Raw genomic sequence first — 110,385 nt, 5'->3', positions numbered from 1 at the left:
CCGAGGCCATCAGGTCCCGGGTCAGCCAGACGACGAGAATTGCCAGTATGCCGGATATCGTGGCTTGGGCGAAAACCATCCTGTTGCGGATGTTTTCGGCCACGGTGGTTCCGTAGACCTGATTGGTTCCGATCGTGTTGACGCCCTGACACAGGCCCATGACGATCGCAGTGATCAGAAACAGCAGGACGATCAGCACCTGCGTCAGGCTGGTTGCGAAGATGGCGACAAGCGCCAGAGCCAGCGCCGTCAGAATGTCCGTTGCATAGACCGCCACTTTGGCGCGGACGATGTTGTTGACGAACGGAGAGACGAAGATTTCTGAGATAAGGCGCGAGCCGGTGACAAAGGGCAGCAGCAGCCCGGCGATGACGGTCGGTGCGCCAAGCGCCAGATAGAGGAACGGCAAAACAATGGTCGGATTGGCCAGTTGCCCCCCGATCGTCGAAAGCGCACCCGACAGAAAGATCAGCCGGTGGTTTCGCCTCTGGTGGGTCTCGGGCGGGGTCTGTGAGTCAGATCGTTCCATAGCGCGTTATTGCATCCTGGCCCGTCGGGTGCGGTGTCACTTTTGGGAAAGATAGGTGAAACTGCTGGCGGATGGCAAAGGCAATTGAGGTCCGGGCCGGCTTGAGTGCTGACAGAACCCGCTGCGCGATTGTCACTTTGGGAAAAATCATGTCACCGGGAAGGATACGGCCTTGCGTCGGGGCGGCAAGTTCGCAAGATTTGGCCACCCAAGAGCGACAAAGACAAACCGAAGGTGCGGGGCATGGCGGCAGGTATCAGAAAAACCGGACCGATCCGGGCCCTTGGGGCCATGTCGGGCACATCTCTGGATGGGGTCGATGCGGCAGTGGTCGTGACCGACGGTGAGCGCATTCAGGAGTTTGGCGAAACCGGGTATCGCGGATATTCGGGTGACGAGAGGGACACGCTGCGCGCAGCACTGGGGCATTGGAACGGCGATGCGGTTGCCGTCGCGGGTGATCTGATCACACAAGCCCATGCCGAGGCTTTGTCCGGGTTCGAAGAGGCCGAGCTGGTCGGCTTTCATGGGCAGACACTGGCACATGAGCCACGCGGTCGAGGGACCTTGCAGGTGGGCGACGGGGCCCGGCTTGCCCGGGAGTTGCGTGTGCCGGTCGTTTGGGATTTCAGATCGGATGACGTGTCGATGGGGGGTGAGGGTGCGCCTTTGGCCCCGTTTTTTCACTTTGCCTGTGCCAAGTGGATCGGCGCGGAAGAGCCTTTGTGTTTTCTGAATCTGGGCGGAGTGGGCAACCTGACCTATGTCGATCCGTCTTTTGCGCGCCCTGAAGACCCAGGTGCGCTGCTGGCGTTTGACACCGGGCCAGCCAATGCGCCGGTGGATGATCTGATGCAGGCGCGCTTGGGTAAGCCCATGGATCGGGATGGAGCGGTCGCCAGGGGAGGTACGGTAGAAAGCGGGGCGCTGGAGCTGTTTCTGGCCGAGCCGTTTTTCAACCGGATGCCGCCCAAATCGCTGGATCGCAACGATTTTGCTGAGATGATCGGTTTGGTGCAGGAATTGAGTGATTCCGATGCTGTTGCCACGCTGACCGGAATGTGCGCCGCCGGGGTTGCGCAGGGGATGGAGCATTGCCCTAAGCCGCCTTCGCGGGTGCTGGTGACCGGAGGGGGACGGCACAATCCGGTGCTGATGGAGATGCTGCGGGTCTCGCTGGATTGTCCGGTGGAGCCTGTTGAAAGTGTCGGTCTGGATGGCGACATGCTGGAGGCGCAGGCCTTTGCATATCTCGCGGTGCGGGTCGCACGGGGATTGCCGACCTCATGCCCCGGCACGACAGGAGTGCGGGCGCTGGTGGGGGGCGGGATCATCAGTGTACCGGCGTCGGATGGCGCGGTGGCCGGGTAGGGGGCTTTGCCCCCTCGGCCTTGCGGCCTCACCCCCAGAGTATTTTGGGCCAGATGAAGAGCGGACCTCAGCGCGTGAGGGAGCGGGCGTAGTCCGCGGTGAATTCCGCGTAGCCGTTTGAGGTGGATTTAAGGTGCTTCTGGGTCCAGTCGTGAAAGGCGGGCAACTGGTGGAAGGGGACGTTCGGAAAGGCGTGGTGTTCTGCGTGGTAGGGCATGTTCCATGCCAGAAAGCGAACGATCCGGTTGGTGAACGTTGTGCGGGAATTTTCCAGCATGTTCGCAACAGGCGGGCAGAGGCCGTGTTCGGCAAGCAGGTAGAGCCTGAGAAACGGTTGGCCGACGACCAAGGGCAGCAGCCAGACCCAGAACATCACTGGTGAGAAGAACAGGCTTATGACAGCGAGAGCATAGAGGGTGAGCAGCACGCGTGCCTCGGTCTTCATGGCACCGTGTTGGCGTTCGGGCAGGTAAGGGGCATCGATGCGGCCCATCGCGTTGTCGACAAGTACCCGCGCCATCCCGGTCCAGTAGAACCAGCCTGTCATGTAAATCGCGACGGAAAGCCAGCTGTCGGGCCGCGGTTTTCCGGCCAGTTCGGGATCGCGCTCGAGATCGTTCGTCCATTTGTGGTGGGCCAGGTGAAAATACCGAAACCACGTGAAGGGAAGCAGGATCAGCAGGCCGACCAGATGTCCGACCCCTTCGTTCAGCCAACTGGTTCGGAAAGGTGTCTTATGCGTGCATTCGTGGCTGAGCGTGAACAGGAACACCAGCAAGAGGCCCTGTGGCAGGATCAACGCCTGCCAGAACGGAACCTGCATCAGGATTCCGGTTGTCGTCAGCGTCAGGGCGGCGAAGTAACCAATCAGGTGCTTCAGGCCAGCCGCGTCCGACCGGGTCAGCAGGCTGGCCTTGGTCTGGGGCGGCAGCGAGGAGATGAGCGCGCGGTGATCCATGCGCTCACCCTACGCAGGAAAGGCCGCCGATCAAGCCCTTGGGATGTCGAAATCCGGTTCAGCGAGTTCAAATCCTTCGAACTGGAACCCCGGCGAAACGGTGCAGCTGACCAGAGTGTAAGCACCGGTAGTTTGCGCGGCCTGCCAATGGCCCTTGGGAACGATCAGTTGCGGTGCGCCTTTGGTCAGGTCCGGCGTCAGCAGGTGATCGGTGGCAGGCCCGGTATCTGAACCGCTGAGCGACAGGATCAGCGGCGCACCCGCGTGATAGTGCCAAATCTCGGTGGCATCTACCCGGTGCCAGTGGCTGCACTCGTCCTCTTGCAACAGGAAGTAGATGCAGGTGCCGGTGGCGCGGCCTTGATTTTCGGCGCGCCAGGTTTCCTTGAACCAGCCGCCTTCGGGGTGCCGTTCCAGTTTCAGGTGGTCGATGATCTGTTGGGGTGTCATGTCTGCCTCATTCGTTTGGCGCGATTATGCACGAGGTGCCGCATTCCGCTATGGCAATCATGGGTTTGGGTTTTATCTTTGTCCCATGACCATGATGATCCCCTTCGACAATTCGTTTGCCCGTCTTCCAAGCGGGTTTTTCGCGCGCCAGAACCCCGAACCGGTGAGTGCACCGCGGATGATTGCCTTTAACTCCGATCTGGCCCGTGTGCTGGGGATTACCGAGGGCGATGTTCAGGATATGGCAAACACCTTTGCCGGTAATGCAGTACCCGACGGGGCCGAGCCGTTGGCGCAGCTGTATTCGGGGCATCAGTTCGGCCACTACAACCCTCAGCTTGGGGACGGGCGCGCAATCCTGCTGGGTGAAACCGTCGGGACGGACGGTGTGCGGCGCGACATACAGCTTAAGGGCTCTGGCCGGACGCCGTTTTCGCGTCAGGGGGATGGCCGGGCCTGGCTGGGGCCGGTGCTGCGGGAATACGTGATTTCCGAGGCGATGCATGCGCTGGGCATTCCGACAACGCGTGCGTTGGCTGCGGTGGAAACCGGCGAGATCGTTCTGCGTGAAGCGCCGATGCCCGGAGCGGTGCTGACACGGGTGGCACAAAGCCATCTGCGGGTCGGTACGTTTCAGGTGTTCGCCGCGCGGGGTGAGATAGCCAACCTGAAACAGCTTACGGATTACGCCATCCAGCGGCACTATCCCGAGGCCGAAGGGCCGATGGGTCTGTTGCGGGCGGTGCGGGATGCGCAGGCCCGGCTGATTGCCCAGTGGATGAGTGTCGGGTTCATCCATGGTGTGATGAACACGGACAATTGCTCGATCGCGGGAGAGACCATCGACTATGGCCCCTGCGCGTTCATGGACACGTATCATCCGAACACGGTCTACAGTTCGATCGACCGGATGGGGCGTTATGCTTATTCCAATCAGCCGGACATCGCGGTCTGGAATGTTGCGCAGCTGGCGACATCTTTGATCCAGCAGATCGAGGACAAAAAGGCCGCCGTCGAGGAGGCGACGGAAATCGTTCACGCGATGCCCGGGCTTTTGCAGGACGAATGGTTGAGGCGGTTCCAAGCCAAGATCGGTCTTAGCCGGGCGGAGGAGGGCGATCTTGAACTGATCACCGACCTTTTGACGCGCATGGCGCAAAATCAGGCGGACTTTACCAATACGTTCCATGCGCTGGGCGCTGGCAAGGCGCGGGATCAGTTCACGGACCCCACTGCCTATGACGCGTGGGAGGAAAAATGGCAGGTGCGCGCCGGGCGTGAGGCGAATGCGGTTGAGACGATGGTGTCTGCAAACCCGGCCTTTATTCCGCGCAATCATCGGGTGGAGCAGATGATTCAGGCTGCCGTAAAAGGGGATTATGCACCCTTCAACAGGCTGAACGCGGTCCTGTCTGCGCCATATGTGTGGGCAGAAGAAAACTCGGATCTCGCCCGGCCTCCGACCGAAGGTGAAGTCGTTCATGCCACGTTTTGCGGGACGTGAGTGTGGAGCGTTTCCGGCGAATGGCGGGGTTTAACGGATTGAGCTGAAATGTGGCTGTTGATTGACCGTCAGCTCATTGTTTCACACGCCATTGAAATGCCAGTACCAATTTGCCTGCCGGTTAGATGGAACGGGTAAGATACAAACCGGGCGGACGCGTCATGCGTGCGATGTCGGAAAACCGGAGCATACTCGAAAACCCCTTCTTCCCAACGCCCGCCAGCAATGCTATGCCCCCGGTCAGGCACTCTGGCGATGGCGTCGCCGGGGGTAGTTATTGTACAACACAGATCCTGTACGCCGGGACTTTCAATCGGGAGATTGAGGGCCCTGCCTTGTCTCCCTCGCAACAGGAGACGGCCATGGCCTGGTCACCGGATAAAACCGAAGTCAAAAGCTGGAACGAATGGGACACCCTGCGCCACGTGATCGTGGGCCGCGCGGATGATTGTCATATTCCGCCGGAAGAGCCTGCGCTGGACGCGAAGGTGCCGGAAGACAGCGATATGCGCGGCCAGTGGGGCAGGCGGCCTCAGGAAACCATCGACCGGGCCAATGAATTGCTCGACAATTTCGCCGATCAGCTGCGCAAGCGCGGTATTCGCGTGGATCGTCCGACATCCATTGATCACTCGCAACCGGCCACCACTCCGGATTTTCATACCGAAAGTCAGTTCGGCTGCATGCCGCCGCGGGATGTTCTGTTGACCGTCGGGCACGAGATGCTTGAGGCGACGATGTCGTACCGCTGCCGCTGGTTCGAATACCTGAACTATCGCCCTTTGATGCAGCGGTACTGGGACGAAGACCCCAATTTCCGTCACGAGGCCGCGCCCAAGCCGCGCCTGACCGATGCGGACTATCATCCCGACTATCTCAGCGACAAGATCGGCGTCGAGAAGCGCCTGCAATGGGCGGCAGAGAAGTTCTTTGTCACCACCGAGGAAGAGCCGCTGTTCGATGCGGCCGACGTGCTGCGCTTTGGCCGTGATCTGGTGGTGCAGCATGGGTTCACCACCAACCTCAAGGGGATCGAGTGGCTGCGGCGCCACTTCCCCGATCACCGCGTTCACACAGTGAACTTTCCGGGTGATCCCTATCCGATCCATATCGACGCCACCTTTACACCTCTGCGTCCCGGCCTGATCCTGAACAATCCGCAGCGGCGGTTGCCGCAGGAACAGCGCGGCATGTTCGAGCGGAACGGATGGGAGATCGTGGATGCGGCACAGCCCGCCCACAACACGCCGCCGCCGCTGTGTTATTCGTCGACCTGGCTGTCGATGAACGTGCTGGTGCTGGATCCGAAAACGGTCTGTGTGGAAAAATCCGAAGTCTATCAGGCCGAACAGATGGACAAGCTGGGCATGGAAGTGGTCGAGGTCGAATTGCGCGACGCATATGCCTTTGGCGGCGGGTTGCATTGCTGCACCGCGGATGTCTATCGCGATGGGGACTGCGAGGACTATTTCCCGAACCTCTAAGCGCCGCTTAGTTCTAAGGCCGATCCAATTGGGTCGGCCTTTTTTGACATGTCAAAGTTATCAAGGGTTTGCGCCGAGGGGCTGATGTTTTCCGGGACGTCTGTCTTGCAATTGATACCTCTCGCCCGATCCGGTTCACCCCGAATTGAATATTCGGGCTTGAATGCGGCGTGTGGCGTGGCAATCTAGGGTATTCCTCAGAGAGCCCAGTTGATCCCGGAACCCATGCTTCAGCCTTTGTCCCTGCGCATTGCCAGCTATAACATTCAGAAATGTGTGGGGCTGGATCTACGCAGGCAGCCGCAGCGCATTCTGCAGGTGCTGGACCGGATGGGCGCGGAAATCGTCGTGCTGCAGGAGGCGGACAAGCGTTTGCCGCCACGTCCCGCCGCCTTGCCGCATTTCATGCTGGAAGAGGCCGGGTGGCAGGTTGCGAACCTTGGTGGTGCAGGCAGTCTGGGGTGGCATGGAAATGCCGTGATCTGGCGCGGGGATCATATCTCGGTCCGGCAGACCGAGCATCACGATCTGCCGGGGTTCGAGCCGCGGGGTGCGGTGCGGGTCGAGTTTGACACTCCTATCGGCCCTCTTCGTATTCTTGGCATGCATCTGGGATTGCTGACCCATTCGCGCCACCGGCAGATCAGGCACATGCGGCAGGACAGCCGGGACCTGAACTTGATGCCGACGGTCTGGGCCGGGGATTTCAACGAGTGGTCCCGCCAGCCCGTTCTGGACCGGCTGGCGCCTGACATGCGGTTTCTGCCGCCGATACCCAGTTTTCCGGCTGCCCAGCCGTTGGGGGCACTGGACCGGATCGCGCTGAGCGACGGGCTGGAGGCGCTTGCTCACGGCGTTCACGCGGAACGTCCGGCGCATATCGCCTCGGATCACCTGCCTGTCTGGGCTGATCTTCGCGCTTCTGCCTGAGCAAATTTTGACGCATCCTGAACTTGCCCCGGCGCGATTCACGGTGGCAGGCGATAAAAAGACGTACTAAGACAGAGGTCCTGAAAGGATTTGGGGGTCATCATGTCGGATACCATCATCGCCCGGTGCGAAGCCAAAGGGCTGCGCATGACCGGCCAGCGCCGGACGATTGCCCGTGTGCTGCAGCAGAGCGATGACCATCCGGATGTTGAGGAGCTGTATTCGCGAGCCTCGGCGCTGGACGAAGGTATCTCGATCGCGACAGTGTACCGGACCGTCAAACTGTTCGAAGAGGCCGGGATTCTTGAGCGGCTGGAATTCGGTGACGGGCGCGCGCGCTATGAAGATGCCGAGCGGGACCATCACGACCATCTAATCGACATCAACTCGGGCGAGGTGATCGAATTCGTCGATCCGGATATCGAGGCGCTGCAGGAAAAGATCGCCGCCAAGCTGGGGTATGAACTGCGCGGTCACAAGTTGGAGCTTTACGGGGTTCCGATCCGCAAGCGCTAATCCTTGATCGTCCGATCAAAGCAGAAGGCCTGCGCCTGGGCGGCGCTCATGCCGTTCCCGACGATATCAACTGAAATAGATTGGCTTTCGACAGCACCACTGGACGGCGGGCTGAACGTGAATTGCACCGCTTGCTTGTCGCCCTTCTTCACACTGGGGCCTCGGCCGCGTGTGACGTAAATGCGCTGTGTCGCACCTTTACCAAGATCCGCGAGCGCATATTGCGCTGCGCCGCACCAAAAATCTCCTGAAGCAGGGCCTTGGGTTGCGATCACTTCGAAAGCGCCTCCGTCCAATGGATGAACTTCGTAAAGAACGGCATAACCGGCTGAAACTGGAGCCGGTAAAAACAAGACTGCGGCAAAGATTGCGTGTTTCATTCTCTCCTCCAAACTCATGGAGGGGTACGTCGATCTTGGGGAAAAGGATCAAAGAACTTGCCGAAAATCTTCAGGCTGCACGTCGCGCTTGCGTGGGAAGTATCACGAAACGCGATGGGTGGGGTCACGTCTATTCATCGAAGTTAATGCGAAAGTCCTTGCCGTAGCCGCGATCATGCGATTTTGCTGATCGCATTGGCCGTACCGATGGTGGACGGCAGAGATTGGATACGCGCATGAACAACGTCAACGGCATCCTGATGATCATTGCCTCGATGGCGGCCTTTACGCTTGAGGACATGTTCATCAAACAATTGTCGGTCGATGTTTCGACCGGGCAGATTCTGACGGTGCTGGGCACATTCTGCTCGGCCATCTTTCTGATTCTGGCAGTTGCAACACGTAAACCCATTTTTCTGCCGCAAGCCTGGGCGCCACTGCCGCTGATCCGGGCGGGGCTAGAGGCTGTAGGCGCGCTGACCTTTGTGACCGCGCTGTCGCTGGTTGATCTGTCCACTGTTGCGGCGGTGTTTCAGGCGTTGCCGCTGACGATCACCATGGGCGCGGCGCTGTTCATGGGTGAGCAGGTCGGCTGGCGCCGGTGGAGTGCGATTCTTGTGGGCTTTGCCGGTGTGCTGTTGATCATCCGGCCCGGAACGGATGCGTTCCAGCCGGAATCGCTGTTCGTGGTGGCAACCGTGGTTGCAATTGCGGCACGGGATCTGCTGACGCGGGTCATCGATCACCGTGTGCCGTCGGTCGTTGTTGCGTCGCAGGCATATCTTGCACTGATCCCGACCGGTATTGTGCTGATGTTCATGACCGCTGCGCCGGTTGCCCCGTTGCAGGCACCGCAGCTTGGGATTTATGTGGGGGCCATCGGGTTCGGTGTTCTGGGGTACTATGGCATCGTGACCGCCATGCGTATCGGCGAGGCGTCGGCGATCACGCCGTTCCGCTATACCAGACTGTTATTCTCAATACTGGCAGGCATGCTGGTGTTTGAGGAACGCCCCGATTTGCCGACCCTGATGGGGGCGTCCCTGATCATCGGATCCGGACTGTATACTTTCGTGCGTGAGCGGCGGCTTGCGCGCGAGATGGCTGCCGTCGCGGCCTGAGGCGCGGCCTGCTGTCTCAGGTCTAAGAAAATCCCTGCGAATGTTCGCGCAAACACCGCAATGTTAGCCCTAAAGTCGTAAAAACAGGAACGTTAGCGATAACGGTGCCGGTTTACTTTTCTCCGGGTGCTGCTAAGACGCCTGCAACCGAAAGCATCTTCAGGGACGGGCCTCATGAGCACCATCATCGACATTCACGCGCGCGAAATTCTGGACAGCCGGGGCAATCCCACCGTCGAGGTGGACGTGATTCTGGAAGACGGAACAATGGGCCGCGCCGCCGTTCCTTCGGGTGCGTCAACCGGGGCCTATGAGGCAGTTGAAAAGCGCGATGGCGACAAGGATCGGTATCTGGGCAAAGGCGTGCTGGAGGCCGTGGCCGCCGTGAACGGTGAGATCGCCGAGGAACTGGTGGGCTTTGACGCGACCGAGCAGGTGGCCATCGACGGCGCCATGATCGAACTGGACGGGACCGAGAACAAAGGTCGTCTGGGCGCCAACGCCATTCTGGGTGTTTCGCTGGCAACCGCCAAGGCGGCAGCAGATTTCACCACGCAGCCGCTGTACCGCTATGTGGGCGGCACCTCGGCCCGTGTTCTGCCGGTGCCGATGATGAACATCATCAATGGCGGTGAACACGCGGACAACCCGATCGACATTCAGGAATTCATGATCATGCCCGTCTCGGCCAGCAACATCCGCGAAGCGGTGCGCATGGGGGCCGAGGTGTTTCATACGCTGAAGAAAGAGTTGTCGGCGGCAGGTCTGGCCACCGGGGTGGGTGACGAAGGCGGTTTTGCACCCAACATCGCCTCGACCCGCGAGGCGCTGGATTTCGTTCTGAAGTCGATTGAAAAAGCTGGCTACAAGCCGGGCGACGACATTCATCTGGCGCTCGATTGTGCGGCGACCGAATACTACAAGGACGGAAAGTACGTTCTGTCGGGTGAGGGCACGACCCTGACGTCCGAGGAAAACGCGGCCTATCTGGCGGCGTTGGTTGCCGACTATCCGATCATCTCGATCGAGGATGGCATGTCCGAGGATGACTGGGACGGCTGGAAGGCACTGACCGACGCCATCGGTGACAAGGTGCAACTGGTGGGTGACGATCTGTTCGTGACCAACCCGGCGCGTCTGGCCGAGGGGATCGAGCGGGGCTGCGCCAACTCGATGCTGGTCAAGGTGAACCAGATCGGTTCGCTGACCGAGACGCTGAAGGCCGTCGATATGGCCCACCGTGCGCGTTATACCAACGTCATGTCGCACCGTTCGGGCGAAACCGAAGATGCAACGATTGCCGATCTGGCGGTTGCCACCAACTGTGGTCAGATCAAAACCGGCTCGCTGGCGCGTTCGGACCGGTTGGCCAAGTACAACCAGTTGATCCGCATCGAAGAATCGCTGGGTGAAGTCGCGGAATACGCGGGACGTTCGATCCTGCGCTGATTGGCAACGCCTGACAAATACCGCCCGGTCCTGTTATTCGAATGGGGCCGGGTGCAGAGCATTTACACCGGTTTCCGCTACAATGTCCGGCTCATGAGCATGTAGCGTTCTCGCGCCCTGAATCCGGTGCGCGCATACAGTCGCTGAACGGTTTCGTTGTCGCGGTCCACCTCAAGATGGATGGCGCGGATACCGGCCTGTGCAAGCGCCTTGGGCAGTTCCAGCAGAACCTCGGTGGCGATGCCGCGGCCGCGCACGGCGGGGCGGATGTAGATTTCGTCGGCAAAGGCGTCCATGCCTCCGAACTCGACCGACCAGCCAAAGGTTATGACGATATATCCCAGCGGAGCGCGAGAGGGGCCGATCAGGTAAACGCAACCGTGCGGAATGCCTTCGAGCAGCGGGAGAAGGGCATCGCGGCGCTGATCGTGATCCTGTTCGATACCGGCCTCGGCGTGAAAAGCGGCGACCAGCGCCATCAGCCGGTCCAGATCGTCGGGGCGGGCAAGGCGAAGCGCGGCGGTCATAGCCGGGCCAGCCGTTCGGTGAGCAGGGCAAAAAAGCCGTCCGCATCCAGATCGCCCATGAACATGGCGTTGGGTGGTCGGTCGGTGACGCCCCACCAGTCTGCGACTGTCATGCCAAGGGTCAGATCGGATTGGGTTTCGATCTCTACATTGACATGACGGCCTGAGAACAGCTCGGGCTTGATCAACCAGGCGGTAACGCAGGGGTCATGCAGGGGGGCGCCTTCGCTGCCGTATTTGTTCTTGTCGAATCGTTCGAAGAAATCGGTCATTTCCGCAACGGCCACGCCAACCTTGTTTCCAAGCGCGCGGAAAGCGTCGTTGCGGGGTTTGGTGACAAGTGCCTTGTGGGTCACGTCCAGAGACATGACGACGATGGGTCTGCCGGATTTAAATACGATATCAGCAGCTTCTGGATCGACGTGAATGTTGAACTCTGCCGTTGGCGTGATGTTCCCAACCTCAAAATACGCGCCACCCATCAAAACGATTTCCTGGACACGATCAACGATATCGGGGGCTTTCTGAAAGGCCGTCGCGATGTTGGTCAGCGGGCCAAGTGGGCAGAGGGTGACGGTACCGGCTTCATGCGCGCGCAGGGTGTCGATGATGAAATCGACGGCGTGGCCTTCTGTCAGAGGCATCTGCGGGTCGGGCAGAACAGGCCCGTCCAGACCGGTTTTGCCGTGTACATGTTCGGCAGTGATCAGGGTGCGGTTCAGCGGGCGGTCGCAACCGGCATAGACGGGCACTTCGGTATGGCCTGCCAGCTCACAGACGATGCGCGCATTTTTTGCGGTCAGTTCCAGCGGCACATTTCCGGCAACAGCGGTGATGCCCAGAACCTCGATCTCTTCGGGGCTGGCCAGCGCCAGAAGGATGGCGACGGCGTCATCCTGTCCGGGGTCGGTGTCGATGATGATCTTGCGCGCTGTCATGGACGGCCTCCGAAGTGTTGAAGAGCGGAGACTGGCAAGCGCTGCCTCACTTGTCCAGCGGTTTCAGGCGTCGGTCGGCGCATCCACCGGCGGGAGTTTGCCATTGGCGCGATGCTCCTCGGTTTTGACCTCGTCCCAAAGCGCGTCCATCTCGGCCAGATCGCTTTGCGACGGGGTTTTGCCGCGCGAGGCCAGACGCGCCTCGACCTGTTCAAAGCGGCGGGTGAACTTGGCGTTGGTGCGACGCAGCGCGGCTTCGGGCTCGATTCCCAGATGGCGACCCAGATTGACGATGACAAACAACAGATCGCCGAATTCGTCCTCTAGCGCGTCAGCATCCATGCTGTTGCGTGCCTCTTCCAGCTCGGCGGCTTCCTCGGTGATCTTGGCAAGGACATGGCTGGCGTCGGGCCAGTCGAAGCCTACGCGGGCTGCGCGTTTCTGCAACTTGTGAGCGCGCAGCAGGGCGGGCAGGTTGGCCGCCACGCCGTCCAGCGCGCCTTTCTGTTCCTTGCCTGCGCGTTCGGCGGCCTTGATGGTTTCCCAGTCCAGCGTCTGCTGTTCGGCGGACTTGTCGCGGGATTCATCGCCAAACACATGCGGGTGCCGGTCCACCATCTTGTCCGACATGGTGCGCACCACGTCCTGAAAGGTGAAATGCCCGGCCTCCTGCGCCATCTGCGCGTGGAACACGGATTGGAACAGCAGATCGCCCAGTTCGCCCTTCAGTTCATCATACGCCTCGCGTTCGATGGCGTCGGCGACCTCATAGGCTTCTTCGATCGTGTAGGGGGCGATGGTGGCGAAATCCTGTTCGATATCCCACGGACAGCCCGTCTGCGGGTCGCGCAGGCGGCGCATAATCTCCAACAGGCGCTCAATCCCTGCGTCAGAGTCGTGGATCAGCGGATTTTCAGCCATTGCGAAGCCCCTTGTTCCGGTGTCAGATGCATCCATCCCGCAGCTTGGATCAGGAGTCCACCCCAGATGCCCGTCGTGAACCGAATTGCCGACTTTGCCGCCGATATGACCACATGGCGCCAGCACCTGCATACGATCCCTGAACTTGAGTTCGAATGCCATGAAACGGCGGCGTTTGTGGCCGAGCGTCTGCGCGAGTTTGGTGTGGATGAACTGCACGAAGGGATCGCCACCACGGGCATCGTCGCAATCATCAACGGGCAGGGGGATGGGCCTACGATTGGCCTGCGCGCCGATATGGATGCGCTGCCGATTCCTGAGGAGACCGGTGTGGAGTATGCCTCCACAAACCCCGGAAAGATGCACGCCTGCGGGCATGACGGGCATACAACGATGTTGCTGGGCGCGGCACGCTATCTGGCCGAGACGCGCAATTTCCGGGGGCGGGTAGCGTTGATCTTTCAGCCCGCCGAGGAAGAGGGCGGCGGGGCTGGTGTGATGGTCGAGGAAGGTATCATGGACCGGTTCGATATCTCTCAGGTCTATGCGCTGCACAATGCGCCCGGGTTTTCGGAAGGGTCGTTTTATACCACACCCGGTCCGATCATGGCGGCGGTCGACACCTTCGAGGTGCATATTCAAGGTGTCGGCGGACATGGGGCCATGCCGCACGAAACCCGCGATCCGGTCATGGCGGCCTGCGGCATTGCGCAGGCGATCCAGACCATCGTCAGCCGCAATCACTATGCGCTGGACGATCTGGTTGTCTCGGTCACGCAGATACACACCGGTACGGTGAACAACGTGATCCCCGACACGGCTTATATCAACGGCACTGTGCGTACCTTTGACCCGAATGTGCAGAAGATGGTGATGCAGCGCATGGAGCAGATCGTGCAGGGGCAGGCGGCATCCTACGGGGTTGAGGCGCGTCTGGATTATCACGTCAGTTATCCAGCCACGATCAACGATGCCAACAAAGTGGCCTTTGCGGCAGACGTTGCACGGGAGGTTTCCGGCCCTGAACGCGTGATCGCCAATACGGGGCGCGAGATGGGGGCCGAGGATTTTTCATACATGCTGCAGGAACGGCCCGGTGCCTATCTGTTTCTGGGACAGGGCGAGGGTGCGGGCCTGCACCATCCGAAGTACAACTTTAACGACGACATCGCGCCGGTGGGTGCATCCTTTTTTGCGAGAATCGTGGAAAAGGCGCTGCCTGTGGCTTGACGTTAATGCGCGTCGCCAACCCCCCCCGGGAACTTTGGGAGGAAGATGACCTGAAATGGCGTTGGAAAATGCAAAGACTCAGGTGGACGAGGCGTTCACCAATCCTGACCTCAAGGGGTTGTCCTTTGAGAATACATTTGGCGGGGCGACATCGTTTCTGCGCCGCTTGTACACCAAGGAGCTGAAGGGCGTGGATATTGCCGTGACCGGCGTGCCCTTTGATCAGTCGGTCACCAACCGGCCCGGCACCCGTCTGGGGCCCCGCGCGATCCGTGAGGCCAGCGCCCTGCAATCGCCCGATGCGCCCTATGGCTGGCCTTTCGATGCGCTGAGCGAGTTGGCGATCATCGATTATGGCGACATGGCTTATGACTATGCCAACATCCCGGCTTTTCCTGACACGCTGACCGAGCATATCCGTACCATTCTGGCGGCTGATGTGGCCTCGGTCACGCTGGGTGGGGATCACTACATCAGCTTTCCGATACTGAAAGCCTATGCCGAAAAATTCGGACCGATGTCGCTGCTGCAATTCGATGCGCATACGGATACATGGGCCGACGATGACATGTCCCGCGTGGATCACGGCACCATGTTCTACAAGGCGGTGAAGCTGGGGCTTGTGGACCCGAAGCGATCCGTTCAGGTGGGGATACGCACCAGCAACGAGGATACGCTGGGCGTCAATATCATCGACGCACGTGAAGTGTACGAGGCCGGACCGGCCGCCGTGGCGCAGAAAATCAAGAGTATTCTGGGCGACAGCCCGGTTTATCTGAGCTTTGACATTGATGGTCTTGACCCCGCGTTTGCACCGGGTACCGGGACACCCGTATGGGGAGGTCTAACCTCGATCCAGACGCAGATTATTCTGCGCGACATTGCCGGGATCAACATCAAGGGCGGTGACGTGGTCGAAGTGTCGCCGCCATTTGATACTTCGGGTGCGACGGCCATTGCAGGGGCACATGTGGCGACGCAGATCATTTGTTTGTTGGGGTGGAACAAGCTAGTCCCAGCTTAACGATTGGTTAGCCATATTTTCGATATGTGCTTGGTCAAATGGTGGGACGGGAGACGCGACGGGAATGACAGATTTTAACCAACCGATCAGCGGCAACGATCTGGCTCGGTTTTCCGGGCCGAATACATTCATGCGGCTGCCGCAGGCAGCCTCGCTCGCGGGGCTGGATGTGGCGGTGCTGGGCATTCCGATGGATATCGGCACCTCGTGGCGATCCGGGACGCGGTTCGGGCCGAAACAGATCCGCGCCGAAAGTGCGATGATCCGGCCCTATAACATGGCTACAGGCGCGGCCCCGTTTGACAGCCTTCAGATCGCAGATATCGGTGATCTGGCGATCAATACGTTCTCTCTGGCCGATAGTCTGAAGATCATCAAAGAAAGCTATGACGGTATTTTGGCGCAGGACGTGATCCCGGTGGCGATGGGGGGCGATCATTCAATTACCCTGCCAATTCTGCGGGCGATTGCAGCGAAACACGGGCCTGTCGCGCTAGTCCATGTGGATGCCCACGCCGACGTCAACGACGAGATGTTCGGCGAGCGTGAGACACACGGAACCGTCTTTCGTCGCGCCTATGAAGAAGGGGCGATTATCGCGGACAAGACCTTTCAGATCGGCATTCGCGGCTCGGGCTATGCGGCCACGGATTTTACCGAGGCACAGGGTTGGGGATTTCGTCACTTCCCTGCGTGGGAGTTGTGGCACCAGAACCTGACACCAATCGGAGATGAGATCCGGCGCGTGGTAGGGGATCATCCGGTCTATGTCACCTATGACATCGACAGCCTGGACCCGGCCTATGCGCCGGGCACGGGCACGCCCGAGATCGGGGGGCTGACGACTCCGCAGGCGCTGCAGCTTATTCAGGCGCTGAAGGGGCTGAACATCGTGGGGTGTGACCTGGTCGAGGTTTCCCCGCCATACGATCCGTCCGGGAACACGGCGCTGACGGGGGCGAACCTGCTGTATGAACTGCTGTGCGTTCTGCCGGGTGTGACGTCACGGTAACCGGGCTTTGCGTGGCTTGCGCGGGTGACGGTGCAGGTTAGGGTCGGGATCAGGCTGTTATGGGATGGAAAATGACCCTTCTTCTTGTGCTGATTGTTCTGGTCGCTGGCCTTGCAGGTTATGTTCGGCTGGCCCCATCCGATACGGCGCGCTGGCACATAGCGCCCAGAGGCGATGAAAGTCGGGATTTCAAGGCAGGTGTTCTGCGTGTGATCGACACCGGGCCGGACGGTCTGGCGCGACTGGATGCCATTGCCAGCAACTCCCCGCGCACCACGGTTCTGGCAGGTTCAGTGGACGAGGGGATGATCACTTATGTCACCCGCACCAAGGTGATTGGTTTCCCGGACTACCAACGGTGCAGCAGGATGGTGACACGTTGCGTATCTATGGGCGGTTGCGCTTTGGCCGGTCAGATTTCGGGGTAAACAAGCAGAGGGTTGATGGGTGGATCGCCCTCATGCAGCCTTGAGGACAGGCACCCTTCCTGCACTTCGCGCCACATCGGGACGTTCAGCGACATCTGGCATTGTGCCATGAACATTCGGCCATCGACCTGCAGGCAGATCATTTCCCCCAACTCGACGCGGGTGCCTGATTTATCGGTGCAATAGCAGTCCTGCACCTTGCCGCCGGGACCGGTGACGTCCGAAAATGCGGGCGAGGCGCAGAGGATCAGGACAAGAACAAGCCGTTTCATGGGATCAGCTTAGCACGAGGCGGCCCTTGACCAAAGCCTCGGGATGATAGACACCGCGCGGATGGTCCCTGAAGAACGTCTTGAACAGATCACTCAACGATTCCAATACCTCGAAGCTGCCATGGCAGATGGCGCATCGGGCGGGGATATTGCGGCTTTGGCCAAGGAGTATTCCGAGCTCAAGCCCGTGGTTGAACAAATCCAGCACTGGCGGCAACTGGTGGCCGATCTGTCCGAAGCGCAGGCGATGCTGGACGACCCGGACATGAAGGAACTGGCCGAGGAGGAAATCCCCGAGCTTGAGGCCCGCATTCCCGAGGCCGAGCATGCGCTGCAGCTGTCGCTGCTGCCACGGGACAAGGCGGATGCCCGCCCAGCGATGTTGGAGATCAGGCCGGGGACCGGAGGGGACGAAGCGGCGCTGTTTGCCGGTGATCTGCTGCGGATGTACCAGCGTTATGCCGAAACGCGGGGCTGGCAGTTCGAGATTATCGAGGAGCAGGCCTCGGATCTGGGCGGCATCAAGGAAGTGGTGGCCCATATCAAGGGTGACAACGTGTTTGCCCGGATGAAATACGAATCCGGTGTTCACCGCGTCCAGCGGGTGCCGGAAACGGAAAGCGGCGGACGCATTCACACGTCGGCGGCCACAGTGGCAGTTCTGCCCGAGGCCGAGGATGTGGATATCCAGATAGATGCCAATGACCTGCGTATCGACACGATGCGCAGTTCGGGCGCGGGCGGTCAGCACGTGAATACGACCGATTCGGCGGTACGGATCACCCATGTCCCGAGTGGTATCGTGGTGACCAGTTCCGAAAAGTCGCAGCACCGCAACCGCGAGATCGCCATGCAGGTTCTGAAAACGCGCCTCTACGATCTTGAACGGCAGCGGATCGACAGTGAACGGTCTGCGGATCGGGCCAGTCAGGTGGGTTCGGGTGACCGATCGGAACGCATCCGCACCTACAATTTCCCGCAAGGCCGCATGACGGATCACCGGATCAACCTGACGCTTTATAAGCTGGATCAGGTTATGCAGGGCGATTTGGACGAAGTAATCGATGCGCTGACCGCGGATGATCAGGCCCGGCTGCTGGCCGATATGGCACAATGACCGGGGCTTTGACAGCGGCGCAGGCCATGGTTGCGGCAACCGCGCGGTTGCGGGCGGCAGGGGTTGATGACCCGGCACGTGATGCGCGTCTGCTGCTGGCGCACGCGGCGCGGATCGAGGCCAGCCGCGTCACCCTGATTGCCCCGGACGAGCTGTCGGCGGAAATCGTGGAACGCTATGACCAGTTGATTTCATTGCGCGCAATCCGGGTGCCGGTATCGCACTTGCTGGGGGAGCGAGAGTTTTACGGCCGCCGTTTCCGTGTTAGCCGCGATGTACTGGACCCGCGCCCGGAAACGGAAACGCTGATCGAGGCGGCGCTGAGCCATCCCTTTGATCACGTGCTGGATCTGGGGCTAGGGTCGGGGTGTATCCTGATCACACTGCTGGCAGAACGGACCAGCGCCACCGGGGTCGGCGTGGACCTGAGCGAGGCAGCCTGTCTGCAGGCCAGCGCCAATGCCGTTCAGAATCAGGTGCAGGACCGGCTGGAGATCGTGCAGTCGGACTGGTTTGAAAATGTTGAAGGCCAGTTTGATCTGATCGTGTCGAACCCGCCCTACATATCGGCGGATGAAATGGAAAGCCTGTCGCGGGAAGTGCGCGAGCACGAACCGCGCATGGCATTGACGGATGAGGGCGACGGGCTGGGCGCCTATCGGCGCATTGCCGCCGAGGCCCCGGATTTTCTTATGCCGGGTGGGCGGTTGCTGGTGGAAATCGGCCCGACACAGGCACGAAAGGTCGCGGCGTTGTTTGACGCGTCCGGTTTGTCGGGAATCCGCGTTATCGCCGATCTTGATGGTCGCGACCGGGTTGTCGGCGCCTGTATGCCGGGGTGAGGGGATGGATTGAGGCCGAAAAACGCCAATTCAGGTAAAAAAGCTGCGAAAATTTCGGCAACCCTCTTGTCTGCGTCGTCAGGACGTGCTTACTCAGAGTAGTCGGTGAGGGCGACGCTTTAACAGCGAACCTCCGACGCCAAGCCCAAAAAAGTCGACAACGAGTCACGAAATCGGCCTCGAAATGGCGCAATGTACGGGTTGATCGACAGTGAATTACAAGGCTGACGTTAAATAAGATGAGATCTTCCAAATCCCGCTCGCGGGCAAAGAACAACCGCAATCGTCCTTCTGGCGGCAACGTCGTGAACAGGGTCTTCGACAGCTCGGGACCCGAAGGTAAGGTGCGCGGCACGCCCCAGCAGATCATAGACAAATACAATCAACTGGCGCGCGACGCACAGCTGTCGAACGACCGCGTGGCCGCAGAGAATTTTCAGCAGCATGCTGAGCATTACCTGCGTATGCTAAGCGAAGCTCAGCGCGAGATTGATGCGCGCCGGGAAGAACAGGAACGGCAAAACCGTGAACGGCAGGCCGAGCGTGACCGTGAACGGGCCGAAAAGCAGGAGCGCGAGTCGGCGGCCACGGCTGCACGGCAGGCCGATCCTTCGGAAGCGCCGCAACCTGACGTTCTTGGCTTTGCCGATCAGCCCAGCGGGGCGGATACGGGGCTGGTCGAAACCCCCGAGAGCAAAAGCCCAGAGCCAGAGGCGTCTGAACCCAAGGAGCGCAAGGAAAAACCTGCGCGCCGTCCGCGCACGCGCAAGCCCAAGACCGCGCCGGAACCTTCGGAAAAGGCTGAGGTTTCGGGCGACGGTGATGCACCGGAAGCGGCTGAATAACCGCTAGCTGACTCACTTGCGAAACATGTGAAGTCCCGGTCTTTTGACCGGGATTTTTCGTGCCGATCGCCGGGAATGCGTTTCGGGCGTTATGGCTTTTGAATTTCCCTGGCCAGAGCGCAAAACCCTTCCAGTGGAATTTGCTCGGCCCGGTCTGTAGGGGCAATACCGGCGGCGTGCAGGCGGTCTTCGATATCGGGTGCGATGCCTTTGAGTGAGGCGCGCAGCATTTTTCGCCTTTGGTTAAAGGCGGCCGCCACGACCCGCGAGAGTGTGCCTGCATCCGCCGGAAAGCGGGGTTCAGGCAGGGCAGTCAGGTGTACAACCGCGCTGGACACCTTGGGGGGCGGAGTAAACGCGCCCGGTGGCAATGACATGGCAATGCGCGCCTCACTGCGCCACTGTGCGAGAATGGCAAGGCGGCCATAGGCCTTGGAGCCAGGTCTCGCCACGACACGCTCGGCCACCTCACGCTGGAACATCAGGGTCAGGCTTTGCCAGAACGGCGGCCATTGCGGCGGCGTGAGCCAGCGCACCAAAAGTTCGGTCCCCACGTTGTAGGGCAGGTTTGCGGCGATACGGACAGGTGGAGTCAGATGTTGTGACGGGTCGATTTCGAGGGCGTCGCCGTTGATGACCTCAAGCCGTCCGGGGTAAGCGGCGGCGATATCTTCGAGAGCGGCAATGCAGCGTGTGTCTTTTTCGACCGCAACCACCTTGCGCGCGCCTTCGGCCAGAAGGCCGCGGGTCAGACCACCGGGGCCGGGACCGATCTCCAGCACGTCGCAGTCAGTCAGGTCACCAGCCTGTCTGGCGATCTTGGCGGTCAGGTTGAGATCCAACAGGAAATTCTGCCCAAGTGACTTGCGCGCGGAAAGCTGGTGGGTCGCGATCACTTCGCGAAGGGGGGGAAGGTTGTCTATTGCGCTCATGGTCTGATCATCGTGGCGTGGAACGGCAGGGGGGCGCCATAGATTTTTTTGCCTCCGGCGGGGATATTTCCGGCAAGAGGAAGGATCAAGCCCTTTGCGCCATCTGTTCGGCCAGTTTCAGCGCCTCGATCAGACTGGTAGGGTTGGCGATGTTCTGTCCGGCAATATCGAGGGCTGTGCCGTGATCAGGCGAGGTACGGATGAAGGGCAATCCCAGTGTCACGTTTACCCCCCGGTCGAAATCCAGCGTTTTGATCGGGATCAGTGCCTGATCGTGGTACATCGCAATCGCTGCGTCGTATCGCGCCCGGGCTGCTGCGTGAAACATGGTGTCGGCGGGATGAGGGCCGGTCACTGACAGTCCTTCGGCCCGCATGCTTTCAAGCAGGGGGGCGATCCAGTCAATTTCCTCGCTCCCCATCTTGCCGCCTTCACCCGCATGAGGGTTGAGACCGGCAACGGCAATTCGGGGCGTTGGAATGCCGAATTGATCCTGAAGTCCGCGTATCGTGATTTCTGTGGTTTCACGCAGCAGTTCCGGTGTCAGGACTGATGGGACGTCGGACAAGGCGATGTGGATGGTGGCGGGGACGACGCGCAGCTGGTCACTTGCGAGCATCATGACCACGCGCTTTTTCCCGGCCAGAAAGGCAAGGAATTCGGTGTGCCCCGGGTGCGGAAAGCCTGCACCGTCGATCAGCGCCTTCTTGTGAATTGGCGCGGTGCAGACGGCCGAGGCCTTGCCGGACTGAACCAGCGCCACCGCTTTTTCGATGACCTCTATGACAAAGGGTGCGTTTGCCGGGTCCGGTTGACCGGGTTGCGCCGGAGCTGAGAAGGTCAATGGCAGTACGGGCATCGCGTCGGCACAGCACGCGGCGACCTCGGCAGTGTCGTTCACAATTGCGATCGGCGTCGCTGCTGGCAGATGCCGCGGATCGCCAATCCAGACGAAGGGGCAGGTGTCCCGCAACTGCCCCCACGCTTTTGCCGCGATTTCCGGGCCGACGCCTGAGGGCTCCCCGCAGCTCAGTGCGATAGGCGGGGTCATTGTTCGACGATGTGGGCATCCGCGCGCAGCTGTTCCAGCTGGCTTTCGGCGAAGGCTTGCAGGCGCTGCTGAGTCAGGGCGTTGGCGATATCCTGGCGCGATGTTTCCTCGCCCAGATCGCGGGTTCGGTTGCACAGCATCAGGAGAACCAGTGTCTGACCGTTGTTGCGGGTCAGAGTGGTCGAGATTTCGCCCGGATCGAGCTTGCCCAGTTCCAGCGCGATATCGCGGGGAATTTCCGACGGGCTGGCTGAGACCCGGTCGAGAACCTCGGCGGGCTGTTCCTTGGCTATGCCGTAAAGGTCGTCGCAAGTATCAACGGTCGCTATAATCTCGGCGGCTTGCTTGAGCGTTTCCGGGCTGCGACCGCCTGCCATATAGTAGGTTGCGTAGTCGATTTTCGAAAAATTTGGAGCCCCGGTCGAGACTTCGCGCAGGCCACGCATTTGAAACAGCGCCACGGCATTGGGCAGGGTCAGCGGCGACGTGATCTCACCTTTGTTGAGACCAAGGATCACAGGCTGAAGGGCCGGGGGCAAATTGCTGAGCGGCAACCAGTCCAGCCGACCGCCATTGGCCCGGGTGTCGGCCGCGGAATATTGCGCGGCGGCGGCAGAAAACGAGTCGTAATCGGGCAAAAGCGCGATCTCTTCCGCCAGCGCCTCGGCCTGACCCAGCGTTTGTGGGGTTACCGGAATGATGATTTCAGACAGCAGAACCTGCAGGCCGCCACCGCCCGCCTGACCCATAGCGCGGTCGACTTCGGCCTCGGTCGGTCGGGCTTGGGAAATGAAGCGCGCGCTTACGTAGTCGCGCCAGGCCATCTGAATTTTAACAAAATCCCGAACGGTTTCCGTTGCAATGCCTTCGTTGTTCAGAAGCCTCAGGAAGTCCTCGGTCGACAGCTGACCACGGGCGGCAAAGTCGTCGATTCCGACCTGAACGTCTTCGGGCGGGATTTCGATACCGGCATCGCGGATTGCCTGCTGCCGCAGGCGGTCGTCGATCAACGCCTGACGCACCTCGGCCTCGGTCCCGCCCGGTATGCGCAGTATCTGCATAAACTGCAGACGCTGGTCCAGTTCATACCATGTCACGATATCCTGATTGACCCGGATTGCCGGTGAAAACAGGCTTTGAGCGGTGGCAGGCAATGATGTGCACGCAAAAAGAGCTGCGGTCAGCACAGGCATTGCCGGTTTCAGCCAGCGGGAAAGAGTGATCTTTGAGAGTCCTGAGATTAGCTGCATGATTTTTTATACTTCTTGCCACCACCGTTAACGGCATATCCAGTCAGGGCAATGGTAAAGCCGAATTCTGTTGTCGGCTCAATACTCGAGTTGGACGTATAGCGCCGATTCACGTTCATGTTTACTGCTACGCATTCATTTTGATAGGTCAAACCGAATCCGAGCCTGATCGGTTCGGATTCGCTAAGATCGTAGCGTGCACTTGCTCTGGTAAGCCAGTTTTGATTGATCTGATACCGCCCGGCCACGCGGACTTCGGAAATCTCATCCGTCAGCGCCTCATCCGGGTCTTCCTCGAGCCAGACATAGCTGCCTGACAGGCGCACCACTTCGTTCCCCCACGTACTGCGCACTTCTGCCTTGGTAAAATTCATATCACCGTTGAGGATGCCACGGGCGGCCAACGAGAATTTTCTGTTCAGTTTGAGCTGACCGGCCAGCAACAGGTCAGAGGATGTGCTCTGAAGGCCGGATGTCAGGGTGAATTCAGGGTCTGCCTTGTTTCGAAAAACCTGACCGATAGTGGCGAATGCCTCCCAGCCATCGGGATTGTAGCGCGCCCAGTTCAGGCCCACGACGGCGGTTGAGCCGTCTTCGCGATGGTCCTCGGCCGGAAAACGCGAAAGGGACAGTAGGTTGCCCTGATCGAATTCCTGAAAGTTGCTTTCGTCATTGGGCACATCCGTGTTTGTCACGTGTGTCCAGCCGATTTGCGCAATAGGTTCGAGGTGCTGCGTGGCCCCGGACTTTTCGCGTTTCACCATCGGGTATCGGAGCGTAAAGGCCGTTCTTGGAGTGGATCGGGTAATGCGATCCGGAAACTGGCTGTCGTCGCGAATATTGAATGTGTCGACCGAGGCGCCGATCCGCCAGTCTGCACGCAGGCCCGAGTTCCAGATCCAGCTTTTCAGCCATTCCGCGTCAAAGGTTGCCCGCGCGACGTCGCGCCCGATGATGTCCTGATCGCTGGTGCGTTCATGATTGTGCGCGATAAAGCCCAGCCGAACTTCTCCGCCTAACTGAGTGGGAAAATAGCGTTTCCGATAGTCCAGATCGAATACCCGGGATGGGATCAGATCCTGCGGTTCGCGATCGCGCAGGGATTTGTAGTGGATGAATCTGGTGCGGAATGCGGTATCACGTTTGATCCGCTCCAGAGAGATTTCGCTGCGCAGGCGGTCCAGGTCGGGAAGCCCGTAGTCAGCCAGATACGAGTCGTCGGACGTGGCTCGCAGATCGAACCGCAGTTTGAAGTCATTCTTTAGGTTGAACCGTCCACGCGCGAACAGGTAACCGCGATCCTGACCGGGCAGCAGATCATCCTGGGTATAGGCGCCTTCGACGTCGATCCGGCCGTTTCGAAAGGCCTGCCTGTATCGAAAGCCCAATGTCGTTGTTTTGTCCGAGACATAGGGCGTCAGCGTCAGGTCCTTGTGATCGCCAATCTTGAAGAAGTAGGGCACCTGAACGCCGGTTCCCAGCTGCGATGTGGTTCGGATCGACGGAACCAGAAATCCGGTGGCGCGGTCCAGTGTCGGGTCCGGCAAACGCAAAACCGGAAAGTAAAACAGCGGTACGTCCAGAACGCGAAACTGAGCGCCTTCGAAATAAAGCTGCTGTTTGACCTGATCATGCGTAACCTTGCGGGCGCGGATCTGCCAAAGGGGCGGCTTGCCGTTTTCGCAGACATGGCAGGACGTGGCCGTCACTTTGCTGAATTGCGTATAGCGCCCGCCGGCCCGCGTGGCTTGTACGGATGCGATCTGAACCTGCTGTTCAAAAACCAACCGTGCGCTTTTCAGGATGCCGTTCTGAAACCCTGAATCCAGTTCTGCGGAATCCGCGAGCAGGGTCGACGTACCACGTTCGTCAATGCGGATCGGCCCTTCGATCGTCAGTTGGCCGGTTTCTCTGTCATAGGTGATTTTACGGGCCGTTAGTTTTGTTTCGCCCTGATAGGCCTCGACGTTGCCTTCGGCGATCAGCTTGCGCTCTCTGGTGATGAAAACCTTGTCGGCCACCAGCAGGGCCGGCGGGTCTGCTGGTTGTTCGGTTTCGTCACCTGCCGCGCTGCGCGGATTGGCATTCTGCGCGAGGGCAGAAGAGATCGGGGTTACAAACACGACCCCCGACAGCAATAGGGATACCAGCCGCCGCATCATCCATCCTCCGCATGAAGCAGCAGGCCCAGTGACAGCAGGATGGCCGCAACCGGAGGCGCCCAAGCGGCAACCAGAACAGGAAGCTGTCCGTTTTCCCCCAGTATTTGCGCGAAATTGCGGACAAAATAGATCGCGAAACCCAAAAGAACGGCGGTCAGAACGGCAATGCCGGTGCCCCCGAATCTGACGTGGCGCATGGTAAATACCGCTCCGATCAGAACCATTGAAACCAGAAAGAGCGGTCTGGCCAGCTGTACCTGCAGCCATACCTCATATTGCTTGGTGGTGAACCCGGCCTGCCGCAGATCCTTGATGAGTTGGGGCAGGTCGTAGACTGACACCGCGTCTTGCTGCCCCAGTGAATCCAAAATTCTTTCACGCGTCAGCGACGTGGGCAGTTCCAGTTGTTTGTATCGCGTGGCGTTGGCCTCGGGGTTGAGACCATCCTGTAGCGGCCAGGACTTGGCATTCGACAAAATCCACACGCCATCACCAAGGCGTGCCCGGCTCGCGGCGATCTGTCGGGTCGGTTTGCCGTCTGGCGAGAAGGCGGTGATGGTTACACCGTGCAGTTCGAATTCACCCTGATCGCCGGTTCCGGTTGCATGAATCACCGACTGGCCGGATTCGGTTCCCTGCCGCAGCCACAAACCTTCGCGGCTGATGGACAGCGTGGAGCCGCCGCCGTTCAGGTACCCTTCGGAAAGCTTTCGGAATTCTTCCGAGGTGGCCGCCACGATCGGGTTCAAAAGCGCGACGGACAGCGCCCCGATGATCAGAGATACAACAACAGGTGCAATCAGGGCGCGGATACCAGAGCGCCCAATGGCACGGGTCACCACCAGTTCCGAGCTGCGGGCCAATCCGATGAACAGGGCGATGGTGGACAGGATCATTAGCAGCGGCAGCATTTCGCTGACTGCTGCTGGCGTATTCAGGAGGGTCAGCTGGACCAGCTGTCCAAAGCCGAGGTCGGCCTCGTTGAATCGGCGCACCTGTTCGATCAGGTCGATCAGCATGATGAGAGTTAGGAAAACGCCGCCGATCATCAGAAAACTCTGTATGAATCTGCGGGCAAAGTAGCGGTCGAGGATCACCGGGCGACCTCCGCCACATTGCAGTTCGCGGGAATCACAAAACAATCGCTACAGCGGCAAATACTGCGCGACGGCATATGCCTGCCGTATGGTGCCAATGCGATCTCCCCGGAGCCTGCCAGTTATTTTGCGGCGACCATAATCGAATTGTCTGGCGGGGAAAACTGCTATCTGGTCAAGTCGGGCGGGGCAGGCTACCTCTGGTGCAAACAACATTTCTGGAGCAAGCGATGAGCAGTTCGATCCCGATCCGTTTTCAACCGACAGACCTTGATCAGATGGCCACTGCCGAGGGGCGCGTTGCCATTGTGATACCACCCGAGGGCAAGATGGACCCCGGTGCGCGCAGGGCCAACCGGTTGACACGGGGTGCCGTTGCCAGGCTGCTGGAGAGCGAGCGGTTCGAAAAGGCCAAGGCGGGGCAGGTGATCTCGTTGGCGTGGCCGGGCGGAATGGCGGCCGAGGCGCTGGACGTTTTGGTTCTACCGCGTCGTGCCGATAGCGAAGAATGCCGCAAGGCCGGTGCGGCGCTTGCCAAGGCTGCGGGAGCCAAGCCACTTTTGGTCATGGCCGGCAATCAGCCCCGGATCGAAGACCTGGCTGCCGGTATCGCGCTGCGTACCTATGACTTTGATGCGCACAAGACCAAAGAACCGGAAGACCGTGGTGCGGTGACAATCTGTCATAGCAAGCCGGAGGACGCCGAGGCGGCCTTTGCCCCGCTGCAGGCGGTGGCCGAAGGTGTCCACATGACGCGCGATCTGGTCAACGAGCCTGCAAATGTTCTGACCACGACCGAATTCGCCGACCGCCTGAAAGAGATGGAGGCGCTTGGACTGAGGGTCGAGGTGCTGGAAGAGGATAAGCTGGCCGAGCTGGGCATGCGCACATTGCTGAGCGTCGGGCAGGGGTCCGAGAGCCCCTCGAAGGTTGTGGTGATGCACTGGAACGGTGGCGACAAGGATGATGCACCGCTGGCGCTGGTCGGCAAGGGTGTGGTGTTCGATACCGGTGGCATTTCCTTGAAACCGTCGGCCGGCATGGAAGACATGACCATGGATATGGGCGGCGCGGGTGTTGTGGCCGGTACAATGCGGGCGCTGGCGCTGCGTAAGGCCAAGGCAAATGTCGTTGGCCTTGTTGGGCTGGTGGAAAACATGCCGTCGGGAACCGCAACCCGTCCCGGGGATGTGGTTAAGTCGATGAAGGGTGACACCGTTGAGATCATCAACACCGACGCCGAAGGCCGTTTGGTTCTTTGCGACGTCATGTGGTACGCGCAGGAGCGGTTCAACCCCGTCGGCATGATCGATCTGGCAACCCTGACCGGCGCGGTCATCATTGGGCTGGGACACGAGAATGCTGGCGTATTCTCGAACAATGACACCTTTTGCGATGCGTTCCTCAGTGCGGCAAAGACCGAAGGGGAAGGTGCGTGGCGGATGCCGTTGGGCAAGGCCTATGATGATATGCTGAAGTCGCGGATTGCCGACATGAAAAATGTGGGTGGGCGACCGGCCGGGTCGATCACTGCCGCGCAGTTTCTGCAGCGCTTCGTCAAGGAAGAAACGCCGTGGATTCATCTGGACATCGCCGGTGTCGCCTCGGTCTCGTCCGAAACCGCCTATGCGCCCAAGGGGGCAACGGGCTGGGGCGTTCGCGCGCTCAGCCGCATGGTGCAGGATAACTTCGAGCAATAACCATGGGGGCCGTCTATTTCTACCATCTGACCCAACGACCGCTGGAGCAGACCCTGCCGGTCCTGCTGGACAAGGCGCGGCAGGCCGGGTGGCGGATTGCAGTCCGGGGCGTCGATCCCGGGCGGCTGGACTGGCTGGACGAAAAGCTATGGCTGGGACCCGAAGAAGGGTTCCTGCCGCACGGCCGGGCGGGTGGGCCGCATGACCAAATGCAGCCCGTCTTGCTGACGACCGACAAGCAGTCGGCCAATGCGCCTTCGTGCGTGATGGCCATTGATGGTGCCGAGGTCGATCCGGAAGAAGTCACCGCGTTGGAGCGGGTCTGTATTCTGTTCGATGGCACCGACGCGCAGGCCGTCCAACATGCGCGAGGCCAGTGGAAGGCGCTGACGGGTGCGGGATGCGCGGCGCAATACTGGTCCGAGGAATCGGGGCGATGGGAGAAGAAGGCTGAGGCCTGAAAATCGAAACCCGGCAAAGACTTGCAGGAGAAACCTGATATGAAGATGAAGCCTTTGGGCCGCAGCGACATGATGGTGTCCGATTTGTGTCTGGGCACGATGACATTCGGCACGCAGACATCAGAGCCGGTGGCCCATGCGCAGATGGATCTGGCGCTGTCCGCCGGTATCAACTTTGTCGATGCGGCCGAAATGTATCCGGTAAATCCGATTTCGAAAGAGACGATTGGCCGGACCGAAGAAATTCTGGGCAACTGGAATGCGGCAAACCCTTCCCGCCGAGGTGACTATGTTCTGGCGACCAAGCATTCGGGTGCCGGGTTCATGCATGCGCGCGATGGGGCGCCGATTTCAGCAGAGACAATTCCGCAGGCGATTGAGGGCTCTCTGCAGCGGTTAAAAACAGATTACATCGATCTGTACCAGTTCCACTGGCCCAATCGCGGCAGCTATATGTTCAGGCAGAACTGGACCTATGATCCGTCCCGGCAAGATCGGGCGGATACGCTGGCCAATATGGAGGAGTGCCTGGAGGCCCTTCAGCATCAGGTGGACAAGGGCAACATCCGCGCGTTCGGATTGTCGAACGAAAGCGCATGGGGAACGGCGCAATGGTTGCGGTTGGCGGAAGCAAACGGATGGCCGCGCGTCGCGTCGGTGCAGAACGAATACTCGCTTCTGTGCCGGTTCTTTGACACCGACATGGCCGAACTGAGCGTGCACGAGGATGTGGGCCTGATGGCCTTTTCACCTTTGGCGGCGGGATTTCTGACGGGGAAATACCAGAATGATGCGGTGCCTGACGGATCGCGAATGTCATTGGTGCCTGAAATGGGCGGTCGTAAATCTTCTCGTGTTTTCAGCGCTGTCTCGGCTTATCTTGAAGTTGCTGAGCGTCACGGGCTGGACCCGGTTCACATGGCATTGGCGTGGTGCCGAACACGGCCCTTTATGATGTCGGCCATCTTTGGTGCGACAACGCTTGCGCAGTTGGAGCACGTTCTGGAGGGAGCCGGAATGGAGCTGTCCCAGGACGTGCTGGCCGAGATCACTGCAGCCCACCGGGCGCATCCGATGCCCTTTTGAGGGCATCGCGGCAGGCCGCGATTCCCCCAAGTATTTGCAAACCGAAAAAGTGTCAGTGGTGCGTGGGTTGCCGGCGATCCTGTCGCAGGTCGCGAGCTGACAGACCATGGGTGGTGCGGAAAGCGCGGGCAAAACTTGATTGTGAAGTGAAGCCCGTGGCCAGCGCGACCTCCATCAGCGGCATGTCGGTGTCGGCAACAAGGCGGCGGGCCTCGGCCAGACGCAGTTGCAGATAGTGGTCCTGTGGTGTGGTGTCGAGGCGCAGGCGGAATTGCTGTTGCAGGGTCCGGGGACTGGTGCCCAAAGTGTTGGCAATTTCCGCAAGCGGCATAGGATCGTCCAGCGCCGCCTCCATCAGTTTGTTTGCCTTTGCTGTCAGTGCGTTGTGACGGTGCGGCGCGCCGGTGCGGCTTTGCGGTTTTGTAGGCTCGGGTGCGCCGTCGTAAAGAAAAAGGCCGGATACACGGGCGGCAAAGCCTGCTCCGTGGCGGGCGGCAATGATGTGCAGCATCATTTCAATCGCCGGTATCGCACCTCCGGAGGTCAGCCGGTTTTCAGAGACGGTGAAACGATCGGGCAGGACGGTGACATCGGGAAAGCGGCCGGCGAAATTGTCCAGATCCTCCCAGTGGGTGGTTGCGGTATGACCGTTCAGCAGCCCTGCCTCAGCCAGCAGCCAGGGGCCGCCGTCTATTCCAGCCATCGTGGCGCCTGTGGCGGCGATGCGGCGCAGTCCGGCAAGCAGGCTGGGGGTGGCGTGGCGAGCCAGGTGAAACCCTGCCACAACGATCATGAGTTCACAGGAGTCTACCCGAGCCAGCGGAATGCCCGGAACGGTCAGGGCGCTGGTCAGTTGCGCGGGCTCCGCGGTGGCGGTCACATAGTCCCAATCAAAGGCGGGACGGTCGGCCAGCCGGTTCGCCGCACGCATAGGGTCAACGGCGGACGCGAAACTGAGCGTGTTGCAATCGTCCAGCACCAGCACCGCCGTTTTAAGGGCGCGGTGTTCCGGCTGGAGTATGTTTTTTGCGGATTTCATCAAGTTCGATTCGCATTCTGACAAGTTGTTTCCCTAAGGCTGCGCCAGAGTCGATCGCGAAGCAAATCGGAATCCGGGGAGAAGCCTGGGGAAAACTCTGGGCGAATCCGGGTATAACTTGGGGAAAACGTCATGCCTCTGGAAATGAACCGCGAAGTCTTTATCACCTGCGCCGTCACCGGCTCGGGCGGAACGCAGGATCGCAGCCCGCATGTGCCGCGCTCGCCCCAGCAGATCGCCGATAGCGCGATTGCTGCCGCCAAAGCCGGCGCGGCGGTGGTGCATTGCCATGTGCGCGACCCGGAAACCGGTGCGCCCAGCCGTCGGCTGGACCTCTATCGCGAGGTGACCGACCGTATCCGCGATGCGGAGGTCGATGTGGTGTTGAACCTGACCGCGGGCATGGGCGGCGACATTGTATTTGGCGGGGTCGAGAGCCCGTTCCCGGTGAATGAAGCGGCTACCGACATGATCGGTGCCTCCGAGCGCGTCGCGCATATCGCGGAGTGCCTGCCCGAGATTTGTACGCTGGATTGCGGCACCATGAACTTTGCCGAGGCCGACTATGTGATGACCAACACGCCCGGCGCGTTGCGGGCGATGGGGCAGATGATGACCGATCTTGGCGTGAAGCCCGAGATCGAGGCGTTCGACACCGGCCATCTGTGGTTTGCAAAGCAACTGGTGAAAGAGGGTATTCTGGAGCCCAACGCACTGGTGCAGCTTTGCATGGGTGTGCCGTGGGGCGCGCCGGATGATCTGAACACCTTCATGGCAATGGTGAACAACGTGCCCGATGACTGGACCTTCAGCGCGTTTGCCCTCGGGCGCAACCAGATGGCATTTGCCGCAGCATCAGTTCTGGCCGGTGGCAACGTACGTGTAGGGCTGGAAGACAATCTGTGGCTGGACAAGGGCGTTCTGGCCGAGAACTGGCAACTGGTCGAGCGGGCGAACACCGTGGTTTCGAACATGGGCGCGCGGGTGATCGGCCCGCAGGAAGTTCGCGAAAAGCTGGGTCTGACCAAGCGGGCGCCGGTGGCGAAATAAACCAATCCCACGGGGGAAATTGGGGGCCAGCCCCCAAACCCCCGGGATATTTTGGGCAAGAGGAAGAACCGGGCGGTTCTCAGAGGAATTCGGATGCAAACAGCAGCAATCATCGGTGGTGGTGTGATCGGCGGCGGATGGGCCGCGCGGTTTTTGCTTAGTGGCTGGGATGTACGGGTTTTTGACCCGGACCCAGAGGCCGAGCGCAAGATTGGCGAGGTGCTGGATAATGCACGCCGGTCGCTGCCGGGGCTGAGCGACGTCCCGCTGCCACCGGAAGGCACGCTGAGCTTTCATGACGATATGGCGGATGCGGTTCGGGGCGCTGTCTGGATTCAGGAGAGCGTGCCGGAGCGGCTGGATCTGAAGCTGAAGGTTTACAAGGGCTTGCAGGAAGCTTGTGAACCGGATGCGATCATTGGTTCCTCCACCAGCGGGTTCAAGCCGTCGGAGTTGCAGGAAGGCGCGCTTCGCCCGGAACAGATTGTGGTGACGCACCCGTTCAACCCGGTTTACCTGTTGCCACTGATCGAACTGGTGCCAACCGACAGGAATGCACCCGAGTTGGTTGAACGCGCCAAGGAACTGCTAACCTCGGTCGGGTTCTTCCCGCTGCATATCAAGAAAGAAATCGACGCACATATTGCTGACCGGTTCCTCGAGGCGGTCTGGCGCGAGGCGCTGTGGCTGGTAAGTGACGGCATTGCCACGACCGAAGAGGTGGACGAGGCAATCCGCATGGGATTCGGCATCCGTTGGGCGCAGATGGGTCTGTTTGAAACCTATCGCGTCGCCGGGGGCGAGGCCGGGATGCGGCACTTCATGGCGCAGTTTGGCCCGGCGCTGAAATGGCCCTGGACCAAGCTGATGGATGTGCCCGAGTTCACCGACGAACTGGTGGATCTGATTGCGGACCAGTCGGACGCGCAATCCGGGATGCATTCGATCCGCGAGTTGGAGCGTATTCGGGACAACAACCTGGTCGGAATGATGCGCGCGCTCAAGAAGCAGGATTATGGCGCGGGTGCGGTTCTGAACCAGCATGACACGCGGTTGCGCGCCGGTGCATTGCCCACACTTGACGAGGCTGATCTGAGCCAGCCGATCCTGACGCTTGCACGCGCAGTTCCGCTGGATTGGACCGATTACAACGGGCATATGAACGAGGCCAAGTATCTGGAAGCCTTTTCGCTGGCCACGGACCGGTTCATGGAAATCATCGGATGTGATGCGGAGTATATCGCGTCGGGTGGCAGTTACTTTACCGCCGAAAACCATATCCGCTATCTGGATGAGGCCCATGCCGGGTCGAAAATCGAAGTGCGGACCCAGATGCTGTTGGGTGAAGGTAAAAAACTGCACCTTTTCCACAGCATGTTTGAGGGCGACAAGCTGCTGGCCACGACCGAGAGCTTTTTGCTGCATGTCAGTCTGGAAACCCGTCAGTCCAGCCCACCTTCGGCAGACATCCTGACTGCGCTTGCGCGGATCACCGAAGCACAGGCCGCGTTGCCTTATCCAGAAGGGGCGGGCCGCGCGATCCGGAGGCCGGCGTGAACCAACGCGTACTGATCACCGCCGGTGCTTCGGGTGTCGGTCGGGCGATGGCCGAAGCCTTTGATGCGTCAGGGGCTTCGGTATGGGTCGCGGACGTGGACAACGAGGCTCTGAAAGCGTGCCCCGGACACTGGCAGCAGTCTGTTGCCGATGTCTCGGACGAAACACAGGTTGCCGCGCTGTTTGCCGAGGTTGAGGCGACATGGGGTGGATTGGATGCACTCTGCGCCAATGCCGGGGTCGCGGGGCCCACGGCTCAGGTTGAGGATGTGGAACTGGACGATTGGCGGTCCTGCCTGTCGGTCAATCTGGAAGGTGCATTTCTGTGCTCGAAATACGCGGCCCGGATATTGAAGCGTCAGGGCAGTGGAAGCGTGATCATCACATCCTCTACCGCCGGTCAGTACGGGTATCCCAATCGGTCGCCCTATGCGGCGGCTAAATGGGGGATGGTCGGGCTGGGAAAAACTCTGGCCATGGAATTGGGGCCGCATGGCGTCCGGTGCAACGTGATTTGTCCCGGAGCTGTGGAAGGCCCCCGCATGGAGGGTGTTCTGCAGCGGGAAGCGGCAGCGAAGGGTATGACCCGTGATCAGGTCTATGACGGCTATGCATCCGGCACGTCGATGGGGCGTTTCGTCGAGGGGCGGGACATTGCCAATATGGCCGTGTTCCTTGCATCTGACGCGGCGCGTCTGGTGTCAGGGCAGGTGATCGCGGTGGACGGGCATACGGTGAACCCGGATCCGAAAGTTTAGATTGAGTGACCCGGCCCGTTCAGGGGCCGGGTGCACGGATCATCCCTGATTGGGGCCGCGAATCTGGCGGATTGCGCGGCGCACCGCTTCCCAATCCTGTGCTTCGCTCGCGTTTCCGGCAGCCTCGCATTCGCGCATTTTCTGGGCCGCTTCAGCCTCGGCCTTGTCGCCGTGTGCGGTATAGAGCGCCCGCGCATACTCTGCGGTCTTGAGTGCGTCCATTCCTTTGATCCTCCGTTTCTGTTCCGAGTGGATGGATGTGGCAAGGGTTCGCGCCCGAGGACTATACTACAAGACCGTTCACTCTGCACGTCAGACGGTATCAGGGTTGGGTTATGGCTGCCCGAAGCTGTGTCAGGTGGGCGGGTAAATGTCTGGCCGTCAGATCAGCTTCGCGTACTAACGTATCGAAATGACGGGTAAAAACCTCGACCCGATCCCTGTCCCTAAACGCCATGTAGTGGCTGCCTGCGTAAAAGACGCACAGCAACGGCCCAAAGATCGTGACCGGAGCCGAATACAGGCGTTTGGCGTCGAACAGATAGATGCGCAGGCGGGGATAAAGCTGTTCGCACAGGGCCAGCAGGTGATCGATCTGTTCCAGCCGTACATCCAGCGGAAGGCCATTGTAATAGCCGGTCGCGTTGGCAAAACTGTCGAGTTCGAACAAGGGCATGGCAATCTCGTAATCAGATTGTGCGCTGCGCATCCATGCAAGCCGGTCTTCTGACGCCCTGATTGCCTGATCGGCGGTTCTGCCCAGATGCGGAGTGTATTCCCATTCCAGAACCGCACGTGTCTTGAGCATGTCGGGCAGGGTGGCCGGGACATAACGGATCTTGTAGCCCGCGGCCTGTTGATGCCATTCGAATATCTTTTCATCGACCAGCGCGCGTGGCGCTTCGGTCATGGTTAGCGAACTGGCCAAGAGTTCCGCCGCACTTTCCGGACGATCCGAGATGCTGAGCAGCCAGTCGGCGGATACGCCAAGCGTTTCTGCACAACTGCCGATCACATGCGCATTCGGCAGGCGCGCACCGTCGTCTGTCAGCAATTGGGAGACCGTTGATCGGTCAACTCCGATACTGCGGGCAAGGGCGCTTTGGCTGACATGCCGTTCTTCCATTGCGCGCGCCAGTCGCAGGCGAAATTGTGCCGCGCGGACACGTTTGTCGATTCTGTCCAACATGTGGTGATAAATATCACCTTTGCTGAGTTTTGTTAATCATATTCAGAATTCTCAACGCCCCGGTTGGCGCGTAACACTTGTTTTACAACAAGAAAAAAATAGGGGTCCGGAATGGAAACGCGGCAAAGATCAGTCGTGAAAGCAATCGTTTGGAATGTGATGGGTTTGGCAATGATGACCCTTGTGGGTCTGATTGCCACCGGTTCTGCCGCAGTTGGCGGAACGCTGGCCCTTGTAAATACAGCCATCGGCCTGACCATGTACATCGTGTACGAGCGTGTCTGGGCAAGCATCAGCTGGGGGCGCAATGTCTGAGCGCCCTGTGCATAACACCCCAGAGTGGGGCACCTTTCTGCTGATCATTGCCTGCTATGCCGCGTGGTTGCTGGTGGCCTTCTGGCTGCCGGCCATCGGTTTGTGGCTGGCCATTCCCGTCATGGGGTTGGTTGCGGCCCTGCATTCGTCGCTGACGCATGAGGCGCTGCATGGGCATCCGTTTCGGACGAAATGGATCAACGAAGCGTTGATGGCTTTGCCCCTGACACTTTGCATTCCCTACAACCGGTTTCGCGACCTGCATCTGGCCCACCACCGGGATTCCAACCTGACCGATCCTTATGACGATCCCGAGTCAAACTATCTTGATCCGGTGGTCTGGAATTCTCTGCCAGGGTGGAAAAAAGCGCTGTATGCCGCCAACAACACTCTGCTGGGGCGCATGGTTCTTGGGCCTGCCATAGGGCAAGTGGCGTTTTTCAGGGACGAATGGCGCGGTGCGATCCGCGGGGATCGTGACATCCTGCTTGCCTGGGCATTGCACATGCCGGGCGTGGTGGTGGTGCTGTGGATCGTCGCACAAACAGCCATGCCGATCTGGGCGTTTGTCGTATCCGCGTATATCGGTCTTGGTCTGGTCAAGATCCGCACCTTCCTTGAACATCGCGCGCATGAAAAGGTGCGCGGTCGCACGGTCGTTGTTGAAGATCGAGGTCTGCTGGCTTTTCTGTTTTTGAACAACAACCTGCACGTCGTTCATCACATGAATCCCAACGCCCCTTGGTACCGTTTGCCTGCACTTTATCGCGAAGGCAAGGAACGTTACCTGACCTGCAACGAGGCCTATGTCTATCGCTCGTATGGCGAGATTTTCCGCCGCTATTTCTGGCGGGCCAAGGACCCGGTTGCACATCCTCTCTGGCCAAAGGGTTGATTTGACGACAAAAGGGAAGCCATGAGTTTATGGATTCCCGTCACCATCGCAGCCGCACTGTTTCAAACGGTGCGGTTTATGCTTCAGAAATCGCTAAGTACCGTCAAACTGTCCGCCGCCGGTGCAACCTTTGCGCGGTTTGCCTATTCAGCACCGCTGGCGATGCTGGGGCTAATAGTGGTTCTGAGCACAGGTGATATGGATTTGCCGCCGCTGTCTGCGCGGTTCTGGCTGTTTGCGGCGATCGGCGGTACAGCACAGATCCTTGCCACCATCTGTGTGGTTGCCCTGTTCAAACAGCGAAACTTCGCGGTCGGTATCACCTTTAAGAAAACCGAAGTCATCCAGACCGCCATAGTCGGCTTTCTGATTTTGGGCGACAGCATTTCACTGGGGGCATTTGCCGCCATTCTTCTTGGGCTGCTGGCCGTTCTGCTTTTGTCGAAAACGCCGGGAGGCGACGGCGTTTGGTGGCGGCACCTGACCAATCGCGCTTCGCAATTGGGGCTTGGTTCGGGCGTCCTGTTCGCTTTCTCTGCGGTCAGCTATCGTGGGGCGTCCCTCCAACTGGGTGATATCGATGCTTGGTTTCGGGCATTGGTGACCCTAGCGGCGGTGACCTCTTTCCAGCTGCTCAGCATGGGGCTGTGGTTGCTATGGCGGGATCGCGCCGAACTGCGCGCGGTCTGGGACACGCGCCGCACCGGGGTCTTTGTCGGCCTGACCAGTCTTGGCGGGTCCTTCTGCTGGTTTCTGGCGTTCACCTTGCAGAATGCAGCTTATGTCAAGGCGGTGGGGCAAGTGGAGCTGATCTTTAGCCTCATGGCCTCAACCCTGGTGTTCAGGGAATCCATCACCAGGCGCGAGATCGCAGGGATCGCGCTGCTGGGCCTGTCTATTCTGGTGCTTGTTCTGGCGATTTAACCCGCGCGGCGCTCATCAAAGCTGAGGGCGATAAAGCTGGGCAGATGATCACCCATGCCAACCACACCGCCACCACCGTTATCGTTTCGATCCCGGTTGCGGCCTCTGGGTTCTTTGCCTTTGGTGCCTTCGGCGGTCTTTCGGGTCCTCGGTGCTTTTTCCGGCTTGGCGGCTTTGTCAGACTTGGACGTGCCGGATTTGGGCGCGTCGGCCTTCTTTTCTTCTTCCTTCACCGGGTTTTCCAGACGGGGGATGACCTTCTGGATCAGCTTTTCAATCGCGTCCAGCGCCTTTTCATCCCGCGGCGAGCAGATGGTGATGGCCTTGCCCTCACGTCCGGCCCGACCTGTGCGGCCAATGCGATGCACGTAATCCTCGGCGTGGCCGGGAACGTCGAAGTTAAAGACGTGGCTGACAGACGGAATGTCCAGACCGCGCGCGGCCACGTCCGAAGCGACCAGCAGGCGCAATGTTCCGTCGCGGAATCCGTCCAGTGTTTTCATGCGCTGCGACTGATCGAGGTCGCCGTGGATCGCAGCGGCGTTATAGCCATATTTCTTAAGCGATTTCATGCAGATATCGACATCGCTTTTGCGATTGCAAAAGATGATGGCGTTGGTGCATTTGTCGCCTTCGGCATCAATCAACGCCCGCAAAGCCTTGCGCTTGAGGCTGGCCTCACGATCACGGCGTCCGGCCTTGAACATCACGACACCCTGTTCGATGGTTTCCGAGGCAGTCGCCTGTCGCGCAACCTCGATCCGTTCCGGGGCGGACAGGAATGTGTCGGTGATCCTTTCGATCTCGGGCGCCATGGTGGCCGAGAAGAACAGGGTTTGACGTGTAAACGGCGTCAGCGAGAAGATGCGTTCGATATCCGGGATAAAACCCATGTCGAGCATGCGGTCGGCTTCGTCCACCACCATGATCTGAACACCTGTCAGCAGCAGCTTACCGCGTTCGAAATGATCCAGCAGGCGACCCGGCGTGGCGATCAGGACATCAACGCCCCGGTCGATCAGCGCGTCCTGTTCCTTGAAACTGACGCCACCGATCAGCAGCGCCTTTGTCAGTTTCAGATGCTTGGCGTAGGTGTCGAAGTTTTCCGCCACCTGTGCCGCCAGTTCCCGCGTCGGGCACAGTACCAGCGAGCGCGGCATGCGTGCTCGCGCGCGTCCCCGTGCCAGCAGGGTAATCATCGGTAGCGTAAAGCTTGCAGTCTTGCCCGTTCCGGTCTGAGCGATCCCCAGAACATCGCGCCCTTCAAGGGCCGGAGGGATTGCGCCTTCCTGAATTGGGGTGGGTGTTTCGTAGCCGGATTCCTCAATGGCTTTGAGGACCTTCGGGTTCAGGTTCAGTTCGTTAAATTTTGTCATGTATGTCCGGTTCATGCGGACACTGACCTGGCCCGCGCGTCTGAAAAGTGCCGGGCCCGGATGGCCATGCGCCCCATGCGCGTTTCGGCTTGGGCGGGACATAACAAAAACGTGGAGCAGGGTCAAATGAAGACCACTTAACCTGATTGGCATCGCCTCTGTTTACGATTTTTCGCAACAATTCAGACGCTTTCGGGAAAGTGTTTCGCCACTTTCCGGTCCAGATTCAGCGGCCTGTGCCGGATCATGCCGAGGTCCTCAAGCCGGGTGCGGACGTCTGGATTGGCACCGCTGATCTCATCGTAGAATTTGCGCAAACCCGCCTCACCGCCGTCTTCTTCGATCCCGGTGAGAAGTTCGTGCATGTTCAGCCCACCGGATTCGCGCGGGACATTGGGGGCCATATCAGCCTGATAGGATCCGAGCGTCAGACGGAACCGGTAATGCGCCAGCCAATGATCCCAGTCAGGAGCGTGCCGATGGCACAGGTCTACCTGCGGCAATTCGGTGTCGCAGGGCAAGGGCTGTCTGAACTGGTACAGATTGTGGATGCGAAAGCTCAGCTTCGGCAATCCGGTTCGGGCGATCAGTTTGCCCTGAAGGTGGCTGAAAAAGCCGCCCCGAACAAACTCACCGTAATTTGGATAGATCGACTGAACCAGCGCCGCACGTTCGGGTCCGGCTGGAATGAAGGCTTTGTACAGATCCTCACCGCCCGCCAGGGCCTCTACCGGGCGAGTCCGAACGGCTGGGACTTCGGGAGGCACGGCGGCCAGAAGGTCGGTTATGGGGGTCAGGGGCCACAGAAATTCGTCGATGTCGATATGGGTCAGCCAGTCCAGATCGGTGTTCCGATAGGTGAACGTGGCGTTATCGGTCTGGCGAACCTGATGTTTTTCCGGACGTTTGCGTCGTCGGCTGTCCCAATAGGCATCGTCGCAGATGCGCACGTGGATTTTGGGATGGGCGCGCAGCGCATCGAACGCCTGTTGGTTGGGCTCGTCCAAGTACAGGTACATCCGGTCTACGCCCATTTCCAGGTGATAGGCCGCGAATTTCAGGATGTCTGGGGCCTGTCCGCGGATTGTCGACACGATGCCCCATGTCGGGGTGGTCACGCGGTCCTGGGGGGCTGATGGGGCTTGGGTCATCGTGACGGGGTCTGTTTTGGGGCTGTGCCGAATTGTGATACAATCGCGCCACTTTAATCAGTTCATACCTTTGTTTTTAAGGAGATTACAATGACACGTATCGTACCTGCCTCGTGGATGCCGGACGTTGAGATGGATCGTATTCACCTGCATTGGACCGCCGGAGCGCATCGTGCCAACAGTGTCGACAAGAAAGCCTATCATATTCTGGTGGAAGGCGATGGAGAGCTTGTGCGCGGAACCCGTTCAATTTCCGACAACGCACGCCCCATGAGCTCCAACTATGCCCGCCACACCAAGGGTGCAAATACCGCGGCGATCGGGGTGTCGCTGTGCTGCATGGCAGGTGCCAGGCGGTCTCCGTTCGATGCGGGTTCGCATCCCATGACACAGGTCCAATGGGATCGGGCCATGTTGGTTGTGGCGGATCTAGCCGAGAAATACGGGATCATTGTGACGCCAACGAAGATTTTGACTCATGCCGAAGTCGAGCCGAACCTGAATGTTCCTCAGAACAACAAGTGGGATATCATCCGACTGGCTTTTGACCCTTCGGTTGTCGGGCATCGTGAAGTGGGCGAATTGCTGCGCTCCAGCGTGGCGGCCGAGATGGACGATGGCCCCAACCACTCCGTTGACGACATGCCGGCCGAGATGAAGGCGCCTCGCTACCGCGTGTCGGGTGTAGCGCCCGCACATCTGAATTTCCGCAGGTCGCCCGGCGGTGAAAAGGTCGGCGCATTGCCCGAGCGTACAATCGTGGAGCGTCTGGGTGTTGACGGCGCGTGGTGGCGCGTCCGCACCCGGCAGGGGTTTGTAGGCTACGTTTATTCTACGTTTCTGAAGGCAATTGATCCTTAAACGGGTCTGACTAGGTCATCATCTCTTTGGTCGCGGTCAGGCTCAGGTCCGGATAGTCACGGACGACCCGGTCGATGTCCCATTGAAGGCGGGTCAGATAGACGATGTCGCCGTCATGGTCATGGGCGATGTGCTGCTTGTTGGCGTTGACGAACTTTTCGACCTCGGCCTTTTCTCCGCTGACCCAGCGGGCCGAGGTGAATTGCGAGGCTTCAAACCGCACGGGCAGGCCGTATTCCATCTCAATCCTGCTGGCGAGCACTTCGAATTGCAGCGCGCCGACGACGCCGACGATAAAGCCCGAACCGATTGAGGGCTTGAACACTTTGGCAGCACCTTCTTCGGCAAATTGCATCAGGGCCTTTTCCAGATGCTTGGCCTTCATCGGATCGCCCGCGCGAACACCCTGCAGCAGTTCAGGTGCAAAGGACGGGATGCCCGAGACGCGCAGTGCCTCGCCCTCGGTCAGGGTATCGCCAATGCGCAACTGGCCGTGGTTGGGGATGCCGATGATGTCACCGGCCCATGCCTCATCCGCCAGTTCCCTGTCGGAGGCGAGGAACAGCACCGGGTTCGAAATCGCCATCGGCTTTTTCGACCGCACATGGGTCAGCTTCATGCCGCGCTTGAAATGGCCGCTTGCCATACGCACGAAAGCCACGCGGTCGCGGTGCTTGGGGTCCATGTTGGCCTGCACCTTGAAAACAAAGCCCGCAACTTTCTTTTCGTCAGGTGAAATCTGACGCGGTTCAGCGGACTGAACTTGTGGTTGCGGGCCATAGGCGCCGATACCCTCCATCAGTTCCTTGACACCGAACGAGTTGATGGCCGATCCGAACCAGATCGGGGTCATGTGCCCCTCGAGCACCGCCTGCGGGTCGAGTTTGGGCAGCAATTCGCGTGCCATCTCGACCTCTTCCAGCAGTTTTTCCAACAGATGCTCGGGTACGTGTTCGGCCAGTTTCGGATCGTCCAACCCGTTGATTTCGATGCTTTCCGCCACTTTGTTGCGGTCGGCGCGGTCCATCAGCTCCAACCGGTCGCGCAGCATGTCATAGCAGCCGATGAAATCGCGACCCACGCCGATGGGCCACGCGGCTGGTGTGACGTCGATGGCGAGCATTTCCTGAATTTCGTCGATGATTTCGAACGTATCGCGGCTTTCGCGGTCCATCTTGTTACAGAAGGTCAGGATCGGCAAATCGCGCAGGCGGCAGACTTCGAACAGTTTCTGCGTCTGGCTTTCGACACCTTTCGCGCCATCGATCACCATCACCGCCGCGTCCACCGCCGTCAGCGTGCGATAGGTATCCTCGGAAAAGTCCGAGTGACCGGGCGTATCCACCAGATTGAACCGGAAGTTGTCATAGTCGAACGACATGGCTGATGCCGAGACCGAGATACCGCGATCTTTTTCCATTTGCATGAAGTCCGAACGCGTGCGCCGAGCCTCGCCCTTGGCGCGCACTTGGCCGGCCATCTGGATGGCGCCGCCGTACAGCAGGAACTTTTCGGTCAGCGTCGTTTTGCCCGCATCCGGGTGCGAGATGATGGCGAATGTTCTGCGCCGCGCAATCTCGGGCGGCAATACGGGTTGGTTCGTGGCGGTATCAAGCATGATCGCGCGTATAGGCGTGGAATCCTGCCGAGGCAAGACAAAGGGGGGTGGTTCGAATCATGTGGCTATGGCAATGAGAACATATTGTGAACAAATAATGGAGTGGACCAATGAATTTGAAAGAAATCGCTGACGAGCTGGTGGCCGGTTGCCGCGAAAACCGGGCCAAGGAGAATCTGGAAAAGCTTTATGCGCCGGATGCGGTCTCGGTCGAGGCGATGGAGATGGAAGGCATGGGGCGCGAAACCCATGGTCGCGACGCTATTCGTGGCAAGCACGAGTGGTGGGAAAGCGCGCATGAGGTGTCGGGCGCGTCGGTCAGCGATCCGTTTCCCCATGGCGATGACCGCTTTGCGGTGATCTTTGAAGTGCAGGGAAAGGTTAAGGAAACCGGCGAGGCATTCGATATGCGTGAAGTGGGCGTTTACCACGTCGCCGATGGCAAGATCGTCCGGGAAGAGTTCTTTTATTGAGAGCTGACTGCAATTCTGGCCTTCTTTGACGGGGCGGTGCTAGACATGCGGGCAACGACTGTCAGGGAGGGTCAGATGGACCTAGGAATTCAAGGAAAACGTGCGCTGGTCAGTGCCAGCAGCAAGGGGTTGGGTCTTGGCTGCGCCGAAGCACTGGCGGGTGCTGGAGCCAACCTTGTGATGAACGCGCGCGGCGCCGAGGCGCTGGAGGCCGAAGCGGCGCGGTTGCGGTCCGAGCACGGGGTTGAGGTGCAGACCGTCGCTTGCGACGTAACCTCGGCCGAAGGTCAGGCGCAGGTGATCGAAGCTGCGCAGGGTGTTGATATTCTGGTCACAAATGCCGGTGGCCCACCGCCCGGACTGTGGTCGGACTGGGATCGCGACGATTTCATCAAGGCGCTGGATGCCAACATGCTGACACCAATTGCATTCATGAAGGCATTGTTGCCGGGGATGATGGACAAGGGTTGGGGCAGGGTGGTGAATATCACCTCGCAATCCGTGCGCGCACCGATTGCCGCGCTTGGCCTTTCCAATGCGGCACGCACCGGGCTGACCGGGTATGTTGCGGGTACCTCGCGGCAGGTGGCGCCGCATGGAGTGACGATCAACAATCTGCTGCCGGGCATTCACGCCACGGACCGGGCGGATTCGCTGGACGGCGGCGTGGCGGCGCAAAAGGGGATTTCCATGGATGAGGCGCGCGCGGAACGTGCCGCGACAATCCCTGCGCGCCGCTATGGCACGCGGCAGGAATTTGGTGCGGCCTGCGCGTTCCTTTGTTCGCAACATGCCGGTTTCATCGTTGGGCAGAACATTCTGTTGGATGGTGGCGGAACCAACTTGACGATGTGACGATGGCGCAAAATTTCTCACTTAAAGATCAATTGTTTAATGCCGAAAAGACCCGCTATCTGGCGGGGCTTTTCGCCGAGGCTGAGCCTGGGTTTGATGCCGCGGTGTTTCAGGCGCAGGTCATGGATCGCCTGCCGGAGCTTGAGTTGAAGGAACGGATGGCGTGGATCGCCACCTGCCTACAGGCGGCAGTTCCGGGTGAATTGCCAGAGGTTGCCCCGGTGATCCTGCGCGCCCTGCCGCCGCCGCTGGACCCAAACAAGACGGATGACGATTTCGGTGACTTTATCTTTGCGCCGCTAGGGGATTGGGTTGCAGCGGTTGGTCTTGAGCATCCTGCGCTGGCGCTGGATGTGATCGAAGAGTTGACCCAGAGATTTTCGATGGAGTGGACGATCCGTCCGTTTCTGAACCAATGGCCGGATGTAGTGATGGCGCGGATGCAGGAGTGGTGCCTGCATTCCAGTTATCACGTGCGCAGGCTGGTCAGCGAAGGTACTCGGCCGCGCCTTCCCTGGGGAATGGCCGTTGGATTGGAGCTGAGCGATCCGCTGCCGTTGCTGGACCAGTTGCATGGAGATGGGACGCGGTATGTCACGCGGTCCATTGCAAACCACTTGAACGACATCGCAAAGAAAGACCCAGATCTTGTTCTGGATCGTCTGAAGGGATGGCGCGACGGAAATCGCCAGCGCCGGGACGAGTTGCAATGGATGACCTCTCATGCATTGCGCGGGTTGGTGAAGGCTGGCCACCCCGAAGCGATGAAACTGCTTGGTTTTGACCCTGATGCTGAACTAACAGTTTCGATCAGTCTGGACGGAGAGGCCAGGATCGGTGATGCGCTGGAGTTTTCGGTCGACATCAAGGGGCAGGGTGAACAGCCAGTTTTGGTCGATTATATCATTCATTTTCAGCGCCCTGGCGGCAAAACCTCAGCCAAGGTTCACAAACTGAAACAAGCCAAGGTAAAGGGCGGCGGCCTGAGGCTGGAAAAACGGCACAAGCTGAAGGGTGATGCGACGACGTTCAGGCTGGTGCCGGGGGCGCACAGGCTTGAGATACAGGTGAACGGACGGGTACGTGCAGGCCTGGATTTCGAACTTTTGGAATGATCCGGTCCGAAATTGCACGATGGGTGTTTCCGTGAAGGCAACAAGTTTCTACTCGGGTGAGACTAACGCGCCCGTCGTTGCACATCCGCGATCTGGTGGCGCACCGTGGTTCGGTTGCTGCTGACGCCTTGCGCCTGAGGGGATGGGTTGTTATCCCCGCGCAAGCCCGATGGATTTGATCGGGAAAGGCAATGGGGTCCATCGGTGACGGATAAGGCAATTCCTCCGCGTCTGGAAATCCGCAATCTTGTGTGCCGTTTTGGCGGGCGCACAGTCGTTGACGACGTTTCGCTGAGCATTCAGGCCGGTCAGGTAACCTGTCTTTTGGGGCCGTCCGGGTGCGGCAAATCTACGACGCTGCGGATGATCGCCGGGGTCGAGATGCAGGATTCCGGCGAAATCTATGTGGACGGCAAGCTTGTCTGCGACACGGTGTTTCGTGTGCCGCCCGAGCGGCGTGAAATTGGCCTAATGTTTCAGGACTTTGCCTTGTTTCCCCATTTGAGTGTTGCCGACAACGTGGCCTTTGGCCTCAAAGGCACCAAGGACGAAAAACGCGCGCGGGTCGAAGAGCTGTTGGCTAAGGTCGACCTGATGCGCTTTGTCGACGGATTTCCACATCAGTTGTCAGGAGGGGAACAACAACGGGTTGCCCTTGCGCGTGCTCTGGCGCCACGTCCGCGGATCATGTTGATGGACGAGCCGTTTTCGGGCCTAGACAATCGCTTGCGTGATGGCATTCGGGATGAAACGCTGGCCATTCTTAAAGAAGAGGATGCCGCTGTTCTACTGGTCACGCATGAACCGGAAGAGGCCATGCGCATGGCCGACGAGGTCGCGTTGATGCGGCGTGGCAAGATCGTTCAGCAGGGCGCGCCGTACAACGTCTATACTCGCCCTGTGGACAAAGAAGCGGTCGCATTCTTCAGTGATCTTAATGTCTTGCAGGCGCAAGTTAACGGAGCCCTGGCGGACACGCCGTTTGGACAGTTTCTAGCGCCGGGCGTTCCGGACGCTACGGATGTCGAGATCGTCTTTCGACCTCAGCACGTGAAGCTGGATTTCGACCGCAACGGTAAGGGCCCGATGCCGACGCCGAGCGATGGTGTGCCTGCACGGGGTGTTGTCGAGCGCGCCCGGTTTCTGGGCAACGAAAGCCTTGTGGAATTCCGTATGGATTTCGACGGCTCGATCCTGAAAGCTACTGTGCCGAACGTCTTTGTGCCGCAGCCGGGGCGGGTGATGTGGCTGACGGTGCGGCGCAACCGTTGTTTCGTGTTTCCGGCATGAGACAGAGCATTATGTAGTTTACCGGCAAGTGGTGCGCGAATGCCGCATATTGCGGGCAGGGTCAGCTTGCCGCGACGCGGGGGCGGGTCTATCAAGGGCCAAACCGCGGGTGGAGCAGGCTTTATGCGAATTCTTCTGACAAATGATGATGGAATCAACGCACCGGGGCTGGCTGCGCTGGAAGGTATTGCGCATGATCTGGCTGGTCCGGACGGCGAAGTCTGGATCGTTGCGCCTGCGTTCGAACAATCCGGTGTGGGGCATTGCATCAGCTATACCCATCCGATGATGATCGCCAAGCTGGGTGAACGCCGCTATGCCGCCGAAGGGTCTCCGGCCGATTGCGTTTTGGCGGGGCTGCATGACGTAATGAAAGACAATCCGCCGGATCTGGTTCTTTCGGGTGTCAACCGCGGCAATAACTCGGCCGAGAACACGCTGTATTCCGGTACGATCGGCGGCGCGATGGAGGCAGCGTTGCAAGGTTTGCCCGCGATCGCGCTTTCGCAATATTTCGGCCCACGTAATCTGGGTTTGGAAGATCCGTTCGAAACCGCGACGAGGTATGCGGCGGATCTGATCCGGCGCATTTTGGACGCGACACCCGAGGAGCAATCGGATTACCGGTTGTTTTATAACGTCAATTTCCCGCCGGTTCCTGCTGGTGAGGTTCTGGGAACGCGCGTTGTTCCGCAGGGCTTCCGGCGGGACACGCATTTCGGGGTTGAACCACACAGCTCGCCATCGGGCCGTCGTTTCCTGTGGATCAAGGGCGGTTATCAGCACAACCCGACTGCGCCGGGAACAGACGCCGCAGTCAACCTTGAAGGCTATATCTCGGTGACGCCGATGCGGGCGGATCTGACCGCGTATGACGCGCTGGAGACACTGAAGACAATCGAATGAGCGGACCAAGCCCTGAAACAAAAATGCAGTTTCTGTTCGCCCTGCGGTCGCGTGGGGTGACTGACGCGCGCGTGTTGGCCGCGATGGAGCAGGTCGACCGTGGTCAGTTCGTCAAAGGGCTGTTTTCCGAACGCGCCTATGAGGACACACCTTTGCCCATCGCCTGCGGGCAGACGATCAGCCAGCCGTCTGTGGTGGGACTGATGACGCAGGCACTGGAAGTTCGCCCAAGGGATACGGTTCTGGAGATCGGTACGGGCTCGGGCTATCAGGCAGCAATCCTGTCGAAGCTGGCGCGCCGGGTCTACACGGTCGAGCGTCACAAGCGGCTGGTGCGCGAAACCGGTCAGCTGTTCCGGGACCTTGGGATGACGAATATTACGGCAATGCTGTCCGACGGCTCACATGGTTTGCCTGAACAGGCGCCGTTTGACCGTATCATCGTGACTGCGGCGGCCGAAGATCCGCCCGGGCCGCTCTTGGCGCAGCTGAAAATCGGCGGTATCATGGTCTTGCCCGTGGGCCAGTCGGATGCGGTGCAGACCCTGATCAGGGTCAGACGCACTGAAACCGGTCTGGACTATGACGAATTGTTGCCCGTCCGCTTTGTTCCCCTGATCGAGGGGCTGGGTAAGGACGAGGTCTAGAAAGTTTCTGCTTTATGTGCCGAAACCCCGGCCAACAGGGGCGGCCTTTGAGGATAGAGAGATGAGAGCAGTTTCAAAATCAGGTATTTTTCGCCCTGCGACCGCGGTCGCGGGCTTGATGGCTCTGGCTGCTTGCGAAGGGCCGCTGGACTACGACCTGCGCGGTCAGCTGGGTGGTTTTTCCACCACCAACGCTGCGCAGACCGCCAGCACATCCAGCCGACCGGCACCGGATGCGCGTGGTGTGATCACGTATCCGAACTATCAGGTTGCGGTCGCAAAAAGCGGTGACACCGTCAGAGATGTCGCGGCGCGCGTTGGTCTGCCCGAAGGGGAACTGGCGCGATTCAACGGGTTGTCCACAGACGATGCGTTGCGAGAGGGCGAAGTGCTTGCCTTGCCGCGCTCGGTCGGCGGAGCGGCAGGCACTGTCGATATTGAGACTATCGCTACTACAGCCATCGATTCCGCTCCGGGCACGGAAGCGGTGCAGACGACAACGCTGGAACCGGCCAAACCCGCGCCTGCGCCGGTTGCGTCCGGCCCGGAACCCGTTCGACACAAGGTCAAACGCGGAGAGACGGCCTATACCATTGCGCGCCTCTATCAGGTGCCGGTCGAATCCCTGGCGGAATGGAACGGGCTGGGCTCGGATTTCATGGTACGCGAAGGGCAGTTCCTTCTGATCCCGGTCAAGAATCAGGCCGCGCCGCAAGCAACCGTGGCCCCGACGGTGGTCGAACCGACGTCGCAGCCGGGGCAGGGGTCGCAGACGCCGACGCCACCCAGTGCGACGCAACCATTGCCCGATGAAAATATCGCGCCGCTTACACCTGCGCCCGATGTGACCGCAGAGGCGCCCAGTGGCGCGGCAAATTCGGCGCTGGCTCTGCCGGTGTCCGGCAAGATCGTTCGGCCATACAGCAAGGGTAAGAATGAAGGCATCGACATCGCGGCAGCGCCGGGTACCGCAGTGACCGCAGCCGAAGCGGGAACCGTGGCGGCAATCACTGCTGATGCGGATCAGGTGCCGATCGTCGTGGTGCGGCACAAGAACGACCTGCTGACGGTTTATGCCAACGTCGATGCGATCTCGGTTAAAAAGGGCGATCGGGTCAAGCGCGGGCAAAAGATCGCGTCGCTGCGCGGCGGTGACAACGCCTATGTGCATTTCGAAGTGCGTCAGGGGTTCGAGTCAGTCGACCCCGAGCCCTATCTGAAGTAGCAAATTGGGGGCAATTCCTCCTGCGAGGGCATGCCGGGTCTTATGCCCGTCAGGCGTCTGGATCATAGTCGGCCAGACGTTTGCCGGGCTCATCGGCAAAGACCTCTGGCAATGGTGCGACGGCTTCGATCAGATCAATCCGGAACACACGGAACGCGTCACGCAACTCGCACCACGCGGTCAGTGTCCAGACGCGGCCCCAATATTCCATGTGCAGCGGGCGGATGATCCGGTCTGTGGAAACCCCGTCGATCCGGCGGTAGGACAGACGCAATTTCTGGCGTGACTTGATTGCGGCCCGAATCGGGGCCATGTGGGCCAGTCCACGCGCGGCATCGGCAAAGGGGTAGACCGCGAATTTCCAGGCATCAGCTTCGGCGACAACCTGTGTCGGCAGGACGGTATCAATCTTGTCGGCCAGAGATTCGGCTGCAGCTTTGAGGTCCGGGTCGGCGGCCTCGGCCACAATGGCCATCCCGAGGTTCAGCGCCTCCAACTCGGCCGGTGTCAGGTTGAGCGGGGGCAGGGTGATCTGTTCACGCACCATGTAGCCCACACCGCGTTCGCCCTCGACCGGGACGCCCGAAGCGACCAATGTGTCCATGTCGCGATAGATCGTGCGGACCGACACCTCAAGCCGGTCCGCGATGTCCTGCGCGCGGTGAAGTTTGCCATCGCGCAGAATCTGGATGATATCGAACAGACGGTCAGTGCGGCGCATGAAACGCCGTCCGGACCGGCTTTAGGCGGTCATGTTCCATAGCACGTTCTCATGACGCATCTGGACGCTGTCGGGGTTGATTACTGCCATCAGGGCCGGGGCAAAGTCCTGCTGCGGGAATTGCGCGGCAGCATCTTGCGCGGCCTTCATGTCTTTCCAGATGACATAATCGGTCCAGCGGCCATCCTCACCCTGACTCAATTGCCGATGGGCAAAACCGGGGGCAGCGCGGACAAAGGCCTCGGACGCCTGGCTGAGTTTAACGAACTCTTCCGGGGTGGTCCCATTGGCGAGGGTAAAGGTGACGATTTCTGCGACGTGGGTCATTTGAGTCTCCGTTGACCAGGTTTCGATGCCTCTTCCTAGCCACCCTCAACTGACATAAACCTGTCAGTTGAGGAAAGCGAGTCCCCAAAAATCGCGCGATCACATCAATTTTGAACGCCAATTTGATCTGCTTCCCTTTTGTGGGCGGCCATGGGGGCGTAAACACAGGTCGAAATCGAATTCACGGCGCGAACAGCGCCGACGCAAAAGGAGAAAAGACATGCTCAACAATATCGGTCTTCCCGGTCTTCTGCTGATCGCCGTTGTGGTGCTGGTTCTGTTTGGCCGTGGCAAAATCAGTTCGCTGATGGGCGAAGTGGGCAAGGGCATCACCTCGTTCAAGAAAGGCGTCAAAGAAGGCGCGGACGAACTGGAGCAGGATGCTTCGGAGCTGGCCAAGGACGTTACGCCCGAGACCGACAAGGACAAGGTCTGATCCGGCATGTTTGATCTGGGCTGGACCGAACTTCTGGTCATTGGCGTCGTCGCCCTGATTGTGGTGGGGCCAAAGGACTTGCCGGTGCTGTTCCGCAACGTCGGCCGCTGGGTGGGCAAAGCCCGGGGTATGGCGCGCGAGTTCAGCAACGCGATGAACGAAGCGGCGGACGAGGCTGGCGTGAACGAGATCCGCAAGGGTCTGAACGCGGCGACGAATCCGGTCGGTACCGCAATGGACAGCGTCAAGGAAGCGGCGCAGGACATGGCGAAAAGCATTGATCCAACCAAGTTCGACTCGGAAAGCGAGACCGGCAAGCTGGCCGCTGAACGGGCCGAGCAAGCCAAGAAAATTCAGGCCACCACTGCCCGCGCCGCTGCGGAACGGAAGGCCCAGGAAGCCGCTGATGCCCTGGCCAAGGCCGAAGAAGCCGAAGCCGCGCTGAACACTGAAAGCAAGACATGACCAACACCGACGAGATCGAGGATTCCTCGGCCCCATTGATTGAGCATCTGGCCGAGTTACGCACGCGGCTGATCCGCGCGGTCATTGCGTTTATTGTCGGCATCGTTGTGGCGTTCACAGTTGCGGAGCCGATCCTGCAGTTTTTGGTGCAACCGATCGAGGCAACGTTGCGCGAACTGGGTGATCCATCACCGACACTGCAATACACCTCACCGCAGGAATACCTGTTTACGCTGTTCCGGATTTCCATGGTTTTCGGGTTTGCATTGGCGTTTCCGGTGATTTCGTATCAGCTGTGGCGTTTTGTGGCGCCGGGGCTGTATCGATCTGAAAAGGGCGCGTTCCTGCCGTTTCTGATCGCGTCACCGTTCATGTTCCTGCTGGGTGCTGCCTTTGCTCAGTTTGTGGTCACGCCGTTGGCGATGCAGTTCTTTCTGGGCTTTGCGGACGTCAGTTCGATTTTTGCCAACCTTCTGTCGGCGACGACCGGTGATGTTCCGGAAGAGATCGTGGTCGTTCCGGAAACCACTGAAGGTGTGAAGATCACGTTCTTCGGCAAGGTTAACGAGTCGCTCGATATTACGCTGAAGTTCATCCTTGCCTTTGGTTTGTGTTTTCAGTTGCCTGTTCTGCTGACGCTTATGGGCAAGGCCGGGCTGGTCAGCGCAGAGGGGCTGGGCAGTGTTCGAAAATATGCGATGGTGGGCATTCTGGTCTTGGCCGCGCTTGTCACGCCGCCGGATGTGATCACTCAAATCATCCTGTTTGTTGTCGTCTATGGCCTTTACGAAGTGTCGATCTTCCTTGTCGCGCGGGTCGAAAAGAAGCGTGAGGCGCAATTGCGGGCCGACGGCTACTATGACGATGAAGAGGCCGAGGATGAGGCCATGATGGCAGAGTCCGAATCTGACAAGTAATCAATTCGGACAATCAGAAAGCAGGCGCACCGTTCCCGGTGCGCCTTTTTCTTTTGAACCCTTGTTGTGAGCGGCGGAACGTGGTTTGAAACCCGCCAGTCAGACCGGAGGAGCGCATGGACGACCAATCCCTGAACCGTATCGCAGAAGCACTGGAACGGATGGTCCCGGCGCCTCTGGCCGCGCCTGATTTCAATTCCGCCCCGGCATTCGTGTGGCATGTTGAACCGGATCGACTGGAACCGGTGGTGCAGGTCAACCGGGTCGATCTGGACCTGCTGGTGGGCATCAACCGGTCCCGCGATACTCTGCTGGATAACACGCGGCGGTTTGCAGCCGGGTTCAAGGCCAACAATGCGCTGCTCTGGGGTGCGCGCGGTATGGGGAAATCCAGTCTGGTCAAATCCGTGCACGGAACACTTCAGACCGAACACCCCAATCTGAAGCTGGTCGAGCTTCAGCGCGAGGATATGGGCTCGGTCGCGCGTCTGCTGAACCATCTGCGCGCCGCGCCCTACCGCTTTATCCTGTTCTGCGATGACCTGTCATTCAGTCACGATGATCAGCATTACAAGTCACTAAAGGCCGTGCTGGACGGGGGCATCGAAGGGCGGCCCGAAAACGTGGTGTTTTATGCCACCTCAAACCGCCGCCACCTGATGCCGCGCGACATGATCGAAAACGAGCGCTCCAGCGCCATCAACCCCTCTGAGGCAGTCGAAGAGAAGGTGTCGCTATCGGACAGGTTTGGCCTGTGGTTGGGTTTTCACCCCTGCGATCAGGATGAATATCTGGCAATGATCGACCGGTATTGCGCGGCGTATGGTGTGCAAGTCGAACCAGAAGCCCTCCGCGCCGAAGCCATCGAATGGCAGGCAACGCGCGGCGCCCGTTCAGGACGTGTTGCCTGGCAGTTCTTTGTCGATCTGGCAGGGCGCAACGGCGTTCATATCCAATAGTAACAGTCCAACAGGCAGCGCGACCCGCAACGTCTTCTCGTTCCAGTTACGGCTGCCAGAGGCATGGCCCGGAACGGGCCATCCTACAACAGCGCGAGAATGCGCTGTGCCTCGTCAGCCGGTTTAGCGAGAACCGATCGGTCTTCACCAGGATGGAAACGGGCCCGCAAAGCGGTCGCCATGGGCTCTGGTTCGATGATCTTCACGCGCGGGCCAGTGCGTACCGTTTCAGCGGCCCAGCTGCGTGCCAGCGCCATCTGCGACGCCTTGGTTGCGCCATAGGTGCTGAAGAATTTCTCGCCCGCCTTCGGGTCGTCAAAAAACACAGCCTGTCCCGTTTCGCCCAAAAGCGGGGCGACATAGGGGATCAGAACCGACGTGGCCGTCGCGTTCACGTCCACCGACTTTTTCCAGTCCTTGGGGTCGATAAACGGCGCAGGGGTCAGGGGGGCTGTGTGGATAGCCGTGTGCAACCACAGATCCAGTTTGCCCCACCGATCATGAATACCACGGCACAGCGTGGCCATCGCGTTGGGGTCGGTAATATCCATCGGTGCCAGTGTCGCGGACCCGCCTTTCGCCTGAATGCGATCGTCCAGTTCCTCCAGCCCGCCGGTGGTTCGGGCAACGGCGATGATATGGTATTGGGGTGCCAGCGCCTCGGCCAGGGCTGCGCCCAATCCGCGTGAGGCCCCGGTGATGAGGGCAAGTTTGGTCTGATCGGTCATAGGCGGGGTTTGAACCGATGCGCACGGAGCGTCAAGTCAGGATCAGCGTCCGGGGATGGCGATCCGCTTTGTCTGGCCGCTTTGTCGCAGCATGACGCCGTGTTCGTCGATCGCAACGACTGTGCCCGAAGCCACGCGGCTGCCCGGTTTAACTTCTTTGACACGGCCAGATGACAGGCGCATCAGCGCCCGCATGTTGGTTTTTGAGCCAAAGACTCCCAAAACGGAAACCGAGCTCTTCTTGAGCGCGCCCTTTTGCGTGGCCGCGCTTTTGACGGTGGCGTTTGACATGGTTCGTGGCCCGAACGGCATTCGGACCCCTTGTTTTATGAGTGGTGTTAGCCGCCGGTTATCAAATCGGGCAGGGGAACAAAAGTCTTGTCGGGGGCGGTAAGACACCACGCGGAGAGCGCGTAGGGAAGCCTTTGCAAATGCACTCTGTTCATCGAAGAGTTGTAGGCGGAAATGTACCGAAAGGTACTAAACAGGTATTACAGAAAACGGGCGTCAGAGTGTTCCAACGCCCGTTCGGGATGTCGATTCGCCGTCTTTGAATCAGGTCCTAACCATTGGAATTTCCGGCAGACGCCTCGAAGTCCGGTTATTGGTAGACCGCTTCAGCCAGAGGCCAGTTTTGCAGCGTTCCACGACCCGCCGACGACCTGCATGTCCTGTTTCTTTTTGCTTGCGCGGCTGCTGTTTTCCAGACTGTCCAGATACTCGCCGTCGACGCCGGTTACGTAATTGCCGTCAAAGCACGAGCAGTCGAAAGCCTCGATCTCGGGGTTGCCTTCCTTGGCGGCCCAGATCAGATCGTCAAGGTTCTGATAGAACAGCGCATCCGCGCCTAGTTCCTGCCGGATATCCTCGATCTCTTTGCCATTGGCGATCAGTTCATGCCGTGTGGGCATGTCGATGCCATAGACATTGGGATATTTCACGGGGGGAGAGGCGCTGGCGATATAGACCTTCTTTGCACCGGCCTCGCGGCACATCTGCACAATCTTCTTGATCGTGTTGCCGCGTACGATGGAATCGTCGATCAGCAGCACATTATGCCCGGCAAATTCCAGCGGCACGGCGTTCAGCTTGCGGCGCACGGATTTCTGCCGCTCCTCCTGACCGGGCATGATGAAGGTACGGCCAACGTAACGGTTCTTTACCAGACCCTCGCGGTAGGGGATGCCGGTGATCTTGGCGGCCTCCAGTGCGACTGGGCGGGCGCTGTCGGGGACAGGGATGATCCGGTCGATCTCAAGCCCCGAATCCTGAATTTGCTTCGCCAGCGTCTGCCCCATGCGCATCTGGGTCTTGTAGACCGACACGCCATCCAGCAGCGAATCCGGGCGGGCCAGATAGACATATTCGAAAATGCAGGGGGTCAGCTTGCCTTCGACCGCCTGGAATTCATGCATATTGCCGTCGAGGTCGATCAGGATCGCCTCGCCCGGGTTCAGGTCGCGCAGCTTGTCGAATCCGTTGATGCCAAAAGCCACGTCCTCGGACGCAAAGGCATAATCGTCACCGTCCCCCGGAGCCTCGCGCCGGGCCACCGACAGCGGGCGGATGCCGTTGGGGTCGCGGAAGGCCAACATGCCGACGCCAGCGACCAGACAGATCACCGAATAGGCCCCCTGCACCCGCTCCATCGTCATCTTGACGCCCGCAAACAGGTTGCGGATCGGGTCGGCATTGCCGTTCACCTTGATCGCATCGGCCACCTTGTCGGCCAGCACGTTCAGCAGAACCTCGGAATCCGAGGTGGTGCGCAGGTGGCGGCTGTATTTTGCAGTGACCTTCTCGCGCTGTTCTTCGGTGTTGGTGATATTGCCGTTATGAACCAGGTAGATGCCGTAGGGCGCGTTGACGAAGAACGGCTGTGCCTCGGACGCGCTGAGCGACCCGGCGGTGGGATATCGCACATGCCCGATCCCGACCTTGCCCAATAGCGTTTCGGCGTCGCTGGCACCAAACACGTCCTTGACCAGACCGTTGGCCTTGCGTTCCCGGAAAAACTCGCCCGTATAGGTGACGATACCCGAGGCGTCCTGACCCCGGTGCTGCAGCATCAGCAGCCCGTCATAGATTTCCGCAAAGACATCATCTGTCCTGTTTGCGATCCCCAAAATCCCACACATATACGGGCTCCAATTTCTATGACGTTGTTGCGCTGAGTTTGACCGGCTTTTCGGATCGGTTTGTCCACCCGTCAGGAACCTTGCCTGCAAGTGGGGCTGTTTCACATGCCCAGACAACTGATATCACTGCGACGAGCGCACATGAAAACAGAAAGAACAAGACCGGCAGCTCCGATTCCGTGGCGGGTTTGGCACTCACATAATGCCTCAGACGGCCCATGTCACCAAAGGATCACATTTGTTGCAGCCGCAACATGCGCGAAACCCGATAATGCACAGGCTTTGCCAATAAATAATGACAAAACAAGCGGTATGTGCTGTCATATTGTAGAAGTGGTCTTGAACGGGTGATCAGCGGGCAGGCAGGACGTACCGATGTGGGAACACAAGCCGCAAGGACGTAAGGACGAGCCGGTAAAAAGGCGGTGCCATCGGTGTCGCGGGTCGGGACGCGCTCCTTGTCAGATTTGCAATGGAACCGGGCAGGTGTTCAAGGGCACGGATATCTATGGCAACAGGCAATACAATCAATGCAGCGGTTGTTTTGGCCTGAAGAGCACCCGGTGTTCGATTTGTGGTGGTGAAGGATTCATCAACAGTTGAACGACAGGACGGCTGGGCAAAACGTCTTGGGTCCAAATGGGAATGCCCGGCGAAATGCCGGGCATTTGTGAAACAACAAAGAACCTGCGATGGCGTGTTTGTCGGTTCCGACTGTGATTACTGTTCCTGAAGGCCTTCGTTGCAGCTGCCGACCAGTTCTTCGTACTGGCGGGTGACCCAGCCAAGGGCGGCTTCGGGGTTCTGCTCTTCGATCTTGTCGCTCATCTGTTGAAAGACCTGAGCCGAACGGCTGTCATCAACGATCGTGTAATTCTGACCGGTCATTACGGTGTCGTAGACAAAGAACGCGATAGCCACCAACAAAATGCCGCGTGCGATGCCAAAGAAGAACCCGAGCGCCTGATCCAAGCCGCCAAGCGCGGAACGTTGCACCAACGAAGAAAACAGGGGCGTGAAGATGCTGACAACGATCAGGGCAACAGCAAACACCGCCGCGAACGAGGTGATGACGGCCAGTTCACAACTGTCGCGCAGGAACTCTCCGACAACCGGTATTTCCTTGACCAGAGGCATTGCCTGAGGCGCAAAGATAAACGCAAGAACGGCTGCCGCCACCCATCCGGCGATCGCGAGAACTTCACGAACGAGGCCGCGGGAATAGGCCAGCAGGCCTGATACGACGACGATCAGGGCAACGACCCCGTCAATTATTGTAAAACCTTCCATGGCCCTCGCCTGTTCTTTTTCTGCCCCTCGGACGGGATACTACCCCGCTCCGAAGGTTTCGCCAACAAACCCCACCAAATCGCTGGGCCGGGTAAGTGACAGACCTGCCACAGTACCGGTCTTGCCGCCTGCCGGAGCGATTGCCGCTGTGAAACCAAGTTTTTGCGCTTCTTTCAACCTGTTTTCGGTCTGAGGGGCGGGTCTGAGGGCACCTGAGAGTGAAATTTCACCAAAAACCACGGTATCGGCGGGCAAGGCGGTGTCTTCTCGTGCACTCAACAGGGCGGCGGCAACTGCCAGATCGGCGGCAGGTTCGGAAATTTTCAAACCACCAGCGACATTTAGATATACATCCAGCCCCGCAAAAGGGATGCCGCAGCGGGCTTCGAGCACGGCGAGAATCATGGCCAGTCGACCGCTGTCCCAGCCTACGACGGTGCGTCGTGCCTGTGAATGAGGAGAGGGTGCGACGAGCGCCTGCAATTCGACCAGAACCGGGCGCGTGCCCTCGATCCCTGCAAAAACGGCCGAGCCGGGGCTGGGCGCACCGCGTTCGGACAGAAAAAGGGCCGAAGGGTTGCGAACCTCGGTCAGCCCGCCGCCGGTCATTTCGAAGACGCCGATCTCGTCAGCGGGACCAAAGCGGTTCTTGACCGCGCGCAAGATGCGGAACTGATGCCCGCGCTCGCCTTCAAAGTACAGGACGGTGTCCACCATGTGTTCCACCACGCGCGGACCGGCGATCTGGCCTTCTTTGGTGACATGACCGACCATGACGATCGAAACGCCGTGTCGTTTGGCAAACGTAGTCAGCTCATGCGCCGCCGCGCGAACCTGACTGACCGAGCCGGGGGCGCTATCTACATTGTCGGCCCACATCGTCTGGATCGAGTCGATGATCGCCAGACCCGGCTTTTCCGCCTCGAGCGTCGTGAGGATGTTGCGCAGGTTGGTTTCGGCGGCCAGTTGCACCGGCGCATCGGTCAGACCCAGTCGCCGCGCCCGCATACGGACCTGAGCGCTGGCTTCTTCCCCGGACACATATATCGTTTTGAGGCCGGACCGCGCGAACCGCGCCGCAGCCTGCAGCAAAAGGGTGGATTTGCCGATACCCGGATCACCCCCCACCAATATTGCCGAGGCAGGAACCAGGCCACCGCCCAGCACCCGGTCCAACTCGTCCACGCCGCAGATTGTGCGCGGAGGTGGGGCCTCTTCGGTGGACAGATCGCCAAGCGGCACGGGCTGGCCGCGCCTGGCGCCAAGGGTTTTGGACGCGGGGCCGGAGGACAGGGGAACATCCTGAGAAATGGTATTCCACTCGCCGCATGCGTCGCATCGTCCGGACCATCGGGAATGCGCCGCACCACAGGCAGAGCAGGAGAAGGATTTTGTCTTAGCCATGCGGCCCTTGGTGCACGAGGAAGGGCTGTTCTTCAAGCCCTTGCGGGCGTTGTGGCGCGCTGCGTCCTCAGCGCCGTTAACAGGGCCGCGCGTGACCTATTCAGCCGCGCGGGGGGATGGCATTGCAATGATGCTGGCGGCTGTGGGATCAGTGCCGTCCGGCGGGGGCTGAAGCTGAGCCGACAGTTCCGGAAGAAGCTCGAACAACTCATCCCTGAGACGGCCAAGTTGCGATTTCGCGATCGATTCCTCGATCTCGACATCCCGTGTCCACTGGCGCAATTCGTGCATGATGATCTGCGCTTCTTCAATGCGCTCCTTGAAAAGTTCGATTTCTTCCTGCCGTTGCTTCAGGAACGTGCGTGCCCGGTTCACCTTGGTTTCACCATAGACGTCGGCCAGTTCGTGGCTGATCTGGCTCATCTGTGCCGCCAGTTCCAGCACCTCGGGTTCCAGTCCCTGCAGGTCGGGGTGATCGCGCATAAAGGCCATTCTCTCTTTCACCGCGTCGAATTCGGATGCCAATGAGAACACGCCACTGCGGTCAGCCGCATGAGCCACCTGATAGGCATTCACGACGTCCTGCATTTGCAGGGCAAACTTTCGGTGCGCATTTTCCAGCGCCATCATTCGCCCGTTGGCAGGCAGATAAAAGGCCAGCATCAGGACCAGGCAGGTCACGCCGATCTGAATATAAGCCCCCGCATTGGGTATTGCGGTCTCTCCGATCCCGGCCTGCATCGAAAGCCATGGCCAGATGCCAATTGCCGAGAGAAGCGTGGCCGTCACGGAAAACAGAGCGGCGGCGCAGATGAGGAAAAAAGTTATGCGTAGGAAGATGCTTTGAAGCTGCAGTGTCATTGTGTGGAAGGCGGCCATAGCTGTCCTTCTCCTTTCGAAACCGGCTTTGAACCGGACCCGGGAGCGGAGAGTGCATGTGCCTAACAATACGATCCGCGACGGATCCATAACTAATAATAAACAGCTGCTCGAATAGGGATGATCGTACTCAAATTATTGAATTCGATCAATCAGGCCTGATCATTTCGTGATTTGAGTTGCATTTCCGTAACGTGACCCAACGCGATAGAGGCCAGAATGCATCCTGTAAACAGATAAAGGCCCCATGCGGTTTCGATGGTCGCGTAGGAAATGCCCTTGGCCAGGGTGATGTAAAGCGCGATCAGAAAAATGTCGGCCATGGCGAGTTTACCGAGGATGTGCAGGGCGGGTTGAACCCGTGCGTCCAGCAGATCCCATTGGATCAGCGCGGTGCCGATGGTTTTTATATAGGGCGCAAAAAGGGCAAAGGCAGTAACGACCAACGCAAGGAAGACATCCGAGCGCCAGAGGGACTGCAAGCCAGTGATCACGCTGATCTCGCTGAGGCCAAAGATCGGCAGTAAACCTGCGCGCATCAACGGGGCGAACCACGCGATGGGGTAGAGGATCAGGAGCGAGAGTGTGGCGATGCGAAGCATGTGATTTGCGTTGATGCTGTCAAATATTGCTCAGCAATAAAACCACAAAGAAAACTATCCAGATAGCCGAAATGGCTAAGTTCCATTTCTTAGGTGACTGAACTCTTTCAAGGAGCTTTTTGTGCATCTGTGCCGCGCCGATAGATACGCCCAATGCCGCAACACCTTCCGCTGCAAATTTTGCGTTCGGAAATGCAAAGAGAACGAGATGTGCAAGCGCCACTCCAACTAAGCCGAAGAGTGCAAAAACGTACACTGGCTTCTGAAAAAGTATCCCAGCTTGTAAGCGGTTTACTGTGATCCAAGAAAAAAATACAACTATCCCGTACGAACCAGAGGCAGAGCTGAGTAGATTGCCGCCAACACTACTCACCGCACCGCCTCAATCGGCCCTTCCGCACTCCCGCTGATGAACTGCTCCAGATACGGATCGCCCGAGGCATCCATCTGTCCCACAGGACCGGTCCATTGAATCACACCATCATGCAGCATCGCCACATTGTCGGCAATTGCGCGGACGGAGCTCATGTCGTGAGTGATGGTCATCGCGGTGGCGCCCATCTCGGTCACGATTTCGCGGATCAGGTCGTTGATGACGCCGGACATGATCGGATCGAGGCCGGTGGTTGGCTCGTCGAAAAAGATAATCTCGGGCTCAGCGGCGATGGCGCGGGCAAGGCCCACACGTTTCTGCATGCCGCCGGACAGTTCCGACGGATACAGGTCGGCCACCTTGGCGCGCAGGCCCACGCGGCGCAGCTTGTCGATGGCGATCTCGCGTGCTTCGTCCACCGGGCGCTTCAGCGACCCGCGCAGCAGTCGGAAGGCGACGTTCTGCCAGACGGGCAGCGAGTCGAACAAGGCGCCGCCCTGAAACAGCATTCCAAAGCGCGCCAGAAAGGCGTCGCGGTCGCCTTTGGATGCGTCTTTGCCGTCGACATAGATATTGCCGCTGTCCGGTGTAATCAGCCCCAGAATACACTTGAGCGCAACAGACTTGCCCGTGCCCGACCCGCCGATGATGACCATCGAGGTGCCCTTGGGAATCTCAAGGTTCATACCCTGCAGGACAAGGTTATCGCCAAAGGCTTTATGTACGTTCTCCATCCGGATCATAGCGAGAAGAACACCCCCGTAAGCACGAAGTTGGCGGCAAGGATCAGAACGGCGGCGGCCTCGACCGAGCCCTTGGTGGCCCGGCCCACGCCCTGTGCACCGCGGCCTGAGGTCATGCCGTAATAGCAGCCCATGATGGCGGCGATCATGCCGAATACAGCGCCCTTGACCAATGACGAGACGATATCGCGGGTTTCAAGGAAATCCACGGTGTTCTGCAGATAGGCCGACGGGTTGAAGCCAAGGTTCTGGGTCGCCACGACATACCCTCCGGCGATGCCGATGATGTCGCCAACGCCGACAAGCACCGGTACCGTGATCAGCGCGGCCAGAACGCGGGGCGCGGTCAGGTATTTCATCGGATGCGTGGACAGGGTGACCAGCGCGTCGATCTGTTCGGTCACTTTCATCGTCGCGATTTCCGCCGCGATCGACGACGTGACCCGGGCGGCGATCATGAGGCCGACCAGAACGGGGCCAAGTTCACGCACCATGCCGATGGCGACGATCTGAGGCACCACCGCCTCGGCGTTGAAACGTGCGCCGCCGGCGTAGATCTGCAGGGCCAATGCGCCACCGGTAAAAATTGCGGTCAGCCCGACCACCGGTAGCGACAGCCAGCCGATGTTCAGCAGGGCCATGCCGAATTCACGCGGGTAAAACGGCGGGCGAAAGATGTGCGACACCGCATCCAGGGCAAACAGGGCAACCCGACCAAAGGCGGCCAGAACGGTCAGTACCGTCCGGCCCAGCCCGGCGAGCGCGGCAAGAGGGTTCATTCCACGTAGCCCCGTGAATACCTGGCACCCATCGACGTCAGGATTTCATAGCCGATCGTGCCCGCCGCTTCGGCCAGATCGTCGACGGTCTGGTGTCCGTTGAGAATGCGGAGCCGGTCCGGTTCATAGTCGAGGTCGGTTACGTCAACGGTGATCAGGTCCATCGAGATGCGGCCGACGACCGGGCAGGGGTGATCACCCGCAAAGGTGTCAATCCCGCCGCCGATTGCGCGATGCAGGCCGTCTGCGTAACCGGCTGAAACCGTTGCGATCTTGGACGGGCGGCGCGCAGTCCATGTGTTGCCATAGCCAACGGTCTCGCCCACAGCAACGTCGCGGATTTGAATGACTGGCAGGTCCACTGTCACGACGGTCTTGGCCTCGGCAAATGGCAAGCCGCCGTACAGGCCGATACCGGGGCGGCAGAAATCAAAATGGAATTCGGGGCTAAGCAATGTGCCACCCGTCGCCGCCAGAGAGCGCGGCGCCTGAATACCGTGTGTCATTTCCCGGAACGCATGCAATTGCTGCTGGTTCATCGGATGGTTTGGTTCGTCAGAGCAGGCCAAATGAGACATGACGACCTTGGGATTCAGCGGCAGGGCCTTGTGGCGCAACTCGGCCCAGTCGGCGCGCTCCAGCCCCAGCCGGTTCATTCCGCTGTCCAGCTGTATACCGAACGGATGATCCGGCAAAGCTTCGAGGTGTCGCTGAAACTGCGCCGGAGAGTTGATCAGCGGCGTCAGGTCATGCTGACGCAAAAGATCGGCGTCGCCCTCCATATGACCCGAGAAAACGGCAATCAAAGGGCCGGGACCCAGCGCGTCGCGCACGGCAACGCCTTCTTCGGCTGCGGCTACAAAAAACTTGCGTGCGCCAGCTTCGGCAAGGGCGCTGGAAACCGGTCCGGCGCCCAGACCGTAGGCATCGGCCTTGACCACGGCGCCGGTTTCGACACCCGTCTTCGCGTCAAGCGCCCGCCAGTTCTGGGCGAGCGCCATAAGATTGATCGTCAAACGTGCAGTACTCATGCCCCGTTCATGACATCGCAACGCGGCAGGTCAAGAGGGAAAGCCTCAATTTCCAGAGGGTTTGTGCGCGTCATAAGCTGCTTCCAGCTCACCCCTTAGAAAATCCGCAAACAATAAGGGCTCAAAGCGGGGTTCCCCGGTTCCGGGCAAGGGTTCGATCATTGTATTCACATGAGGATCAAAGAAGAACGGAACGCTATATCGTTCACGACCGGAACGGTTGATGACGCGGTGCGGGGTGGACAGAAGCCGCCCGTTGCTCATCCGGTGCAGCATATCGCCGACATTGACGACAAACGCACCGGGACGGGTGGGCACGTCGACCCAGTTACCTGCAGGCGTTTTGACCTGTAAACCGCCCACATTGTCCTGCGACAGCAATGTCAGGCAGCCGAAGTCTGTATGCGGGGCCGAGCCGAAAAGATCGTCGGGGCTGGCATCCGGCTGGGGTGGATAGTGAAGCAGTCGCAGCCAGATCGTCGGTTCGTCGAAGGCGTCAAGCGTGGAAGTGTCGGCAACATCAGCAGCTTGCAGGGCGATCCTCATCAATCTGCGGCCCAGATTCGACATCTCGTCTGTATAGGCCTGCAACGTTTCGCGAAACCCGGGCAGATCGGGCCAGCGGTTCGGGCCTGACAGATAGACGTCCGGGTCGGCCTTTTCGTCCTCGCGCATCATCATGAAGCTTGCGGACTGGTTTGGTTTGGTAACGTCCGCCAAGGTTGAGTTGACGTCCGTAGAGGTGTTGATCGGGATGTAACCGCGATGGCTGCGGTCAACGGTGATCGCCATCTTGTTTTCCAATGGCAGCGCATGGAACCGCTGGGATGCGTCATAGACGGCCTCGACCAGAGCCGGATCTATGCCGTGGTCTTCGATATAGCCGAAACCGGTGGTGCCATAGGCCGCGCGAAACTCGGCGGCGATTTCGGAATCGGTACGGTTACCCAACCGAATGACGGGGATTTCTGTGAATTCAGTCATATCTTTCTCGCTTTGAATTGGATTGTCGCAGGGGCGGTTTGCGCCCCCGGGCTATCCGGCAAAGCGTTTCCGGCGGTGGCCGAAATGCCGCGCGAGAATTTCACGACGCGGCAGAGGGGAAAGATACATCATCATGGGGTGATCTGTGCCGCAGCGTTCAAATCAGGTCAAGGGGATTGCGCGTACTTGGGTAACGAAGTGAGATGCCGGGATGGAAACGATGGACATCGCCACTGCTTTGATCCTGCTGCCAGTTGGCATTCTGGCCGGTGCCCTGAACGCTGTGGCCGGAGGGGCAACGTTTTTCACCTTTCCCGCGCTGATGGCCGTTGGCTTGCCGCCAATGACCGCCAACGCCACAAATTTTGTTGCTTTGGTACCGGGAAATCTTGCCGCCTTACCTGCGTTTCGGGTCGAGTTGAAAGCCATGCGCACTGCCATCCTGCCTTTGCTGTTTGTCTGCGGTGGAGGGGGAGTTGTCGGGGCAATTGCTCTTTTGTGGTTTGGGAACAGTGTGTTCGAAGACCTTGTTCCTTGGTTGATGGGTTTTGCGACCCTTCTATTTGCAGTGGCGCCTGCCTTGCGTCGCCGAATCTCGGGTCAGGCGGCCGGAAAGGCCGTAATCTGGCCCACACTGTTTCTTTTTTCGGTCTACGGAGGGTACTTCGGGGCAGGGCTGGGGCAAGTCATGCTGGCGGCCCTTATCCTCGCGGGCTACGACGATTTTCATCGCGCCAACGCGCTGAAAAATGCTGTGGTTGGATGGGTCAGCATTTTGGCGGTCGGAATCTACGGGCTTGGTGCGGCCATTGCATGGCCGCACGCGCTGATCATGATGGTTGGTGCCACGATAGGTGGATATGGCGGCGGAGTGGTGTCCAGACACGTACCGCAACAGGCCTTGAGGCTGATCGTGATTGCGTTTGGCGCGCTACTGACCGGGTATTATTTTATGACCGGTTAATAGCCTTCGATCTGACCGCCTTGCTGCCACGGTTTCACCAGATTGCCAAAACGGGTGAACTGGGCCTCGAAGGAGAGTTCGACCGTGCCGATGGGGCCGTGGCGCTGCTTTCCGACGATAACTTCGGCTTTGGCGTGCAGGCGTTCCATGGCCTGCTTCCACTCTTCCATCTTTTCCAGCTCGTGATCACCGGGCTTTTCCCGCTCTTTGTAGTACTCCTCGCGGAACACAAACATCACAACGTCGGCGTCCTGTTCGATTGAGCCCGATTCCCGCAGGTCAGACAGCTGCGGGCGTTTGTCGTCGCGGTTTTCGACCTGACGGCTGAGCTGGGACAAAGCAATCACCGGGATGTTCAGTTCCTTGGCGATGGCCTTCATACCCATTGAAATCTCGGCAATCTCGTTGACGCGGTTGTCTGCCATGCCACGGCAGAGCTGCAGATAGTCGATCACGAGAAGGTCCAGCCCATGCGTCCGCTTCAACCGGCGCGCGCGGGCGGCCAGCTGCGAGATCGGCAGGGCCGGGGTGTCGTCAATAAACAAGGGGCAGGCCTCGAGTTCTTTGGCGGCATCGACGAAGCGGCGGAACTCGGCCTCGGTCATGTCACCCTGACGGATCTTGTGGCTGGAAATCTCGGACGCTTCGGCCAGAACACGACCCGCCAACTGCTCGGCGCTCATTTCGAGAGAAAAGAAGCCAACCACGCCGCCGTCAATCGCACCCTCGGTGCCGTCCGGTTTCAGGCCACGCTTGTAGGCTTTGGCGACGTTGAACGCCACGTTGGTCGCCAACGAGGTCTTCCCCATAGACGGGCGCCCCGCAAGGATGATCAGGTCCGAAGGATGCAGGCCACCCAATTGCTTGTCGAGGTCGGCCAGACCGGTGGAAATCCCCGCCATGCCGCCACCGCGCTGGTACGCTTCGTTGGTGACGTTGACGGCTTCTGTGACCGCCTTGAGGAAGGATTGAAAACCCTGTTCGGTCTGGCCCTGCTCGGATAACTGATAAAGTTGCTGCTCGGCCTCGACGATTTGTTCTTTTGGTTCGCTGGAAACTTCAACCCGCGCCGCCTTGTCCGAGATGTCGCGGCCCAGCCGGATCAGCTCGCGCCGGATGGCAAGGTCATAGATCATCTGGGCGTAGTCATGCACGGCAAAGGCACTGATCGACGCGCCCGCCAGTTTGACAAGATAGGCGGGCCCGCCCAGTTCCTTCAGACCCTCATCTTCGGCCATGAAGGATTTCAGCGTCACAGGCGAGGCCAGCGCATTCTTGGCGATGCGAGCGGCGGCAACCTCATAGATGCGGGCGTGAACCGGATCGTAAAAATGATCGGCCCCGATGACTGACGCGACCCGGTCATATAGGTCGTTGTTTGTAAGGATCGCACCCAGAAGCTGCTGCTCGGCCTCAATGGAATGCGGCATGGTTTCGGCATTTTGAATCCGAGCTGCCGCCTGCTCGATACTGCTTATCTCGTTCATTGCTGCTCTCACCGTCCCTTGGACAGAGGCCATAACGCGGCGCCGTGAGTCGGCGCAAATTGTATGTTTTCTGGGGATATGCTGTGCATATCTCTAACTTCCCTCATATTGAAGGATCGAGGGGCACTACGTCAACATATTGTGTGGGAAACGCCAGCCGAGGGCGAAGCGTTTCCGTTTCGGCAACAGTTTTCGTCACGTCAGGATTTGCGGGCTTCCTGCCATGCACGAGGATCGTTCAGAAACGCCTGGACCCCATCCAGGGTTTCCTGATCGAATGATCCTTGTGCCTTGGCCTCGGCCAGAACATCCCACCAGGTGCAGAGGTGATGCAACTGAACACCATGATCTCCCAGCGTTTTTTCTGTCTCCGGGAAGATGCCGTAATAGAAGATCACGGCGGTGTGGGCACAGGTCGCACCGGTATCGCGGATCGCATCGACAAAGCTGAGTTTCGAACCGCCGTCGGTGGTCAGATCCTCGACCAGCAGCACCCGCTCACCTTCGCTCATCGCGCCTTCGATGCGGGCGTTGCGGCCATAGCCTTTGGGTTTCTTGCGCACATAGGTCATGGGCAGGGCCATGCGCTCGGCCACCATCGCAGCGAAAGGAATGCCTGCGGTTTCCCCCCCGGCGATGTTGTCGAACGCTTCGAAACCCGCATTGCGCATCACGGTGACGGTCAGGAAGTCCATCAGGGTCGAACGGATACGCGGGTACGAGATCAGCTTGCGGCAGTCGATATAGGTCGGGCTGGGCAGGCCGCTTGCCAGAGTGAATGGCTCGCGCGCGTTGAAATGCACGGCCTTAATTTCCAAAAGCATCCGCGCCGTGAGGCGGGCGATTTCCGTGGCGTCAGGGTAAGAACTGGGGATCATCGGTGTCATCCTTGAAAGAAAGCGGTCTTCTTCTCGGTTCAAATTCGGCCGCCGGAGGCCCAAAACCCGGGCGCTTTCGCTAGAGGCTGGTTAACGCCGTCCGTATTTGAAAACGAAAAGAAGTCAGAGAGTTACACTCCAGTGCAGAGGGAAGCCGGGGTCGAAGACGGTCACGGGTCCATCATCGGTGTTGATCTTGTCGGGATAGGTCACAGGCTGGCCTTTGGTCAGCGTGATCGTTTCCTCGTTCACCGGCAAACGATAGAAGGCGGGGCCGTTAAGCGACGCAAACCCTTCAAGCTTGTCGAGCGCATCTACCCGCTCAAACATCTCGGCCAATAGTGACATGGTGTTGGTGGCGGTGAAACAACCGGCGCAACCGCATGCCATTTCCTTGTTGGCGTCGGTATGTGGTGCGCTGTCCGTACCAAGGAAAAACCGGGTATCGCCCGATGTTGCCGCAGTCAGCAGGGCCAGCCGGTGTTCTTCGCGTTTGGCAACGGGCAGGCAGTAATAGTGCGGCTTGATCCCGCCAACGAGGATGTGGTTGCGATTGATGATCAGGTGATGGGTCGTGATCGTTGCACCCAAATCGGATTCGTTGGACTTGACATAGTCGACGCCATTTGAGGTGGTAATGTGCTCCATCACAACCCGCAGCCCCGGAGTGGCCTTGCGGATCGGATCAAGGACCCGGTCGATGAATACCGCCTCGCGGTCGAAAATGTCGATTTCGGCGTCGGTCACTTCGCCGTGTACGCACAATGGCAGACCAATCTCGGCCATCTTCTCGAGCACACCGCGCACCTTGTCGAAATCGCGCACACCTGAGGCCGAATTTGTTGTCGCCCCGGCAGGATACAGCTTTACTGCCTTGATCAACCCGGTGGCGTGGGCGGCGGCCATATCTTCGGGGTCCGTGTCCTCGGTCAGGTACAGGGTCATCAGCGGCTCGAACGTCATGCCGTCGGGCAGCGCGGCCAGAATGCGTTCACGATAGTCGGAAGCCTGTGCGCCAGTCACCACAGGCGGCACCAGATTGGGCATGATGATCGCGCGCGCGAAATGGCGTGCGGTTTCGGGCAGAACGGCCTGCAGCATGGCGCCATCGCGCAGATGCAGATGCCAATCGTCGGGGCGGCGGATCGTAAGGCTGTGGGTCATGGCGCATCCGCTAGCACAGCCTGTGCGGGCGGGAAAGTCCCGTCAGTGAAACGCGGTCGATTTGTCCAACTGATTAAAGAAAGGTGCGCGACAGGGTTGCCAACTGATCAGTCCGGCGTAAATCCCCGAAAGATCACGGACTTGACGTCCGCCCGCCACCGTGAACTGTTGTGCCAAGGGAGAAACCATCACATGACGCAACCACAAACCATCGACGCCGTGCAGGAATTGCTTGGTTCACAAGGCTATGTATGCGGCAGGGCGCTGGCCACGGTTGTGTTCCTTTCGCTCAAGCTTGGCAGGCCGTTGTTTCTGGAGGGTGAGGCAGGGGTAGGCAAAACCGAAATCGCCAAGGCATTGGCCGCTGGTCTTGAACGCCGGCTGATCCGGTTGCAGTGCTATGAGGGGCTGGATGCGTCTTCGGCCGTTTATGAATGGAATTTTCCGGCTCAGATGGTAGCGATCCGAACCGCTGAGGCTGCGGGAGGTGCTGATCGCGCCGCGCTGCAAACCGAATTGTTCTCGGACGAGTTTCTGGTGGAACGTCCGCTTTTGCAGGCCATGCGCCCGGATGAGAATGGCGCACCGGTTCTGCTGATTGACGAGTTGGACCGCACCGACGAACCGTTTGAGGCATTCCTGCTGGAGGCGCTCAGCGATTTTCAGGTGACGATTCCCGAACTGGGAACCGTCCACGCCCCTGAGCCGCCAATCGTGATTGTGACGTCCAACCGCACACGTGAAGTGCATGACGCGCTTAAGCGGCGGTGCCTTTATCACTGGGTCGACTATCCGGATTTCGACCGTGAAATCGAGATATTGCACGCCCGCGCGCCAGAGGCAGCCGAGACGCTCAGCCGCGAGGTGGTGGCATTTGTCCAGCGACTGCGTACCGAGGATCTGTTCAAAAAGCCGGGTGTTGCCGAAACCATCGACTGGGCAAAATGCCTATTGGCGCTGGATGTCATCAACCTTAGCCCCGAGGTGATCGGGGACACGCTTGGCGCGATTTTGAAATATCAGGACGACATTCAGAAACTACAGGGGTCCGAGGCAAAGCGTATTCTGGATCAGGCGAAAGCCTCGCTTGAACCGGCATGAGGCTTTTTCTGTTGGGCAATACCTCGGGGGTATGGGGGCGGCGCCCTCATGATGGATAATGGCAGAGCAACTTCCGCTGGATATCCCCGACGACCCCAAACTGGCGCAGAACATCACCCATTTCGCACGTGCCTTGCGCAAAGCGGGTCTGCCCATCGGCACGGGCCGGGTGGTGGATGCAATCCGGGCAGTGGAGGCGGCGGGATTTACCGAGAAAGAGGATTTCTTCTGGACGCTCCATGCCTGTTTCGTCAGCCGTCCGGAACATCGCACCGTATTTGCTCAGGTTTTTCGGCTGTACTGGCGCGATCCGCGTTATCTTGAACATATGATGTCCATGATGCTGCCTGCCATTCGCGGCGTGCAGGAAGAACGCAAGGCGGATGCCGGGGAAAAGCGCGCAGCCGAGGCTTTGCTGGATGGAGTCGAACGGGATCTTCCTGACATCCCCGAACAGGAGAATGATGAAACCGAGCTGGATATCGACGCCTCTCTGACCGCCTCGACCGAAGAGCGGTTGCGAAAGCTGGATTTCGAACAGATGAGCACCGAAGAAGTTGCGCAGGCAAAACGCTTGCTGGCGCGGTTATCGCTTCCGGTAAAGCCCATCGAATCCCGCCGCGGTCAGGCCAGCCATCTGGGGCACCGGATCGACCGCGCCCGGACTTTGCGCGCGGCCATGCGTCAGGGAGGGGAGTTGCGGAACATTGCGCGGATGCAGCCCAGACCGCGCTGGCCCAATCTGGTGGTGCTGTGCGATATCTCTGGTTCGATGAGCCAATACAGCCGCATCATCCTGCATTTTCTGCACACCGTTTCAAACAACAAGGGGGCAGGATGGGCCCGGGTCCATGCGTTCACCTTTGGCACGCGGTTGACCAATATCACCCGCCATCTGAACCAGCGCGACGTTGACGCGGCGCTGGCTGCCGCCGGATCAGAAGCGCAGGACTGGGAAGGTGGAACTCGGATCGGAGAGTGCCTGCATGACTTTAACCGTGACTGGTCGCGGCGAGTCATGGGGCAGGGGGCCGTCGTGCTGCTGATCTCGGATGGTTTGGAGCGTGGCGATACACAGAGCCTGGAACGTGAGATGGAGCGCCTGCATCTTTCCGCGCGCAGGTTGATCTGGCTAAATCCGTTGCTTCGGTGGGATGGTTTCGCACCAAAAGCCAAAGGCGTCGCGGCCATGTTGCCGCATGTTGACAGTTTTCGCGCGGGACATTCGATCGCTTCGCTGGAAGATCTGGCGACTGCTATTTCGACCCCGGATGATGTGGGTGAGAAAGCCCGGCTGATAGCCGCGCTTTCCCGGTAGAGATTAAGACAACTGCTTTTCGTTACACTCGCGGGCCATTTCGATGGCCTTGTAGGTGCCGGTCAGATCGACGGTAAAGCCGAACTCTTTTTCAGGAAAAACAGCCATGACTTTTTCCTTGGCTACAGCATCGACAAAGCTGGGGTCGTCGGTCAGGACATATCCACCAGAATATCCTTTGGTGATATTGCCGCGCATCCCGGTTGCCTCACCAACATAAAGCTGGTCGCCCAGCAGGATCGCCACGCCTTCCTTCTCGCCTTTTTTGATGTCTGTCTTGGCCTTTGTGAAGACGCCGACATAAGCTACGGCGCGATCTTTGGTCAGGCCCATCTGTACAACGTTTTCAGCGTCGTCGACGGCCTCGATCAGGCAGGATTTCTTTTCATTATCTATGAAGACCTTCCAACCTTCGACCTCTCCGTAGCGCTCGAAAGTGTCGGCCCAGGCCGAAGTGGATGCCAGAAGGCCAAGTGCTGTGCCAATCGCAAGAAAACGTTTCAAGTCATAGTCTCCGTTTTAAAATTTTCCAACCATGCAAGCGCTTAGCGCCTTTGGTCATCGGCAAGCTAGGGTCGAAACCCCTTACAATCAATCCTTTGTGTTTTTTGAATGTGACTTTGATCTATGTCATGCGAGATTTGGAATATGTAATGTATTCAGGAATCAGAATGTAATTACGCCGAAAGGACACCTCATGCCTCTGAACTGGAAAATCGGAGGGCTGTTACTGGGATTGGTCTTCTTTGCTGCGGTCCTGCTGGTCAAGCCGATCGGCGTATCGACGCAGTTCGTGATTCTGGATGGCCTCCTTGCTGATACAGTTAACCCAGAATTCGTAACGACAACCGACGAGGGTGGATACACATCGAGCAATGCATATCTGGCCAAGTCGAATGGAAAATATGCCAAGTCTGTCTCGAACCCTCTGAATTATTCGTTTGTTTTTGTGATTGCGATGATGATCGGCGGCTTGGTCTCTGCCAAGGTGCGCGGCGGAATTTCAAGCGCCGAACGCCAGATACCGGCCCTGTGGCGCGCCAATTTCGGGGACAGCCCGGCTAAACGATATGCGGCGGCATTTCTGGGTGGGTTTGTAGTGCTCTACGGCGCCCGTCTGGCGGGGGGCTGCACCTCGGGACATATGATGTCGGGGATGATGCAGACTGCGCTCAGCGGATACATCTTCGCAGCTGGAGCATTCGCCGCAGCCATCCCGGTTTCTCTTTTGATGTTCAGAAAGGAGGCGTGATCCATGACCTCGATCCTTCTTGCACTGGTGATCGGAGCGGCCTTTGGCGCGGTTCTGGATCGCGTTGGTGCCTCTAACCCATCCTACATTAACTCGATGTTGAACCTTACTAACCTCAATCTTGCCAAATCGATATTGTTGGCAATTGGCGTGGGTTCGGTCCTGATGTTTGGCGGCCAGATGCTGGGCCTGGTTGATGTGGGGCATATGTCGGTCAAGACAGCCTATGCGGGCGTCTTTTTGGGAGGACTTTTGCTGGGGGCCGGTTGGGCTTTTTCCGGCTATTGTCCCGGCACCGGTTTGGTTGCCGCCAGTTCGGGCCGCAAGGATGCGCTGTTTTTCATAGCAGGCGGACTGTTGGGTGCGGCGGCTTACATGATTTCTTATCCCTTTTGGAAATCAACCGGGCTTCTCAACAAAATCGCTGGCGGCAAAGTCACGCTGGGAACCGTTCCGGGCGCAGATTATGACGGTCTGACGGCAATTCCCGGTGATGTTTTGGGCATTGTCCTTGGCCTGGCCCTGATCGCAGTTGCATTTGCCTTGCCAGAGCGCCTTGCAGGGCAGCCAACGCAGCCGCAGCCAGCCGAATAGGCACAGGAATGCGCGCGGCAACTCGCGCTATCATGTGCCGCGCGTTGCGGCCCGGCGATCCGTGTTCCCGCCGGGCCGCTTTTCATTGCGCCAAACCTCCCTATGTTGATCCCAGACATTCCCGGAGGGTTCCATGGATCGATTCGACAGCAGCCCCGAAACCGCGCTGGACTGGTACCGCGACGGAACCGGTGCAGCACTTGCGACCGTTGTCGAAACCTGGGGCAGCGCGCCCCGGCGGGTGGGAGCGCAACTTGTTGTAGGTGGTGATGGGCGGATCGAAGGTTCCGTTTCAGGCGGCTGTGTCGAAGGCGCGGTCATCGTCGAAGCGATCGAAGCTATAGAGGAGGGCGACGCCCGGCTGCTTGAATTCGGTGTCAGTGACGAAGACGCCTTTGCCGTTGGGCTGGCCTGTGGTGGAACGATCCGGGTGCTGGTTGAGCCTGTGGGATCCGTCCTGCCGGAGGCTATGCTGGCAGAACTGGTCGCAGCCCGAGCCAACCGTGAGCCATTGGCCTATGAGGTCAACATCGAGACCGGGAAACGAGCCCTGCGTCGCAATGCTTATTCGGACCGTTTGAGGGCCGATCGATCCGGTTTTGAAGAGGACGGGCAGACATTTGTCGCCGTGCATAACCCTCCGCTACGTTTGATCGTTGTCGGCGCGGTTCATATTGCGCAGGCGCTGGTTCCGATGGCACGGATCGCGGGTTATGATCCGGCGATCATCGATCCGCGCGAGACCTTCGCGTCGAATGCGCGCTTCCCCGGGGAACGGATTCTGACGGATTGGCCTGACGAGGCTGTGGCGCGTTTGGGGTTGGATTCGCGGACCGCGCTGGTGTTGCTGACCCACGATCCCAAGCTGGATGATCCCGCCTTGCAGGCTGCTCTGAGTGCCGGTGTATTCTATATTGGAGCGCTGGGGTCTAAGCGAACGCACGCCAAGCGCGTGGACCGGATGAAGCAGTCCGGATTCTCGGATGAGCAAATAGCGCGCATTCACGGTCCGGTTGGTCTGGATATAGGTGCTGCCGGACCATCGGAAATTGCTGTTGCCATTCTGGCCGAGATGACTGCCGTTTTGCGGGGTAAAGCATGAAATTCGGGCCTGTTCCGGTTGATGAAGCCGAAGGGGCAATTCTGGCTCACTCCATCACGGTTGGTGAACAAAAGATCCGAAAGGGCGTAATGCTGGACGCCCGGCATATCACGAAGTTGATGGCCGGGGGCGTTGCCGAAGTCATAGTGGCACGAATGGAGTCCGGCGACTGCCACGAAGACGAAGCAGCCGGGATGCTGGCCAAAGCACTTGTGCCCGACCCCGAGCACGTCAACCTACACGTGACCGAAGCGTTTACGGGCCGGGTGAATATTCTGGCAGACGGGCCGGGTGTTGTGGTTCTGGATATCCCGGCGATCCAGCAATTCAATCAGGTGCACCCCATGATAACGGTGGCCACGGTTCCGCAATACCAGCAGATGGGGCCGCGGGGCATGGTGGCGACGATCAAGATCATTTCCTATGCCGTACCTCGGGAGGACGTATTACGGGCCGCGAATCTGGCACGGGATGCTGTCCGGCTGATACCGCCGGTTCACAAAACGGCGGGCCTCGTGGTCACTGATATCCCGGGCGGGCCGCCCAATGAAAAGGGCATCGCAGCGATCCGGACCCGGGTTGAGGCATTGGGCATGGATTTGCGCGACGTTCAGGTCGTACCTCACCGAATTCCTGATCTGGCAAGGGCAATTTCTGATCTGAAAGGCGAGGTTGCAATGATCCTGACCGGTTCAGCCACGTCTGACCCGGCCGATATTGCGCCAACTGCCGTGCGTGCTGCGGGCGGCAGTGTCGACCGGTTCGGAATGCCGGTTGACCCGGGAAACCTTTTGTTTCTTGGCGCTCTTGGCGAGCGACCGGTCATTGGTCTGCCCGGTTGCGCACGCTCGCCCGCGCTTAACGGGGCTGACTGGGTTTTGTCCCGGGTGGCCTGCGGCATTGAAACAACTGGCGCAGATATCGCCGGCATGGGCGTCGGGGGGTTGCTCAAGGAAATTCCCACCAGACCGCAACCGCGCGCGGGCAGGGTAAAGTGACGCAACGGCATTTTTGTCCGTCAGACCCAGTGCCATAGGTTTAAAAAGTCGGGCGCTGTGGTCGAAGGAAAATTCGGTAAATATTTTTGTTCTCAAACGAATTTTCCCATGTTTAACTCAGGGCCAAGGGAGAAAATCAAAAGGGAGGATCTCATGACACAGGTCTCAATGACCGTGAACGGGAAGGCCGTGACCGGGGATGTCGAAGGCCGGACCCTGCTGTCCAGTTTTCTGCGCGAACATCTGTCGCTGACCGGAACTCATGTCGGTTGCGATACGGCACAGTGCGGTGCCTGCGTTGTTCACGTTGATGGCGAGGCGGTCAAATCCTGCAACATGCTTGCGCTCGAGGCTGATGGGGCTGATGTCGGGACGATCGAAGGACAGGCCGACGAGGATGGTTCGCTGAACGTGATCCAGCAGGCGTTTCAGGACCACCATGGCCTGCAATGCGGATTCTGCACGCCGGGCATGGTGATGAGCGCGGCAGCGCTGCTGAAAGAAAACCCGCGCCCGACCGAGGCGGAAATTCGCAAGTATCTTGAGGGCAACCTGTGCCGTTGCACCGGGTATCACAACATCGTCAAGGCGATCATGGCCGCATCCGGTCAGGACGTGAGTCACATCGCTGCCGCGTGAAGCGGCCACAGAGAATTTTCTACGAAAATTCTTTTCCAGGGAGGAGAACAAGCAATGCCCAAAGACAGTGGCATCGGAGCCAGTTCCAAGCGCCGCGAGGACGTGCGCTTTCTGACCGGAGCAGGCAACTATACAGACGACATTAACGTTCATGGTCAGGCGTATGTCCATTTTTTGAGATCGGATATGGCGCATGGCCGTATCAAGAGCATTGACACTTCGGCGGCCGAGGCCATGCCGGGGGTTGTGCGGGTGTTTACCGGTAAGGACTTTGAAGGCGTAGGCGGGATGCCCTGTGGCTGGGAAGTTGCCGACCGTCACGGCGCGCCGATGCAGGAACCGCCGCACCCTATTCTGGCGCAGGGCAAGGTTCGTCATGTGGGCGATCCGATTGCAGCAGTGATTGCGGATTCGTTGGAGCAGGCGCGCGACGCTGCCGAGGCGATTGACGTGGACCTCGAGGAACTGCCCGCCGTGATGGATATGAAGGCGGCAGCTCAGGAAGGTTCCACCCTTGTCCATGACGACCTCAAGAACAACATCTGTTATGACTGGATGCTGGGCGAGGCGGACAATGCCAAGGTGGACGAAGTGTTCGCCAACGCGGCGCATGTCACCACGCTGGAGCTGGTCAATAACCGTCTTGTTGCCAACCCGATGGAGCCCCGCGTGGCGGTGGCCGAATACAACAGGGGCACTCAGGATTATACGCTTTACACCACGTCGCAGAATCCGCATGTGATCCGACTGCTGATGTGCGCCTTTGTTTTGGGTTTGCCTGAACACAAGGTCCGCGTGGTGGCACCGGATGTTGGCGGCGGCTTTGGAACAAAGATCTTCCATTACGCCGAAGAGGCGTTTTGTACCTTTGCGGCAAAAGCCTGTAACCGGCCGGTGAAGTGGACATCCAGCCGCAGCGAAGCGTTCATGTCGGATGCGCAGGGCCGTGATCATGTGACCAAGATTGAACTGGCGCTGGATGCGGATAACAATTTTGTCGGCCTGCGTACGGATACCTATGCCAACCTTGGTGCGTATCTGTCGACCTTTTCAAGCTCGGTTCCCACCTGGCTGCACGGGACACTGATGGCGGGCAACTACAAGACGCCGGTTATTCAGGTGAACGTAAAAGCGATGTTCACCAATACTGTCGCTGTCGATGCCTATCGCGGCGCCGGACGGCCCGAGGCGACCTATCAGATCGAACGTGTGATCGACAAAGCCGCGCGCGAACTGGGCGTAGATCCAATAGCTTTGCGTCGGCAAAACTTTATCACTCAGTTCCCGTATGACACTCCGGTGGCGTTGACCTATGACACCGGCGATTACAACGGAACGATGGATAAGCTGGAGCAGGCTGCGGATCTAGCTGGTTTTGCTGGGCGTCGTGCGCAAAGCGAGGCCAATGGCAAGCTGCGTGGTCTGGGCGTCAACTGCTATATCGAGGCTTGCGGTATCGCGCCATCGAACATCGTCGGCATGCTGGGCGCGCGCGCGGGTCTTTATGATGCGGCGACCGTTCGGGTGAATGCGACCGGTTCAATCAGCGTGATGGTAGGGGCGCACAGCCACGGACAGGGACACGAAACATCGTTCCCGCAGATTGTCGCGGACATGATCGGTATTGACGAGTCGATGGTCGAGATTGTGCATGGCGACACGTCCAAGATTCCCTTTGGCATGGGTACCTACGGGTCCCGGTCGCTGGCGGTCTGTGGATCGGCCATGGTCAAGGCGACCGAAAAGGTCATCGACAAGGCCAAGACGATTGCCGCGCACCTGTTGGAAGCTTCAGAAGCTGATATTGAGTTGAAGGATGGCCAGTTCACTGTGGCGGGCACCGACAAGTCCGTGGCCTGGGGGGACGTTACCCTGACTGCTTATGTTCCGCATAACTATCCGCTGGAATTCACCGAGCCGGGGCTTGAAGAGACGGCATTCTATGATCCGGCGAACTTTACTTACCCAGCCGGTGCCTATGCCTGCGAAGTCGAGGTTGACCCGGAAACCGGGCAGGTCTCGATCGAAAAGTTCACGGCGGCGGATGATTTTGGAAACATTATCAATCCGATGATTGTTGATGGTCAGGTCCATGGTGGCATCGGTCAGGGCATCGGTCAGGCACTGCTGGAGAACTGTGCCTATGACGAGAATGGTCAGCTGCTGAGTGCTTCGTTCATGGACTACGCGATGCCGCGTGCGGATGACGTGCCATTCTATGGTGTCGATCATTCCAGCCAGACGCCATGCACCCACAATCCGCTGGGCGTGAAAGGCTGTGGTGAGGCCGGGGCAATCGGGTCACCGCCGGCGGTGGTCAATGCGGTGGTCGACGCGCTGCAATCGGGCGGCAAGGCTGTCGATCATATCGACATGCCGGTTAGCCCGTCGCGTGTTTGGGCGGCAATGAACAGCTGAATGAATGCTGAGAGGCTGGGGGCTATGCCCCCAGACCCCCAGAGTATTTATAGCCAGATGAAGAACGGATCGGTGTTCTTCGGAAAGGAAGTACGAAATGTACAATTTCGAGTTTGAAAAACCGGCGACGATTGCGGATGCAGCCGCGGCGTTAGCAGGGGAGGACGTGCAGGTGCTGGGAGGTGGTCAAACCCTGATCCCGACGCTGAAGCAGCGTCTGGCGGCGCCGTCCAAACTGGTATCGTTGAGCGGGATCGCGGAGATGCAGGGCGTCTGCGTAGAAGATGACGGTTCGCTGGCCGTTGGCGGGGCAACAACCCATGCGACGGTTTCCGCTGAAGCCGCCGACAAGTACCCGGCGCTATCGGAATTGGCGGGGCACATTGGTGATCCTGCCGTGCGTAACCGGGGAACACTGGGTGGTTCGCTGGCCAACAACGACCCTGCGGCGTGCTATCCCGCTGCGACTTTGGGGTCCGGGGCGACAATCATCACCAATACACGTCAGATTGCTGCGGATGACTATTTTCAGGGAATGTTCACGACGGCTCTGAAAGAGGGTGAAATCATCACCTCTGTTCGGTTCCCTGTGCCGCAGGCGGCAAGCTATCAGAAGTTTTTGCAACCGGCCTCACGCTTTGCTCTGGTTGGGGTATTTGTGGCGCGGTTCGCGGATGGTGTTCGGGTTGCGGTAACCGGTGCCAGTGAAGATGGCGTATTTCGCTGGTCCGAGGCCGAACAGGCCTTGGCTAAGGAATTCCGGCCTGATGCACTGATGGGGCTGCAGATCAATCCGATGAACATGATCGGGGATTTGCATGGCAGCAAAGAATACCGTGCGCATCTTGTCGGTGTCATGACGCGCCGTGCAGTCGAAGCTATCGGCTGAAGAACAGCTTTGTTTCTTGCGAACCCCGGCTTAAGGCCGGGGTTTTTCGTATGCCAAAAAGAACAGATGTTCTTGACTGTATGAATTGAAAACGCCCTCTTGCCGCTGCAAGTGTCCCGGATGAACTTTGAACGGGGCTTACATATGTTTGATGCCGCAGGAAATTCAGCGCTGAAGGATCAAGAGAACGGTAGGGTAAGGCAGCCTTTCATTCTGGTTGCACCCAATGGTGCGAGGCGGGGACACACCGATCACGCAGCGTTGCCGGTTGGGACGGAAGAAATCGTCCGAGCTGCAAAATCCTGTTTTCTGGCTGGCGCGCAGGGGCTTCATCTGCATGTTCGAGATGAAGATGGCGGACACAGTCTGGATTCTGGACTGTATCAGGAAGTTATCCGGGAACTGGAGGGTGCAGTTCCAGATTTACAGATTCAGATAACGACCGAGGCGGCAGGGATTTATGACGTGCAGGCACAGCTCGATTGCCTGAAAGGCGTTCGGCCTGCTTGGGCATCGATATCTGTGCGGGAAGTAGCGCGGTCACCGGAACTGGCGGATCGTATCTATGGCCTTTGTGAAGATCAGGGTACCCGGCTGCAGCATATTCTGTATGACGCGGATGATGCGATGCAACTAAAAGACTGGCAGAAACAGGGCATAGTTCGGGCGCATCAGTCCGAACGACTTTTGGTTCTTGGGCGCTATTCCAAGGGGATGGCGTCGTCGCCCGGTGATCTGGACCGGTTTCCGATAAGCCCGGACAGCTGGATGGTGTGCGCCTTTGGGGCGCAGGAACATGCCTGTTTGCTGGAGGCGGCCAAACGGGGCGGAGATTTGCGGGTTGGATTCGAGAACAGCCTGACCGATGCTGACGGAAATCCCTGGCCGGACAATGCCTCTTCGGTCGCGGCACTGACAAGCGCGCTTGAAAGGAATTTGAAATGAGTCACGTATTTCCACGCCATACCAAATCGGTTCTTCCCGTCGCCGCAGGCGGGGATGGATGTTATCTGATTGATGCCGAAGGCAAGCAGTATCTGGACTGTGGTGATGCTGCGGTGTCCTGTCTCGGCCACTCGAACCCGGCGGTGATCAAGGCGGTTCAGGAACAGGTAGAGAAGATCGCATTTGCACATACCGGATTTATGACGTCAGAGCCGGCGGAAGAACTGGCGGACCTGTTGATCAAACATGCGCCGGGGGATCTGGACCGGGTATATTTCGTGTCCGGTGGGTCCGAGGCGACAGAGGCTGCGATCAAGCTGGCGCGGCAGTACTTTCTTGAGACCGGCCAGCCAGAACGGCGCCGCGTGATCGCGCGTCGGCAAAGCTATCACGGCAATACCTTGGGGGCGCTTTCTGCTGGAGGGAATGAGTGGCGCCGGGCACAGTTTGCTCCGCTTCTGATCGAAATGAGCCATGTCGCACCCTGCTATGAGTATGCAGAAAAGCCCGATGGTGAGAGCAGTTTTGACTATGGCCAGCGCGTCGCCAACGAGTTGGAGGCCGAAATTCTGCGTCTTGGTGCAGACACCGTAATGGCGTTCATGGCTGAACCGGTGGTCGGCGCGACTCTGGGTGCCGTTCCGGCGGTTGAAGGGTATTTCAAGCGCATCCGTGAGATTTGCGATCAATACGGCGTGCTGCTGATATTGGACGAAGTTATGTGTGGCATGGGGCGCACGGGGCATCTGTTTGCTTGTGACCATGATGGTGTGGCGCCGGACATTCTATGTATCGCCAAGGGGTTGGGCGCCGGATATCAGCCGATTGGTGCGATGTTGTGTACTGGTAAGATTTATGACGCGATCCGGGATGGATCGGGGTTCTTTCAGCATGGCCACACCTATATCGGTCACCCTGTAGCAACGGCGGCTGCCTTGGCGGTTGTCCGGGAATTGACAGGCCGCGATCTGCCGGCACGCGCAGGTGTCATGGGGGAAAAGCTGCAATCAGCGTTGGTAGCGGCCTTTGGCCAGCATCCGAATGTGGGTGATATCAGGGGCAGGGGGCTGTTTCGTGGTGTGGAACTGGTAGCTGATCGCGAGACGCGGATGCCGTTTGACCCGTCATTGGGTGTTGCAGCAAAGGTCAAGAAGGCGGCAGTAGCTGCGGGGCTAATTTGTTACCCGATGTCCGGCACGCGGGACGGCAGAAACGGCGACCACATCCTTTTGGCGCCGCCGTTCATCATCGAAGATGCTCAGATTGATGAACTGGTCACCAAGTTGTCCGGCGCAATATCCGAGGCTCTGCCTGAGTAGCTCGCTTAAGTGCCAGGAAGACTCTCGGAGACGCGGGATTCTCAGGTTTCGGCGCGGGAAAGATCCAGCAGGAATATCGTGTTCGGGTATGCCTGATCCTGGATGCGGAAATGCGTTGTTCCCGCGTCGGTGAACCCCTGCGAATGGTAAAAGGCTATTGCGGGGGTGTTTTCTGAGTTGGTGGTAAGCCAGATGGATGGGACAGAAACGGTATCGCAATAGGCAACCGCAGACAGAAGTAGTTTTTTGCCTATTCCTTTTCCGTGTTGGTTGGGCCGGACATACAGTGTCTGAATTTCGGTCTCCGACGGTACACCTGCAGGTGCCGGGCAGTTGCGCGAGACATGTATAAAGCCTTTGATCCCATCGTGGCCTTCGGACACGGCGAGATAATCGTTGCCCGAAGCGATAAGGTTTTCGAACCGGAATGCAGTGAATTCGGACAGAACGTAGTCCGCGAAGAAACCGCTGATGCCCTGGCGAAGGTATGTCCCCAACCAAACCTCGATACTGAGTGCCGCCAAACTGCTGGCGTCGCCTTTGTTCGCATCCCGGATTGTCAATTGAGGCTACCTGTCAATTAGTACTGGAAACTGGCGAAACCGTTCATGAACGGATGAAACGAACTCTGATAAAAAAAAGCCCCGCCTTTTTGGTGCTGGCAGGGCTTCGTCTGTTTATCAAGGGATAGGCTATTTCTGCGGCAGCGGGCCGATCATCATGATCATCTGACGGCCTTCCATCTTCGGCATGTTTTCGACCTTGCCGATTTCCTTAATGTCTTCGGCCACACGTTCCAGCAGTTCGCGCCCGAGGTTCTGGTGTGCCATCTCGCGGCCACGGAACCGAAGTGTGACCTTAACCTTGTCGCCGTTTTCCAGAAACTTGACCACGTTGCGCATCTTGACGTCATAGTCGTGGGTGTCGGTGTTGGGTCGGAATTTGACCTCTTTCACCTCGATGATCTTTTGCTTCTTGCGCGCTTCGGCTTCGCGTTTCTGCGTTTCGTATTTGAATTTGCCGAAATCCATGATCTTGCAGACGGGAGGATTGGCATTTGGCGAGATCTCGACAAGGTCCAGACCAGCCTCATCGGCAAGTTGCATAGCTTTGGCGGGATGAACCACCCCGACATTTTCGCCTTCTGCGCCGATCAGGCGGATTTCGGGGGCACGGATCTTGTCATTGACGCGCGGGCCAGTATCTCGTTGCGGCGGCGCGTTGTGAGGTCTGCGGGCTATGGGTTCATTCCTTTGATAATTGCAGAAATTCGAGGCTGGAATTTAGACTGGCGCTCAAAGCGTTTCAAGCGCCATCCGCATTGGGGCGCCTGAAAATCTTGGGAATCGCATCGGTTTTTGCCGGTTGAGCACCATCGCCCCCAACCGGCAAGGCAGTTCAGCCGACAAAAGCCTTTTCAATCACGAATTCCTTCGGGTCCGAGTTTGCGCCTTCACGCAGGCCGAACTCTTCCAGAATTGCTTTGATATCGTGGTTGAAAGCGAGCGAACCACACACCATTGCGCGATCAGTTTCGGCCTGAATGCCGTTTTCGATGCCAAGGTCGGCAAAGACGGTGCCGTCTTTCAGCAATTCGGTGATACGGCCCATCTTCGGGCTCTCTTCGCGGGTTGTTGTCGGGTAGTAGCGAATCTTGTCAGCGAAGCCTTCACCGATCAGTTCGGCCAGCAGTTCGTCCTGACGGATGCTGTCAATCAACTGACGACCATATTCCAGTTCAGCAACTTCGCGGCAGGTATGGGTGATGATGACTTCGTCATAATCCTCATAGGTCTGCGGCTCGCGCAGCAGAGAAGCGAAGGGTGCAAAGCCGGTTCCGGTGGCAAAGAACCACAGACGTTTCCCGGGCAGCAGCGCGTCATGCACCAGCGTGCCGACGGGCTTTGGCCGCAGGATGATCTGATCGCCCGGCTTGATGTGCTGCAGTTTCGAGGTCAGCGGACCGTCCTGCACTTTGATCGAATAGAATTCAAGTTCCTCGTCCCAGCTGGGGGAAGCGATGGAATAGGCACGCAGCAGCGGTTTGCCGTTATCGCCCAGCAGGCCGATCATCACGAACTCGCCCGAGCGGAAACGCAGGCTGGCGGGGCGCGACACCTTGAACGAGAACAGGCTGTCGGTCCAGTGTTTCACGTCCAATACTGTTTGAGCGTCCGGCAGGACGGGGGCTTTGACGGCGGTTGCTTCGGTCACGGATTTCATCTCTGTCATCGTTTCACTGCCGATCAACTAAACCGGCATCTCCGTTTAATCTTTGATTCAAGTCAGGAAAAGGGGGCAGATTGCCCCCATCCCGTCACAAACTGGCGATTGGCGGAATTATCCGCGCAGGCGGGCCTGATAGTTGTGACCCTGCCAATTGGCGCGGGCCAGCCATTGGTCTTCGGGCTGGCGGGCTGCCAGAGCATGATCGATTTCAACTTCGTCGAAGCCGCTGCGACGCGCCATGGCGTATTGATCCGCCAGAACGTGGCCTTTGGCCCGCAGACGACCGGTGAACCCCTTGAGCCGCAGCGTGCGCGCGATCGTAAAGCCGCGTCCATCGGCGAACGAAGGGAAATCCACCCGCACCATTTTCACGCCGCCCAGACGATCCACCAGATCATCCGGGTCAGTATCCGAGGTCACGTCCAGCGCAACCACGTCATTGGCGGCATCGTCAAGCGTGACATAGCCGTCGGTCCAGTCATCAGGGGCGAACCCCTCATCCGTTACGATTACGTTCATGTTTTCTCTCCGGCGCGCACCATCTTGCCATCGACAAAATGAATGCCGCATTCTTCCTTGTTCTGGTCGCGCCAACGTCCGGCGCGGGGGTCTTCGCCCTCTTTGACCGGCGAGGTGCAGGGCGCACAGCCGATCGAAGGGTATCCTTTGGCCACCAGCGGATGCCGGGGCAGGCGGTTTTCGTCCATGTAGGCGCGCACATCCTCGGGCGCCCAGTGGGCCAGCGGGTTGACCTTGATCCGGCCTGTACCGTCCTCGACTTCAAAGAAATCAAGCGCGGCGCGTGTGCCCGCCTGAAACCTTTTGCGACCGGTGATCCAGCCGCAATACCCTGCCAGCGCCCTTTGCAACGGAAAGGTCTTGCGCAAATTACAGCAGGCGTCGGTATCGCGCAGCCGCAGGGCTCCGTAGGGATCGTCACGCTGCACATCCTCGTCATCCGCGCGGATGATCTGGACATTCGTCAGCCCCAGCCGTTCGCTGACCTCCTGCTGGTAAGTCAGCGTTTCGGTAAACAGCATCTGCGTGTCGATGAACAGGACCGGCGTTGCCTTGTCGACCACCGCTGCCATGTGCAGCAACACAACCGATTCCGCCCCAAAGCTTGAGACAAGCGCCAGGTTATCCACCGCCTCCAGCGCGCCATGCATGACATCATGGGCGCTGTGGTGGCGGAACCGGGCATTGAGCGCCTCGACCTTTTCGGTCAGTTCACGGCGGTCCTTGCCCAGTTCGGTCTGGATCAGGTCAAGCGGCATTGGCCTGTGCCTCGGGGTAGAGAGCCGCCTTGAATGGCGCCATACCCAGACGACGATAGGTTTGCAGGAATGTCTCTTCGGGTCCTTCGCGGTGTTCGAGGTAGGCTTCGACCAGACGCTCAACCGCCGGGACGATTTCATCATACGAAAAGCCGGGGCCAGCACGTTCGCCAATGGCCGCGGTTTCGGTTCCGTCACCACCCAGCGTGATCTGATAATTTTCGACGCCTGCGCGATCCAGACCCAGGATGCCGATGTGACCGACATGGTGGTGGCCACAGGCGTTGATGCAGCCCGAGATCTTGATCTTCAACTCGCCGATATCATGCTCCAGCTTGAGGTCCTCAAAGCGGGTCGCGATTTGCTGCGCAACCGGGATCGAGCGGGCCGTCGCCAGCGCGCAGTAATCCATGCCGGGGCAGGCGATGATATCGCTGATCAGGCCGATATTTGCAGTGGCCAGCTCATGCTCTTTCAGCTTCGCATGGATCGCGGGCAGGTCCGATTTGTGGACATGCGGCAGGATCACGTTCTGCTCGTGGCTGATGCGCAGCTCGTCATAGGCGAACTCTTCGGCCAGATCAGCCATTACGCGCATCTGCTCGGCAGTCGCATCACCCGGCGTCTGGCCGTGCTTCTTGATCGAGATTGTGACGATCGCATGATCCGCGTTCTTATGGGGTGCAATGTTGGTGTCGACCCACGAGCGGAAGACCGGATCGTTGGTGTAGGCGCTCTCGAACGTGGCAACCGAACCTTGACGGAAGGCCGGAGGCGCAAAGTGACCTTTGATTTCTTCCAACAGGTTCATGTCCGCGCCTTTGAACTGCGGGCGGACCTTCAGGAAGCGCTCGTTCACTTTGGCGCGGATCGCGTCGATACCATGCTCATGCACCGTGATCTTGATGCGCGCCTTGTACTTGTTGTCGCGGCGGCCGATCTGGTTCCACACGGAAACTGTGGCTTCGAGGTAAGCCAGCAGATCGTCAAAGGCGACGAATTCGGACAGCTCTTTGCCGATCATCGGGGTACGGCCCAGACCGCCGCCCACGATGACGCGGGCGCCCAGAACACCGTCACGCTCGACCAGTTGCAGGCCGATGTCATGCGCCTTGATCACGGCACGGTCGTTTTCCGAGCCGGTTATCGCGATCTTGAACTTACGCGGCATGAACTGGAATTCCGGGTGGTCGGTCGACCACTGGCGCAGCAGTTCGGCATAAGGACGCGGATCGGCGACTTCATCCGCGGCGGCGCCGGCAAAGTGGTCGGCGGTCACGTTGCGGATGGTGTTGCCCGAGGTCTGGATGGCGTGCATGCCAACCTCGGCCAGCGCGTCCAGCATGTCCGGCACGTCGTTCAGTTTCGGCCAGTTGTACTGGATGTTCTGACGCGTGGTGAAGTGGCCATAGCCCTTGTCCCACTTTTCAGCCAGCAGGGCCAGTTGGCGCATCTGCGCGCTGTTGAGCGTTCCATAAGGAATGGCAACCCGCAGCATGTAGGCGTGCAGCTGCAGATAAAGGCCATTCATCAGGCGCAGGGGCTTGAATTCATCCTCGGTCAGCGAGCCGTCAATACGGCGCTCGACCTGCGCGCGGAACTGCGCGTTACGTTCTGCCAAAAATGCTGTGTCGAACTCGGAGTAGCGATACATGATTAGCTGTCCTTAGTTGCAGCCCCGAACCTTGGGGCCTTGAAGGGGAGAGAGAGGGCCAGAGGTCAGGCCCGGGGCTGCGGGGAAGTTTCCTGTTTGCCGTGGGCATAGTTGGACGGACCAGTCCGGCGGAAGTCTTCCCGGAAATGGGTGGGCTCGGGGCCATTGTCGCCGGCAACCGCGTCGGCCAGATAGGCACCGACGATCTTGCTTGCCTGACGTTCGGCATCCAGCAGGCGGACCTGCGCGTGGGCTTCGTCGGTGATCAACTCGGCCTCGGACAGCTCGCGCGACCAGCGGTCGTCTGCGGTCAAATAGACAACGTCACCTTCCAACAGGTCGTTGGCGGTTACCACTTTGGGGGTAAAAGCGCGGGCCATCAGGCGTGCTCCTTCTTGAATTCGGTCAGGGCCTGAGCCGCTTGGCGCGGGGCGAGGCCATAAAAGGTCAGGGTGGGGCCGTCCATTTCGGAGGCGTTCAAATCGCTGGGCAACTGGTCCAGCGTGGTGGTCACAATGCGTTGATCGGGGCGCGTGGCGTTTTCCGCCAGCGTCACCGGCGTATCCCGGTCGGCGCCGTGCATGATCAGGCGGCCCTGAATAAAGCGGGCAGATTTCTTGCCCATATAGATCGCGGCTACCGAACCGGGCCGCGCCAGTGCGGTCCAGTCGTGATCGGCAAAACCTTTCATGTCGTGGCCGGTCAGAAAACGAACCGAGGAGTTGCGACCGCGCCGTGTCAGGCTTTGGCCAATTCCCGCAACAGCCGCCGAAGCCGCCGTGATGCCGGGAACGATCTGCCATGGAATGCCTGCGGCTTCGACCGCCTCAATCTCTTCATCCAGACGCCCGAACACGGTCGGGTCACCGGATTTCAGACGCACGACGCGCTGGCCTTTCAAGGCGTACTTAACCAGTAGTGCGTCTATGTCTTCCTGTTTCCAGGATGGGCCGAAACCGGCTTTTCCAACATCGACCAGAACTGCAGACTTGCCAGCCAGTTCCAGAACCTCGGCGCTGATGAGGCGGTCATGCAGCACGACATCAGCGCGCCCAAAGGCGTTCAGCGCCTTGAGCGTCAGCAATTCCGGATCGCCGGGACCCGCGCCGACAAAGTCGACGTGCCCAATGCCATCATGTGAATGCGTAAGCTGCATGTTTCGTCTCGGGTTGGTTTGACTTGACCTGCAATATAGGAAATATTCCCTACCAACCGCCATACTGGCGCTTAAATAAGAACATACGTTCCAACGTTGCCCTGCAAGGGGACGCTGGTTTCAAATGAGAGGTAAAAAGGGAATGTCGGTTCGGATAGATGACACAGATCGGAAAATTCTGGCCGAGCTGCAGAGGGATGCCAGCCAGTCTCTGGATGAAATTGCCTCGCGTGTGAGCAGTTCGAAAACCCCTGTCTGGAATCGAATCCGCAAGTTGAAAAGCGCTGGCGTTATTGGTCAGCAGACTGTTCTTCTGGATGCCGAAGCGCTAGGTTTCGAAGCGACGTTCTTTGTCCTTATTCGTACCTCAGAACACGAGGCCGAATGGCAGCAACGCTTCCTAAAGGCGCTGCGTGATCGACCCGAAGTGCAGGAGGCTCATCGGCTGGCCGGTGACATCGATTATATTCTTAAAGTGCGGGTCAAAAATGCCCGTGCCTATGATGCCTTTTATCAGGCTCTGATTTCCGAAGTCAGGGTGCATAACGTGACCGCACTGTTGTCGATGGAAGAGATCAAATCGACTACGATGTTGCCTCTGAACGCGCTGGCTGAGGCATGACGTCTGCATAAGAGGGCGCTGCCCCCGTCGCCATTGGCGACTCCCCGGATTTGATGATCAGAGTGAAACCTGCAATCTGGTCAATCCGTGGAAGTGATAGCTTTCTGCGTATTCCGGTTCTGATACAAGCCGAAGCGATGGGCAGCGTTCGAACAGGATTGGCAGAGCTATGCGCATTTCCAATCTGGCGAGTGGTGCGCCGACACAGAAATGCAGGCCTCCTCCAAAACTCGTATTGGTTTGAATGTCCCGAGCCGGGTTGAAGACACTCGGATCAGTCCAGATTTCAGGATCACGGTTCGCGGCGCCCAACAGCAAGGCAACCTGGTTTCCGCGTTGAAATTTGTGGCCGAAAAGTTCAGCATCTTCATAGGCGTAGCGGGTGAACATGTGAAGCGGTGGATCAAACCTCAATATCTCTTCAACCGTTCTGTCTATGCAATCAGGCCTGAAAACCCGTGCATCGGTACCTGTTTCCAGAAGAGATTTGACGCCGTTCCCAATGGCATGAACCGTCGCTTCGTGCCCGGCATTCAGCAGCAATATGCAGGTGGAGATCAGTTCCTCGCCAGAGAGTTTTTCACCTTCCTCCTCGGCGGCAATCAGTCGGGTTATCAAATCGGGGCGCGGGTCATTTCTGCGGCGATCAACGTAGTTGCGCAGAAATTCTGCGAATTCTCTCGACGCTTGGGCCGCATCGTCCTCGGTTTGTCGCGTTCGGCTCGCCTGATACATCGCGACCATTGCGTGCGACCAGCGAAGCAATTGTGGCGCCTTGTCTTCGGGAACGCCCAACAGGCGGCAGATGGTGATTACCGGAACTTTCGTGCAATAGGCCTGCAACAAATCAAATTCCGTATCCGGAAAAGCGTCGATTAACTGATGGCAGAGTTTTTCGATATCGGACGCAAGTGCCGAGATAGAGCGTGACGTGAACGCCCGAAGCACCAGACCGCGCAGACGGGTATGGCGCGGTGGTTCCGCCTCCAACAAAGAATGCGCTTCGATCTCCAGCCATGGGGCGAGATGTTTGGGCCCCTCGGATGCGAGTTCCTGCGGAACTTCGCGCCCAAAGCGTTTGTCCCGAAATAGCGCCTGTACCGCCGCGTGCGAGGCCGCCGCAGGCATGTTGTATTCGGGCCAGAAGAATAGTGGGCCCGCGTCCCGGGCCTTGTCGTAGAATTCGTAGGGATTCTGAACAAATGACGGGTCTGTCGGGTCTTGGCTCAATCTCTTCATGCGCGCAGACTTGCCATGAGGCGCCGTGAATGCAAGACCCTTAGTCATGCGTCGCGTTTGGACAATTGCTGGATTCCTGCTGGCTGTCGGCCTGCTGTCGTCTGCTGTCTGGTCTTATGGCTATCGGCAGGCGCTTAATCAGCTGAGCGAGCAGGCCGAGGCCGATCTGGAACTGGCCTCAGACGGGTTGAGCCTGCAGTTGCAGGTTTATCAGGAACTTGCCGTATTGATGGCTGATCACCCCGGTTTGCGTGGACTGATCGATCCGGAAAGACGGAACGACGCGCAGGCGCTTTTGCTGGAAGTTGCAGACAAGACTGCCGCAATCGATGTTCTGTTCGCTGACAACAACGGGCAGGTGCTGGCCTCGGCGCAGGGTGTGAGGGTCGGAACGGTTGATGACGATCCAGCCTTCAGGCGTGCCATGCAGGGCGCGCTTGGAAGTTCGCACGGGATTCTGCAATCCGAAGGCAACCGGATATTCTCATATGCCGCGCCCGCATTTGGACCGGATGGCCAAATATTTGGCGCTTTGATGATGATTGCCGATATCGAGGATGTCGAGCGCACTTGGCGCAGCAGTACCGAAGCTGTCTTTTTTGTAGACAGGCCGGGCCATGTATTTATCACCAATCGATCCGAGCTCTTGTTCTGGAAACGACCGGAGAATGGCATTGGATTGGCGCCGTTGGGCCGAGACGCGCCAGAATTTGCATCCGGCTATGTTGGTCAGCATGAAATCTGGCGGCTGGGTTGGGGGCCATATCTGCCAGAGCGGGCGTTGCATCTGACCCGCGACCTGCCCGTAATCGGAATGACGGGCGAAGTGTTGATGGATGTGGCACCGGCACGTCGGCTTGCGGCGTTACAGGCGGCGGCGGTCGCCGCGATCTGCCTTGCCTTTGGCGCTTTTTTGTTTCTTGCGATGGAGAGACGACGCTCGTTGGCTGATGCGAACGCGGTTTTGGAAAGCAGGGTAGCCCAGCGAACCCGCGCTCTGACGGCCGCGAATACCGCATTGCGACACGAGGTTGCGGAACGGCAAGAGGCTGAGGCAGCGCTGAAGCGGGCGCAGGCTGATCTGGTGCAGGCTGGCAAGCTAAGCGCTTTGGGGCAGATGTCGGCAGGCATCAGTCACGAGCTAAACCAACCGCTGATGGCGATCCGCCAGTTCGCGGATAACGGTGCGGCCTTTCTGGCACGTGGAAAAGAACAGAAGGCTGGTGAGAACCTAGGCAGAATTTCTGAAATGGCGGCCCGTATGGCACGGATCATCAAGAATTTGCGTGCTTTTGCCAGAAATGAAAGCGAACCCATGGGCAAGGTCGATCTTGTGCAGGTTCTGAACGCTGCGGTTGAGCTGACCGAGGCGAAGCTTCGCGCAGACAGCGTGGCACTGGATTGGACACCTCCGGAAGGTCCGGTTTTTGCATGGGGAGGAGAAGTGCGACTGGTTCAGGTTTTCGTCAACCTGATCAATAATGCTGCCGATGCGATGGAAGGGCAGGTCGGCAAACGCATTTCCATAGAGCTCCGAAATGGTGCCCGGTTGACGGTTTCAGTGCGCGATACCGGACCGGGGATCAAGGACCCCGAGCGGATGTTCGAACCGTTTTATACCACCAAATCTGTCGGTGCCGATGAAGGCATGGGGCTTGGTTTGTCGATTTCATACGGGCTGGTGCAGAGTTTTGGGGGTGAGATTCGGGGCGCAAACACTACGGAAGGTGCGGAATTCACCGTTGAACTTGACCCGTACAGAGAGGACGAGGCCGCATGATCCGTAAGGTTTTACTGGTCGATGACGATGCAGCTGTGCGAGAGGCGTTGAGCCAGACGTTGGAACTGGCTGATTGCAACCCGGTTGCTGTCGGTTCATTCGTAGCGGCCAAGGATTACATCAAACCTGATTTTCCCGGCGTAATTTTGTCTGACATGCGAATGCCGGGCCGCGACGGGTTTCATCTTTTGTCCTATGCGACGGATGTGGATTCAGAACTTCCCGTTATTCTGCTGACGGGTGAGGGCGATATTCCGATGGCCGTACAGGCGATGGGGCAGGGTGCGTTCGACTTTCTGGAAAAGCCGTGTGCAGCTTCCGATTTGCTTGCCGTGCTCAATCGTGCATTTGCCGCCCGGGCGCATGTACTTGAACAAAGGGCGTTGAAACATGAGCTGGAACGCGGAGACCCCGCAGCGCGGTTGCTTTTCGGCTTATCGCCTCAGGCAGAGGATTTGCGCGAGAGGGTGCGCAATGTGGCCCCAACGCAGGCCGAGGTTCTGGTGACTGGCCCCCCGGGTAGTGGTATTTCGAAAGTGGCCGAGGTGGTACACCTGATGTCGCCCGTCGGACAGGGGCCGTTCGTGAAGCGATCGACGGCTGGACTTGAGGCGGCGGAACTGGCTGAAATTTGTGAGGATGCCTCTGGCGGTTCCCTGTTTCTGGACGAAGTGTCTTCGATGCCGGAAGCGACGCAGTACGCGGCGCTGGATCTGATCGAAAAGGGAGCGGATGCCCGCATCATCGCGGGTACAACGGCGGATCTTGGACGTCTGGTGGCGGAGGGCTCTTTCAATGCCGAGTTGTTCTATCGCCTTGATGTCATGCGGGTGCGAATTCCGTCTCTGGCTGAACGTCCCGAAGATATTCCTGTTATTTTTCGCCAGTATGTCTCACAGGCGGCCGAGCAGGCTGGAATTGCTGCACCAGAGGTTACGCCCGATCATCTGGCAGAGTTGATGGCCCAGGAATGGCCGGGAAATGCGCGATCACTGATGTCCGCAGCGATGCGTTTTGTGCTGGGTATGCCCGAAGACGTTGCACAGGCAACCGATCTTGGTTTGGCCGAACAAATGGCGAGGGTAGAGCGATCTTTGTTGATTGCTGCGCTTGGTCGTCACAATGGGAAAGCGTCGGCAGCGGCCAGCGCGCTGAAATTGCCGCGGAAAACGTTCTACGACAAGTTGGCGCGATACGGAATTCGCCCCGAAGATTACAAGCGTTGATGTATCGAGATACTCCGGCTGCAGGGGTGCTTGAACCCAGAGGTCAGCGGTATTCGGCCTGATACTCTTCTGCCGCGACCTGTAATCGGCTGATTCGGTTTCGCGATTCGAAACCGTGCGAAAATCCGCACAAAGTAACTTGGGACTGTGCGGAATTTCGCACACCTAAAATTCCATGTTTGAAATGCAGATTAAATAAATTCAATATAGCGCTGATATATAAAGGAATTTTTACACCCTAAGCTTCCGAAAGCAAAGTGTTGAGCGAGAAGTTGTGATTCGCTTCACTCCGCTCATCGCGACGCCGCAACTGGCGATTTGCAGTAAGTCTCAAAATTTGGGGAGGAAAGAAATGAAACTTTTGACAACCGCAGCCACCGCTCTGGCCCTGTCTGTTACCGCTACTGCCGGTATGGCGGCATGTGACGACGGTGAGATCGTGGTCAAGTTCGCGCATGTGACGAACACCGACAAGCATCCCAAAGGCATCGCAGCATCTCTACTGGAACAGCGCGTCAACGACGAGATGAATGGCGTGATGTGCATGGAGGTGTATCCGAACTCGACGCTGTACAACGATGACAAAGTGCTGGAGGCGATGCTGCAAGGCGACGTGCAATTGGCCGCGCCGTCTCTGTCCAAATTCGAAAAGTTCACCAAGCAATTCCGTCTGTTCGACCTGCCGTTCATGTTCAAGAACATCGAGGCTGTTGACGCATTCCAGGCGTCGGACGACGGGCAGGCAATGAAGGACAGCATGCAGCGTCGTGGCCTTCAGGGGCTGGCATTCTGGCACAATGGCATGAAGCAAATGTCGGCCAACAAGCCGCTTATCGAGCCGACGGACGCAAATGGCCTGAAATTCCGGGTTCAGTCCTCGGACGTTCTGGTGGCTCAGATGGAAGCCATTGGTGGCAGCCCTCAGAAAATGGCATTCTCGGAAGTATATGGCGCACTTCAGCAGGGTGTTGTCGACGGGCAGGAGAACACCTGGTCGAACATCTATGGCAAGAAGTTCTTTGAAGTTCAGGATGGTGTGACTGAAACCAATCACGGCATCATCGACTATCTGGTGGTGACCTCGGTGGACTGGCTGGACAGCCTGGACCCCGAAGTGCGTGAGCAGTTCCTGACCATTCTGACCGAGGTGTCCGAGACACGGAACAAGGAAGCCTTTGCCGTGAACGAAGCGGCCAAAGCCTCGATCACTGATGCGGGCGGTATCATTCGCGAGCTGAACCCCGAACAGCGTCAGGCCTGGGTTGATGCGATGAAGCCCGTCTGGGACAAGTTCGCTGGTGACGTGGGTCAGGACAAGATCGACGCCGCACAGGCAATCAACGCCGGGTACTAAGCCCCGTAACAGGCGTAGCAGTCCGGGGACTGGGGAGTAACACGGACGAGCACGCCGGGCGGGCCGCTACAGGCCCGCCGCCTTTAATAACTCATAACATTGCGGGGATATTCAGATGTCTGGTGCGAAATCCGGCCCGTCAGGGCTGGGCGACCAAATCGAAGAAACTCTGATCGCGTTGCTTCTTGGCCTGATGACGGTCGTCACTTTTGCCAACGTGATCGCGCGGTTTGTGTTTAATTCCAACATCCTGTGGGCGCTGGAACTGACCGTTTTCACCTTTGGCTGGCTGGTTTTGCTTGGGGCGTCTTACGCGGTCAAGAAACATGCGCATCTGGGTGTCGATGCCATTCTGAACTTGCTTGCACCGGGTCCTCGCAAGGTTATGGCGCTGGTTGCCGTCGCCTGTTGTCTTGTGTTTTCGTTGCTGATGCTCAAGGGCACCTATGATTATTGGGCTGTCTTCGCAGATTTACCGCCGACTTCGGGGCGTTGGTTCCCGACGGGGTTTGATACCAGCGCGCGCAGTCAGAGCTTTTACGAGGTAGACGATATTCCGATGGTCGCACCGCTGCGCTTTCTGGAAGACCTGATCAACTACGGCGAAACCTACGAAAAGCTCCCCAAGGTGGTTCCGTACTTTGTGCTGCCTCTTTCGATGTTGTTGCTTGTCATTCGATTTGCGCAGGTCGGTCTGCAGATTTTGCGGGGAGAAACCGACCGGATCGTCGCCAGCCACGAAGTCGAGGACGAACTGGAACAGGTTCGCGCCCAGCAGGGAGAGCATGACTGATGGACGTTGTCATCCTGTTTGCAATGGTCATCGGCCTGCTGATGATCGGTGTGCCGATCGCGGTTGCGCTTGGCCTGAGTTCCACCCTGTTCCTTCTGGTCTATTCGGACAGTTCGCTTGCCTCGGTCGCAGGTACCCTGTTTGAAGCGTTCGAAGGCCATTTCACACTGCTTGCCATTCCATTCTTCATCCTCGCGTCGTCCTTCATGACGACAGGCGGGGTTGCGCGACGCATCATCCGCTTTTCGATTGCCTGCGTCGGTCACCTGCCGGGCGGACTTGCAATTGCGGGCGTGTTTGCCTGTATGCTGTTCGCCGCGCTTTCGGGGTCTTCCCCTGCGACTGTGGTGGCCATTGGCTCAATCGTCATCGCCGGGATGCGTCAGGTGGGATATTCCAAGGAATTCGCCGCAGGCGTGATCTGTAACGCCGGTACGCTGGGCATTCTGATCCCGCCCTCTATCGTGATGGTCGTCTATGCCGCAGCTGTCGAGGTTTCGGTCGGCAGGATGTTCCTAGCAGGCGTCATCCCCGGCCTGCTGGCGGGGCTGATGCTGATGGTCACCATTTATGTCATGGCCAAGGTCAAGGACCTGCCCAAAGGGGACTGGAAAGGCTGGAGCGAGATCTTTGCTTCAGCGCGTGAGGCTGGTTGGGGTCTGTTCCTGATTGTCATCATTCTTGGCGGCATCTATGGCGGCATCTTTACACCGACCGAGGCCGCAGCCGTGGCTGCCGTCTATGCCTTCCTGATCGCCAGCTTTGTCTACAAGGATATGGGACCGCTGTGTTCAGAAGGTGATGCGCCGAACATTCCGCTGGTCAAAAAGCCTTATGCACTGGTCACGGCATTTTTCCACCCCGATACCAAGCACACGCTGTTCGAAGCGGGCAAACTGACTGTAACGCTGCTGTTTGTCATCGCGAATGCGCTGATCCTCAAGCATGTGCTAACGGATGAGCAGGTGCCACAGCATATCGCCTCGGCGATGCTGTCGGCTGGTTTCGGTCCCGTCATGTTTCTGGTGGTGGTTAATGTGATCCTGCTGATCGGCGGCCAGTTCATGGAGCCCTCGGGCCTGCTGGTCATCGTCGCACCGCTTGTATTCCCGATTGCCATCGAGCTGGGTATCGATCCCATCCATCTGGGGATCATCATGGTGGTGAACATGGAGATCGGGATGATCACACCTCCGGTCGGACTGAACCTGTTTGTCACGTCCGGCGTAGCGGGAATGCCAATGATGAGGGTCGTTCGCGCCGCGCTGCCATTCCTTGCGGTTCTGTTTGTCTTCCTGATTATGGTGACCTACATCCCGTGGCTTTCGACGGTGCTGCCCAACGCAATCATGGGGCCGGAAATCATCACCAATTGATCTCTGAGAATTAATGAGACTGCCGGGCTGTTCATGCCCGGCAGTTTCTTTTTTTTAGGCTGGTCCCCCAACCCCAAAATATTCCGCGCTTTTTCATGTCAAAACAAAGGGCTGGGCAGGGGCCGTGTGCGGGGCTAACCTGCTGCCAGAACATGCAGAACGTTGGTGAACCTTTATGCTGAATGAAATCGACGAATTAATGTTGCGGGTCGCGTATGACGAGGCAAAGACCGGATTTGACGAAGGCGGATGCCCAATCGGATCAGTATTGGCGCGCAATGGTCAGGTGGTGGCACAAGGCCGGAACCGACGTGTTCAGGATGGAGATCCCATTGCTCATGGTGAGATGGATGCATTGCGAAAGGCGGGGCGGCAAAAGACCTATCGCGATACGGTTCTGTATACCTCTTTGTCCCCCTGCATGATGTGTGCCGGAACAATTGTTCAGTTCGGGATACCGCGCGTCGTCATTGGAGATACCCAAAATTTCGGCGGCAATGAGGATTTCCTGCGTTCGAACGGGGTCGAGGTTGTTGTTGCCGACGACCCCGAGTGTATCGCGTTGATGAAACGGTTTATCGAAGAAAAACCCGAACTGTGGGCCGAGGATATTGCCGAATAGGCGCGTCAGACGGATTCCAGGGCGTTCACAATCTCTGAAAAGTCAGCAGCCTTGAGGCTTGCGCCGCCGACCAGTGCGCCATCGACATTGTGTACGGCAAAAATTTCGGCAGCGTTGTCCGGCTTGACCGAACCCCCATAAAGCAATCGAACGGAGCGCCCAACACCTTCGCCAAAGCGGCGTTCCAGCCGGGCGCGGATAAAGTCATGAACCTCGCCTATCTGGTCAAGTGTCGGCACTTTGCCAGTGCCGATGGCCCACACAGGTTCATAGGCGATCACAAGGTTCTCTCCGGTCGATTGGTCGGGGATCGAGCCCGACATTTGCCCGCCGATGATATCCAGCGTGTTGGCCGCTTCGCGCTGTTCCAGGCTTTCACCAACACAGATGATCGCGGTCATGCCTGCGTTCATGACAGCCTTGGCCTTGGCTCGGACGTCCTCGTCCCGTTCTCCATGATCTTCGCGCCGCTCGGAATGGCCGACAATAACTGCGTTTGCACCGGCATCGCTGAGCATGTCGGCGCTGATATCGCCGGTATGCGCCCCCGAAGCAGCGGCATGGCAATCCTGACCGCCAACAGAAACTGCGGTTTCAGTCAGGCTTTTTGCTGCCCGATCCAAAAGGGTCGCTGGAGGACAGATCAGTATGTCGATGGATGGGGAAGGGTGGTTGCGGGCCAGCGCATCCAGCTCTCCGAGGGCTGCGCTTACACCGTTCATTTTCCAGTTACCTGCCGCCAACTTGCGCCGCATTCGACCGTCCCTTTTTGAGTTTCGTGTTTTGTAACCCGATAACATCCGACAGGGTCAGAGACAATCGCGGCGCGCCTTAATACAGCCCAACTGATGCGATGTCCGGTCGGCCTATGCAACCTGGAGGATTACGTCAGAAACCATCGGGAGTGTTACTGAATGCCCGTGCTTTGATCAGCTTCCTTGAACTTGATCGACTCGCCGCAGCCGCAGGCGTCCACCACGTTGGGGTTTTTGAATTTGAACCCGGATTCGAGCAACGAAACCTCGTAATCGATCTCGGTTCCGAACAGGAACATCTGTGCCATCGGTGCGATCATGACGCGCGCGCCGTCCTGCTCGACCACTTCATCATGCGGGTCGGATTGGTCGACATATTCCATGGTGTATTCCATTCCGGCACAACCGCCTTTTTTCACACCGATACGCAAGCCAGCATGGCCGCCCTTGTTCATCAGGCGGATAATCTGCTCTGCGGCCTTGGGCGTAATGGTCACGGCCTGTTTGCCGGGAATGCCGAACATCGTGTTCTCCGTTTTCGCGCGTTGCCAACAATTTAAGGCCGACTTGCGGCGGGCTCAAGGGAAGTTGGTCAATCAAATGCACCTTTTGTTGGGTTCAGGTACCGAACTGCACTGATGTTTCGAAGGTGCAAGTTCTTGCATCCCGATCCTTTCACCCGATAGGCTGCCGGTTGTTGACCATTCATTTAATTCAAATCACCGGATTATTTGGTGAAAAAGGGGAACATCGTCATGAGGCTGAAGCCTGTTTGGAACTTTACGGGAAAAGCGATCCCGGCCATTTCCTTTTTACTTGTTCTGGGGCTGCAAAGTCCCGCGCTGTCGGAAACAGGTCAGAAGACACATCCCGTCAACTGCGCCACGGCTGAGGGGGATTTGAGGGCACTGAACGCAGAAAAAGAACATGCTGAACAGCAACAGCTGCTGGATGTCACCGCGATAACCCCCGCCGGAGCACTCCTGGGCCTGATCAAGGGTGACGAACAACAAAAGCTACAGATGCTGTCTGGTGACTACGTCAAGTCATTGGACGCGAGGATCGCGGAAACAAAGGAACAATGTGGAATTTCCTGACGGCCGGTGTTTCGTCACTCGCTACTTAACGAAAGTGGGCCGCCCTCGGGCAAGAGCGGCCCCAATTCTGGGCCTGAAGTATTTGGGGACGACAGAAGGTCAATAGCCCATACATACAAGTCATTTCACGGAGATGATTAAACTGCCGCAGCTATCGCGTGCTGCTTGGCATTTCCAGATCCCGTAAATGTTGATGTGGCGCATTTGTTGCGTGCCAATGTGTCAGGCTGTTAACCGATAGGTAACAGTAAGACGAATGATTTGTGACAAGTAATTGGTTTCAGGGGGAAACCCGGGCCTTACATAAAGCCCAGTTCAAGGCGCGCCTCGTCCGACATCATCTCCATACCCCAGGGCGGTTCCCAGGTCAGTTCGACGTCGACTTCTTTGACACCGGCAACGGGCTCGATTGCCTCCATGATCCAGCCGGGCATATCGCCTGCGACCGGACATCCGGGGGCCGTCAGGGTCATGATCACTTTAACGGCGCTGTCGTCACTGATTTCGATCGTGTAGATCAGACCGAGGTCGTAAATATTGACCGGAATTTCAGGATCAAACACTGATCTGCAAGCTTCGACCACTTGTTCGTACAAGGGGTGTTCAACGGTCGAAGGCGCGATGAGTGGTGTGCCTTCAAGCTGTTCACTGGGATGGGTCATTCAAGCCTCGGATCAGTTACCTGAGCGATTATATAGGGAACCCCTGCGTCAGCGTCCAGAGGGGCAATGGCGCGCAGCAACGCGCGCCACGCCAATTTCTTCAGTCGTTGATATCGTGATTAAAGGTCTTCACCTGCCCATGAGGCAGAGCAAACATCCGCCGCAGGATCAGCCAGGCGACAAGCGACAATGCCGCAAAGATCAGCAACAATACCGGCAGCGAGGGCGTTATTCCGGGGATCGCCAACAAAATCCCTGTAATTGCAGCCCCGATAGCAAATCCCAAAAAGATAAAGCCCGGCAGAACAACCTCGAGTATGGCCAGAACAAGTGCACCAGCCAGCCAGAGCCACCATGTTAACCAGAACGGGTCTGCCATTACTTGCCTCCCTTCAGCATCTTGAACGCATCTCCAAAGGCCTCCAGCGCGTTGGCAGGAACGACAATGGTCTGTTTGCCCGTACCGTTGCCAAGGGCGTTCAGCGATTCGACCTGCTTCAGCGCAACCTGATACTGCGCCGCTTCTATACCATTGTCCTGAATGGCTTTGGCGACAACACCTGTTGCATAGGCTTCGGCCTCGGCCTGAATACGCCGGGCTTTGGCAGTCTGTTCCGCGGCATAGAGTTCGGCATCGGCCTGCAATTCGACTGATCGTTTCTGACCTTCGGCTTCGGTCACCTGTGCGCGACGCGCGCGTTCGGCGTTCAACTGCTGCAGCATCGCGTCACGGGTGGCCTGATCTAGATTCACATCCAGAATCTCGGCGCGTGTAACTTGTATGCCCCAGTCATCCACAGCCGTTTCAACGCTTTCCTGAATGCGTGAGATCAACTGAGCCCGGTTTGACTGAACTTCATCAAGATCCATTTTACCGATCTCTGCCCGGACGATACCTGCCACGGTGGTTGCAATCGCGCCGTCGACGTCTCGGATGCGATAGACAGTCTTTTCCGGTTCCAGAATACGATAAAAGACAGAGGTGTCGATCTGGACGAGAACGTTGTCTTTGGTAATCGCGTCCTGTGTGGCGTTGGGCAGCTGGCGCTCGAGAATCGAGATTTGGTGGCGCGCAACATCCAGAAACGGCACGATAAAGTTGATGCCGGGGCCAAGCACCGAATGCAGACGCCCGAACCGTTCGACCACAAATTTCTCGGATTGCGGCACGATCTTGATGCCTTTCAGAATGATGACAACGATAAATACCGCCGCCAACAGGAATATGATGTTCGATGAAATCAATCCGATGATCTGGTCTTCGGTCATGTCTGTCCTCATTATTGTGTACGACGGTATACATTTGGGGGTTGAGTCGTCGATTTTCAACTCTGGTATGAATGGAACGTGTGTGGCGCAAGTCTGTCCGTGTAGGCAGGTGGCATGCAATACCCGGCGTGTGACTGCTTTGCATCCTTGCCCGATTGCGCTATCGGGCGCGCATGAAACTAGTTATCGACACCGATCCCGGCATCGACGATGCCATGGCTATAGCTTACGCTGTTGCGGCACCTGAAATCGAGTTGCTGGGTCTTACTACCGTATTTGGGAACACCCATGTTCATCAGTCCAGCCGCAATGCCCGTTATCTGCTACACAGGCTGAGTCTTAACGTGCCAGTTGCGCAAGGCGCGGCTGTCGCACACGGTGCGGACAACCATCAACCCTCGGATCACGTTCACGGCCCGGAAGGTTTCGGGGACATGATCGATATCCCGGACATCGGCGAAAACGACCAGCTGAACGCAGCCGAGTTTCTTGTAGACATGGCGCGCAAGCATAAGGGGGAACTGGTGGTTTGCGCGGTCGGTCCGTTGACCAACATTGCTGATGCAATGCGACTGGACCCTGAATTCGCGTCGAACCTTGGCCGTCTTGTCATTATGGGAGGGGCCGTTTTCTGCCCCGGCAACATCACCGAACATGCCGAGGCGAATATCTATCACGACGTGCATGCAGCCGATGTGGTCTTTGCCGCGCCACCGGAAACCGTTCTGGTCGGGTTGGATGTGACGCTCAAGACGCTTTACGAGACTGCTGACTTTCAGGCGCTGGCAGAACGCTCACCCGACATGGGTGCGTTTCTGCGTGACATTTCGCGTTTCTATCTGAGGTTCTACAAGGATGTTGGCGGGTTGGAGGGGTGTGGTTTGCACGATTCAACGGCCGTCATCGCCTGCACACACGAGCAGATGTTCGAAACTGAAACGACAGGGCTGCGCGTTGAGGTTGACGGACCGGAAAAAGGTGCAACCCGTCCGGATGTATCTCGTCCACCGGTACAGGTTTGCCGCAATGTGGACGGGGCAGGGGTTGTACGCCTGTTTACCGACCGGGTAGCGTCGCTGCCTTGACGGGTTGCAATGACCGGGCAGATCGGGCAAATCCTGCGCGGTTCAGCGACCCGAGGCGATGACATGACCGAGCGTTTTTCCTTTGATCTGAAAGCCACTGACGGCAAAGCCCGCACCGGGGTTATTCACACCCCGCGCGGAGAGGTGCGAACGCCTGCTTTTATGCCGGTCGGCACTGCCGCAACGGTCAAAGCAATGATGCCAGAAAGCGTGCGCGCCACCGGCGCCGATATCCTGCTGGGCAACACCTACCACCTGATGTTGCGCCCGACTGCTGAACGGATTGATCGGCTGGGCGGATTGCACAAGTTCATGAACTGGGATCGCCCCATTCTGACGGATTCGGGCGGGTTTCAGGTCATGTCGCTAGCCGGGCTGCGGAAGTTGACCGAAAAGGGTGTGACGTTCAAATCGCACATCGACGGCTCCAAACATGAGCTGACTCCCGAGAGGTCGATGGAGATTCAGCGATTGCTGGGATCCGATATCGTAATGTGTTTTGACGAATGCCCGGCTTTGCCCGCTGACCGAAAGCGTATCGCCGAGTCGATGCGCCTGTCGATGCGTTGGGCTGCTCGGTCGCGTGATGCCTTCGGAGACCGCCCGGGTCATGCGCTGTTTGGAATCCAGCAAGGTGGTCTGGAGCAGGATTTCCGTGAGGAATCCGCTGAGGCGCTGAAAGAGATCGGTTTTGAAGGCTATGCAGTGGGGGGGCTGGCCGTGGGCGAAGGGCAGGAGGCAATGTTCGGAGTTCTGGATTTTGCCCCTGACATGCTGCCAACAGACAAGCCGCGCTATCTGATGGGCGTTGGAAAGCCCGATGACATCGTTGGGGCGGTCGCACGCGGGATTGATATGATGGATTGTGTGCTGCCGTCGCGTTCTGGCCGCACCGGGCAGGTCTTTACCCGTTTTGGGGTGGTCAACATCAAGAATGCTCGCCACGCCGACGATCCGCGCCCGCTGGACGAGCAATGCACCTGTCCGGCCTGTTCCAACTATTCCCGCGCCTATCTGCACCACGTATTTCGCGCCAACGAGATGATCTCGGGCATGCTGCTGACCTGGCATAACCTGCACTATTTTCAGGAAATCATGCAGGGAATGCGCGAAGCGATTGCCGCCGGGACGTTTAAGGCGTGGCAGGCGGAATTTCATGCGCAGCGGGATCAGGGGGATATCGAACCGCTGTGAGCCTTCGGTGCTTCAGTGACAAATTTCGCGAAACAATGTAGGCTAAAGCCGATTTTAGTCCGCAGTTTTCGAAATTTGCATTTGGAGTACGAGTATGTCGCGCTCAGCTTGGTTCATTGCCCTTTTGGTTACCGCATCGCCAACTTATTCGGACGTCTGGACGTTCGAAACACCGTCAGAGAATATCCAGTGTTCGGTCGGGCAAGAGGCCAATTTCTCGGATATCTACTGCACCATCATTGAACGACACGGCCAGCCAGCCGCGCCTCGTCCTGCCGATTGTATTTCGGATTGGGGGCACAGTTTTTTCATGCGTGATACCGGTCCGGCCACAATGCTGTGCGAACCATTGAACCGTAACCGGGATGGTTTCGACCGCGCGGAATATGGCGTGACCGGAAGGTTCGGCGGGTTTGTTTGCCAGTCGTCACGCAAAGGGCTGGATTGTCGAAACCGGGATGGACACGGTTTCTTTCTGTCCCGCGCTGTTCAGATGATCTTTTGACGCCGAGCGTGATTGGCCACCGTGCCCGCATCGGTGCTGAGATCGCCCAGCCTGCTGTCCTGTTTGAAATTCTGAGGCCAAAAGACAGGAATCTGACGTGCCATGGCTTGCAGTCCCCGAGTACTCAAGCCATGCTGCCGCACACAAAGCCGATGGTGAGGTTGAAAAGGCCGTGTTTGCGCCCCACCTTTACCGTCCAAGACAGGAGATGGCCGAGGGTTGCCTTGATAAGGGACCGGTGTCGTCTTGCCAACGATAAGGATAGAGCATGCAAGAGCCTCTGAATTCCTCATACCCCGTACTGCCGCTTCGCGATATCGTGGTGTTCCCGCACATGATCGTGCCGCTTTTTGTGGGCCGCGACAAATCGGTTCGCGCGCTGGAAGAGGTGATGCAGGACGATAAGCAGATCCTGCTATCAAGCCAGATCGACCCCAGCGTGGACGATCCCGATACAGACGGCATCTACAAAGCGGGTGTGCTGGCCAATGTGCTGCAGTTGCTGAAACTGCCCGACGGCACGGTCAAGGTGCTGGTCGAAGGTCAGGCGCGCGTAAAAATCACTGAATTCCTTGAAAATGAAGATTTTTTCGAGGCCCGCGCGGAATACCTCACGGAAATCCCCGGCGATGTCACCACCACCGAGGCGCTGCTGCGAACCGTCACGGACGAGTTCGAGCGATATGCCAAGGTTCGCAAGAACATTCCCGAAGAGGCGCTGGCCGCGGTTGGTGAAACAACCGAATCCGCAAAGCTGGCCGATCTGGTTGCTGGCCATCTGGGGATTGAGGTCGAGCAGAAGCAGGACCTGCTGGAAACCCTCAGCGTCAGCGAGCGGTTGGAGAAGGTCTATGGCCTGATGCAGGGCGAAATGTCTGTTCTGCAGGTCGAGAAAAAGATCAAGACGCGTGTCAAATCCCAGATGGAGAAGACCCAGCGCGAATACTACCTGAATGAGCAGATGAAGGCCATTCAGCAGGAACTGGGTGATGGCGAGGACGGCAAGAACGAAGTTGCCGAACTGGAAGAGAAAATCGCCGAAACTAAGCTGTCGAAAGAGGCGCGCGAAAAGGCCGAGGGCGAGCTGAAAAAGCTCAGGAACATGTCGCCCATGTCTGCCGAGGCCACGGTGGTGCGCAACTACCTCGATTGGATTCTGGCGCTGCCATGGGGCACCAAATCCCGCGTGAAAAAGGACCTGGGTAAGGCGCAGGACATTCTGGATGACGACCATTATGGCCTTGAAAAGGTTAAAGAGCGGATTGTCGAATATCTGGCTGTGCAACAACGTTCGAAAAAGCTGAAGGGGCCGATCCTGTGCCTTGTCGGACCGCCGGGCGTGGGTAAGACATCGCTGGGTAAGTCAGTTGCCCGTGCAACCGGACGCGAATTCATTCGCATTTCGTTGGGTGGTGTGCGCGACGAATCCGAAATTCGTGGCCACCGCCGGACCTATATCGGGTCAATGCCCGGCAAGATCATTCAGGCGCTGAAAAAGGCGAAAACCACGAACCCGCTCATCCTGCTCGACGAGATCGACAAGATGGGGCAGGATTTCCGTGGTGATCCGGCGTCGGCGATGCTTGAAGTGTTGGATCCCGAACAGAACAGCACATTCATGGATCACTATCTTGAGGTTGAATACGACCTGTCGAACGTGATGTTCCTGACCACCTCGAACAGCTACAACATGCCTGGACCGCTGCTGGACCGGATGGAGATCATCCCGCTGGCCGGTTATACCGAGGATGAAAAGCGTGAGATTGCCAAGCAGCACCTGATCAGCAAGCAGGTCAAGAACCATGGCCTGAAGGCCAAGGAATTCGAGCTGACCGACGAAGCTTTGACATCGATCATCCGTACCTACACCCGCGAGGCGGGCGTACGTAATCTGGAGCGTGAGATTGCCAAGGTGGCGCGGAAATCGCTGACCAAGATCATCAAGAAAGAGGCTGAATCCGTTACTGTGACGCCTGAAAATCTGGATGAGTTTCTTGGTGTGCCCAAGTTCCGCTTTGGTCTGGCAGAGCTTGAGGATCAAGTCGGTGTGGTAACCGGTCTGGCCTATACCTCGGTCGGTGGCGAACTGTTGTCCATCGAAGCGCTGCGCCTGCCGGGCAAGGGGCGGATGAAGACCACAGGTAAACTGGGTGATGTGATGAAGGAATCGATCGAGGCTGCGTCCTCGTATGTGCGGTCGATTTCGCCCAGCCTGGGTATCAAACCGCCGCAGTTCGACAAATGGGACATCCACGTGCACGTGCCCGAAGGGGCGACGCCTAAGGATGGTCCGTCGGCTGGTCTGGCAATGGTGACATCAATTGTATCGGTGCTGACCGGAATCCCGGTGCGCAAAGATATTGCCATGACAGGCGAAGTTACCCTGCGCGGGAATGCGCTGGCGATTGGCGGGCTCAAAGAGAAGCTGCTTGCGGCGCTGCGCGGTGGTATCAAAACCGTGTTGATCCCGCAGGAAAATGAAAAAGATCTGCCCGAGATTCCCGACAATGTGAAAGAGGGGCTTAAGATCATCCCGGTCAGCCATGTTTCCGAAGTCCTGAAACTTGCGTTGGTTCACGAGCCCGAGCCGATTGAATGGGATGAGGCTGCGGAAGAAGCCGCAGCCGCAGCCGCCAAATCTACAGAAGGCAGCGGGCGGTCGGCAACGGCGCATTGACCGCGAAGTTCAGTTTTTAAAGGCGGGCCTTAGGGCCCGTTTTTTTTGTCGATTAAAAGCCGACGACCGGTTTGGTCGGATCAAGGATTTCCTCTTCAACGATGTATTCCTGAAACTTGTCCTGCGGCAGTGCAGAACGCACGGCCAGAACAAAGATGACGACCGAAAAGACTGCGCAGACGACAATGTCCCAACCGAACGGGATTTGCTTTTGCGCGCCCTCACCGAATTGACCGAGATAGGATATTAGGCCGATGCCAATAAAATATGGTATCAGCCACAGCGCTTCGGTGATGTCCATTTCCCCTAGCTTGCCGGAAAACCGAGCCAGTAAAAGCAACAACCCAACGATCAGCGCTAAACCAAGCCGCCAAACAGTGTCCCAGCCGCTCCAATACACGATTAATGTCGCTATGGCGAAGGCCAGAACCCCGACCAGGCGAACTGCCGGTAAACGAACCGAGCGCGGGTGATCAGGCAGCAAGTCCCGTAAGCACACAACTGCTATCGGGCCGACTGCGAATGACAGAACAATTGCCGCCCCGTTCAGTGCAATGACCTCGTTGAACGGGATGGTCAGCAAAAACAAAACCCCGACCAGAAAATTGAGGCCTAAAGCCCATAGTGGAACGCCGAAGGACGATAATTTCTGCAACATACCGGGCAGGAAACCGTTTTTAGACAACGCAAGTGCAATTCGGGCGTTGGAGCCGGTGGCGACCAGCCCGTTTCCAAATGGCCCTATGACAGAGCCAACATTGAGCAGACTTAGAAACCAAACCAGACCAACGGACATGATGACACCGTCCAGAGGACCTTCGCCGCCGAAATTCAGACTGGCCCACCCGTTTTTCAGGGCGTCGCTGTCCAACGCGCCGATGAAAGCGATCTGCAGGCCAAGATAAATGAGTGCGCAGAGCAAAATGGACAGAACAAGGGCGGCAGGAATGGTAAATTTGGGATTGCGCGCTTCGCCGGCCATATCCACTACATGCCGGAATCCGATGAAAGAAAAAATCACACCTCCGGTCGACACAGCGGCCATGATGCCATGCAGTCCATACGGGGCAAATCCACCGGTATTGGTAAAGTTAGCCCCATTAAACCGCGTTGAGATCAAAAGGATCGAAAGCAGGATCGGAATGCCTATCTTTGCCCAGGTTAATGTCGCATTTACTTGGGCAAAGAATTTGACTCCAAGTGCATTAATAGCGACGAAAATCAACATGAGCAGCAATGCGATGGCAATTCCGGCCCCAGTCAGATCTCCAGTACCCGCGACGTGAAGCCATGGGGCATAGGGGGCCAGATACTTTAGCATAGCCTCAACTTCGATCGGGGCCGTGGTATTGTAGCCGATCCAGGCGCTCCAACCCATTGCCATGGACACTATATTCCCATGCGAAAACTGGGGCACACGGGCAATTCCACCGGGGATTGGAAGCATGGCCGATATCTCGGCGAATGTAATGGCCAGAATAAACATGGCCGCCGCGCCCAAAAGCCATGACAGGATTGCCGCCGGGCCTGCTTGTTGAACGGCAAGCAATGGTCCAAACAGCCAGCCTGATCCGATAATGCCGCCGACAGAAATGAAGGTAAGTCCAATCAGGCCGATTTCCCGCTTCATCTTTGCCATTCTGCGACCCGTTTATGGATTTAAGAAAATACTGATCAGAATGAGCAGCCTACACGGGTTGCAAGGCTAAACAAGCCTTTCGGTCGCAGAGAACCGGTTACAGAAATCGTCGGATGCAGAAAGAAAATGGTGGGTGATAAGAGATTTGAACTCCTGACATCTTCGATGTGAACGAAGCGCTCTACCACTGAGCTAATCACCCATGATCGGGGGTCTTACAGCGAGTTGTAGAGTGCTGCAAGGGGGGCGTAGACGAATGTTGAAGGGCAGCAATAGGAAATAAGAAGTGAATTGCTGCCCTGAAACTTCGCAGGAAACAGGAGCATGAAACCGGTTGATCAGCTGCCCCAATTATTAAGTTGGGGCAGCTATCCGATGCGGATGTTGTGTTTGGTGCCTGCCGAATTGGCAATATGGCTCCATTCAGCCGGTTAGAGGATGAAGTCATCCGCTGTAAGGTTGTGTAAACCGATAAGTCTGATGACCATCTCAACGTCAGTATCGTTGTCGTTGTCGATGTAGACCAGCGTGTGATTGTCGGCGACGGATTTTCTAAAGTAGATTTCACCTTCGTCGTCGGTTCCAGTCTTTCGTTGGCCATCAAAGGTAAATGAATTGTCACCGGACAAGACTGTGCTGGCATCGATTTGACGCAGGTTGATTTTGTCCACACCGGACTTAAAGTCACGGATCACGTCAGCCTGAACGCTGTTGCTGGCGCTGTCGCCGATGTCTTTAAAGACAAAATGATCCGCACCTTGTCCACCAAACAACTTGTCCCGGCCTTGTTCACCAACCAGAAAATCCTGACCATCCTGACCGTACAGAGTGTCATTGTTGGCGCCACCGTTAACGATGTCATCGCCCAAACCGCCAATCAAATGGTCTTCACCAGCCTTTCCGAACAGGTGATCTTTTCCTTTGGCCCCTTTGAGGATGTTGGCTGCTCCGGTGCCGATGAAGACATCCGAGGCTGTTCCCCCCTGCAGGTTTTCAATACCCTGGATGGTGTCGTTTCCTAGCCCGGTATTCTGCGCTGTGGAAATGTTGAGGTTCACGGAGGATCGTGTGCCGGTGTTGTTTATGTACCAGTCCAGCCCGGCGCCACCTTGCAGGAAATCATTGCCAGTGGAGGCGTAGAGTTTGTCGTGCCCGCTATCACCATAGACTCTATCCGACCCTGTGCCGCCCAACAGATTGTCATGACCGCTGCCGCCACGCAGAGTATCATTGCCGCCGTTGCCACGAAGCGTATCGTTACCGCCGTTGCCGCTAATTTGGTTGCCAAGCTCGTTGCCGCCGATCACGTCACTTCTGTTTCCGCCGATCGCATTTTCGATTTTGACCCCGTTGGCAATTGTAAAACCACCAATGATGCCATTTGCGTATGAGGGGATGCCTCCGGCATCGCTTCCTGTCAGGTCAGCATCGTTAAGGTTGATATAAACGCCCCGATTCGCGTTCTGAGCAGAAATTGTATCTGTACCGCCGGTGTCCCAGATGCAGGACCACGAGGTCCCGGCCTTGTTAATGTCGTCAAGCGTATAGACGTTGTTTCCTGTGTTGTGTGCCTTTGTCCCGTAAATGGCTTGCAGCGCGGCTATGTCCAACGCCATCGGAGTTGAGGAGTGTCCGTACGCGGTTGAAATGGTTTGAATATGTGTCGGGTGGCCCGCGTTGTATGACATGATGGTGTAAACACCCTGGTTTTGCCCATCTGTGCCATAGTCACCAAAAGACGACGAAACGCCGGGAAACACAGATGATGTGCCACCGTTGTCATGCGGATGGGCGATCCCGAGCCCATGAAGCATCTCGTGCATGATGGTTTCAAAACCTTGACCACCTTTTTGCAGAGAGGCGGGTGTCCACACAAACGAGTCGTAGGAAAACAATCCATACAACGTATCTTTGCCGCCGATCGTGAGAAGCTTGCTTCCCGGCGCACCATGAGCGCCAGCTACACCCGGGACGGGAAAAAAGTTGGAGGGTACGAGCGCGTACCTAAAATTCTCGGCGTAGATTGAACCGGGATTTCCGGAAGGAACCTCGACATAGTCGACGGGGATGATCGTCTCGATCGTTGCAATGGCTTCCCGAAAGGCGTTCTTTTCCCAAGTTTGAAAAGTATGCAGCCCCGGATCAAACGAATACGTTAGTGTTCCAGCTGCACCGCCGAAATTTGTGTTCATGTTCCAGGATGATCCCCAGATCAATCCATCAACATATGCTTTACCAGTAAGATTTGAACCAAAATCATTTACCGTACTTGACATCTATGTGCACCTCAAAAGTCCATAGTTTTCTGCGGCTTGGCCGCCTGCAATCTATTTCTCAGGCGACCTGCAGAAAGTCTGTTAGTTCCAGAGTGATACGCCCCCAAATGGGTCTAAACCTTCTATTTTCTTTCGATGCAAGAACATAGTGCCAGATGCGGCAAAAGTGAGGGAATGGGCTGGCGTTTGTGTCACAATGTATTTTTTTGATACTTTCGACAGTTCCGACACGTCCATTGCCGCTGCAAACAGCGAGGTTGTGACATTCTCTAAACGTAACAAATGTCTGACGGTTTGACGGGCTGACTCATGCCATGGTTGTTTGGTGCTTTTGCTGCAATCGTTCAAAATTTGCCTGAACCAGCGACATCATCATCTTATCTGTTTGCCGGCCAGAGTTGATTTTTTCCGCCATTGGCATGCCGGGGACACTGGGATGGAAAGAACCGGCGATCAGGAAAAAAGCGGAACACGCGAAAAAAGTTGGAAACGCCGCTTGACGATGCCGGGGTGTAGCCATAATACACCCAAACGTTCAGCGATGAACGGACAGTGAGCGGTTGTAGCTCAGTTGGTTAGAGTACCGGCCTGTCACGCCGGGGGTCGCGGGTTCGAGCCCCGTCAACCGCGCCACACTGTCAGCCTTTGATCCGGGCAAATGGATCAGGAAAAGACCCTAATGCGCGGTTGTAGCTCAGTTGGTTAGAGTACCGGCCTGTCACGCCGGGGGTCGCGGGTTCGAGCCCCGTCAACCGCGCCACTTTCCTCAGAGAAGCGAAAAATATTGCCCATACCGGGCGCTTCGTGGTGATTTTGCCAACAAGCGGCCCCAATCTGGCGTGAATCGTTTCGGAAAATCTTGAATCACCAGTATTCTGCTGCATTCCATCCTCTGGAAAACGTCTGACCACCACGTGGCGGCTATTTCCGGAAACGCAAAATGTCAGGGGTGAGTTTTGGCCAGTTTGAATCGCGTCGTGATGGCGCGGCGCAGTAAAAGAATGATCCGTTCCCTAGGGCCGCAGAATCTGGAGGTTGCTGAAATCTCGGGAAAGTGGGGTAAGCAATTCGGATTTCAAAGCTATCGACAGTTCCGCTTGCCGCAACATGATATCTGCGCGGGCCCATTTCTGGATGAACGGGGGGCGGTGCTGAAGTTTGATCTGATTGTCGCCAATCAGGTCTGGGAACATCTGGACCGACCGTATGAGGCCACGTTGAAC

Annotated in this window: 114 protein-coding genes and 3 tRNA genes (2 of these 117 cut by a window edge); 62 read left to right on the top strand and 55 right to left on the bottom strand. The window is 58.2% G+C overall.

The genetic code is table 11. From position 1 onward, the window contains the following. A protein-coding gene (locus tag ACR0NW_RS07330) for an MFS transporter (RefSeq protein ID WP_480449811.1) crosses the window boundary here: on the bottom strand, nt 1-529 show its beginning. Its footprint begins 758 nt before the window's first position; 529 of the gene's 1,287 nt are visible here — the first part of the coding sequence; the start codon lies at nt 527-529; its stop codon lies off the left edge, out of view. A 243-nt stretch (nt 530-772) separates the two neighbouring features. On the opposite strand from ACR0NW_RS07330, the gene ACR0NW_RS07325 reads away from it, so the two are divergent. Beyond that, nucleotides 773-1,900, top strand: a complete 1,128-nt coding sequence (locus ACR0NW_RS07325; RefSeq protein WP_480449810.1) for an anhydro-N-acetylmuramic acid kinase — start codon at nt 773-775, stop codon at nt 1,898-1,900. 67 nt (nt 1,901-1,967) lie between these two features. Here ACR0NW_RS07325 and ACR0NW_RS07320 read toward each other — a convergent pair whose 3' ends face one another. Together ACR0NW_RS07320 and ACR0NW_RS07315 are read right to left on the bottom strand one after the other, a co-directional pair. Then, entirely contained in the window at nt 1,968-2,858 is an 891-nt protein-coding gene (locus ACR0NW_RS07320) for a fatty acid desaturase (protein WP_480449809.1), read from the bottom strand. Between the two features lie 30 nt (nt 2,859-2,888). Continuing rightward, on the bottom strand, nt 2,889-3,308 hold the full coding sequence (locus ACR0NW_RS07315; protein WP_480449808.1) for a cupin domain-containing protein: 420 nt from the start codon (nt 3,306-3,308) through the stop codon (nt 2,889-2,891). 85 nt (nt 3,309-3,393) lie between these two features. Between ACR0NW_RS07315 and ACR0NW_RS07310 the strand changes: the two genes are divergently transcribed. The 4 genes from ACR0NW_RS07310 (at nt 3,394) to ACR0NW_RS07295 (ending at nt 7,742) form a co-directional block, all read left to right on the top strand. Then, nucleotides 3,394-4,812, top strand: coding sequence for a protein adenylyltransferase SelO (locus ACR0NW_RS07310; RefSeq protein WP_480450167.1), 1,419 nt, complete (start codon nt 3,394-3,396; stop codon nt 4,810-4,812). A 362-nt stretch (nt 4,813-5,174) separates the two neighbouring features. Next, on the top strand, nt 5,175-6,296 hold the full coding sequence (locus ACR0NW_RS07305) for a serine/threonine protein kinase (RefSeq protein WP_480449807.1): 1,122 nt from the start codon (nt 5,175-5,177) through the stop codon (nt 6,294-6,296). Between the two features lie 225 nt (nt 6,297-6,521). Further along, nucleotides 6,522-7,226, top strand: a complete 705-nt coding sequence (locus ACR0NW_RS07300) for an endonuclease/exonuclease/phosphatase family protein (protein WP_170652613.1) — start codon at nt 6,522-6,524, stop codon at nt 7,224-7,226. Between the two features lie 102 nt (nt 7,227-7,328). Next, a complete protein-coding gene (locus ACR0NW_RS07295) occupies nt 7,329-7,742 on the top strand; it encodes a Fur family transcriptional regulator (RefSeq protein WP_170652136.1) in 414 nt (137 codons plus the stop codon). Here ACR0NW_RS07295 and ACR0NW_RS07290 read toward each other — a convergent pair. Beyond that, entirely contained in the window at nt 7,739-8,122 is a 384-nt protein-coding gene (locus ACR0NW_RS07290; RefSeq protein WP_480449806.1) for a hypothetical protein, read from the bottom strand. The genes ACR0NW_RS07295 and ACR0NW_RS07290 overlap by 4 nt on opposite strands. Before the next feature lie 236 nt (nt 8,123-8,358). On the opposite strand from ACR0NW_RS07290, the gene ACR0NW_RS07285 reads away from it, so the two are divergent. Both ACR0NW_RS07285 and eno read left to right on the top strand, forming a co-directional pair. Then, nucleotides 8,359-9,243, top strand: a complete 885-nt coding sequence (locus ACR0NW_RS07285; protein ID WP_480449805.1) for a DMT family transporter — start codon at nt 8,359-8,361, stop codon at nt 9,241-9,243. Between the two features lie 174 nt (nt 9,244-9,417). Then, a complete protein-coding gene (gene eno, locus ACR0NW_RS07280) occupies nt 9,418-10,692 on the top strand; it encodes a phosphopyruvate hydratase (RefSeq protein WP_170652142.1) in 1,275 nt (424 codons plus the stop codon). Nucleotides 10,693-10,769: 77 nt separating this feature from the next. Here eno and ACR0NW_RS07275 read toward each other — a convergent pair whose 3' ends face one another. The 3 genes from ACR0NW_RS07275 to mazG form a co-directional block, all read right to left on the bottom strand. Continuing rightward, the gene (locus tag ACR0NW_RS07275; RefSeq protein ID WP_480449804.1) at nt 10,770-11,219 is read right to left on the bottom strand and encodes an N-acetyltransferase family protein; all 450 of its coding nucleotides are present in this window, start codon (nt 11,217-11,219) and stop codon (nt 10,770-10,772) included. After that, complete coding sequence (locus tag ACR0NW_RS07270) at nt 11,216-12,157, bottom strand: nucleoside hydrolase (protein WP_480449803.1); 942 nt, start codon at nt 12,155-12,157, stop codon at nt 11,216-11,218. Before ACR0NW_RS07270 ends, ACR0NW_RS07275 begins: the two co-directional genes overlap by 4 nt. Before the next feature lie 63 nt (nt 12,158-12,220). Next, nucleotides 12,221-13,078: a nucleoside triphosphate pyrophosphohydrolase gene (gene mazG / locus ACR0NW_RS07265; protein WP_480449802.1), complete on the bottom strand. Its 858-nt coding sequence runs from the start codon at nt 13,076-13,078 to the stop codon at nt 12,221-12,223. A 66-nt stretch (nt 13,079-13,144) separates the two neighbouring features. Between mazG and ACR0NW_RS07260 the strand changes: the two genes are divergently transcribed. The 4 genes from ACR0NW_RS07260 (at nt 13,145) to ACR0NW_RS07245 (ending at nt 16,772) form a co-directional block, all read left to right on the top strand. After that, complete coding sequence (locus ACR0NW_RS07260; RefSeq protein ID WP_480449801.1) at nt 13,145-14,308, top strand: M20 aminoacylase family protein; 1,164 nt, start codon at nt 13,145-13,147, stop codon at nt 14,306-14,308. Nucleotides 14,309-14,363: 55 nt separating this feature from the next. After that, nucleotides 14,364-15,332, top strand: a complete 969-nt coding sequence (gene speB, locus ACR0NW_RS07255; RefSeq protein ID WP_480449800.1) for an agmatinase — start codon at nt 14,364-14,366, stop codon at nt 15,330-15,332. A 64-nt stretch (nt 15,333-15,396) separates the two neighbouring features. Then, on the top strand, nt 15,397-16,344 hold the full coding sequence (gene speB, locus ACR0NW_RS07250; protein WP_480449799.1) for an agmatinase: 948 nt from the start codon (nt 15,397-15,399) through the stop codon (nt 16,342-16,344). Between the two features lie 71 nt (nt 16,345-16,415). Then, nucleotides 16,416-16,772 carry a hypothetical protein gene (locus ACR0NW_RS07245; protein WP_480449798.1) on the top strand — a complete coding sequence of 119 codons (357 nt, stop codon included), beginning with the start codon at nt 16,416-16,418 and terminating at the stop codon, nt 16,770-16,772. Here the strand turns inward: ACR0NW_RS07245 and ACR0NW_RS07240 are convergent. Continuing rightward, nucleotides 16,757-17,044: a hypothetical protein gene (locus ACR0NW_RS07240; RefSeq protein WP_170652159.1), complete on the bottom strand. Its 288-nt coding sequence runs from the start codon at nt 17,042-17,044 to the stop codon at nt 16,757-16,759. The two genes, ACR0NW_RS07245 and ACR0NW_RS07240, sit on opposite strands and share 16 nt — an antisense overlap. A gap of 61 nt (nt 17,045-17,105) precedes the next feature. Between ACR0NW_RS07240 and prfA the strand changes: the two genes are divergently transcribed. The 3 genes from prfA (at nt 17,106) to ACR0NW_RS07225 (ending at nt 19,848) form a co-directional block, all read left to right on the top strand. Then, complete coding sequence (gene prfA / locus ACR0NW_RS07235; protein ID WP_480450166.1) at nt 17,106-18,161, top strand: peptide chain release factor 1; 1,056 nt, start codon at nt 17,106-17,108, stop codon at nt 18,159-18,161. After that, nucleotides 18,158-19,003: a peptide chain release factor N(5)-glutamine methyltransferase gene (gene prmC / locus ACR0NW_RS07230; RefSeq protein ID WP_480449797.1), complete on the top strand. Its 846-nt coding sequence runs from the start codon at nt 18,158-18,160 to the stop codon at nt 19,001-19,003. The genes prfA and prmC overlap by 4 nt, the downstream gene beginning before the upstream one ends. A 239-nt stretch (nt 19,004-19,242) precedes the next feature. Next, a complete protein-coding gene (locus tag ACR0NW_RS07225; RefSeq protein WP_480449796.1) occupies nt 19,243-19,848 on the top strand; it encodes a DUF4167 domain-containing protein in 606 nt (201 codons plus the stop codon). Nucleotides 19,849-19,937: 89 nt separating this feature from the next. On the opposite strand, the gene rsmA is transcribed toward ACR0NW_RS07225, so the two are convergent. The 5 genes from rsmA to lptG all read right to left on the bottom strand — a co-directional run bounded on the left by rsmA (nt 19,938) and on the right by lptG (nt 26,340). Continuing rightward, entirely contained in the window at nt 19,938-20,780 is an 843-nt protein-coding gene (gene rsmA, locus ACR0NW_RS07220; protein ID WP_480449795.1) for a 16S rRNA (adenine(1518)-N(6)/adenine(1519)-N(6))-dimethyltransferase RsmA, read from the bottom strand. 85 nt (nt 20,781-20,865) lie between these two features. After that, entirely contained in the window at nt 20,866-21,831 is a 966-nt protein-coding gene (gene pdxA / locus ACR0NW_RS07215) for a 4-hydroxythreonine-4-phosphate dehydrogenase PdxA (RefSeq protein ID WP_480449794.1), read from the bottom strand. Beyond that, a complete protein-coding gene (locus ACR0NW_RS07210) occupies nt 21,828-23,081 on the bottom strand; it encodes a peptidylprolyl isomerase (RefSeq protein WP_170652169.1) in 1,254 nt (417 codons plus the stop codon). The genes pdxA and ACR0NW_RS07210 overlap by 4 nt, the downstream gene beginning before the upstream one ends. Then, a complete protein-coding gene (locus tag ACR0NW_RS07205) occupies nt 23,072-25,240 on the bottom strand; it encodes an LPS-assembly protein LptD (protein ID WP_480449793.1) in 2,169 nt (722 codons plus the stop codon). The genes ACR0NW_RS07210 and ACR0NW_RS07205 overlap by 10 nt, the downstream gene beginning before the upstream one ends. Continuing rightward, complete coding sequence (gene lptG / locus ACR0NW_RS07200; RefSeq protein ID WP_480449792.1) at nt 25,240-26,340, bottom strand: LPS export ABC transporter permease LptG; 1,101 nt, start codon at nt 26,338-26,340, stop codon at nt 25,240-25,242. The genes ACR0NW_RS07205 and lptG overlap by 1 nt, the downstream gene beginning before the upstream one ends. A gap of 230 nt (nt 26,341-26,570) precedes the next feature. Here lptG and ACR0NW_RS07195 point away from each other — a divergent pair, with 230 nt between their 5' ends. Genes ACR0NW_RS07195 through ACR0NW_RS07185 form a run of 3 tightly spaced genes read left to right on the top strand, consistent with a single transcriptional unit; the run spans nt 26,571 to nt 29,587 of the window. Further along, entirely contained in the window at nt 26,571-28,040 is a 1,470-nt protein-coding gene (locus ACR0NW_RS07195) for a leucyl aminopeptidase (protein ID WP_480449791.1), read from the top strand. Nucleotides 28,041-28,042: 2 nt separating this feature from the next. After that, on the top strand, nt 28,043-28,501 hold the full coding sequence (locus tag ACR0NW_RS07190) for a DNA polymerase III subunit chi (protein ID WP_480449790.1): 459 nt from the start codon (nt 28,043-28,045) through the stop codon (nt 28,499-28,501). Nucleotides 28,502-28,540: 39 nt separating this feature from the next. Then, nucleotides 28,541-29,587, top strand: coding sequence for an aldo/keto reductase (locus ACR0NW_RS07185; RefSeq protein ID WP_480449789.1), 1,047 nt, complete (start codon nt 28,541-28,543; stop codon nt 29,585-29,587). Nucleotides 29,588-29,639: 52 nt separating this feature from the next. Here the strand turns inward: ACR0NW_RS07185 and ACR0NW_RS07180 are convergent, their stop codons facing one another. Beyond that, nucleotides 29,640-30,626 carry a GlxA family transcriptional regulator gene (locus ACR0NW_RS07180; protein ID WP_480449788.1) on the bottom strand — a complete coding sequence of 329 codons (987 nt, stop codon included), beginning with the start codon at nt 30,624-30,626 and terminating at the stop codon, nt 29,640-29,642. Nucleotides 30,627-30,758: 132 nt separating this feature from the next. On the opposite strand from ACR0NW_RS07180, the gene bcoG reads away from it, so the two are divergent. The 3 genes from bcoG to ACR0NW_RS07165 all read left to right on the top strand — a co-directional run bounded on the left by bcoG (nt 30,759) and on the right by ACR0NW_RS07165 (nt 33,991). After that, nucleotides 30,759-31,676 carry a 3-dehydrocarnitine:acetyl-CoA trimethylamine transferase BcoG gene (gene bcoG, locus ACR0NW_RS07175; protein WP_170652183.1) on the top strand — a complete coding sequence of 306 codons (918 nt, stop codon included), beginning with the start codon at nt 30,759-30,761 and terminating at the stop codon, nt 31,674-31,676. 93 nt (nt 31,677-31,769) lie between these two features. After that, nucleotides 31,770-33,233, top strand: coding sequence for a carnitine 3-dehydrogenase (locus ACR0NW_RS07170; protein ID WP_480449787.1), 1,464 nt, complete (start codon nt 31,770-31,772; stop codon nt 33,231-33,233). Then, the gene (locus ACR0NW_RS07165) at nt 33,230-33,991 is read left to right on the top strand and encodes an SDR family oxidoreductase (RefSeq protein WP_480449786.1); all 762 of its coding nucleotides are present in this window, start codon (nt 33,230-33,232) and stop codon (nt 33,989-33,991) included. The genes ACR0NW_RS07170 and ACR0NW_RS07165 overlap by 4 nt, the downstream gene beginning before the upstream one ends. Nucleotides 33,992-34,030: 39 nt before the next feature. On the opposite strand, the gene ACR0NW_RS07160 is transcribed toward ACR0NW_RS07165, so the two are convergent. Next, complete coding sequence (locus ACR0NW_RS07160) at nt 34,031-34,213, bottom strand: hypothetical protein (protein ID WP_170652189.1); 183 nt, start codon at nt 34,211-34,213, stop codon at nt 34,031-34,033. Between the two features lie 100 nt (nt 34,214-34,313). After that, nucleotides 34,314-35,180 carry a helix-turn-helix domain-containing protein gene (locus ACR0NW_RS07155; protein ID WP_480449785.1) on the bottom strand — a complete coding sequence of 289 codons (867 nt, stop codon included), beginning with the start codon at nt 35,178-35,180 and terminating at the stop codon, nt 34,314-34,316. A gap of 111 nt (nt 35,181-35,291) precedes the next feature. Here ACR0NW_RS07155 and ACR0NW_RS07150 point away from each other — a divergent pair, with 111 nt between their 5' ends. Genes ACR0NW_RS07150 through ACR0NW_RS07140 form a run of 3 tightly spaced genes read left to right on the top strand, consistent with a single transcriptional unit; the run spans nt 35,292 to nt 37,314 of the window. Next, nucleotides 35,292-35,495, top strand: coding sequence for a DUF2061 domain-containing protein (locus tag ACR0NW_RS07150; protein ID WP_480449784.1), 204 nt, complete (start codon nt 35,292-35,294; stop codon nt 35,493-35,495). Beyond that, on the top strand, nt 35,488-36,390 hold the full coding sequence (locus ACR0NW_RS07145) for a fatty acid desaturase (RefSeq protein ID WP_480449783.1): 903 nt from the start codon (nt 35,488-35,490) through the stop codon (nt 36,388-36,390). The genes ACR0NW_RS07150 and ACR0NW_RS07145 overlap by 8 nt, the downstream gene beginning before the upstream one ends. Before the next feature lie 21 nt (nt 36,391-36,411). Then, nucleotides 36,412-37,314, top strand: coding sequence for an EamA family transporter (locus tag ACR0NW_RS07140; protein WP_480449782.1), 903 nt, complete (start codon nt 36,412-36,414; stop codon nt 37,312-37,314). Here ACR0NW_RS07140 and ACR0NW_RS07135 read toward each other — a convergent pair. After that, the gene (locus ACR0NW_RS07135; protein WP_480449781.1) at nt 37,311-38,690 is read right to left on the bottom strand and encodes a DEAD/DEAH box helicase; all 1,380 of its coding nucleotides are present in this window, start codon (nt 38,688-38,690) and stop codon (nt 37,311-37,313) included. The genes ACR0NW_RS07140 and ACR0NW_RS07135 overlap by 4 nt on opposite strands. A gap of 182 nt (nt 38,691-38,872) precedes the next feature. Continuing rightward, the gene (locus ACR0NW_RS07130; RefSeq protein ID WP_480449780.1) at nt 38,873-39,841 is read right to left on the bottom strand and encodes a glycosyltransferase family 2 protein; all 969 of its coding nucleotides are present in this window, start codon (nt 39,839-39,841) and stop codon (nt 38,873-38,875) included. A gap of 90 nt (nt 39,842-39,931) precedes the next feature. Here ACR0NW_RS07130 and ACR0NW_RS07125 point away from each other — a divergent pair, with 90 nt between their 5' ends. Beyond that, a complete protein-coding gene (locus ACR0NW_RS07125) occupies nt 39,932-40,702 on the top strand; it encodes an N-acetylmuramoyl-L-alanine amidase (protein WP_480449779.1) in 771 nt (256 codons plus the stop codon). A gap of 10 nt (nt 40,703-40,712) precedes the next feature. On the opposite strand, the gene ACR0NW_RS07120 is transcribed toward ACR0NW_RS07125, so the two are convergent. Further along, a complete protein-coding gene (locus tag ACR0NW_RS07120; protein WP_480449778.1) occupies nt 40,713-42,320 on the bottom strand; it encodes a peptide chain release factor 3 in 1,608 nt (535 codons plus the stop codon). Nucleotides 42,321-42,430: 110 nt separating this feature from the next. On the opposite strand from ACR0NW_RS07120, the gene ACR0NW_RS07115 reads away from it, so the two are divergent. From ACR0NW_RS07115 to ACR0NW_RS07085, 7 genes are all read left to right on the top strand, one after another. Continuing rightward, entirely contained in the window at nt 42,431-42,793 is a 363-nt protein-coding gene (locus ACR0NW_RS07115; RefSeq protein WP_170652208.1) for a nuclear transport factor 2 family protein, read from the top strand. A 75-nt stretch (nt 42,794-42,868) separates the two neighbouring features. After that, the gene (locus ACR0NW_RS07110; protein WP_480449777.1) at nt 42,869-43,648 is read left to right on the top strand and encodes an SDR family oxidoreductase; all 780 of its coding nucleotides are present in this window, start codon (nt 42,869-42,871) and stop codon (nt 43,646-43,648) included. Nucleotides 43,649-43,650: 2 nt separating this feature from the next. Continuing rightward, the gene (locus ACR0NW_RS07105) at nt 43,651-44,763 is read left to right on the top strand and encodes a hypothetical protein (RefSeq protein WP_480449776.1); all 1,113 of its coding nucleotides are present in this window, start codon (nt 43,651-43,653) and stop codon (nt 44,761-44,763) included. 231 nt (nt 44,764-44,994) lie between these two features. Beyond that, complete coding sequence (locus tag ACR0NW_RS07100) at nt 44,995-46,053, top strand: ABC transporter ATP-binding protein (protein WP_480450165.1); 1,059 nt, start codon at nt 44,995-44,997, stop codon at nt 46,051-46,053. Nucleotides 46,054-46,176: 123 nt separating this feature from the next. Continuing rightward, entirely contained in the window at nt 46,177-46,959 is a 783-nt protein-coding gene (gene surE / locus ACR0NW_RS07095; protein WP_480449775.1) for a 5'/3'-nucleotidase SurE, read from the top strand. Further along, nucleotides 46,956-47,606 (top strand): protein-L-isoaspartate(D-aspartate) O-methyltransferase, encoded by a 651-nt coding sequence (locus ACR0NW_RS07090; RefSeq protein WP_170652216.1) that lies wholly within the window; start codon nt 46,956-46,958, stop codon nt 47,604-47,606. Before surE ends, ACR0NW_RS07090 begins: the two co-directional genes overlap by 4 nt. A 61-nt stretch (nt 47,607-47,667) precedes the next feature. Continuing rightward, complete coding sequence (locus tag ACR0NW_RS07085; protein WP_480449774.1) at nt 47,668-48,831, top strand: LysM peptidoglycan-binding domain-containing protein; 1,164 nt, start codon at nt 47,668-47,670, stop codon at nt 48,829-48,831. A 49-nt stretch (nt 48,832-48,880) separates the two neighbouring features. Here the strand turns inward: ACR0NW_RS07085 and ACR0NW_RS07080 are convergent, their stop codons facing one another. Both ACR0NW_RS07080 and ACR0NW_RS07075 read right to left on the bottom strand, forming a co-directional pair. Then, on the bottom strand, nt 48,881-49,552 hold the full coding sequence (locus ACR0NW_RS07080; RefSeq protein WP_480449773.1) for a helix-turn-helix transcriptional regulator: 672 nt from the start codon (nt 49,550-49,552) through the stop codon (nt 48,881-48,883). 21 nt (nt 49,553-49,573) lie between these two features. Then, entirely contained in the window at nt 49,574-49,879 is a 306-nt protein-coding gene (locus ACR0NW_RS07075; RefSeq protein WP_480449772.1) for a hypothetical protein, read from the bottom strand. Between the two features lie 220 nt (nt 49,880-50,099). Between ACR0NW_RS07075 and ACR0NW_RS07070 the strand changes: the two genes are divergently transcribed. The 4 genes from ACR0NW_RS07070 (at nt 50,100) to ACR0NW_RS07055 (ending at nt 52,656) form a co-directional block, all read left to right on the top strand. Next, nucleotides 50,100-50,315: a twin-arginine translocase TatA/TatE family subunit gene (locus ACR0NW_RS07070; protein ID WP_074734275.1), complete on the top strand. Its 216-nt coding sequence runs from the start codon at nt 50,100-50,102 to the stop codon at nt 50,313-50,315. Between the two features lie 6 nt (nt 50,316-50,321). Next, entirely contained in the window at nt 50,322-50,780 is a 459-nt protein-coding gene (gene tatB / locus ACR0NW_RS07065; RefSeq protein ID WP_170652223.1) for a Sec-independent protein translocase protein TatB, read from the top strand. Continuing rightward, nucleotides 50,777-51,697, top strand: coding sequence for a twin-arginine translocase subunit TatC (gene tatC, locus ACR0NW_RS07060; RefSeq protein WP_170652226.1), 921 nt, complete (start codon nt 50,777-50,779; stop codon nt 51,695-51,697). The genes tatB and tatC overlap by 4 nt, the downstream gene beginning before the upstream one ends. A 116-nt stretch (nt 51,698-51,813) precedes the next feature. Then, complete coding sequence (locus tag ACR0NW_RS07055; protein WP_480449771.1) at nt 51,814-52,656, top strand: ATP-binding protein; 843 nt, start codon at nt 51,814-51,816, stop codon at nt 52,654-52,656. An 83-nt stretch (nt 52,657-52,739) separates the two neighbouring features. On the opposite strand, the gene ACR0NW_RS07050 is transcribed toward ACR0NW_RS07055, so the two are convergent. From ACR0NW_RS07050 to ACR0NW_RS06995, 12 genes are all read right to left on the bottom strand, one after another. Then, nucleotides 52,740-53,384, bottom strand: a complete 645-nt coding sequence (locus ACR0NW_RS07050; protein WP_480449770.1) for an SDR family NAD(P)-dependent oxidoreductase — start codon at nt 53,382-53,384, stop codon at nt 52,740-52,742. Between the two features lie 42 nt (nt 53,385-53,426). Next, nucleotides 53,427-53,675, bottom strand: a complete 249-nt coding sequence (locus tag ACR0NW_RS07045) for a hypothetical protein (protein ID WP_170652232.1) — start codon at nt 53,673-53,675, stop codon at nt 53,427-53,429. A gap of 326 nt (nt 53,676-54,001) precedes the next feature. After that, a complete protein-coding gene (gene purF / locus ACR0NW_RS07040; protein WP_480449769.1) occupies nt 54,002-55,522 on the bottom strand; it encodes an amidophosphoribosyltransferase in 1,521 nt (506 codons plus the stop codon). Between the two features lie 720 nt (nt 55,523-56,242). After that, nucleotides 56,243-56,812 carry a CvpA family protein gene (locus ACR0NW_RS07035; protein WP_170652236.1) on the bottom strand — a complete coding sequence of 190 codons (570 nt, stop codon included), beginning with the start codon at nt 56,810-56,812 and terminating at the stop codon, nt 56,243-56,245. Between the two features lie 39 nt (nt 56,813-56,851). Continuing rightward, entirely contained in the window at nt 56,852-58,216 is a 1,365-nt protein-coding gene (radA, locus tag ACR0NW_RS07030) for a DNA repair protein RadA (protein ID WP_170652238.1), read from the bottom strand. Between the two features lie 96 nt (nt 58,217-58,312). Continuing rightward, entirely contained in the window at nt 58,313-59,095 is a 783-nt protein-coding gene (locus ACR0NW_RS07025; protein ID WP_480449768.1) for a kinetochore Spc7 family protein, read from the bottom strand. 152 nt (nt 59,096-59,247) lie between these two features. Then, nucleotides 59,248-59,697 carry a paraquat-inducible protein A gene (locus ACR0NW_RS07020; RefSeq protein WP_480449767.1) on the bottom strand — a complete coding sequence of 150 codons (450 nt, stop codon included), beginning with the start codon at nt 59,695-59,697 and terminating at the stop codon, nt 59,248-59,250. 19 nt (nt 59,698-59,716) lie between these two features. Beyond that, on the bottom strand, nt 59,717-60,070 hold the full coding sequence (locus ACR0NW_RS07015; protein WP_480449766.1) for a hypothetical protein: 354 nt from the start codon (nt 60,068-60,070) through the stop codon (nt 59,717-59,719). Further along, complete coding sequence (locus ACR0NW_RS07010; protein WP_480449765.1) at nt 60,067-60,813, bottom strand: ABC transporter ATP-binding protein; 747 nt, start codon at nt 60,811-60,813, stop codon at nt 60,067-60,069. The genes ACR0NW_RS07015 and ACR0NW_RS07010 overlap by 4 nt, the downstream gene beginning before the upstream one ends. Then, the gene (locus ACR0NW_RS07005) at nt 60,810-61,592 is read right to left on the bottom strand and encodes an MlaE family ABC transporter permease (protein ID WP_170652248.1); all 783 of its coding nucleotides are present in this window, start codon (nt 61,590-61,592) and stop codon (nt 60,810-60,812) included. The genes ACR0NW_RS07010 and ACR0NW_RS07005 overlap by 4 nt, the downstream gene beginning before the upstream one ends. Continuing rightward, on the bottom strand, nt 61,589-62,623 hold the full coding sequence (alr, locus tag ACR0NW_RS07000) for an alanine racemase (protein WP_480449764.1): 1,035 nt from the start codon (nt 62,621-62,623) through the stop codon (nt 61,589-61,591). The genes ACR0NW_RS07005 and alr overlap by 4 nt, the downstream gene beginning before the upstream one ends. A gap of 45 nt (nt 62,624-62,668) precedes the next feature. Then, nucleotides 62,669-63,607, bottom strand: a complete 939-nt coding sequence (locus ACR0NW_RS06995) for an isopenicillin N synthase family dioxygenase (RefSeq protein ID WP_480449763.1) — start codon at nt 63,605-63,607, stop codon at nt 62,669-62,671. A gap of 211 nt (nt 63,608-63,818) precedes the next feature. On the opposite strand from ACR0NW_RS06995, the gene ACR0NW_RS06990 reads away from it, so the two are divergent. Next, a complete protein-coding gene (locus ACR0NW_RS06990) occupies nt 63,819-64,571 on the top strand; it encodes a sulfite exporter TauE/SafE family protein (protein WP_480449762.1) in 753 nt (250 codons plus the stop codon). On the opposite strand, the gene ACR0NW_RS06985 is transcribed toward ACR0NW_RS06990, so the two are convergent. From ACR0NW_RS06985 to pyrC, 3 genes are all read right to left on the bottom strand, one after another. Further along, entirely contained in the window at nt 64,568-66,058 is a 1,491-nt protein-coding gene (locus tag ACR0NW_RS06985) for a replicative DNA helicase (protein WP_170652256.1), read from the bottom strand. The genes ACR0NW_RS06990 and ACR0NW_RS06985 overlap by 4 nt on opposite strands. A 200-nt stretch (nt 66,059-66,258) precedes the next feature. After that, nucleotides 66,259-66,936 carry an orotate phosphoribosyltransferase gene (locus ACR0NW_RS06980; RefSeq protein ID WP_170652258.1) on the bottom strand — a complete coding sequence of 226 codons (678 nt, stop codon included), beginning with the start codon at nt 66,934-66,936 and terminating at the stop codon, nt 66,259-66,261. Nucleotides 66,937-67,059: 123 nt separating this feature from the next. Next, nucleotides 67,060-68,100, bottom strand: coding sequence for a dihydroorotase (pyrC, locus tag ACR0NW_RS06975; RefSeq protein ID WP_480449761.1), 1,041 nt, complete (start codon nt 68,098-68,100; stop codon nt 67,060-67,062). Between the two features lie 192 nt (nt 68,101-68,292). Here pyrC and ACR0NW_RS06970 point away from each other — a divergent pair, with 192 nt between their 5' ends. Beyond that, nucleotides 68,293-69,201, top strand: a complete 909-nt coding sequence (locus ACR0NW_RS06970) for an AAA family ATPase (protein ID WP_480449760.1) — start codon at nt 68,293-68,295, stop codon at nt 69,199-69,201. Between the two features lie 58 nt (nt 69,202-69,259). After that, the gene (locus ACR0NW_RS06965; RefSeq protein WP_480449759.1) at nt 69,260-70,519 is read left to right on the top strand and encodes a vWA domain-containing protein; all 1,260 of its coding nucleotides are present in this window, start codon (nt 69,260-69,262) and stop codon (nt 70,517-70,519) included. A 3-nt stretch (nt 70,520-70,522) separates the two neighbouring features. On the opposite strand, the gene ACR0NW_RS06960 is transcribed toward ACR0NW_RS06965, so the two are convergent. Beyond that, nucleotides 70,523-71,023 carry a hypothetical protein gene (locus tag ACR0NW_RS06960; RefSeq protein WP_170652266.1) on the bottom strand — a complete coding sequence of 167 codons (501 nt, stop codon included), beginning with the start codon at nt 71,021-71,023 and terminating at the stop codon, nt 70,523-70,525. A 193-nt stretch (nt 71,024-71,216) separates the two neighbouring features. On the opposite strand from ACR0NW_RS06960, the gene ACR0NW_RS06955 reads away from it, so the two are divergent. From ACR0NW_RS06955 to ACR0NW_RS06915, 9 genes are all read left to right on the top strand, one after another. Next, complete coding sequence (locus ACR0NW_RS06955; RefSeq protein ID WP_480449758.1) at nt 71,217-71,771, top strand: YeeE/YedE thiosulfate transporter family protein; 555 nt, start codon at nt 71,217-71,219, stop codon at nt 71,769-71,771. A gap of 3 nt (nt 71,772-71,774) precedes the next feature. Further along, nucleotides 71,775-72,365, top strand: a complete 591-nt coding sequence (locus ACR0NW_RS06950; protein WP_480449757.1) for a DUF6691 family protein — start codon at nt 71,775-71,777, stop codon at nt 72,363-72,365. 133 nt (nt 72,366-72,498) lie between these two features. Further along, the gene (locus ACR0NW_RS06945; RefSeq protein WP_480449756.1) at nt 72,499-73,467 is read left to right on the top strand and encodes an XdhC family protein; all 969 of its coding nucleotides are present in this window, start codon (nt 72,499-72,501) and stop codon (nt 73,465-73,467) included. Continuing rightward, nucleotides 73,464-74,465, top strand: a complete 1,002-nt coding sequence (locus ACR0NW_RS06940) for a molybdopterin-binding protein (RefSeq protein WP_480449755.1) — start codon at nt 73,464-73,466, stop codon at nt 74,463-74,465. The genes ACR0NW_RS06945 and ACR0NW_RS06940 overlap by 4 nt, the downstream gene beginning before the upstream one ends. A 153-nt stretch (nt 74,466-74,618) precedes the next feature. Continuing rightward, on the top strand, nt 74,619-75,104 hold the full coding sequence (locus tag ACR0NW_RS06935; protein WP_480449754.1) for a (2Fe-2S)-binding protein: 486 nt from the start codon (nt 74,619-74,621) through the stop codon (nt 75,102-75,104). Between the two features lie 54 nt (nt 75,105-75,158). Next, nucleotides 75,159-77,522, top strand: a complete 2,364-nt coding sequence (locus tag ACR0NW_RS06930; RefSeq protein ID WP_170652277.1) for a xanthine dehydrogenase family protein molybdopterin-binding subunit — start codon at nt 75,159-75,161, stop codon at nt 77,520-77,522. Nucleotides 77,523-77,619: 97 nt separating this feature from the next. Next, nucleotides 77,620-78,411, top strand: a complete 792-nt coding sequence (locus ACR0NW_RS06925) for an FAD binding domain-containing protein (protein WP_480449753.1) — start codon at nt 77,620-77,622, stop codon at nt 78,409-78,411. 144 nt (nt 78,412-78,555) lie between these two features. Next, the gene (locus ACR0NW_RS06920; protein WP_480449752.1) at nt 78,556-79,356 is read left to right on the top strand and encodes a beta-keto acid cleavage family enzyme; all 801 of its coding nucleotides are present in this window, start codon (nt 78,556-78,558) and stop codon (nt 79,354-79,356) included. Beyond that, entirely contained in the window at nt 79,353-80,675 is a 1,323-nt protein-coding gene (locus ACR0NW_RS06915) for an aspartate aminotransferase family protein (RefSeq protein ID WP_480449751.1), read from the top strand. Before ACR0NW_RS06920 ends, ACR0NW_RS06915 begins: the two co-directional genes overlap by 4 nt. A gap of 41 nt (nt 80,676-80,716) precedes the next feature. On the opposite strand, the gene ACR0NW_RS06910 is transcribed toward ACR0NW_RS06915, so the two are convergent. The 8 genes from ACR0NW_RS06910 to cobA form a co-directional block, all read right to left on the bottom strand. After that, a complete protein-coding gene (locus ACR0NW_RS06910) occupies nt 80,717-81,238 on the bottom strand; it encodes an N-acetyltransferase family protein (RefSeq protein WP_480449750.1) in 522 nt (173 codons plus the stop codon). A 129-nt stretch (nt 81,239-81,367) separates the two neighbouring features. Beyond that, entirely contained in the window at nt 81,368-81,829 is a 462-nt protein-coding gene (gene infC / locus ACR0NW_RS06905) for a translation initiation factor IF-3 (RefSeq protein ID WP_480450164.1), read from the bottom strand. A gap of 244 nt (nt 81,830-82,073) precedes the next feature. Beyond that, complete coding sequence (locus ACR0NW_RS06900) at nt 82,074-82,907, bottom strand: ferredoxin--NADP reductase (RefSeq protein WP_480449749.1); 834 nt, start codon at nt 82,905-82,907, stop codon at nt 82,074-82,076. A 108-nt stretch (nt 82,908-83,015) separates the two neighbouring features. Further along, nucleotides 83,016-83,423 (bottom strand): DUF934 domain-containing protein, encoded by a 408-nt coding sequence (locus ACR0NW_RS06895; protein ID WP_170652287.1) that lies wholly within the window; start codon nt 83,421-83,423, stop codon nt 83,016-83,018. After that, a complete protein-coding gene (locus tag ACR0NW_RS06890) occupies nt 83,420-84,181 on the bottom strand; it encodes a phosphoadenylyl-sulfate reductase (protein WP_170652289.1) in 762 nt (253 codons plus the stop codon). The genes ACR0NW_RS06895 and ACR0NW_RS06890 overlap by 4 nt, the downstream gene beginning before the upstream one ends. After that, nucleotides 84,171-85,835, bottom strand: coding sequence for a nitrite/sulfite reductase (locus tag ACR0NW_RS06885; protein WP_480449748.1), 1,665 nt, complete (start codon nt 85,833-85,835; stop codon nt 84,171-84,173). Before ACR0NW_RS06885 ends, ACR0NW_RS06890 begins: the two co-directional genes overlap by 11 nt. 65 nt (nt 85,836-85,900) lie before the next feature. Further along, nucleotides 85,901-86,215 (bottom strand): DUF2849 domain-containing protein, encoded by a 315-nt coding sequence (locus ACR0NW_RS06880; RefSeq protein WP_170652293.1) that lies wholly within the window; start codon nt 86,213-86,215, stop codon nt 85,901-85,903. Then, complete coding sequence (cobA, locus tag ACR0NW_RS06875) at nt 86,215-86,991, bottom strand: uroporphyrinogen-III C-methyltransferase (RefSeq protein ID WP_480449747.1); 777 nt, start codon at nt 86,989-86,991, stop codon at nt 86,215-86,217. Before cobA ends, ACR0NW_RS06880 begins: the two co-directional genes overlap by 1 nt. Before the next feature lie 142 nt (nt 86,992-87,133). On the opposite strand from cobA, the gene ACR0NW_RS06870 reads away from it, so the two are divergent. Continuing rightward, nucleotides 87,134-87,613 (top strand): Lrp/AsnC family transcriptional regulator, encoded by a 480-nt coding sequence (locus ACR0NW_RS06870; protein WP_170652297.1) that lies wholly within the window; start codon nt 87,134-87,136, stop codon nt 87,611-87,613. A 57-nt stretch (nt 87,614-87,670) separates the two neighbouring features. Here ACR0NW_RS06870 and ACR0NW_RS06865 read toward each other — a convergent pair whose 3' ends face one another. Further along, the gene (locus tag ACR0NW_RS06865) at nt 87,671-88,852 is read right to left on the bottom strand and encodes a cytochrome P450 (protein WP_480449746.1); all 1,182 of its coding nucleotides are present in this window, start codon (nt 88,850-88,852) and stop codon (nt 87,671-87,673) included. Between the two features lie 46 nt (nt 88,853-88,898). Between ACR0NW_RS06865 and ACR0NW_RS06860 the strand changes: the two genes are divergently transcribed. From ACR0NW_RS06860 to ACR0NW_RS06835, 6 genes are all read left to right on the top strand, one after another. Continuing rightward, on the top strand, nt 88,899-90,632 hold the full coding sequence (locus ACR0NW_RS06860; RefSeq protein WP_480449745.1) for a sensor histidine kinase: 1,734 nt from the start codon (nt 88,899-88,901) through the stop codon (nt 90,630-90,632). Continuing rightward, on the top strand, nt 90,629-91,858 hold the full coding sequence (locus ACR0NW_RS06855) for a sigma-54-dependent transcriptional regulator (protein ID WP_480449744.1): 1,230 nt from the start codon (nt 90,629-90,631) through the stop codon (nt 91,856-91,858). The genes ACR0NW_RS06860 and ACR0NW_RS06855 overlap by 4 nt, the downstream gene beginning before the upstream one ends. A gap of 352 nt (nt 91,859-92,210) precedes the next feature. After that, nucleotides 92,211-93,212, top strand: coding sequence for a DctP family TRAP transporter solute-binding subunit (locus ACR0NW_RS06850; protein ID WP_480449743.1), 1,002 nt, complete (start codon nt 92,211-92,213; stop codon nt 93,210-93,212). A 115-nt stretch (nt 93,213-93,327) separates the two neighbouring features. Further along, nucleotides 93,328-94,005 (top strand): TRAP transporter small permease, encoded by a 678-nt coding sequence (locus ACR0NW_RS06845; protein WP_170652307.1) that lies wholly within the window; start codon nt 93,328-93,330, stop codon nt 94,003-94,005. Further along, the gene (locus ACR0NW_RS06840) at nt 94,005-95,381 is read left to right on the top strand and encodes a TRAP transporter large permease (protein WP_170652309.1); all 1,377 of its coding nucleotides are present in this window, start codon (nt 94,005-94,007) and stop codon (nt 95,379-95,381) included. The genes ACR0NW_RS06845 and ACR0NW_RS06840 overlap by 1 nt, the downstream gene beginning before the upstream one ends. 175 nt (nt 95,382-95,556) lie before the next feature. Continuing rightward, the gene (locus ACR0NW_RS06835) at nt 95,557-96,003 is read left to right on the top strand and encodes a nucleoside deaminase (protein ID WP_480449742.1); all 447 of its coding nucleotides are present in this window, start codon (nt 95,557-95,559) and stop codon (nt 96,001-96,003) included. Between the two features lie 5 nt (nt 96,004-96,008). On the opposite strand, the gene tpiA is transcribed toward ACR0NW_RS06835, so the two are convergent. Together tpiA and ACR0NW_RS06825 are read right to left on the bottom strand one after the other, a co-directional pair. Next, entirely contained in the window at nt 96,009-96,758 is a 750-nt protein-coding gene (gene tpiA, locus ACR0NW_RS06830; RefSeq protein WP_480449741.1) for a triose-phosphate isomerase, read from the bottom strand. Nucleotides 96,759-96,910: 152 nt separating this feature from the next. Further along, nucleotides 96,911-97,282, bottom strand: coding sequence for a HesB/IscA family protein (locus ACR0NW_RS06825; protein WP_480449740.1), 372 nt, complete (start codon nt 97,280-97,282; stop codon nt 96,911-96,913). Nucleotides 97,283-97,513: 231 nt separating this feature from the next. On the opposite strand from ACR0NW_RS06825, the gene ACR0NW_RS06820 reads away from it, so the two are divergent. Beyond that, a complete protein-coding gene (locus tag ACR0NW_RS06820) occupies nt 97,514-97,855 on the top strand; it encodes a hypothetical protein (protein ID WP_480449739.1) in 342 nt (113 codons plus the stop codon). 299 nt (nt 97,856-98,154) lie between these two features. On the opposite strand, the gene ACR0NW_RS06815 is transcribed toward ACR0NW_RS06820, so the two are convergent. The 3 genes from ACR0NW_RS06815 to ACR0NW_RS06805 form a co-directional block, all read right to left on the bottom strand. After that, on the bottom strand, nt 98,155-98,517 hold the full coding sequence (locus ACR0NW_RS06815; RefSeq protein ID WP_170652319.1) for an SUF system Fe-S cluster assembly protein: 363 nt from the start codon (nt 98,515-98,517) through the stop codon (nt 98,155-98,157). A gap of 100 nt (nt 98,518-98,617) precedes the next feature. Further along, nucleotides 98,618-98,896: an NfeD family protein gene (locus ACR0NW_RS06810; protein ID WP_480449738.1), complete on the bottom strand. Its 279-nt coding sequence runs from the start codon at nt 98,894-98,896 to the stop codon at nt 98,618-98,620. Continuing rightward, entirely contained in the window at nt 98,896-99,786 is an 891-nt protein-coding gene (locus ACR0NW_RS06805) for an SPFH domain-containing protein (protein ID WP_170652323.1), read from the bottom strand. The genes ACR0NW_RS06810 and ACR0NW_RS06805 overlap by 1 nt, the downstream gene beginning before the upstream one ends. Before the next feature lie 173 nt (nt 99,787-99,959). Between ACR0NW_RS06805 and ACR0NW_RS06800 the strand changes: the two genes are divergently transcribed. From ACR0NW_RS06800 to lon, 4 genes are all read left to right on the top strand, one after another. Beyond that, on the top strand, nt 99,960-100,871 hold the full coding sequence (locus tag ACR0NW_RS06800) for a nucleoside hydrolase (protein ID WP_480449737.1): 912 nt from the start codon (nt 99,960-99,962) through the stop codon (nt 100,869-100,871). Nucleotides 100,872-100,934: 63 nt separating this feature from the next. Then, the gene (gene tgt / locus ACR0NW_RS06795; RefSeq protein ID WP_480450163.1) at nt 100,935-102,065 is read left to right on the top strand and encodes a tRNA guanosine(34) transglycosylase Tgt; all 1,131 of its coding nucleotides are present in this window, start codon (nt 100,935-100,937) and stop codon (nt 102,063-102,065) included. 94 nt (nt 102,066-102,159) lie between these two features. Then, the gene (locus ACR0NW_RS06790) at nt 102,160-102,570 is read left to right on the top strand and encodes a DUF6636 domain-containing protein (protein WP_170652327.1); all 411 of its coding nucleotides are present in this window, start codon (nt 102,160-102,162) and stop codon (nt 102,568-102,570) included. A gap of 268 nt (nt 102,571-102,838) precedes the next feature. Further along, nucleotides 102,839-105,247: an endopeptidase La gene (gene lon, locus ACR0NW_RS06785; protein WP_480449736.1), complete on the top strand. Its 2,409-nt coding sequence runs from the start codon at nt 102,839-102,841 to the stop codon at nt 105,245-105,247. A 52-nt stretch (nt 105,248-105,299) separates the two neighbouring features. Here the strand turns inward: lon and ACR0NW_RS06780 are convergent, their stop codons facing one another. The 4 genes from ACR0NW_RS06780 to ACR0NW_RS06765 form a co-directional block, all read right to left on the bottom strand. Next, nucleotides 105,300-106,886: an APC family permease gene (locus ACR0NW_RS06780; RefSeq protein WP_480449735.1), complete on the bottom strand. Its 1,587-nt coding sequence runs from the start codon at nt 106,884-106,886 to the stop codon at nt 105,300-105,302. 127 nt (nt 106,887-107,013) lie between these two features. Next, nucleotides 107,014-107,088: transfer RNA gene (locus tag ACR0NW_RS06775), tRNA-Val, on the bottom strand. Between the two features lie 229 nt (nt 107,089-107,317). After that, on the bottom strand, nt 107,318-109,162 hold the full coding sequence (locus tag ACR0NW_RS06770; RefSeq protein ID WP_480449734.1) for a M10 family metallopeptidase C-terminal domain-containing protein: 1,845 nt from the start codon (nt 109,160-109,162) through the stop codon (nt 107,318-107,320). A 307-nt stretch (nt 109,163-109,469) separates the two neighbouring features. Next, entirely contained in the window at nt 109,470-109,682 is a 213-nt protein-coding gene (locus ACR0NW_RS06765; protein ID WP_480449733.1) for a hypothetical protein, read from the bottom strand. 36 nt (nt 109,683-109,718) lie between these two features. Here ACR0NW_RS06765 and ACR0NW_RS06760 point away from each other — a divergent pair. From ACR0NW_RS06760 to ACR0NW_RS06750, 3 genes are all read left to right on the top strand, one after another. After that, nucleotides 109,719-109,795: transfer RNA gene (locus ACR0NW_RS06760), tRNA-Asp, on the top strand. A 50-nt stretch (nt 109,796-109,845) separates the two neighbouring features. Continuing rightward, nucleotides 109,846-109,922, top strand: a tRNA-Asp gene (locus tag ACR0NW_RS06755). A 241-nt stretch (nt 109,923-110,163) separates the two neighbouring features. Then, nucleotides 110,164-110,385: the start of a class I SAM-dependent methyltransferase gene (locus ACR0NW_RS06750; RefSeq protein WP_480449732.1), read on the top strand. The gene runs 300 nt beyond the window's last position; only the first 222 of its 522 coding nucleotides appear in the window; the start codon lies at nt 110,164-110,166; its stop codon lies off the right edge, out of view.

This window comes from Ruegeria sp. CF5, from assembly GCF_056537325.1.
This window is presented reverse-complemented; position numbering and strand designations above follow the sequence as displayed.

What these genes read in the sequence shown, in the direction of transcription:
- ACR0NW_RS06940 (WP_480449755.1), top strand. Translation starts at nt 73,464, where the DNA reads ATGAAATTCGGGCCTGTTCCGGTTGATGAAGCCGAAGGGGCAATTCTG.
- ACR0NW_RS07125 (WP_480449779.1), top strand. Translation starts at nt 39,932, where the DNA reads ATGACACGTATCGTACCTGCCTCGTGGATGCCGGACGTTGAGATGGAT.
- ACR0NW_RS07070 (WP_074734275.1), top strand. Translation starts at nt 50,100, where the DNA reads ATGCTCAACAATATCGGTCTTCCCGGTCTTCTGCTGATCGCCGTTGTG.
- ACR0NW_RS07310 (WP_480450167.1), top strand. Translation starts at nt 3,394, where the DNA reads ATGACCATGATGATCCCCTTCGACAATTCGTTTGCCCGTCTTCCAAGC.
- ACR0NW_RS06865 (WP_480449746.1), bottom strand. Translation starts at nt 88,852, where the DNA reads ATGAAGAGATTGAGCCAAGACCCGACAGACCCGTCATTTGTTCAGAAT.
- ACR0NW_RS07130 (WP_480449780.1), bottom strand. Translation starts at nt 39,841, where the DNA reads ATGACCCAAGCCCCATCAGCCCCCCAGGACCGCGTGACCACCCCGACA.
- ACR0NW_RS07185 (WP_480449789.1), top strand. Translation starts at nt 28,541, where the DNA reads ATGAAGATGAAGCCTTTGGGCCGCAGCGACATGATGGTGTCCGATTTG.
- ACR0NW_RS06980 (WP_170652258.1), bottom strand. Translation starts at nt 66,936, where the DNA reads ATGATCCCCAGTTCTTACCCTGACGCCACGGAAATCGCCCGCCTCACG.
- ACR0NW_RS07260 (WP_480449801.1), top strand. Translation starts at nt 13,145, where the DNA reads ATGCCCGTCGTGAACCGAATTGCCGACTTTGCCGCCGATATGACCACA.
- ACR0NW_RS07105 (WP_480449776.1), top strand. Translation starts at nt 43,651, where the DNA reads ATGGCGCAAAATTTCTCACTTAAAGATCAATTGTTTAATGCCGAAAAG.
- ACR0NW_RS07135 (WP_480449781.1), bottom strand. Translation starts at nt 38,690, where the DNA reads ATGACAAAATTTAACGAACTGAACCTGAACCCGAAGGTCCTCAAAGCC.
- ACR0NW_RS06990 (WP_480449762.1), top strand. Translation starts at nt 63,819, where the DNA reads ATGGAAACGATGGACATCGCCACTGCTTTGATCCTGCTGCCAGTTGGC.
- ACR0NW_RS07025 (WP_480449768.1), bottom strand. Translation starts at nt 59,095, where the DNA reads ATGGCCGCCTTCCACACAATGACACTGCAGCTTCAAAGCATCTTCCTA.
- ACR0NW_RS07300 (WP_170652613.1), top strand. Translation starts at nt 6,522, where the DNA reads ATGCTTCAGCCTTTGTCCCTGCGCATTGCCAGCTATAACATTCAGAAA.
- ACR0NW_RS07020 (WP_480449767.1), bottom strand. Translation starts at nt 59,697, where the DNA reads ATGCTTCGCATCGCCACACTCTCGCTCCTGATCCTCTACCCCATCGCG.
- lon (WP_480449736.1), top strand. Translation starts at nt 102,839, where the DNA reads ATGCAAGAGCCTCTGAATTCCTCATACCCCGTACTGCCGCTTCGCGAT.
- ACR0NW_RS06815 (WP_170652319.1), bottom strand. Translation starts at nt 98,517, where the DNA reads ATGACCCATCCCAGTGAACAGCTTGAAGGCACACCACTCATCGCGCCT.
- ACR0NW_RS07170 (WP_480449787.1), top strand. Translation starts at nt 31,770, where the DNA reads ATGCAAACAGCAGCAATCATCGGTGGTGGTGTGATCGGCGGCGGATGG.
- ACR0NW_RS06890 (WP_170652289.1), bottom strand. Translation starts at nt 84,181, where the DNA reads ATGCCGCTTGACCTGATCCAGACCGAACTGGGCAAGGACCGCCGTGAA.
- tatB (WP_170652223.1), top strand. Translation starts at nt 50,322, where the DNA reads ATGTTTGATCTGGGCTGGACCGAACTTCTGGTCATTGGCGTCGTCGCC.
- ACR0NW_RS06780 (WP_480449735.1), bottom strand. Translation starts at nt 106,886, where the DNA reads ATGGCAAAGATGAAGCGGGAAATCGGCCTGATTGGACTTACCTTCATT.
- surE (WP_480449775.1), top strand. Translation starts at nt 46,177, where the DNA reads ATGCGAATTCTTCTGACAAATGATGATGGAATCAACGCACCGGGGCTG.
- ACR0NW_RS06845 (WP_170652307.1), top strand. Translation starts at nt 93,328, where the DNA reads ATGTCTGGTGCGAAATCCGGCCCGTCAGGGCTGGGCGACCAAATCGAA.
- tpiA (WP_480449741.1), bottom strand. Translation starts at nt 96,758, where the DNA reads ATGCGGCGCAAGTTGGCGGCAGGTAACTGGAAAATGAACGGTGTAAGC.
- ACR0NW_RS07245 (WP_480449798.1), top strand. Translation starts at nt 16,416, where the DNA reads ATGACCCTTCTTCTTGTGCTGATTGTTCTGGTCGCTGGCCTTGCAGGT.
- ACR0NW_RS06860 (WP_480449745.1), top strand. Translation starts at nt 88,899, where the DNA reads ATGCGTCGCGTTTGGACAATTGCTGGATTCCTGCTGGCTGTCGGCCTG.
- pyrC (WP_480449761.1), bottom strand. Translation starts at nt 68,100, where the DNA reads ATGACCCACAGCCTTACGATCCGCCGCCCCGACGATTGGCATCTGCAT.
- ACR0NW_RS07270 (WP_480449803.1), bottom strand. Translation starts at nt 12,157, where the DNA reads ATGACAGCGCGCAAGATCATCATCGACACCGACCCCGGACAGGATGAC.
- ACR0NW_RS06855 (WP_480449744.1), top strand. Translation starts at nt 90,629, where the DNA reads ATGATCCGTAAGGTTTTACTGGTCGATGACGATGCAGCTGTGCGAGAG.
- ACR0NW_RS07240 (WP_170652159.1), bottom strand. Translation starts at nt 17,044, where the DNA reads ATGAAACGGCTTGTTCTTGTCCTGATCCTCTGCGCCTCGCCCGCATTT.
- ACR0NW_RS06995 (WP_480449763.1), bottom strand. Translation starts at nt 63,607, where the DNA reads ATGACTGAATTCACAGAAATCCCCGTCATTCGGTTGGGTAACCGTACC.
- radA (WP_170652238.1), bottom strand. Translation starts at nt 58,216, where the DNA reads ATGGCTAAGACAAAATCCTTCTCCTGCTCTGCCTGTGGTGCGGCGCAT.
- ACR0NW_RS06930 (WP_170652277.1), top strand. Translation starts at nt 75,159, where the DNA reads ATGCCCAAAGACAGTGGCATCGGAGCCAGTTCCAAGCGCCGCGAGGAC.
- ACR0NW_RS07295 (WP_170652136.1), top strand. Translation starts at nt 7,329, where the DNA reads ATGTCGGATACCATCATCGCCCGGTGCGAAGCCAAAGGGCTGCGCATG.
- prmC (WP_480449797.1), top strand. Translation starts at nt 18,158, where the DNA reads ATGACCGGGGCTTTGACAGCGGCGCAGGCCATGGTTGCGGCAACCGCG.
- ACR0NW_RS07190 (WP_480449790.1), top strand. Translation starts at nt 28,043, where the DNA reads ATGGGGGCCGTCTATTTCTACCATCTGACCCAACGACCGCTGGAGCAG.
- ACR0NW_RS07110 (WP_480449777.1), top strand. Translation starts at nt 42,869, where the DNA reads ATGGACCTAGGAATTCAAGGAAAACGTGCGCTGGTCAGTGCCAGCAGC.
- ACR0NW_RS06935 (WP_480449754.1), top strand. Translation starts at nt 74,619, where the DNA reads ATGACACAGGTCTCAATGACCGTGAACGGGAAGGCCGTGACCGGGGAT.
- ACR0NW_RS07195 (WP_480449791.1), top strand. Translation starts at nt 26,571, where the DNA reads ATGAGCAGTTCGATCCCGATCCGTTTTCAACCGACAGACCTTGATCAG.
- ACR0NW_RS07315 (WP_480449808.1), bottom strand. Translation starts at nt 3,308, where the DNA reads ATGACACCCCAACAGATCATCGACCACCTGAAACTGGAACGGCACCCC.
- ACR0NW_RS07050 (WP_480449770.1), bottom strand. Translation starts at nt 53,384, where the DNA reads ATGACCGATCAGACCAAACTTGCCCTCATCACCGGGGCCTCACGCGGA.
- ACR0NW_RS07205 (WP_480449793.1), bottom strand. Translation starts at nt 25,240, where the DNA reads ATGCGGCGGCTGGTATCCCTATTGCTGTCGGGGGTCGTGTTTGTAACC.
- ACR0NW_RS07035 (WP_170652236.1), bottom strand. Translation starts at nt 56,812, where the DNA reads ATGGAAGGTTTTACAATAATTGACGGGGTCGTTGCCCTGATCGTCGTC.
- ACR0NW_RS07045 (WP_170652232.1), bottom strand. Translation starts at nt 53,675, where the DNA reads ATGTCAAACGCCACCGTCAAAAGCGCGGCCACGCAAAAGGGCGCGCTC.
- ACR0NW_RS07075 (WP_480449772.1), bottom strand. Translation starts at nt 49,879, where the DNA reads ATGACCCACGTCGCAGAAATCGTCACCTTTACCCTCGCCAATGGGACC.
- ACR0NW_RS07115 (WP_170652208.1), top strand. Translation starts at nt 42,431, where the DNA reads ATGAATTTGAAAGAAATCGCTGACGAGCTGGTGGCCGGTTGCCGCGAA.
- ACR0NW_RS06835 (WP_480449742.1), top strand. Translation starts at nt 95,557, where the DNA reads ATGCTGAATGAAATCGACGAATTAATGTTGCGGGTCGCGTATGACGAG.
- ACR0NW_RS06850 (WP_480449743.1), top strand. Translation starts at nt 92,211, where the DNA reads ATGAAACTTTTGACAACCGCAGCCACCGCTCTGGCCCTGTCTGTTACC.
- ACR0NW_RS06895 (WP_170652287.1), bottom strand. Translation starts at nt 83,423, where the DNA reads ATGAACGTAATCGTAACGGATGAGGGGTTCGCCCCTGATGACTGGACC.
- rsmA (WP_480449795.1), bottom strand. Translation starts at nt 20,780, where the DNA reads ATGAGCGCAATAGACAACCTTCCCCCCCTTCGCGAAGTGATCGCGACC.
- eno (WP_170652142.1), top strand. Translation starts at nt 9,418, where the DNA reads ATGAGCACCATCATCGACATTCACGCGCGCGAAATTCTGGACAGCCGG.
- ACR0NW_RS07275 (WP_480449804.1), bottom strand. Translation starts at nt 11,219, where the DNA reads ATGACCGCCGCGCTTCGCCTTGCCCGCCCCGACGATCTGGACCGGCTG.
- ACR0NW_RS06900 (WP_480449749.1), bottom strand. Translation starts at nt 82,907, where the DNA reads ATGACAGAGATGAAATCCGTGACCGAAGCAACCGCCGTCAAAGCCCCC.
- ACR0NW_RS06970 (WP_480449760.1), top strand. Translation starts at nt 68,293, where the DNA reads ATGACGCAACCACAAACCATCGACGCCGTGCAGGAATTGCTTGGTTCA.
- ACR0NW_RS06955 (WP_480449758.1), top strand. Translation starts at nt 71,217, where the DNA reads ATGCCTCTGAACTGGAAAATCGGAGGGCTGTTACTGGGATTGGTCTTC.
- bcoG (WP_170652183.1), top strand. Translation starts at nt 30,759, where the DNA reads ATGCCTCTGGAAATGAACCGCGAAGTCTTTATCACCTGCGCCGTCACC.
- ACR0NW_RS06800 (WP_480449737.1), top strand. Translation starts at nt 99,960, where the DNA reads ATGAAACTAGTTATCGACACCGATCCCGGCATCGACGATGCCATGGCT.
- ACR0NW_RS07325 (WP_480449810.1), top strand. Translation starts at nt 773, where the DNA reads ATGGCGGCAGGTATCAGAAAAACCGGACCGATCCGGGCCCTTGGGGCC.
- ACR0NW_RS06925 (WP_480449753.1), top strand. Translation starts at nt 77,620, where the DNA reads ATGTACAATTTCGAGTTTGAAAAACCGGCGACGATTGCGGATGCAGCC.
- ACR0NW_RS07090 (WP_170652216.1), top strand. Translation starts at nt 46,956, where the DNA reads ATGAGCGGACCAAGCCCTGAAACAAAAATGCAGTTTCTGTTCGCCCTG.
- ACR0NW_RS07145 (WP_480449783.1), top strand. Translation starts at nt 35,488, where the DNA reads ATGTCTGAGCGCCCTGTGCATAACACCCCAGAGTGGGGCACCTTTCTG.
- ACR0NW_RS06920 (WP_480449752.1), top strand. Translation starts at nt 78,556, where the DNA reads ATGTTTGATGCCGCAGGAAATTCAGCGCTGAAGGATCAAGAGAACGGT.
- ACR0NW_RS06985 (WP_170652256.1), bottom strand. Translation starts at nt 66,058, where the DNA reads ATGAACGAGATAAGCAGTATCGAGCAGGCGGCAGCTCGGATTCAAAAT.
- ACR0NW_RS07140 (WP_480449782.1), top strand. Translation starts at nt 36,412, where the DNA reads ATGAGTTTATGGATTCCCGTCACCATCGCAGCCGCACTGTTTCAAACG.
- mazG (WP_480449802.1), bottom strand. Translation starts at nt 13,078, where the DNA reads ATGGCTGAAAATCCGCTGATCCACGACTCTGACGCAGGGATTGAGCGC.
- ACR0NW_RS07010 (WP_480449765.1), bottom strand. Translation starts at nt 60,813, where the DNA reads ATGATCCGGATGGAGAACGTACATAAAGCCTTTGGCGATAACCTTGTC.
- ACR0NW_RS07320 (WP_480449809.1), bottom strand. Translation starts at nt 2,858, where the DNA reads ATGGATCACCGCGCGCTCATCTCCTCGCTGCCGCCCCAGACCAAGGCC.
- ACR0NW_RS06870 (WP_170652297.1), top strand. Translation starts at nt 87,134, where the DNA reads ATGTCGGTTCGGATAGATGACACAGATCGGAAAATTCTGGCCGAGCTG.
- ACR0NW_RS06965 (WP_480449759.1), top strand. Translation starts at nt 69,260, where the DNA reads ATGGCAGAGCAACTTCCGCTGGATATCCCCGACGACCCCAAACTGGCG.
- ACR0NW_RS06820 (WP_480449739.1), top strand. Translation starts at nt 97,514, where the DNA reads ATGAGGCTGAAGCCTGTTTGGAACTTTACGGGAAAAGCGATCCCGGCC.
- tgt (WP_480450163.1), top strand. Translation starts at nt 100,935, where the DNA reads ATGACCGAGCGTTTTTCCTTTGATCTGAAAGCCACTGACGGCAAAGCC.
- ACR0NW_RS07150 (WP_480449784.1), top strand. Translation starts at nt 35,292, where the DNA reads ATGGAAACGCGGCAAAGATCAGTCGTGAAAGCAATCGTTTGGAATGTG.
- ACR0NW_RS06770 (WP_480449734.1), bottom strand. Translation starts at nt 109,162, where the DNA reads ATGTCAAGTACGGTAAATGATTTTGGTTCAAATCTTACTGGTAAAGCA.
- ACR0NW_RS07080 (WP_480449773.1), bottom strand. Translation starts at nt 49,552, where the DNA reads ATGCGCCGCACTGACCGTCTGTTCGATATCATCCAGATTCTGCGCGAT.
- ACR0NW_RS06790 (WP_170652327.1), top strand. Translation starts at nt 102,160, where the DNA reads ATGTCGCGCTCAGCTTGGTTCATTGCCCTTTTGGTTACCGCATCGCCA.
- ACR0NW_RS06880 (WP_170652293.1), bottom strand. Translation starts at nt 86,215, where the DNA reads ATGGCCCGCGCTTTTACCCCCAAAGTGGTAACCGCCAACGACCTGTTG.
- ACR0NW_RS07225 (WP_480449796.1), top strand. Translation starts at nt 19,243, where the DNA reads ATGAGATCTTCCAAATCCCGCTCGCGGGCAAAGAACAACCGCAATCGT.
- ACR0NW_RS07155 (WP_480449785.1), bottom strand. Translation starts at nt 35,180, where the DNA reads ATGTTGGACAGAATCGACAAACGTGTCCGCGCGGCACAATTTCGCCTG.
- ACR0NW_RS06885 (WP_480449748.1), bottom strand. Translation starts at nt 85,835, where the DNA reads ATGTATCGCTACTCCGAGTTCGACACAGCATTTTTGGCAGAACGTAAC.
- speB (WP_480449800.1), top strand. Translation starts at nt 14,364, where the DNA reads ATGGCGTTGGAAAATGCAAAGACTCAGGTGGACGAGGCGTTCACCAAT.
- ACR0NW_RS07085 (WP_480449774.1), top strand. Translation starts at nt 47,668, where the DNA reads ATGAGAGCAGTTTCAAAATCAGGTATTTTTCGCCCTGCGACCGCGGTC.
- ACR0NW_RS07160 (WP_170652189.1), bottom strand. Translation starts at nt 34,213, where the DNA reads ATGGACGCACTCAAGACCGCAGAGTATGCGCGGGCGCTCTATACCGCA.
- ACR0NW_RS07285 (WP_480449805.1), top strand. Translation starts at nt 8,359, where the DNA reads ATGAACAACGTCAACGGCATCCTGATGATCATTGCCTCGATGGCGGCC.
- ACR0NW_RS06810 (WP_480449738.1), bottom strand. Translation starts at nt 98,896, where the DNA reads ATGGCAGACCCGTTCTGGTTAACATGGTGGCTCTGGCTGGCTGGTGCA.
- speB (WP_480449799.1), top strand. Translation starts at nt 15,397, where the DNA reads ATGACAGATTTTAACCAACCGATCAGCGGCAACGATCTGGCTCGGTTT.
- alr (WP_480449764.1), bottom strand. Translation starts at nt 62,623, where the DNA reads ATGAGTACTGCACGTTTGACGATCAATCTTATGGCGCTCGCCCAGAAC.
- ACR0NW_RS07210 (WP_170652169.1), bottom strand. Translation starts at nt 23,081, where the DNA reads ATGCAGCTAATCTCAGGACTCTCAAAGATCACTCTTTCCCGCTGGCTG.
- cobA (WP_480449747.1), bottom strand. Translation starts at nt 86,991, where the DNA reads ATGCAGCTTACGCATTCACATGATGGCATTGGGCACGTCGACTTTGTC.
- ACR0NW_RS07290 (WP_480449806.1), bottom strand. Translation starts at nt 8,122, where the DNA reads ATGAAACACGCAATCTTTGCCGCAGTCTTGTTTTTACCGGCTCCAGTT.
- purF (WP_480449769.1), bottom strand. Translation starts at nt 55,522, where the DNA reads ATGTGTGGGATTTTGGGGATCGCAAACAGGACAGATGATGTCTTTGCG.
- ACR0NW_RS07005 (WP_170652248.1), bottom strand. Translation starts at nt 61,592, where the DNA reads ATGAACCCTCTTGCCGCGCTCGCCGGGCTGGGCCGGACGGTACTGACC.
- ACR0NW_RS06805 (WP_170652323.1), bottom strand. Translation starts at nt 99,786, where the DNA reads ATGACCGAAGACCAGATCATCGGATTGATTTCATCGAACATCATATTC.
- ACR0NW_RS06840 (WP_170652309.1), top strand. Translation starts at nt 94,005, where the DNA reads ATGGACGTTGTCATCCTGTTTGCAATGGTCATCGGCCTGCTGATGATC.
- prfA (WP_480450166.1), top strand. Translation starts at nt 17,106, where the DNA reads ATGGTCCCTGAAGAACGTCTTGAACAGATCACTCAACGATTCCAATAC.
- ACR0NW_RS07180 (WP_480449788.1), bottom strand. Translation starts at nt 30,626, where the DNA reads ATGAAATCCGCAAAAAACATACTCCAGCCGGAACACCGCGCCCTTAAA.
- ACR0NW_RS07305 (WP_480449807.1), top strand. Translation starts at nt 5,175, where the DNA reads ATGGCCTGGTCACCGGATAAAACCGAAGTCAAAAGCTGGAACGAATGG.
- pdxA (WP_480449794.1), bottom strand. Translation starts at nt 21,831, where the DNA reads ATGACCCCGCCTATCGCACTGAGCTGCGGGGAGCCCTCAGGCGTCGGC.
- ACR0NW_RS07055 (WP_480449771.1), top strand. Translation starts at nt 51,814, where the DNA reads ATGGACGACCAATCCCTGAACCGTATCGCAGAAGCACTGGAACGGATG.
- ACR0NW_RS06945 (WP_480449756.1), top strand. Translation starts at nt 72,499, where the DNA reads ATGGATCGATTCGACAGCAGCCCCGAAACCGCGCTGGACTGGTACCGC.
- ACR0NW_RS07120 (WP_480449778.1), bottom strand. Translation starts at nt 42,320, where the DNA reads ATGCTTGATACCGCCACGAACCAACCCGTATTGCCGCCCGAGATTGCG.
- ACR0NW_RS06825 (WP_480449740.1), bottom strand. Translation starts at nt 97,282, where the DNA reads ATGTTCGGCATTCCCGGCAAACAGGCCGTGACCATTACGCCCAAGGCC.
- tatC (WP_170652226.1), top strand. Translation starts at nt 50,777, where the DNA reads ATGACCAACACCGACGAGATCGAGGATTCCTCGGCCCCATTGATTGAG.
- ACR0NW_RS06765 (WP_480449733.1), bottom strand. Translation starts at nt 109,682, where the DNA reads ATGGCTACACCCCGGCATCGTCAAGCGGCGTTTCCAACTTTTTTCGCG.
- ACR0NW_RS06915 (WP_480449751.1), top strand. Translation starts at nt 79,353, where the DNA reads ATGAGTCACGTATTTCCACGCCATACCAAATCGGTTCTTCCCGTCGCC.
- ACR0NW_RS06950 (WP_480449757.1), top strand. Translation starts at nt 71,775, where the DNA reads ATGACCTCGATCCTTCTTGCACTGGTGATCGGAGCGGCCTTTGGCGCG.